Source organism: Nonomuraea angiospora (assembly GCF_014873145.1).
GTDB lineage: Bacteria > Actinomycetota > Actinomycetes > Streptosporangiales > Streptosporangiaceae > Nonomuraea > Nonomuraea angiospora.
Window position 1 is genome coordinate 115344 of record NZ_JADBEK010000001.1, and the last position, 111806, is coordinate 227149.

The window sequence follows — 111806 nt, forward strand, 5'->3', positions numbered from 1 at the left end:
TCCAGGGCGTGGGCGGCGTCCATGCCCTCCCGGGCCCGGCCCTGGGCGTCCTCCAGCAGCATCGGGTCGTCGGCGATCATGGCCAGCGCCTCGAGGATGTCCGCCGCCTCGCCCGAGGCGCCGGCGGCCCGCCGGGAGAGGTCGGCGGCGACCGCCTCCAGGGCGGCGGCGACGGCGGACGACTCTGCGGCGGGGTCGGCGACCGGGCGCGGCGGGGGCAGCGTCGGCGGGGCGGCCATCCGCATCGCCGGCCCCGCCGCCCGCCCCTGGCTCACCCCGAGCCCGGTCAGAAACCCGCCCGAACCGGAGAAGGCGGGCCGGTCAGGATGGCCGCTGCCGGGAGGGGCCGAGTCAGGACGGCCGCTGCCGGGAGCGGGCTGGTCAGGCATCGAGGGCCTCTTCCGCGTCGAGGTCGCGCGAGAGCAGCGCCACCAGCGAGTCCAGCGCCTCCTCCGCCCCCGGCCCGTCCGCCTCCAGCGTCACCTCCGTGCCGCGCACGGCCCCCAGCGACAGCACGCCGAGCATGCTCTTCGCCGGGACCGCCTTCTCCCCGAGCCGCACCGTCACCGGCACCCCCAGCCGCGCCGCCGCCTGCACGAAGAGCTTGGCGGGCCGGGCGTGCAGGCCGCTGGCAGAGGCCACGATCACCGTTCGCTGTGCCATCTCGAACCTCCTACGGCTCAATAGTGACCTTGATGGCCGCGCCCCTGCTGACGAGGTCGATCCCGTCGAGCACCCGGGGCAGCGGCAGACGGTGGGTGATGAGGTCGGACACCACCACGTCCCCCGAGGCTACGAGGCGCAGCGCCTCGGCGTTGTGCGCCGGGCTGGAGCCGTTGGCGCCGACGATGGTCAGCTCGCGGTAGTGGACGAGGTTGGAGTCGATGGTGACGAGCGGGTCGTCCTTGGGCAGGCCGCCGAAGAAGCTGATGCGCCCCTGCCGGGCCGCCATCCGTACCGCCTGCTCCTGCGCCGCCCCCGAGGCCGCCGCCGTGATCACCACGTCGGCGCCGCGCCCGCCGGTCAGCTTGAGCACCTGCTCGACCGGGTCGGAGTCGATCGCCGCGTCCGGGCGTACCAGCTCGGCGGCCATCGCCAGGCGCTGCGGGTTGACGTCCACGAGGAAGACGCGGGCGGCGCCGCGCGCCCGCGCCAGGCGTACGTGCAGGCAGCCGATCGGGCCCGCGCCCATCACCACCACGTCGTCGCCCGCCCCCACGCGCGCCAGCGACTGCCCGTTGAGCACGCAGGCCAGGGGCTCGGCCACCGACGCCTCGGCGTAGCCGACGCCCGGCGGGATGGCGTTGACGCCGTTCACGGCCAGCACCTTGGCCGGGATCACCATGTACTCGGCGAAGCCGCCGTCGTAGTGGTAGCCCATCGACTCCTGGTTCGGGCAGACGGTCAGGCGGCCGCGCAGGCACTCCGGGCAGGCGCCGCACGGGATCGCGGCGATCACCTGCACCCGCTCGCCCGTGTCCACGACCTCGCCGGCGATCTCGTGGCCCATCACGCGCGGCGGCCTGATGTGGTGGTGCCCGAACTTGAGGATCTTGGCGTCGGTGCCGCACGTCGAGCAGTTCCGTACGCGGATCTTCAGCTCGCCGGGCCCGGCGACGGGCTCCGGCGCGTCCTCGATCCGGATGTCGCCGGGAGCGTGGAATCTGGCGACTTTCACGCTGTGAGCTCCTTCATCACTTGTGAGACTTCGGTGGCCTCGCGCAGCGTCCTGGCGCGGTCGGGGTCGAGCAGGATCTCGGCCAGCGCCGCCAGCAGCGGCACGTGCCCGCCGTCCTTGGCCGCGATGCCGACGCAGAGCGTGACCTGCTCGCCGTCCCAGTCGATGCCGCCGGGGAAGCGCACCACGCAGATGGCGTCGCGCCTGACGTCCTCCTTGGAGGCGTTGGTCCCGTGGGGGATGGCCACGCCCTCGCCGACGTACGTGGAGATCGTCCGCTCGCGTTCGAGCATCGCCTCGATGTACGGCTCCGCGACCGCCCCCACCTCGACCAGCGCCCGCCCGCACCGGCGGATGGCCGCGGCGCGGTCGGGGGCGCTCTCGTGCAGCAGCACGGCCCGCGGGTCGAGCAGGCCGTCACGCATCGACGGTGCCGCCGTTCTTGATGGTGTTCACCAGCCGGGTCACCGCCGGGTCGCCGAGGAAGATCTGGAACGAGACCAGGACCTTCCCGGGGGCGGCGGCCCTGGCGCGGGCGGCCAGCCCGGCGTGGCACAGGACCACGTCGGCGTCGTCGGGGATGGAGTTGACGGGCGTGTGCTCGACGCTGACGCCGGTGTCCTTGAGTTGCTTGCGCAGCGTGGAGGCGAGCATCACGCTGCTGCCCATGCCCGCGTCGCAGGCCACGATGATCTTGTGGATGTCCTTGCTGTCGATGCCGGCCATGGCTCAGGCCTCCTTGTTGGCGGGTGCGGCGGCAGGTTCGGTGGCGGTGACGGCTTCCTGCGAGCCCTCCGGCTCGTCCTTCTTCTCGCCCCTGCCGAAGCCGAGCAGGATCGCGGCGACGGCGAACGACACGGCCGTGGCCACGAGGATCCCCAGGCTGGAGCCGAGCCAGCCGCCCTTCGGCGTGACCGCGATGTAGGCGAAGATGCTGCCGGGCGACGGCGTGGCGACCAGGCCCGCCCCGGTGACCATGAACGTGAACACGCCGGCCGCGCCGCCCGCGATGACCGCGAGGATGAGGCGGGGCTTCATGAGCACGTACGGGAAGTAGATCTCGTGGATGCCGCCGAAGAAGTGGATGATCATGGCGGCGGGCGTGCTCGGGCGCAGCTCGCGCGGGCCGAACAGCAGGTACGCCAGCAGCAGCCCGAGGCCGGGCCCCGGGTTCGACTCCAGCATGAACAGGATCGACTTGCCCGTCTCCGCCGCCTGCGCGACGCCGAGCGGGCCGAGCACGCCGTGGTTGATGGCGTTGTTCAGGAACAGGACCTTGGCCGGCTCGATCAGCACGGAGGCGACGGGGAGCAGGTTGTGGCCGATGAGCCAGCTCACCGCGTTGCCCGCGGCCGTGGTGACCGTCTGGACGATCGGGCCGATGCCGAACATCCCGACCACGGCCATCGCGCCGCCCACGATGCCGGCGGAGAAGTTGTCCACGAGCATCTCGAAGCCGGCCTTGGTCCGCTGCTCCGTGAACTTGTCCACATATTTCAGGATCAAGGCGGTGAGCGGGCCGATGATCATGGCGCCGAGGAACATCGGAGAGTCCGTGCCCACCACGACGCCCATCACCGCCACCGCGCCCACGACCGCGCCGCGTTGCCCGTGGACCATCCGGCCGCCGGTGTAGGCGATGAGGATCGGCAGCAGGGTCGAGATGATCGGGCCGACCATCTTCGCGAGCGTCTCGTTGGGCAGCCAGCCGGTCGGGATGAACAGCGCGGTGATCAGGCCCCAGGCGATGAACGCGCCGATGTTCGGCATGATCATGCCGGCCAGGTGGCCGCCGATGCGCTGGATGGTGGCCTTGACACCGGTTCCGGTGACCGGGGGTGTGTAACTGTCGGCCATGGACGTGCTCCTTCGGGGGGATGAGCAGTTGATCAGCCGCTGTGCGGGACAAGGGGGGAGGCGAGGGGGCGGGACGGGTCGGGCGGGTGGACGGCGACGACGACCGGGTCGATGTCGGCGGGGCCGGGCATGCGGCTGCCGGGCAGGCGGACCGCCGCGGCGCCCCAGGCCAGCGCCCGCGCCAGGGCGTCGGGGCCGCGCCCGCCGCCGGCCAGGAAGCCGGCCAGCATGGCGTCGCCGGCGCCGACGGAGCTGCGCGGCTCGGTGACGGCGGCCTCGCCGTACCAGACGCCCTGCTCCTCGACGAGGACGGCGCCGTCGGCGCCCAGGCTGGCCAGCACGGTACGCGCGCCCGCGGCCCGCAGCTTGCCGGCCGCCTCGACCACGTCGCCCAGGCGGCGGATGAGCATGCCGGTCGCGGCGGACAGCTCCTCGAGGTTGGGCTTGACCAGCGCGGGCGCGGCGCCGAGCGCGCAGGCCAGCGCCGGGCCGCTGGTGTCGACGGCCACGTGGATGCCCGCCCCGGCGAACCTGCGGCACAGCCGGGCGTAGACGTCGGCCGGGACCTCGGGCGGCAGGCTGCCCGAGGCGACCACCCAGTCGGCCTCGTGGGCGGCGTCGAGCACGGCGTCGGCGATCGTGTCCAGCTCGTCGGCCGACAGCGCCGTGCCCGGCTCGTTGATCTTGGTGATGGTGCCGTCGGGCTCGGCCAGGGTGACGTTGGACCTGGTCGGGCCGGCCACCGGGACGGTGACCATGTCGAGCCCCTCGGCCGCGAGGAGCCGTACGAGCTGCCTGCCCTCGTCGCCGCCGAACGGCACCACCGCCCGGCTCGCCACGGCGTTGGCCAGCAGGGCGCGTGAGACGTTGACGCCCTTGCCCCCCGGGTCTAGGTGGGCGGCGGCGGCGCGGATGACGGCGCCCCGGTCGAGCGCGGCGATCTCGATGGTGCGGTCGAGGCTGGGGTTCAGGGTCAGGGTGAGGATCATGCCCGGATCACCTCCGGGCCCGCCGCCGCCAGGTCGGCGGCGAGGGCGACGTCCAGCCCGGTGTCGGTGACGAGCACGTCGATCTCGTCCAGTCCGGCGAACCTGGCCAGGTACGTGTTCGTGAACTTCGTGTGGTCGGCCAGCAGCACGCTGCGCTGCGCCGCCTTGACCATGGCCCGCTTGATCGCCGCCTCGGCCGGGTCGGGCGTGGTCAGGCCCCTGGTGAGCGAGCAGCCGTTGGCCGCCATGAAGGCCACGTCCACGTTGAGGTCGGCCAGCGGGCGCAGCGCCCAGTCGTCGACCGTGGCGAGCGTCTTGCCGCGCACCCGGCCGCCCAGCATGATCACGTGCAGGTTGGCGCGGGCGGCCAGGGCGGTGGCCAGCGGCGGCGAGTTCACCACGACGGTGAGCTCGCGGTCGGCGGGCAGCACCTGGACCAGCCGGCCCGTCGTGGTGCCCGCGTCGATGATCACGGAACCGTCCTCGGGCAGCTCCGCCAGCGCGGCCTTGGCGATGCGCTCCTTCTCGGCCGTCATCACCTCGTCGCGGGTGGCCAGCGCGGGCTCGAACCCGAGGCGCTCGACGGGGATCGCGCCCCCGTGCACCCGGCGCAGCACGCCCGCCCGCTCCAGCGCCGTCAGGTCGCGGCGGATCGTCTCGGTGGTCACGTCGAGCTCGGCGGCCAGCGTCACCACGTCGACGCGGCCCGCGGCGCGCGCTCTCCGCAGGATCTCCTGCTGCCGCTCCTCGGCGTACATGATGTTGGTTCACCGCCGTTTCGGGTTGGTTTCATCTTTGTTTATACCCGCTTTGTTGGCCGGGTCAAGGCTTGGTAGGTATAGGCGAATGCGAAGGATGCCCCTGGCCGCCGCGGTGGCCGCCGTCCCCCTTGTCGTCGGGCTCGCCACGCCCGCCCAGGCCGCCCCGCGGGTGCCGCCGGGCACCACGGCGTCGTGGCTGGTGTTCGACCGGCAGGCGGGCAAGTTCGTGGCCACGCGTAACGCGCACCGCAAGTTCCGCTCGGCCTCGGTCGTCAAGATCCTCATCGCGATCGACTACCTGGAGCGGCGCAAGAGCGTGCCGGCCGCCGACGCCCGGCTGCTGAAGATCATGCTGCGCTCCAGCGACGACGACGCGGCCTCGGCGTTCTGGGACCGCGCCGGCAAGGGGCAGATCATCGTGCGGATGGCGCGCAAGCTCGGCCTGTCCGACACCGCGCCGCCGCCCGCCTCCAAGCCGGGCTTCTGGGGCTACACCTCGCTCAGCGCGTACGACATCGTGCGGACCTACCGCTACCTGCTCGACAGGGCCGAGCCCAGGGTCCGCGACACGATCCTGGGGCACCTGCGGCAGTCCACGCCGTGCGGGACCGACGGCTTCGACCAGACGTTCGGCATCCCCGACGCGGTGCCCCGGCCGTGGGCGGTCAAGCAGGGCTGGTCGGGGTTCGGCGACACGCCGCCCACGCGGTGCTCCGGCGCGCGGGCGGTCGGGGCGCCCATCTCGTGGATCGCCCAGCGCGCCACCGGCTCGGGCGTGCCCGACTACGGCCGCCCGGTGCTGCACACGACGGGCCTGGTGGGCAAGAACGAGCGGTACGTTGTCGCGGTGCTGACGGCGCACCCGGCGGGCGGCACGTGGGCCTCCTCGGTCACCCGCGTCACCAAGCTGACGGGCGAGCTCTACCGAAGCCTCTCCTGATGGCGGGCATGCCGCCCGCGACCGGGTCCCAGCGCATCACCTGGGCCGAGGTGCCCGCCGAGGTGCGGGCGGCGATCGAGAAGCTGCTCGGGAGCGAGGTGGCCGCCGCGGCGAGCCAGCCGGGCGGCTTCTCCGAGGGCGTGGCCGCCCGGCTGCGGCTCGCCGACGGCGGGCGAGCGTTCGTCAAGGCGGCGAGTTCGCTCGTGGCACCGGGGGTGGCCCGGTTCCACCGCCGGGAGATCGAGGTCTCCCGGCGGCTCCCCGACGGGGTGCCGGCGCCGCGGCTGCTCCACGCCCATGACGACGGCACGTGGGTGGCCCTGGTGTTCGAGGACGTGGAGGGGCGGCTGCCCGCCCAGCCGTGGGAGCGCGACGAGCTCGACCGGGTGCTCGCCGCCGCGACCGGGCTGGCGCGGGCGCTGACCCCGTCGCCGATCGACCCGGCCCTGCTCGCCCGGCCACGGCTCGGCGGGTGGCGCGCGCTCGCGGACGAGGGCGGCGCCGGCCGGCTCGCCCCGGTGTCGCGGTGGGCGAGCGATCATCTCGACGAGCTGGTCGCGCTGGAGGAGGCGGCCGCCTCCTCCCTCACGGGCGAGACGCTCCTGCACGGAGATCTCTATCCGTTCAACATCATGCTCACCACGGATCGCGTCCTCGTCGTCGACTGGCCCCACGCCTGGGTCGGGGCCCCGCACTGCGACGTGCTCACCCTGCTGTCGAGCGCCTCGCTGAGCGGGGTGGACCCGCAGGCGTTCGCCCGGGAGCATCCGCTGACCCGCGACCTCCCGCCGGAGGCGATCGACGCCTTCCTCGCCGCGCACGCCGGCTTCCTGCTGCGGCTGGCGGCGAACGCCGGGCCGGGCGCCGACCGCCACCTGGTCGCCATGGCCACCGCGCTGGGCAAGGCGTCGCTGCGCTGGCTGCGGCGCCGGCTCCAGGACGTCAGCGGAACGTGAACATGCGTTCGCCCGCCTCCAGCGCCACGGGCGGCCCCGCGTAACGGTGCACGCCGACGCCGTACCCGTCGTCCCCCTCCACCTCCACCCGCTCGAACCCGCCGTCCTCGAACCATCCGCAGATGCGCGGCACCAGGTCCGGCTCGCGCCGGTTCCTCGTCCAGACCACGGTGGCGCCCGGGGCGCAGAGCTGCGGCAGCAGGCCGACCGTGCGCCGGACGTCGGCGTCGCTCACGTTCCCGAACACGCCGCACACCAGCACCAGGTCCGCGGGCACCGCACCGGCGTACGCGCCGAGCAGCGCCGCGTCCCCGCCCACCACCTCGACCCCCGGCGGGGCGGACCGCCGGGCGGCGGCGACATTGCGCTCATCCAGCTCCACGAGCCGGGCCCGCACCCGGTCGCGCCCGGGGTGCGCGGCGAGCACCGGCAGCAGGTCCCGGCCCTGGCCCGCGCACAGGCTCACCACCCGCGTGGCCCCGTCGTCGAGCGCGGCGGCGATCCACTTCCGCACCACCTGAAGCCGCCGTTCCAGGGGCGAGCCCGGTACGTCGTAGGCGTCATGCCATCCCGCCCAGTCCTCGTCCGTCATGATCGTCATGCTGACGGATGGGCGGCACGGCGGGCAAGCCGGGTTTGCCCCCGGGGCGCGGGGGCAGGTCGGCGGAAAGGGGGGAATCCATGCCACTCATCAACGTGAAGGTCATCGAGGGCGTCTTCAGCGACGCGCAGAAGGCCGAGATGGTGGAGAAGCTGACCGACGCGATGGTCGCCATCGAGGGCGAGAACATGCGCCCGCTGACCCTGGTCATCGTGGAGGAGGTCAAGAGCGGCGACTGGGCCGTCGGCGGGAAGCAGGTGACGACCGCGGAGGCGAGGGCGCTGGCCGCTGGCCTGCGACCCCGCTAGCGCCCGTGGAGGGCCTGGGCCTGCTGTTCCAGGCGCACCTTCTTCGGCACGCACATCCGCCACGCCTCCAGGACCAGCTCCCGCATCTCGGCCGGGTCGAGGGCGTCCACGCGCGCCACCACCCAGTTGAAGCGCAGGTCGGACTCCCGCGGCAGGACGAACCTGTCCGGCTCGGCCGCCACCAGCGCGGCGCGCTCCTCCTTGGGGAACCCGAAGCCCATCAGCGTCTCGTCGCGCGAGAACGCCACATAGACGATCTTGCCTACGCGGAACTTGACCCGGTCCCGGATGAGGTGCTCCGACGAGCGGGGGAGCGTGCGGGCGAACTGCCGTACATCGTCGACTGTGAACACCCGGCAAACGTTACTGGTTGCCCTCCGCGGCCGAAATGTCGGCGAGGGCCGAGTGCGGGTCGCGCTCCAGGGCCAGGTCGCCGAGGCTGACGATGCCGACCGCGCGGCCGTCCTCCAGCACCGGCAGGCGGCGGACGGCGTGCGAGCGCATGATCCGCACCGCCTGGTCGATGGTGGTGTCGGGGTCGATGGCCTCGACGTACGGGCTGCACGCCTCGCGTACCGGCGTCTGGGGGGACTTCTCGGCGGCGACGACGCGCACGGCGATGTCGCGGTCGGTGATGATGCCCTGGATCCGGCCGTTCTCGTTGACGATCACGGCACCGGTGTCGCGGTCGCGCATCAGCGCGGCCGCGGCGGACACCGGCTGGTCGGCCTCGACCGCCGCCGGGTGGGACGTCATGACCTCTGCCACGGTGTCGGCCATGGGGATCCTCCTGCCTGATCGGTCCAGCCGACCCCTACCCGAGCGGACGCGCGGCTCACCGGCCTTTGCCGGGTCTCTGCGTTCGGCTGGAGCGTCTTGGCCGCCGGGCGGGCCTCCGTGTCCGGTCAGAGCGTCTTGGCCGCCAGGCGGATCTCCTCCAGCAGGACGGCCAGGTCCCCCTCGGTGGTGTCCGGGTGCAGGAAGCAGGCGCGCAGCGCGTCGCGGCCGCCCAGCCGGGTACCGGTGATGAACGCGTTCCCGCGCGCCTGCACCGCGCCCGGGATCGCCCGGTTGAGGGCGTCCAGCCCGTCGGGGCGGGGCCGGTACCGGAAGGCGGTGATCGAGGTGGTGACGGGCGCCAGCAGCTCGAAGTCGCCGGCCTCCTCGACCATGGCGGCGAGCGTGCGGGCCAGCCCGGTCGTGTGGTTCACCAGGCGCTCGACGCCGGAACGGCCCAGGTGCGACAGCGTGGCCCAGGTCTTCAGCGCGCGGAACGGGCGGGTCTGCTCGGGCCCGTACTCGGCGAACCATCCCAGATCATCCGCGTTGTCGTCGATCAGGTACGACGGCACCAGGCTGAACGCGGCCCGCGCCGCCCCCGGGTCGCGCAGCAGGGCGCAGCCGCAGCCCACCGGGACGCCGAGCCACTTGTGCGGGTCGAGGGCCAGCGAGTCGGCCCGCTCCAGGCCCGCGTAGTGCGGCGCGGCGCCGTCGGCCAGGACGCCGAGCGCGCCGTACGCGCCGTCCACGTGGAACCAGAGCCCGTGCTCGGCGGCCACGTCGGCGATCTCGCCGAGCGGGTCCACCGCGCCGGAGTTGACGGTGCCCGCGCTGCCCGCCACGCAGAACGGCCGCAGGCCCGCCCGCAGGTCCTGCTCGACCATGGCGCGGAGCGCGTCCACGTCCATCCGGTACGCGCCGTCCACCGGGACCACGCGGACCTGCCGCGCTCCGAGACCGAGGAGCTGGGCGGCCTTGTGCAGGCAGCTGTGGCCCTCCTCGGTGACGTACATGACCATGGGCGGCCGCCCGGACAGGCCCTCCTCGCGGGCGTCCCAGCCGTCGGCGAGCGCGGTCCGCTGCCGGGCGGTGGCCAGGCAGATCACGGTGGCCATGGAGGCGCCGCTGGTCAGCAGCCCGCCGCCCGGCGGGTGCGGGAACCCGGCCAGCTCGGCCAGCCATCGCACCACCGCGCGCTCCAGGTGCGGGCCCGCGTGGTCGCCGCCGGCGCAGCTCGGGTTGAGTGCGGCGGCCAGCGGCTCGACGAGCACGCCCGCGGGGTTGGGCGGGGAGTTCACCCAGCCGAAGAAGCGGGGGTGGCCGTTGCCCATGGGGTACGGCAGCACCCGCGTACGGGCGTCCTCCAGCAGCTCGCCGAGGGGCCGCCCGCGCTCGGGCAGCTCCTGGCCGCCCAGCCAGGCCCGCTCGGCCTCCGGCACGGGCCGCCACACGGGCCGCTCGCCGAGGCCCGCCAGGTGCTCGGCGGCGATCCGCGCGGCCGCGGCCAGGTCGGTGGGGTCGAGATCAGCCATCGGAGGGTTCCTTCCAGGGGTCGTGCTGTCCGGCGCCGCCCAGCTCCATCGCCAGGTAATAGACACAGTCGTCGGCGCCGTCGTTGGCGAAGGCGTGGCGGCAGTCGCCCGGGTAGTAGGCCGAGTCGCCGGCCGCCAGCTCGTACGGCCTGCCGTTGATCGTCAGCCGCAGGCTGCCGCGCTCGACCGCGAGGTACTCCCGCGACCCCGGCGCGTGCGGCGCGAACTCGCCCGCGTCCACCCCGGGCCCGAGGGACGTCCGCATGAACTCGAACTCCACGTCCCCCAGCACCGGCGACAGCACGCGGCGCTCCCAGCCGGACGGGTCGCGCAGGACCCGCTGCTCGGCATGGCGCAGCACGCGCATCGCCGAGTGCGCCGGCTCGTCGAGCAGCCGGGCGATCGACGTGCCGAGCGCCGTGGCCAGCCGGTCGAGCACCAGCACCGTCGGGGTCTTGGCGCCGCGCTCGACCTCCGAGACCATGCTCCGGCTGATGCCGCTCAGCGCGGCCAGCCGCTCGACGGTCAGCCCGCGGGCCCGCCGCTCCGTGCGGATCCGCAGCCCGAGCTCGGCCATCGACAGGCCGCTCGACAGGACCCCTTCGCCTTCCATTCCTCCACTATAGCGGTGCTTTGTCCGCGATAGCGGAGCGGCTCTCCTCGTAGGCGGCCAGCACCCGCTTGCGGCGCTTGGCGGGGAGGCGGTCGATGTACAGGTAACCGTCGAGGTGGTCGGTCTCGTGCTGGAGGCAGCGGGCCAGCAGGCCCGTGCCCTCGACCCTGACCGGCTCCCCGGCGGCGTCGAACCCGCGCACGGCGGCCTTGTCGGGGCGGGGGAGCGGCGCGTACTGGCCGGGCACCGACAGGCAGCCCTCGTCGTCCGCGTCGAGATGGCGCTCGCCCACCTCGGGGAGCTCCAGGGTGGGGTTGACGACGACGCCCTTGTGGTGCTCCCCGTCCGCGTCCGGGCAGTCGTAGACGAACACGCGCAGGGCCACGCCGATCTGGTTGGCGGCCAGGCCCACGCCCTCCGCCGCGTACATGCTCGCGAACATGTCCTCCACCAGCGCCGCCAGTGTGTCGTCGAACCGGGTGACCGGCTCGCACGGGTGGTGCAGCACCGGATCTCCGACGTGCACGATCGGCCGGACCTCTCCCACGACCAACGCCTCTCTCCAAATTTGCGAACGTTTCGCAACAAAGTTTACGGTCTGTTCGCCGTCTCGATATACAAGACGATTCCTCTTGGATGGTGAGACGAGCGCTAGAGTGATCGGCGTCGGAGCGGAAACGAAGGAGTTTGCCGATGAACGCCGTTTACACGCATGGCCACCATGAGTCCGTGCTGCGCTCGCACCGCTGGCGCACCGCCGGTAACTCGGCCGCGTACCTGCTGCCCCACCTCAAGCCGCACATGAAGGTGCTGGACGTGGGCAGCGGCCCCGGCACGATCGCCGCCGACCTGGCGGGGCTGGTCGGCCACCTGACGGCGTCGGAGGTGACCGAGGAGGCGCTCGAGCTGTCCAGGGCCGAGATCACCGCCAGGGGGCTGGACAACGTCGACTTCGCCGTCGCGGACGCGCACGCCCTGGACTTCCCCGACGACACCTTCTGCGTGGTCCACGCGCACCAGGTGCTGCAGCACGTCGGCGACCCGGTGCGGGCGCTGCGGGAGATGGGCCGGGTGACCAAGCCGACCGGGTACGTGGCGGCGCGCGACAGCGACTACGCGGCGTTCGCCTGGTATCCGCTGCTGCCGGAGCTGGAGGAGTGGATGGCGCTGTACCAGAAGCTCGCGCGGGCCAACGGCGGCGAGCCGGACGCGGGGCGGCGGCTGCTGTCGTGGGCCAGGGCGGCGGGCTTCACCGACGTCACCGCCACCTCCTCGACGTGGTGCTTCGCCACCCCGGAGGACCGGGCGTGGTGGGGCGGGATGTGGGCGGACCGCATCCTGGGCTCCGCCATGGCCGAGCAGGCCCTGTCGAGCGGCGCGGCCACGGAGGCCGACCTGCGGCGGATCTCGCAGGGGTGGCTGAAGTGGGCGCGGGCCGAGGACGGCTGGATCTCCATCGTCCACGGCGAGATCATCTGCCGCGCCTGACGACACCCGGCGCCCCGGCGCAGGTCAACGGGCGCGCGTCCCTGGCGCGCGGGGGCGGGGGGTCAGAGTCCCAGGGTGTGGGCCCGTTGCCACTGGGGGTCGCGGTAGAGGACCATGTCCGAGCCGATCATCTCGTCCGGCGCCGACAGCATGGTGATCTCGCCCGCGGCCTGCATCTCCAGCAGCAGGTCACGCACCCGCGGGCCGACCGGCAGCCGTCCGGCGGGCAGCCCCATCCCGGCCCGCACCGCGTCGGCGGCCTCCGACAGGTGGAAGGGCCCGTCGAAGTTCGCCACGATCCCGCGTACGACGGCGATCGTGATGAGGTGCTCGGCCTCGGCGTAGGCGAGCTGCCAGATGACCTGCTCCTTGCGGCCCCCGGTGGCCGCGCACGCCGTGCAGCCGTGCGTCAGTCCGGGCGCCATCTCCTCCTGGCCGGATCCGAGGCAGACCGAGCACAGGCCGTTCTCGGCGGCGTGCAGCTCGGCCGTCATCCGCCCGGCGAGCACGGCGCCGCACTCGCAGGCGAACGCGTCACCCAGGATGCCGGTCTGCGGGGAGATCGCATGCGTCGTCACCGGGCCGACTCTACCGCCGCCCGCCGCCGTCCCGGGCACCCGGCGCACCCCGGGACCATCAGCCGCGCAGGTCCGCGAGCCCGTGCAGCCGGCGCAGGGCCTTGCGGGCCGCGGCGGCGACGCGCTCGTCCGGGTGGTGGTCGATGAGCACCCGCAGCACGCGCCCGGTCCACGGATGGTCCCCGAACGCCAGGATCGCGATCGTCCCCGCCTGCTCCTCCGCGTCCATCCCAATGGAGATCGACTCGATCACCTCGCCCGCCTCGCCCCCGAACTCCAGCAGCGCCGCCGCCATGTCCACGAACACCCAGGCGATCTCGTCCGGGGCGGCCGGGCGGTCCTCGCGCTCCGTCCTGGTGGCGATCACCGCTCCGAGGCCGGGCTCCTCCAGCAGCCCGGCCAGCGCCCGCCGCCCCTCCTCGCCGAGGTCCGACGACAGCAGCTCCACGCCGACCGCCCGGCTGAGCGGGCTCACCGTGGCCAGCGCCGAGGCGATCTCGGCCGCCGCCGCGTCCGGGTCCCGGCCCTTGAGCCACCCGGCCAGCTCCTCGCCGCGTTCCGTCTCCGGGTAGGAGCGCAGGCCGTGCAGCAGCGTGGCGGCGTCGGCGTCCGCGAGCGACCCGATGACCGGCACCTCCTGCCCGGTGGTCTCCGAGATGACCAGCCGCGCCGCCCACAGGCCGAGCCAGCTCAGCGTGTACGGCTCCGCCTGGCGTACCAGGCCCAGACCCGTCAGCTCCTCGGGCGCCCTGCCCGGATGCGGCTCGCGCGACAGGAACATCCTGATGAGCTCCAGCAGCAGCCTCTCGTCGGCGGCCAGCCGCTCGCGGACGTGGCCCGCCCAGAAGGCCAGCACCTCCGCGTCGGAGCCCTCCGGCTTCAGCTCCGCGGCCAGGGGAGCGGCACGGACGGCCGCCGCGAGCGTGGCCTCCTCGGGCAGCCGGATCGGGGGCTGCAGGGGCAGGGTGTCGTCGTCGTAGGACCTCACGAGCCCATCCTGTCGCGATATTTCCGCTACAGTGCCCCGTGACGCCGAAAAGTCGGAAGAAAGGAGGCGCTGAGATGTTCGGCACTACTTCGGGCGCTCACCGCGCCCGCTTCTACTTCTCGGAGGAAATGTGCTTTTCCGAACCGCGGTCGAGGACGATCTAGACCGCCTGCTCGGCTGCGTCGTCGACGAGTCCATCAGCTGGGCGCATCCCGACCGCCTGCTCTCGTTCCTGGAGAGCGGCAACTACCGGTACGACCGCATCTGGCTCGCCGTCGCCGACGACGGGGAGATCCTGGCCCGCGCCGTCTGGTGGGGCTTCCCCGACGGCGACAGGCCGCTCGCGCTCGACTGCGTGTACGTCCATCCGTCGGTGGACGATCGCGTGGGGCTGGCCGCCGAGCTGCTGCGCCGCGCCCACGACGCGTACGGGCGGGCGATCGAGTACCACGTGTTCGTCACCCGCGGCTGGCGCGAGGACCCGAAGGCGGCGGCGGCCATCGCCTGGCGCTGGGAGGCGGCCGGCCGCGCCGGGCTGACCGAGGAGCTGGAACGGCTCCGGTACGAATGGACGGACGGGCCCGTCCCGGAGCCGTCGGACCGGCTCGTCTTCCGTGGGGAGGACGACGACGAGGTGTTCGTGGAGGCGTTCCGCCGGGTGGCCGTCGGGACGCTCGACTTCCACACCCGGCAGGCCCTGGTCACGATGGACCCCCTGGAGCAGGCGCGCGAGGACGTCCGCGACAACCGGTCCATGCCGGGCGATCGGTCGTGGTGGCGGCTGGCGTACGACAAGAGCGGGGACCTCGTCGGGGTCGCCCTGCCGTCGGCCAACGCCGGCGGGCCCGTGGTCGGCTACCTCGGCGTGGTGCCCGAGCACCGGGGCCACGGGTACGTGGACGACCTGCTCGGCGAGATCACCCGCGTCCACGCCGAGCGCGGGGTGCGGACGATCATGGCGGACACGGACTCCGGCAACGTGCCGATGGCCAGGGCGTTCGAACGCGCCGGCTATCACAACTTCGCCATCAGGCTCGTCCTGTCGGCGAATCCCGTGAACGCGTGATGCGGGCGGGCCGTCGCGCAGGAGATCGTCGATCCCATGACATGGGACATCGACAAGCTCGATCTCGAGGCGTACCTGGCCAGGATCGGACACGACGGCCCGCTCGCGCCGACCTATGAGACGCTGCGCGCGCTGCACCTGGCGCACGTGCGCTCCATCCCCTTCGAGAACCTCGACGCGGTCCTCGGCCGGGGCATCGCCATCGACCTGGGCAGCATCCAGGACAAACTCGTCACGGGCGGGCGCGGCGGATACTGCCACGAGCAGAACCTGCTGTTCGCCGCCGCGCTCGAACGCCTCGGCTTCGCCCTGACCCGGCACCTGGCCAGGATCCGGCTGGGCCGCGGCCACCTGCCGCGCTCGCACGCCACGCTCACCGTCGAGGCGGACGGCCGCACGTGGCTGGCCGACGTAGGTTTCGGCGGGGAGGGGCTGGTGGTGCCGATCGCCTTCGAGGACGGGGCGACGGCGCGCTCCGGCCCGTGGGAGTGGCGGCTGGGCCGGGACGGCGACTTCCGGGTGCTGCACGCGGGCCCGGCCGAGCTGTACGCGTTCCGCCCGGACGAGCCGCACTATCCCAGCGACTTCGAGGTGGCCAACTTCTACGTCGCCAACAGCCCCCGCTCGCCGTTCGTCCACCACGTGCTGGTCCAGCGCACCACGGCCGACGCCCGCGTCCGCGGCGAGGACCTGGCGGCGGGCCCGGCGGTGGGGACGGCCGCGGAGCTGGCCGAGGAGCTGCGCGAACGCTTCGGGATCGAGATCACCGAGGAGGACGCCCGCGAGCTGCTGCCCAGGCTCCGGGCCGGCCGCGCCGATTGATCTCACGGGCTGATTCACTGGCCGGGCTCGTGCGCCAGCACCTGCCTGGTCAGCTCCACCCGGCTGTTCACCCCCAGCTTGGCGAACGCGTGGCGCAGGTGGCTGTCGACCGTGTGCGGCGACAGGAACAGGGCGGCCGCCGCCTCCCGGTTCGTCATCCCCTGGGCGACGAGCCGGACGACGCGCAGCTCGGAGGCCGTCAGCGCCGTCCATCCGCGCCCTGTCGCCTCCGGCCGCGCCCTGCCCGCCGCGGCCCCGCACGACCGGTAGACCTCGACGGCCTCCTCCCGCTGCCCCGCCTCCGCCAGGGCCGCCGCCAGCCCGAGCGGTCGCGGGGCGCTCCGGTACAGCTCGACGGCCTCCTCCAGCCTGCCCTCCGCGTGCGCGAGCCCGGCCGCCAGGGATGTGACGCCGGGGTTGCGGCGGGCGAGATCCCGCGCGCACGCGACCACGCGCGGATCGCCCCGCCACCGCGCCGCCGTCCACGGCTCCTGCACGATCAAGTACGCCAGCGCCCCGCCGTACGACGGGCTGCCACGGGAGGCGCCCGTCGCCTCGTCGAGGAGCCGGCGCCGCCACCGCAGCTCCTCGGACACCAGCCCGGGCCCATTCCCGGCCGCCCCGCTGCCGGCCTGCCCACGGCGGCCGGCCAGCTCGCGGCCCCGGTCCAGATACGCTCGCGCCGCCTCCGTCTCGTCCCGCAGGAGCGCCACGTGGCCGAGCACGCCGAGCAGCGCCGGGGCCAGCGCCATCGCCGAGAGCTGCCCGGCCACCCGCAGCCCCGCCTCGGCCTCGGCCGCCGCGTCGTCGAGCCGCCCCCAGGCCAGCAGCAGCTCGGCCCTGAAGCGGTGCAGCAGCGGCAGCGCCCACGCGGTGCCCAGCCGCCCGGCCTCCCGTTCGACCACCGCGTACAGGCCCTCGGCCTCCTCGAACCGGTCCAGCGCCACCATCGCCGCGCCCAGCCACAACCGCGGATGCCGGTGGGCCGCCTCGCCGCCCGCCGCGTCGGCCAGCTCCACCGACCGTTCGGCGTGCCGCAGCGCGCCGTCGAGGTCGCCCCTGAACAGCGCCACGGTGGACCGCGCCTGCGACCCCACCACCTCGGCGAACACCTCGCCCTCCGCGACCGCGCCAGCCGCCGCCTCCTCGGCCGCGTCGATCTCGCCGGTCATCATCAGCGCGTGGGCCCGTACGGCCAGCAGCCGCGCCCGCTCCCGACCCGGCACGCCCGGCCGGCCCAGCACCCGGCCGGTCCGCCGGATGACGCCCCGGTCGTCGCCGATGTGCTTGAGCGCCTCGGCCAGCCCGAGCGCGACCCCCGCCTCCTCGGCCGCCGAGAGCGGCACGCCGAGGCGGTCGGCCAGCTCCCGCGCCTCACCCAGCCGCCCCGCCGAAGCCAGCAACCGCACGGCCCCGGCCACCAGCGGCGCGGTGCTCCGCCCGACGTCGCCGGGATGGGCCAGTTCGAGGGCGCGCAGCATCAGGTCGGCGGCGGCCGAGGGAGCGGTGGCCGTCATCTCCTCGGCGGCCGCCCGCAGCTCCCGGATCGCCGCCGCGTCCCCCCGGCGCGCGCCGTGCCTCAGGTGCTCGGCCAGCTCGGCCGGCGGCCGGCCCTCGGCCCGCAGCACGGACGCCGCCTCCCGGTGCAGCGCCGTCCTGATGGGCGCGCCGAGCCCGCCGTAGACGGCCTCCCGGATGAGGTCGTGCCGGAACGCCAGCCGATCACCCTCACCGACGAGCGCGCCCGCCCCCACGGCCTCCTCCACGCGTTCGAACAGCGCTCCCGCCGGCACCCCCAGCACCCCCGCCGCCTCGTGCACCGAGAACGGCCGCCGCAGCACGGAGGCCGCCTCCAGCAGCCGCCGCGCCCCGTCGGACAGGTCGCGCAGCCGCCTCTCCACCGCCGCCACGAACCCGGCGGGCAGCTCCACCCCGCCACCCACCCCGCCACCTGCTGGGCCACCTGCCGGGCCACCTGCCGGGCCCCCGACCGGGTCCGCGCCGCCCGCCGCGCCGCCCGCCGCGCCCGCGACCTGGTTCGCGCCGCCCGCCACGACCTCGGCCACGCCGCCGCGCACCGAGATCCGGCCCTCGGCGCGCAGCCCCGTCAGCACCTCCTCCAGCAGGAACGGGTTGCCGCCGCTGCCGCGCACCAGCTCCAGCACCGACGGGCCGGGCGCGGCGCCGAGCAGGCGCGCGCCCAGCTCGGCCGCCTCCTCCGGACCGAGCGGAGGCAGCGGCACGCGCCGGGCGCCCTCCTCGATCAGCCGGTCGACCGCCTCCTGCCGGGGCAGCGGCCGCCGCCCCAGCAGCCACACCACGGGGGACCCGGCCAGCCCCGGTACGAGCTGCCGCAGCGCCAGGCAGGTCAGCTCGTCCGCCCATTGCACGTCGTCGAGGACGATCGCCAGCGGCCGGGAGCGCGTGAAGCGCTCGACCGCCTCGCCGACCCGCTCGATCGACCGGAACCCGCCACCCCCGAACCCCGTGCCCAGCGGCCCGCCGTCTGCGGCGAGCGGGCGCAGGAGGGTGGACAGGGGAGCCACCCGGTCCAGCTCGGTGGCGCGGCCGAGCGCCACCGCCGTCCCGCGCGCCCGCGCCCGCCCCGCGGCCTCCTCCAGCAGGCGGCTCTTGCCGATGCCCGCCGGCCCCTCCACCACGACGCACCCCGACCCCGCCGCCAGGACCCCGCTCACGACCTCAAGCGCGTCCGTCCTGCCCACCAGCTCGCCGCCGACGACCCCGAGCCCGTTCGTCCTGCCCGCCGGCTCGCCGCCGACGACCTCGAGCGCGTCCGTCCTGCTCACCGGCTCCCCGCCTGCCGACGTCACGTCAGGGAGCTCCACCCGCGCACCCGCGCCCGCACCACCAGGTCGTGCAGCGCCGCCTCGGCCGTGGCCCGCTCAGGCAGCGCGGAGGAGTCACGCGCCTGCTCCAGCACCGCCGTCATCCGCTCCACGTCCGCCTCCAGGCCGAGCGTGGAGGGGGCGCGCACGTGCTCGGCCTCCGCCTTGGCGGCGACCAGATCCGGCAGGTACGCGGGCCCGTACGCGTACAGGCGCGTCAGGTCCGCCTCGAGCTCGCCGGTGCGCATGAGGTGCGTCCCGGTGGCCAGCACGCGGAAGGTGTAGAGCAGCGGCTTCAGCTCCAGGCGCTTGGTGAACAGCCGCCACTGCGTCCGCGCGAACCCCAGATAGTGGTGGGCGTGGTGCCGCGTCAGGCAGCCCGGAGCCAGCGCCACCAGCTCCTCGTGCACCGGCGACGACGTCACGACCAGCGGCGACAGCAGCTGCTCCAGCACGTAACCGTTGCGCCCCAGCAGTAATCGGCAGAACTTGGCCAGGTCGTGCGTCACCAGGTCCACCTCGACGCCGTCGCGCGTCCACATCCGCTCCAGCGTCTGCGGCCCGTGCCGCAGCCCCGCCACCTCCTCCACGGGCAGCACGTGCACGCCGCGCAGGTCCACGTCCGAGTCCACCGAGGGGAACCCGTACAGGTGCGCCCCGCTCACCGTCGCGAACACCAGCGGGTACGGCTGCTCTCCAGCGATCTCGGGCAGCCATCCGGGCAGCTTCACAGGTGCTCCTTCCGCACGCCCACCAGGAACTCCTCACGCGTTTTCCGGTCCGGCCGCTCGGTGCCGGAGGTCTCCGTGCCCGGCCCGTACGCCCGGGACCCCATGACGACGGTAAGGATCATGTCATCGGTCACCCGGATATCTTGCGCCATGGGCCCGTGGACTGGTCTGATCGATAAGTGGGCGGTTATGACGAGGCTTACCGGCGCAGCATCGGGCGACCCGACGAGTTCTGGTCCGAGGCGGCACAGGGGATCTCCTGGGACGTGGCGCCGGCGACCGTGACGGCCGGCGGCCGGTGGTTCCCCGACGGGCGGCTCAACACCTGCTTCAACGCGGTCGACCGGCACGTGGCGGCCGGGCGGGGCGAGCAGGCGGCGCTGATCCACGACAGCCCGGTGACCGGGACGGCCCGCACGTTCACCTACGCCGAGCTGCTCGACCAGGTGGCCAGGACGGCCGGCATGCTGCGCGACCTCGGCGTGACGGCCGGCGACACCGTGGTGATCTACATGCCGATGGTGCCGGAGGCCGTGGTCGCGATGCTGGCCTGCGCGCGGCTCGGGGCGGTGCACTCGGTGGTGTTCGGCGGGTTCGCGGCCAGGGAGCTGGCCGTGCGGATCGACCACGCCAGGCCCAAGGTGGTGCTCTCGGCCTCCTGCGGCGTCGAGCCGTCGCGGGTGGTGGCGTACAAGCCGCTGCTGGACGCCGCGCTGGAGCAGGCCGAGCACCGGCCCGCCAGGTGCGTGATCCTGCAGCGGCCGCAGGCCCTGGCCGAGCTCGACGAGGGCCGCGACCTCGACTGGGCGCGGGCGGTGCGCGAGGCCGAGCCGGCCGGGTGCGTCAGCGTGGCCGCCACCGACCCGCTCTACATCCTCTACACCTCCGGCACCACCGGCCTGCCCAAGGGCGTGGTGCGCGACAACGGCGGGCACGCGGTGGCGCTGCACTGGAGCATGTCCCACGTGTACGGCGCCGCCCCGGGCGAGGTCTACTGGGCGGCCTCCGACGTGGGCTGGGTGGTCGGGCACTCCTACATCGTGTACGGGCCGCTGCTGGCCGGCTGCACGACCGTGCTGTACGAGGGCAAACCGGTCGGCACGCCCGACCCGGGCGCGTTCTGGCGGGTGGTGTCCACGTACGGGGTGCGCACGCTGTTCACGGCGCCGACCGCGATCAGGGCCATCAAGAAAGAGGACCCATCCGGCATTTTCGCGAAAAAGTGGGACCTGTCGGGGCTGCGGTACCTCTTCCTCGCCGGCGAACGCCTCGACCCCGACACCTACCACTGGGCCCGCGACCTGCTCGGCATCCCCGTCATCGACCACTGGTGGCAGACCGAGACCGGCTGGCCCATCGCCGCCAACTGCGTCGGCATCGAGCCGCTGCCCCTCAAGCCCGGCTCGCCCACCAAGCCCGTCCCCGGCTGGGACGTGCGCATCCTCGGCCCCGGCGGTGAGGAGTGCCCGCCGGGCGTGGACGGCGCCGTCACCGTCAAGCTGCCGCTACCGCCCGGCGCGCTGCCCACCCTCTACCGCGACGAGGCCCGCTTCACCCGCTCCTACCTGGAGCGCTACCCCGGCCACTACCTCACCGGCGACGGCGGCCACGTGGACGCCGACGGCTACCTCTACGTCATGGGCCGCATCGACGACGTGATCAACGTCGCCGGGCACCGCCTGTCGACCGGCGCGATGGAGGAGGTCATCGCCTCCCACCCCGACGTGGCCGAGTGCGCGGTGATCGGCGTGGCCGACGAGCTGAAGGGCCAGCTGCCCGTCGGGTTCGTGGTGCTCAAGGCGGGCGCCGAGCGCGATCCGGGGGAGATCGAGCGCGAGCTGGTCGCCCTGATGCGCGAGCGCATCGGCCCCGTCGCCGCCTTCCGCCGCGCCGTCGTGGTGGCCCGGCTGCCGAAGACGCGCTCGGGCAAGATCCTGCGGGCGACGATGCGGGACATCGCCGACGGCAATCCGTACACCGCGCCCTCCACGATCGAGGATCCGGCGGCGCTGCCGGAGATCGAGGAGGCCGTGAAGCGAACATGACGGCCCGGTAACTTCCGCCGAAAGACCCGGTCGTACAGCGCATGATGGGACTCCCAGTCCCCGGGAGAAGGTACATGATCGAGACCCCGAGCTACGCCGACGCCCTGAGGATCCTCGGGTGCAAGGACGCCCGGCTCGTCAAGGTGGTCGGGTTCGCCGCGGCGGCGGCGCGTACCGGCTGGGCGCTGGCCGGGGCGGGGCAGCTCGCGGCGGGCCTGGCCGACATGCGCAACAGCATCGTCGGCTACGGCGAGGACGTCGTGCGGCGCATGCCCGAGCTGAAGGGCGGCGTCGACCGGTTCACCCGCACCCAGCGGCTGGCCTCCGCGCACGCGGTGATCGTCGTCTCGGCCTATTTCGAGGCGCTCGGCGAGGCGAAGCTGCCGTTCACGCTCGACCAGCTCGACCGCGGCGGCAAGATCTCGCACGGCGTGCCGACCGCCGAGCGCTTCGCCCGGCTGGTGGCGAGCCTGCTGCTGGAGCGGCTGCCCACGCCCGAGCCGCACCTGCCCTACTCCGAGACCCGCCTCGCCGTGGAACGTGCCTACCAGCGCATGTCGGAGGCCATGGCCGGATACGTGGGCGGGCTGAGCGTCTGGGACGAGCTGACGGTCGACGACCAGCTCCTGCTGCCCCGCATGCTGGCCGAGGGCCCGCCCGCCCGCGCGCTGCGCATCTACGACGAGGACTACCGGTCGCTGGCGCTCGACAGCCACGAGTTCGGGGTGCGCAGCCTCGTCACCGAGCAGCCGCCGCCCGCCACGGCCCTGTCACGGGTGGCCTGGCTGCTGGCCGAACTGGCCCCGCCCCGGGTGGGCGACCGTCCCATGATCCACCGGGCCAGGATGGCCGCCAACGCGCTCGACCAGCCCCTCCTGCACGCCGGCAAGCTGCCCGAGGACGTCTGGCTCCCGCTGCTCGGCGAGGGCTACCTCAGCCCCCGCTTCCGGGTCGCCGAGCTGACCCGGGACGCCACGCCCGCGCAGCTGGACTGGTGGGCGGACCGGCGGCCGGTGCCCGACACCGAGGCCTTCCTGGTGGGCCACCTGACCTCGCTGCGCGCCACCCAGGCGCCGCTGCTCGTGCTGGGCGAGCCCGGCTCGGGCAAGACCAAGCTCACCGAGGTGCTCGCCGCGCGGCTGGCCAGGTCGGAGTTCCTGCCGATCCGGGTCGAGCTGGCCGGCGTGTCCGCGCGGGCGGGCATCACCGAGCAGGTCGAGCAGGCCCTCGGCACGGTGCTGGGGGAGGAGGTGGACTACGCGCGGCTGGTGACGGCCGCCGACGGGGCCATGCCGGTGATCCTTCTCGACGGGTTCGACGAGCTGGTCCAGGGCGGGGCCGGCCGCCACGACTACCTCGAACGGGTGCAGGAGTTCCAGGCCAGGGAGGCGGAGCTGGGCCGGCCGGTGGCGGTGATCGTGACCAGCCGCACGGTGGTGGCCGACCGGATCAGGTTCCCCAAGGGCCTGCTGGGGCTGCAGCTCCAGCCGTTCGACGACGGCCAGGTGCGGCAGTGGCTGAACATCTGGGACCAGCGCAACCGCGGCCTGCTCGCCCGTCGCGACCTCAAGCCCCTGCCCGCCGAGGCGGCGCTCGTCCACGGCGAGATGGCCAGGCAGCCGCTGCTCCTGCTGTTGCTGGCCCTCTACGACGCGGGCAGCAACGCGCTGCAGCGCGACCACGGCCCGCTCGGCCGCGCCCGCCTGTACGAGGTGCTGCTGCGCGACTACACCGAACGCGAGACCGGCGGCGTGCGGCGGGTGGCCATCGACCAGGAGCTGGTCCTGCTCGGCGCGGTGGCCCTGTCCATGCTGGCGCGCGGCCGCCAGGTCATCACCGACGAGTCGCTCAACCGCGACCTGCCCGCCCTCTGCCAGGGCGGCGAGGACGACCCCGGCGACGAGGAGGACCGCGTCGACTGGGCGCGCAAGGCCACCGAGCGCTTCTTCTTCGTGCGCAGGAACGGGCACGCCTTCCTGCACGCCACGTTCGGCGAGTTCCTGGTGGCCTGGCTGACCATGTACGCGCTGCGCGACCTCGACCGGCGCCGCCGCCTGGCCGGGGACGAGCCGCTCGCGCTGGTGCAGGCCGTGGACGACGACCTGCTGTACGCGGTCACGTCCCACTCGTGCCTGGCCGAGCGCGGGCCGACCGTCGGGTTCGTCCTGGAGCTGCTGGACGAGGTTCCCTCCGCCGTGCGCGAGCGCTGCGTGGACCTGCTGGCCGGGCTGCTGCGCCGGTCGCTGCACGAGCGGCCCCGCCGCCACTTCACCGGATTCCGGCCGGTGCGCCACACGATGACCCGCCGCCTGGCCGCCTACTCGGCCAACCTCGCCCTGCTCATCGTCTGCGCCTCCGAGCAGCCGGTCCGCGTGTCGTCGATCCTGTCCGGGCCCGACCACCTGGAGCAGTGGTCCTCGCTCAGCCACCTGTGGAAGGGGCAGCTCGGGCACGAGGGCTGGACCGGGCTGGTGACCGCCCTGTCGGCGCACCGCGTGATCGAGGACGGCAAGGAGGACGTCGTGCTCGGCGGCACCGGGACCGGCACTGAGACCGGCGGCATGGGCGACGTCGTCGTCGCGGTCGCCACCGGCCACTCGGCCCGGCACCGGCGCCTGCTCGACCTGCTGGTCGCGGCGCTGGGGGAGGGCCGCTTCCTGCCGTACCGGGACCGTCTGGCCATCCTCGACGAGCTGGTGCGGACCGTGGCCGTGCGGTCGCCGGCCATGCACCGGGCCCTGGGCGCGATGTGGGCCGAGGACGGCGCCGACCACGCGGAGCTGCGGCCGCTCCTGCGCGCCATGCTGGCCGACCCGGCCGACCGGGTGGGCACCTGGGAGCAGCTCGTCAAGGCGGGTGTCCCGGAGACGGCGCTCTGGGAGATCCAGGGCCTGGACTGATCAGGACGTCTCGGACCAGACGGGCAGCTCCACGCTGATCGTCAGGCCGCCCTCGTCCCTGGGCGTGGCCGTGACCGTGCCGTCGTGCGCCTCGGTGATCACCCGTACGATCGACAGCCCCAGCCCGCTGCCCCGGTCCGAGCGCAGCCGGTCGCCGTGCAGCCGCCGGAACGGCTCGAAGATCGTCTCGATCTCGTACGACGGCACCTGCAGCCCCGAGTTGGCCACGACCAGCTCGACCCGATCGGCCCGCCGCCGCGTCGTGACCCACACCTCGCCCTTGGCGTGGTTGTGCCGGATGGCGTTCTCCACGAGGTTCTGCACCAGCCGCTCCACCAGCACCGCCTCGCCCGCCGTCGGCGCGGGGTCGAGCAGCCGGTGCATGGTCACCTCGCGCTCGGCCGCCTCGGCCGCCGCCTGGTCGAGCACGTGCTCGGCCACGTCCGCCAGGTCGAACGGCCGCCGGTCCAGCACCGCCTGCTCGCCCTCGGTCAGCGCCAGCAGGCCGTCGATCAGGCGCTCGTGGCGGGCGTTGACCAGCAGCAGCGACTCGCCGAGCCGCTTGACGTCCTCCGTCGCGTCCGGCCGCCGCACGGCCACGTCCACCAGCGTCCTGTTGATCGTGAGCGGGGTGCGCAGCTCGTGCGAGGCGTTCGCGACGAACCTGCGCTGGCCGTCGAACGAGCGCGCCAGCCGGCCGAGCATGGTGTCGTAGACGTCGGTCAACTCCTTGATCTCGTCCTGGGGGCCGTCGTAGCCGATCCGCTCGCTCAGGTTGTGGCTCTGGGCGACCCGGCGGGCGGTGTCGGTGACGTTCCTGAGCGGGCGCAGCACCATGCCCGCCGTCCGCCAGCCGATCCCGAACGCCAGCCCGGTGCCGGCGAGTACCGCCACCCCGCCAGCGGTGCGCAGGTTGGACAGGACGCTGGTCTGGTAGGCGAGGTGCGTCTTGAGCGCGAACCCCCTGGCTATTTCATACCCGTCCTGGTAGCGCGCGGAGTAGAGGCTGTAGCCGTCCCGCTCCACCCGGATCTCGTCGGGAGTGAACACCGAGGCCCGGTACTGGAAGCTCGTCTGGACGACGAAGTAGACGGCGACCAGGGCGAGGGCGGCGACCACGAAGAACACGCCCGCGCTGACCAGCGCGAACCGCAGGCGCATGCTCATGGGATGCGATACCCCGATCCCGGCACGGTCTCGATGACCTGGGGCTCGCCGAGCTTCTTGCGCAGCTTCATCATCGTGGTGCGGACCGTGTTCGTGAACGGGTCGATGTGCTCGTCCCACACCTTCTCCAGCAACGTCTCCGCCGAGACCACCGCTCCCTGGGCCCGCAGCAGCTCGGCCAGCACGCCGAACTCCTTGCGGGCCAGCGGCACGTACCGGCCCTCCCTGAACACCTGCCGGTGCGCCCAGTCCAGCCGCACCCCGGCCCGCTCCAGCATGGGCGGGTCGGCCCGCCTGGCCCGCCGCCCGAGCGCGTGCACCCGGGCCACCAGCTCCTCGAACGCGAACGGCTTGGGCAGGTAGTCGTCGGCCCCCAGCGACAGCCCCGCCACCCGGGAGCGCACGTCGCTCGCGGCGGTCAGCATGAGCACCCGCACCAGCCAGCCGCGCTCGACCACGGCCTTGCACACCTCGTCCCCGTGCACCTGCGGCAGGTCACGGTCGAGGATCAGCACGTCGTAGTCGTGCACGCCGAGCCGTTCGAGCGCCGCGTCCCCGTCGTAGGCGACGTCGACGGCCAGCGCCTCCCCGCGTAACCCCTCGGCGATCGAGTCGGCGAGCATCCGCTCATCCTCAGCGACCAAAACGCGCACCGTGCCCCCAAAAGATGTGAAATGCCCGCCAGTCTGCTCCGGCCGGCATAACGCGCGCATAACCAGAATCGGTGACGTTCAGGTTATCGGTGGCGCGCTGGACTGACCGCCCTGAAGCCGGGATCCGCCCGGCTGTCTCGGGGGGAAGACCATGGCGCCCACGCTCGCGGGGCCCCGTGACCACCGGCTGTTCGGGTGCGTGCTCGCGCTGGCCGCCGCGCTGCGCGTGCTGGTCATGCTGGGGTACGACACGGCGCGGCTCTATTGGTACGACTCGTTCACCTACCTGGACACGGCCGTGCATGTGCGGCCGCAGGGCGCGTTCCACCCGGCGGGCTACTCGTGGTTCCTGTGGGCGCTGCGGCCCTTCGGGAGCGTGGAGCTCGTCGTGGGGGTGCAGCACGCGATGGGGCTGGCCGTCGGGGTGATGACCTACCTATTGCTGCGCCGCCGGTCGCTGCCCGCCTGGGGAGCGGCGCTGACGGCGGCGCCGGTGCTGTTCGACCCGGCGTTCGTGCGCCTGGAGCACGCCGTGCTGTCGGACACGCAGGTGATCTTCCTCGTCGTGGCCGCGCTGCTGGTGCTCATGTGGCGTGGGGAGGTGTCCACGCGGGCGGCGGCGGTGGCGGGAGCGCTGCTCGCGCTGGCCGGTCTGACGCGTACCGCCACCGTGCCGCTGCTCGGCCTGGCCGCCCTCTACCTCCTGCTGAGGAGGACCCCATGGCGGGCACGGTGGCGCGCGGCCGTGGCCCTGGTCGTGGCGGGGGCGCTGCCGCTGGCCGCCTACGCCGGCTGGTACGCCCAGCACCACGGCAGGTTCGCGCTGAGCGGCTCCGACGGCGTCGCCCTGTGGGCCCGCACCATGACCTTCGCCGACTGCTCGATCATCAGGCCGCCCGCGGACCAGGCCGCGCTCTGCCCGAACGGCACCGTCCTGGACGCCGCCTCCGAGTACGTCTGGGACCCGCGGGCCTCGCTGAACCGCCTGCCCGGCGACCGGTTCACCCACAACGACCTGGCCAGGGCGTTCGCGCTCAGGGCCATCGCCGCGCAGCCCCTGGACTACCTGCGCGAGGTCGTCCGGGACACCTCGCTCGCCTTCACCTGGGAGCCGGTCGCCCACCCGAAGCGGATGAGCCCGACCACGGCCTTCCAGCGGGGCTCCTGGCCGCTCCCCTCCGGCCGGCCCCTCGTGGACCAGGTCAGGAAGGAGTACGACCCGGACATCCGGGGCATGCGGTCCGTCGAGCCGTTCGCCTCGGTCCTGGCCGCCTACCCGTACCCGTGGTTCCTGCACGGCACGCTGTTCGGCGTCCTGCTGCTGGCCGGCGGGGCCGGCGCGGTGCTGCGCCCGCGCCGGGCGCTGCTGCCGTGGTCGTTCGCGGTGTTCCTGCTCGTGGCGCCGGTGGCCGCGCTCGACTTCGACCACCGCTACGTCCTGCCCGCCATCCCCGTCGCCTGCGTGGCCGCCGCGCTGGCCGTGCCGCGGCCGGCGGGTGGTTACCCCCGTGGCTACGATCATGTTGCGCGCCCGAAAGCATCGGCGAACGGCTCTCGCGCGTCCTGAAGGGCGGGGCGGCCGCTGCGGTGCTGGTCGAGGCCGCCCTGACGAGCCCGGCCGGCCATGGAAGCGCCCCGAGATCGCCCCGCTGGTCCCCCCGCTGACCTTTTTGAGGCTGACACTCCACCGGAATGTTACGTAATATCCGTACATCGCGAGCGTTGGGGGCGCCAGGGTGCCAGGACAGAGCGTGGGTGTGGTCGTCGATCCCGGAGTGCCTCCGGAAGTAGCCGGACTGCTGCGTGCCAACGCCCCGCTGCTGTCCAGGATCAGGGCCGGATGGGTGCCGCCCGCCGAGACGTCGTCGCGCCGCAAGAGCCCGTCCAGCGCCATGCTCCTGGCCGCGACCCCCTTCGTGGTCGCGCTCATGGCACTCCTGCTCGCCTCGCGGTTCGCGCCGGCCGGGTTCGTGCTGCTCGGCACGTACGTCTTCATCGTCCTCGTCAAGATCGCCTCCATGAGCGAGGTGCCCGAGGACGACCGGCCGCAGGAGCGCGGCGTCTACGAGCAGGCCCGCTGGTACGACGGCCGCTACCTGCTGCCCGAGGACTTCGACCAGGAGGCCAGGGCCGTCCTGACCAGGGCGCAGCGGGCCATCGGGTCCGTGCTGCGCTCCCACGTCAACGCCGAGGGGCTGCTCGACGACGCCCGCAACGCCGTGATGCTGCCCGCCCAGGAGTGGGAGATCGCCCGCCTGCTCGCCAAGCTGTCGGCGCTGCGCCTGGAACACCGGGAGCTGCTGGCCAGGGGCATCGCGCCCGAGGTGGCCGCGGTGATCGAGCCGCTCGAACGCGCCCTGGTCAACAGCGAGGCCGCCGTCGTCGCCCGCGTGGAGGCGCTGGAACGTTACGCCGGCCACGTGGCCGAGGCCGAGCGCGCCTACCACGCCCGCGGCCAGATCGAGGAGCTGCGCGCCCGGCTGCCGCGCTACGAGGAACTGCTGGCGGAGTCGGGCGCGGACAAGCTCGCCGTGCCCGAGATCGAGCGCCTGGCCGAGGACGCCGACGTGCTCGAACGCACCTTACGACGCAGCGTCCGGTCCGCCCACGAGGCGTTCCGCTATCTCGAAGGCTGACACTCGGACATAGGATCAAAAACGTGCCCGGACGTCATGCGAAGGTGATAGTCGATCCGGCGGTGGCCGACGACGTCGCGGCCCTCTTACGTGACAACCGCAAACTCCTCGTACGCATCCACGCCGGCTGGGTGCCCGCGCACAAGCGCCACCGCCCGATGGTCGGCATCGTGACCAGGCTGGCGGCCACCGGGACCGCCGCCGTCGCGGCCGTCTACGGCCTGGCCCTCTTCGTCGCCGGACGCTACACCCCCTTCGCCGTGATCATGACCGGCGCCGCCCTGCTCGTCGTCAGCGTCCTGCTCAGGCCCAGGCCCGACGCCGAGGTGGAGCGAGCGCACGCGCTGGAGCTGGCCGTCTACGACGGCGCCCGCAGGCACGAGGGCCGTTACGTCGTGCGCGAACAGCTCGACGAGCCCGCCAGGGCCCTCATGATCCGCGCCCAGACCGCCATCGACCAGGTCATGGGCTCCAGCGTCAACGCCGAGGGGCTGCTGGACGACGTGCGCAACTCCGTCATGCTGCCCGCCCAGGAGTGGGAGATCGCCCGGCTGCTGGCCAAGCTGTCGGAGCTGCGGGCCGAGCACGAGGAGGTCGTCTCCGAAGGGCTCACCCCCGAGGTGGCCGCCGTCGCCGAACCCCTCGCCCAGGCGCTCGACAGCAGCCAGCAGGCCGTGATCGCCCGCGTCGAGGCACTGGAACGTTACGCCGGCCACGTCGCCGACGCCGAGCGCGCCTACCGCGCCCGGCACCAGATCGAACGCCTCAGCGCCAAGCTGCCCCGCTACGAGGAGCTCCTCGCCGAGTCGGGCGCTGACGGGTCGTCCGTACCGGAGCTGAGCCGGTTGTCCGACGACGCCGACCGCCTCGAACAGGCGCTCCGCGACAGCGTCAGCTCCGCGCACGAAGCTTTTCGCCACCTGAGGGGGTGATTTCCCTTAGGATCCGGTTTCGTGGCGGATGTGGTGGTAGACCCCGAGGTGCCGCCGGATGACGCGCAGTTGCTCAGGGAGAGCCGGCGGGTGCTGCTCAAGATGCGCCAGGGCTGGGCCCCCGAGCCGAGGCGGGCCATATCGAGCGCGCAGTACCGGATCATCGCGGCGTTCGGATCGGTGGCGCTCTTCGGCGTGATGGCCGCCGGTGGCATGGTCGGCCGGGGCCTCGGCCTGCTGGTGCTCGTCCTCCTGGGCATCCCCATGATGATCGTGCTGTTCCTCCGCAACGACCTGCCCGACGACGACGAGGAGGAGTACGAGCGCGAGGTCTACGAGCAGCTGCGCTGGCACGAGGGCCGCTACGTGCTCACCGAGGACCTCGACGAGGCCTCCGCCCGCCTGCTCGCCCGCGCCCAGCGCGCCATCGCCGTCGTCACCGGGTCCCGGGTCAACGCCGAGGGCCTGCTCGACGACGTGCGCAACGCGGTGATGCTGCCCGCCCAGGAGTGGGAGATCGCCCGCCTGCTGGCCAAGCTGTCCGCGCTGCGCACCAAGCACAGGGAGACCGTGTCCAAGGGGCTCACGCCCGAGGTGGAGGCCGTGGCCGAACCCCTCGCGCGGGCCCTCGACAGCAGCGAGGCGGCCGTGCTGGCCCGCGTCGAGGCGCTGGAACGTTACGCGTCCAACGTCGCGGAGGCCGAGCGCGCGTACCAGGCCCACCAGCAGATCGAGGAGCTGCGGGGGCGGTTGCACCAGTACGAGGAACTGGTGGCCGAGACGGGGGCCGGCGGGTTCGCGGTGCCGGAGCTGGAAAGTCTGGCGCAGGACGCGGACCGGCTGGAGCAGGCGCTGCGGCGAAGCGTCACCTCCGCCCACGAGGCCTTCCGCTACCTCGACCCCTGACCCCTCTCGCCCCTCACCCCAAAGGGACCTCAGCCGGAGTACGGCTCGGGTCCTTCGGGGTGGGTGGCGATGACCGGTCGGCGTCCCTCCCCTCAATGGGACCTCAGCCGGAGTGCGCCTGGTCAGGCCGGGCGGGCGGTTTCCAGGAGGAGGTCGCACAGGGCGTCGGCGGCGTCCACGCGCCCCAGCTTGGCCGACGCCTGCCCCATCGTCTGGCGCAGCCCCGGGTCGGCCAGCAACGGCATCAGCTCGGCCAGCAGCTGCTCGGCCGTGGGATGCGGCTCCAGCAGGGCCCGGGCCGCCCCCGCCGACACCAGGTACGCGGCGTTCTTGCGCTGCTCGTCCCCCCCGGTGGGGATCAGGGGCACCAGCACCGAGGGCTTGCCGATGGCGGTCAGCTCCGACACCGTCCCCGCCCCGCTGCGGGAGATCACCACGTCGGCGGCGGCGAACAGGTCGGCCAGCTCCCCGCCCACGTACGGCACCGGATGGTAGCGGTCGGCCAGGTCCGCGGGCAGCGCCACGGCCCGCATCTGGTCGATCCACGCCGGCCCGCACTGGTGCACGACCTGGGCGTGCGGCAGCAGCCGCGGCAGGATCTCCGCGATCAGGGTGTTGACCTGCTTGCTGCCCTGCGCGCCGCCCGTCACGTAGATCAGCGGCACCTCGAACGTCAGCCCGAACAGGTCGTACGCCGCCGCCCGGTTGCCCTGCAGCAGCTCGGGCCTGATCGGGTTTCCGGTCACCACGGCCTTCGAGCGAGCAGAGGCGGGCAGATAGTCCAGCGACGACTCGTGCGACAGCGCGATCCTGGTCGCCAGCCTGGACAGGATGCGGTTGGCCAGCCCCACGACGGTCGTCTGCTCGTGCATCACCAGCGGCCGGCGGATCAGCTTGGCCGCGACCCCGATGGGCACCGCCACGTAGCCCCCGGTCGACAGCACCACGTCCGGCAGGTAGCGGGCCGCGTGCCCCACCGCCTGCAGCACCCCGATCGGGATGCGGAAGACGTCGGCGATGTTGGTGCCCAGCTCCTTGAGGTTCGGACGGCGGCGCAGCTTGCCCGTGGTGATCGCCTTGAACGGGATGCCGTGCTCGGCCGTGATCCGCGCCTCCAGGCCGTTGGCCGTGCCCACCCAGAGCACGTCGTGGGGCACCTGACGCCGCTGGACGGCCGTCAGGGTGGTCAGAGCCGGATAGGTGTGACCACCGGTGCCGCCGCCGGTGATCAACAGTCGCAGGGTTCGTGACATGCGATCAGACTAGGGCCGCACAGCGGAAACCCGTGTGCCCGGTGGAGGAGTCAGGCGTGTTGGAGGTGCGGGCGGCCACGCGGTAGCGGTTGCAGTAGGAGTCGTGGCACAGGTACGAGCCGCCGCGGATCACCTTCGCCGAGCCCTGCGCGGGTCCGGCCGGGTTGTCGGCGAACGCCTCCCAGCTCGTGCCCCACCAGTCGGCCGTCCACTCCCAGACGTTGCCGGAGACGTTGTAGAGGCCGTACCCGTTGGGCTGGAACGACTTGACCGGCACCGTCCCCTTGCTCGGCGCCACCGGGAAGCGGCCCTGCCAGATGTTGCACCGCTGCCGCCCCTTGGGCGCCAGCTCGTCGCCCCACGGGTAGCGCTTGCGCTCCAGGCCGCCGCGGGCGGCCATCTCCCACTCCGCCTCCGTGGGCAGCCGCTTGCCCGCCCACGTGGCGTACGCGGTCGCGTCGTTCCAGGACACGTGCACGACGGGGTGGTTCTGCCGGTCGCCGGCCGACGACCCCGGGCCCTCCGGCGAGCGCCACGAGGCGCCCTCGACGCCCGCCCACCAGGGTGCGCCGGGCACGCCGGCGTCCATCACCCCGCCCGTGGCGAACTGGGCGAACACGAACGACCAGCCGATCCGCTCGGCCTCGGTGACGTATCCGGTCTCCTTCACGAACGTGGCGAACTGCGCGTTCGTCACGCACGTCGGATCGATCAGGAACGGGTCCAGCCGCACCTCGCGCACCGGCCCCTCGCCGTCCTCGGGCCGCCCGTCGGGGTCGTCGCCGCCCATGAGGAACGTTCCGCCGGGCACGCGCACCATCCCGCGCGGCGCCTCCCGCCGCACGACGGTCACCGGCCCCGCGAGCGGCCCCGCGTCCGGCTGCGCGGCGGCGCCGTCTCTGCTCGGCCCACAGCAAGCGCTCAAAAGTCCCCCAAACGTGTCCACGACACCAAGGAAGGGTAGTCCCTGGAGCATGTCCACGATCACGCGGCTGCCCAGGGCCACCGCCGCGGAGACCCTGGCCCTGGCCGCCGCGGTGGCGCTGCCGTCCATCGCGCAGGGCCCCGTCGCGCGCCGCCCCTACGCGGTGCGGCTGGCGGAGCTCGCCGACGCCGACGGCCGGGCGATCCGGCTGCTCGCCCGGCTGCGCGCAGAGCACGGCGAGGGCCCGCTGCTGGTACGGGTGCCCGGCCGCGGCTGGGTGATGCTGCCGCTGGCCTCGCGCGACGTGCGCGCGGTGCTCGACGACCGGGACTTCACCCCGGCGACGAGGGCGAAACGCGGCGCGCTCGGCCACTTCCAGCCCGACGGCGTGCTGATCACCCGCGACCCCGGCCTGCGCGAGCGCCGGCGCGCCCTGAACGACCAGGTGCTCGGCTCCGGATTCGCCCCCTTCGCCCAGGTGGTGGAGGAGGAGGCCGCCACGCTGCCCCGCCACGGGCCGCTGAGCTGGCCGCGCTTCCACGCCACGCACTGGCGGATCGTGCGGCGCATCGTGCTCGGCGACGGCGCGCGGGACGACGTGGTCCTCACCCGGCAGCTCGACCGGCTGCGCGCCGACGCCAACTGGTCGGACCTGCGCGGGCTGCGCACCGACGTCTTCAACGCCTTCCGGCGCCGGCTGGCCGGGCACCTGGCGCGGGCCGAGCCGGGCAGCCTGGCGGCCGGGCAGGCCCGCGCGCACGCCGCGGCCGACGTGAACCCCGAGGGGCAGGTGCCGCACTGGCTGTTCGCCTTCGACGGGGCCGCCGCCGCGGCCTACCGGGCGCTCGCGCTGGCCGCCGCCCATGAGGGGACCGCGGATGCGAGGGCCACCGTGCTGGAGTCCGTGCGGCTCTGGCCCACGACGATCGCCATCGTGCGCGAGGCCGTCGGCCCGACAGAGTGGGACGTTCCCGACGGCACGACCGCGGTGATCTACAGCCCGTACGTCAACAGGGCCGAGCCCGGCGACTCCTACCGCCCCGAGCTGTGGCGCGAGGGCGGCGGCGATTGGGCGGGCGTGCCGTTCAGCGCCGGGTTCGCGCGCTGCGCGGGGGAGGACCTGGTGCTGTTCACCGCCGCCACCCTCCTGGACGCAGTCCTGCGTGAGCGCTCAGTCAGAGCGTCCGTACGCTTGGAGGGGAGCCTGCCGGCCATGCTCAACCACTTCCGCCTCAACTTCGCTGTAAAAGCCGCATAACGGTAGCGTTTTCCCATGCGACTCGGCGTGCTGGACATCGGCTCGAACACTGTCCATTTACTGGTCGTCGACGCCCACAGGGGCGCCCGGCCCATGCCCGCCTACTCCCACAAGGAGGCGCTCCGCCTGACGGAATACCTCGACGAGGACAACCGGCTCGCTGCGGAGGGCGTCGAGCGGCTCGGCGCCTTCGTGGAGGAGGCCGTGCACCTGGCGGAGGACAAGGGGGTGGAGGACCTGCTGGCCTTCGCCACCTCGGCCGTGCGCGAGGCGGCCAACGGCGAGGAGGTCCTGGCGCAGGTCGAGGAGCGCAGCGGTGTGCACATCGAGGTGCTGTCCGGGCGTGACGAGGCCAGGCTGACGTTCCTGGCGGTGCGACGGTGGTACGGCTGGTCGTCGGGGCGGCTGCTGGTCTTCGACATAGGCGGGGGCTCGCTGGAGATCGCCGCCGGTGTGGACGAGGAGCCCGACGTGGCCGTCTCGCTGCCGCTGGGCGCCGGGCGGCTGACGCGCGACTGGTTCACCGCCGACCCGCCGTCCGCCGAGGAGGTGCGCAAGCTGCGCAAGCACGTACGGACCGAGATCGCCCGCACGGTCGGCGACGTCGTCAGGAACGGCGAGGCCGACCGCGCGGTGGCCACGTCCAAGACGTTCAAGCAGCTCGCCAGGATCGCCGGGGCGGCGCCCTCCAGCGACGGCCCCTACGTCTCCCGCCCGCTGTCCAGGCACGCCATGGCCGACTGGGCGGTCAAGCTGACCACCATGGGCGGCGCCGAGCGGGCTCAGCTGCCCGGCGTGTCAGAGGGGCGGGCGGCGCAGCTCGCGGCCGGGGCGCTGGTCGCAGACGCGGTCATGGACCTGTTCGAGGTGGACCGGCTGGAGGTGTGCCCGTGGGCGCTGCGCGAGGGGGTGATACTGCGCCGGCTCGACATCCTGCCGGGGCGGTTCGACCTGCGCACCGACAGCGCGCTGGAGTAACGACGATCTATCCCGAAAAATTGGCATAAAGCGCTGGGTGCCGGGCATTGTCCGCCGAATGATGGAGGTGCTCGGCACGATCGGCTCCCTCGCCGTCGTGCTCCTGTTCATCGTCCTTGCCGTGCTGGCCATCTCGGTGGTCGCGCTGGTCGTCCTCGGATGCCTGGCCGGTTCGATGCTGGTCGACTGGCGCGGCCTGCGGCGGCGGCTGGCCAGGCTGGCCCGGGGCGGGCCGAGGCTGACGCTCAAGCGCAGCGGCGAGGCCGTTCCGGCCCGGCTGCGGGCGGAGCTGAGCGGGAGCACATCAGGGACCCGCCGCCGCTTCCTGCTCGGCGCCGCCCGATCGAGGGAACACGGGCCCGGCAGGGGCTTGAACGGTTCGCGGATCCACGGGCATCGCCCAGTGGATCGGCACGTGGATCGGCACACGCGCCTTTGAGCGCGATCATGGGGCGGGCCGGGTCACATGGCCATGAGGTAGAGCCCGGCCGCCCCGGGCGCGTACCGCAGCCGCTTCTCCAGGCAGACCACCGCGCCGTGCTCGTGCCTGTTGACGAACCGGATGTCGTCGGCGAGCGCGCGCATGATCAGGAGCCCGCGCCCGTGCTCGGCGCCCGGCTCGGGGTTGATGATCTGGTCAGGGTCGAAGCCGCCTCCGTTGTCGATGACCTTGATGATGCAGCGGTCATCGAGGACGGAGGTGCTGACCGTGTAGTCGTCGCTCGGCTCGGCGTGCCTGATCACGTTGGAACACGCCTCGGTGAGCATGAGTTCGATGTCGTCACGGATTTGCGAATCGACGCCGAGGGAACGCAGCGTGCCGTCCAGCATCTGCCTTATCAGGGGGACGCTCGCCGCATCCCTGGGCAGTCGGAGCGCTATCGTGGCCTCCACTTGGGGCTCCTTCCGTATGGATGCGTGTTCGTCCCCTTCCCTCGTTACAGTGCGTCAATCGTCCCGTTAGAGGTTCGGAGTCCGAAAGCTATGGCTCCAGCAGGCGCATGGCGACCTCTAGGGAGGCTTTGTCCACTTCGTCCTCGGACAGCTGGCCCTGGTCGATCATCCATTTCCCCGCGTGGATCGCGAACAGCGCCGTCGCGCGGCTGACGCGCTCGACGGGCGTGGCACCGGGCTCGTTCAGCTCGGCCACGAGCTCCATCATCAGCTCGCGGGTCTTGGCGAGCGTCGGATGGTCACGCAGCGCGGTCTGGTTGCGCTCCAGGAACCTGGCCACCCCGATGTGCTGGGTGCGTCTGATCCCCGCGGCGTAGCGCTCGACCAGCTCGCGCCGCGTCTGCGGCGTCTTCGGCCGGCTCCGGGCCCACTCGAGGAGCTCCTCCAGCTCCACCAGCCGGTTGCCGACCAGGCTCGTGACGATGTCGTCCTTGGTCTTGAAGTGGTAGTAAAGGGCGGCCTTCGTCACCCCGAGCTCCTCGGCGATCTCCCGCAGTGACGTCGCCTCGTATCCCTGCTCTGTGAACAGCCGGAGCGCGATCTCCTGAATCCGGGTCCGAGTGTCTTCCCGCACTTCACACCTTTTCGACTTGACGGCCGGCAAGTAAGTATCTACCTTATTCTATGCTTGCCGGGCGGCAAGTAAGCAAGATCCAAAAGCACAAAGGGGGGGTGTCCGGTGGCGGAGGCAGTCGGACGGCGGCGTGAGGTCATGGTCGTTCTGCCGGGACTGATGTTAGCCATGGTCCTGGCGATGCTGGACAACATGATCGTGGGCACGGCCATGCCGCGCATCGTCGGGGAGCTCGGCGGTCTGACGCATCTGTCCTGGGTCGTCACGGCGTACGTGCTGGGCACGACCGTCTCGACGCCGATCTGGGGCAAGATCGGCGACCTGTACGGCCGCAAGACCATCTTCATCATCTCGATCGTCATCTTCATGGTCGGCTCCGCGCTCTGCGGCATGGCGGGTTCGTCGCTGCTCGGCGGGCCGGACGGCGGCATGGCCGAGCTGATCGCCTTCCGCGCGATCCAGGGGCTCGGCGCGGGCGGCCTCATCGTGAACGTCATGGCGATCATCGGCGACCTGGTGCCGCCCCGCGAGCGCGGCCAGTACCAGGGCATCATGGCCGGCGTCATGTCGCTGGCGATGATCGCGGGCCCGCTGGTCGGCGGCTTCATCACCGACCACCTCGACTGGCGCTGGGCCTTCTACGTGAACCTGCCGATCGGCGCGATCGCGCTGGGCATGATCGTGACGCAGCTGCACCTGCCGAAGCTGCGCAACACGGTGCGCATCGACTGGGCGGGCGCGGGCCTGCTGTCCGTCGGCATCACCGCCCTGGTGCTCATCACGACCTGGGGAGGCAACGAGTACGCCTGGGGCTCCTGGCAGATCCTCACCCTCGTCGCGATCGCCGTGGTCACGCTGGCGCTGTTCGTCGTGGTCGAGCGGAAGGTCGAGGAGCCGATCATGCCGCTGCAGCTCTTCGCCAACCGCAACTTCACGCTGATCTCGATCATCGGCTTCCTGCTGGGCTTCGCCATGTTCGGCGCGATCAACTTCCTGCCGCTGTTCCAGCAGATGGTGCAGGGCTCCACGGCCACCAACTCCGGCCTGCTGATGCTGCCGATGATGGGCGCCGCCATGGTGGTGTCGCTGTTCGTGGGCAAGGCGATCACCGTCACGGGCAAGTACAAGATCTACCCGGTGCTCGGCGGGATCGGCATGGCCGTGGGCATGTGGCTGCTGTCCACGATGGACGTCCACACGGCCTCCTGGGTCACCGGCATCTACATCGCCGTGCTCGGCCTCGGCATGGGCTTCCTCATGCAGACCACGATGCTCATCGCCCAGAACAGCGTCGAGCAGAAGGACCTGGGCGTCTCCAGCAGCGCCACCACGTTCTTCCGGTCGATCGGCGGCTCGTTCGGCGTCTCGCTGTTCGGGGCGATCTTCAACAACCACCTGCTGTCGGAGCTGACCTCCCGCTTCGGCGAGCAGGCGGCCGAGCGCGTGGCCAAGAGCGGCGGCCGGATGGACCCGAGCGCGGTCGCCCAGATGCCCGCGCAGATGCGCACCGGGGTGCTGGAGTCGCTGGCGACCTCGATCTCCGGCGTCTTCTGGTGGGCCATCCTGTTCGCGGTCGTCGTGCCCGTGCTGGCCGCGTTCGTCAAGGAGATCCCGCTGCGCGGCGGCGCTCCGGCGCCCGCCAAGGACGAGCAGGCCGTCAGCCCCGCGGCGGGCTGAGCACCCGGCCGAGCGCGCCTCCCGTTCGACCTTGCGGAAAATGGGAGGCGCGCGGCCGGTGTTTTGTGGACAATCCCCGCTATGCACCACACCCTCGGCCGCCCGCGCGTCGAAGACGCCGCGGCCATCCATGAGCTGATCGCGGCCTACGACACCGCGGTGATCGGCTCACCCGACATGACGCTCGACGACGTCGCCGACGAGCTGGCCGAGCCCGGCTTCGACCGCGACAGGGACGGCTGGCTGGCCCGCGACGGCGACGGCCGCCTCGACGGCTGGGCCTGGGCGTGCCGCGTCGGCGACAGCGACACGGTGGACGTCGAGGTGATCGTACGGCCCGGCGTGACGGGCCTGGACGACCGGCTCTGGCCCCTGGTGATTGGCCGCGCCCGCGAGCTGGCCGCCGAGGCCGGCCACGACGGCGCCACCCTGCACATCGGCGTCTACCGCGCCGACACCGCCAAGCGGGACACGGCCGAGGCGCGCGGTTTCTCGCCCGGCACCAGCTTCCACCGCATGCGCATCGACCATGACGGGCCCGTGGAGCCGCCCGCCCCGCCCGCCGGGCTGACCCTGCACACGGGGGAGAGCGAGGACGCGCGGCGCGAGGCGCACCGGGCGCACCAGGAGGGCTTCGCCGAGCACTTCGGGTTCGTGCCGGTCGACTACGACGTGTGGTATTCGCGCCGGCAGGCCCAGTCCACGACGGACTGGGCCCAGCTCACCCTGGCCCGCCTCGACGGCCGCCCCGCCGGGGTGCTGATCGCCAACAACCAGTTCGTCCCCGACGAGGGCTGCGGCTACGTGGCCACGCTCGCGGTCGTCCCGGAGTTCCGCGGCCGGGGCCTGGGGCGCTTCCTGCTCCGCCACGCCTTCGCCGCCGACGCCGCGCGCGGCCGCAAGGGCACGATCCTGCACGTCGACTCCAACAACACCACCCCGGCGCTCGGGCTCTACGAGTCGGCCGGCATGCGCCCCGTCCTGGTCATCGACGTCTGGCAGCAGCGCCTCTGACGGCCGGGGCGTCAGACGCGGTGGCGGGACAGGTGGTCGAGGACCGACTGGTTGGCCTCCCAGCCGTCGGGGAACTTGACCGGCACCCCCAGCTGCACCGGCTCCGCCGACGGGTGGGCGTCCAGGAGCTCGGCGATGCCCGCCCGCGCCACGACGACGCAGGCGTGCCGGTGCCGTGACGCCAGCACGCACAGCCGCCCCGACTCCAGGTGGAAGGCCGTGGCGTCGCGGCGGCCCGACAGCGGGTGCAGGACGATCGTCACGTCGTACTCGCGCCCCTGCAGGCGGTTGGCCGTGTCCACGGTGATCTCCGCCGGCACCCCGGCGGCCCGGATGGCGGCCACCTGGTCGCGGTGGGCGGCCCCGACCGCGATGCGCTCCGCCGTCACCGGCCGCTCGCCCTGCTCGGAGGAGGCCACGGCGCCGCGCTGCAGCAGGCGTTCGGCCAGCAGCGCCACCGCCCGCACGGCCTCCCCGTCGGTCCGCACGGTGTGCCGGTTGGGCAGCTCCAGCAGCGCCCACCCCGACCGGGCGGCCTCCTCCAGCGCCCGGTCGTGCACGGTCCCCATGCCGCCGGTCACCAGCTCCAGCCGCCGATCACCGTGCGACGTCCCCGACCGGAACCCGGTGAACGGGTAGAACGCCTGCGACACCACCGGCGCGGCAGAGGCCGGCAGGCGCCACGACACCGGCAGCCGGTGGACGGGGAGGTCCGGATTGTGGCGCAGCAGCACCGACACCGCGCTCTGCAGCGGATCCCACGACAGCCCCGACCACCGGTCCCCGTCCACGATCGAGAACGGATCGAGCTGCCCCGGATCGCCCACGAACAGCGCCCGCTCGAACAGCCCCGCGATCCGCAGCAGCTTGTCCGAGCGCATCTGGTACGCCTCGTCCACGATCGCCCACGGCCACACCCGGCCGCCGATCCAGGCCCACTTGTCGGCGGTCGCGATGACGATGTCCGGGTCGCCGAGATCCTGGATCCGGGTGCCGACCCGGACGCCGGCCAGCTCCAGCAGCCGCAGCGGTGGCACGTAGCCGCCGGCCGACAGCCGGCCCACGGTCAGGTGCGGGTGCTTGTCGGAGATGCGGGTCACCAGGTCGTCGACCTGCTCGTTCGTCTGGGCGACGATCATCAGGGGCTCGCCGGTCGCCGCGATGTGCGCCGCCGCCCGCACCACCAGCGTGGACTTGCCCGCGCCGGGCGGCGAGTCGACCACGACGCCGCGGTGCCGGGGCAGGTCGGCGAGGACGTTCCTGATGACCTGCTCCGGGCTGTCGGTCACGACCACTCCTCCTGGGCGTCCTCGTCGTCGGGCACGTGCTCCTGCGGCGGCCCGCCGTGCGTCCACGGCGTGGCCTCGGAGTCGGGCAGGTGGGGCGAGCCCTGGAAGTCGTCGGTCAGCGACGTGTAGCAGACCCGCTCGCCGATCTCGGGCACCGCTCCCGGCGCCGGCGTCTTCCCCCGGCCCATGCCCTTGGTGATCTTCAGGGTGACCAGGCCCTGGCCGGCCTCCACGAGCTCGGCGCCCTGGCCGCGGCGCTGCGGGGTGCCGAGCGAGGTGCCGGGCGCCAGGCGCACCGGGTCGTCGGTCTTGATCACCACCAGCGGGCGGAGCTTGCGGGAGCGGCCCTCGCCCTCGGTGTTGTCGGGGACGGTCTCGATCACCTCGCCCGCGAACGCCTCCCCGGTCAGCCGGTACTCGGCCATGACCAGGGGGTCGTCGTAGGCGCGCTGCACGTCGTACGCCGCCTGGGCCCGCTCCATGCGGGCCAGCTTGGCCGCGGCGGCCACCGCCCCGTCGCGCCTGGCCTGCGGCGGCGCGCCCTCGGCGATGTGCACCGCCATGCCGCTGAAGGAGCCGCGGTCCTGCTCCCACCGCTGCGCGACGCTCGAGCCCTCCTCCAGCCCGGCCAGCAGGTCGACGGCCTGCCACATGAGCCGCCACGTGGGCTCGAGCTGGGTGCGCAGCGCCTCGGTGATGCGCTCGGGCGACTCGCTGTCCATTGCCGGCGCCAGCACCTCCGCGTCGAACCCCGGATCGGTCGCGGGCCCGGCGGGCGGCCAGATCAGCGGGTCCTCGGCCTCGTCGTCGGGCCCCCTGGTGATCCAGGCCAGCAGCGCGGCCAGGTTGGCGTCCTCCAGCGAGCTCTGCCCGCTGGCCCAGTGCCGGCCCAGCTCCTCGGTCGCGGCCAGCATCATCGACGAGCCCGGGTACGCGGCCCGCTCCGCGAAGTACGTCAGCCACCGCCCCAGCAGCGGCACCGCCTCGGGCACCGGATAGGGCCCGTCGGCCCGGCGGAAGCGCGTGGAGCGGCCGAGCAGCCTGGTGAAGGCCACCCCGGTCTGGTTGGGCACGACGAGCTGCGGCGCGTCCAGCACGCGCTCGTAGGGGTCGGCGTTCTTGCGCTCCACCGTCTCGGTGTCGGCCATGAAGCCCTCGACGTACGGCAGCAGCACCCCGGCCAGCTCGGCGGCCCAGGCGAAGCGCAGGTCGCGGTTGCGTGGCTGGGTCACCACGAGCAGGCGCGGCCGCTCCCGCTCGGTGCCGAGCATGGCGGCCAGCGGCGCGGCGGCCTCGCCCGAGAGCCTGAGCGGGATGAAGACCATCGGCCGCTCCGACAGGTGGCAGTGCCTGACGGTCGCGACGGGCTGCGCGATGCCCTCCTCCAGGGCCCGCAGCCGCGCGAGCGAGGTCAGCATGCTCACGTGAGGCACTCCCTGCGCAGGCGTTCGGCGTTGCGGAGCAGCCGGGCGATCTCCTCCTGGCCCTCGGCGGGGTCGCGGGTGCCGTCGGCCAGCCCGAGCGCCTCCGCCACCGAGGCCACCCCGCCCAGCTCGTCGCGCACCTGCCGGCCGAGCAGGTCGGAGGCGCCCTCCTGGCGGGCCTCGTCGCGGCAGAAGAAGCACAGGTCGCACGCGGACATGCAGTCGGGCGCGTAGCGGGCGGTCGCCCTGCGCAGCGCGTCGGCCAGCTCGGCGACGGGCCGGGTGGGCCGCCCGTCCTCGCCGGGCCGCAGGTCGAACGTGAGGTCCTCGGGCAGCCCTTCGAGCAGCCGGTCGAGCGTGGTCATCCGGGTGAGCTGGCGGCGCAGCACCGCCATCTGCTTGCGCACGTCGACGAGGGTCGCGACGGGCCGGTTGGCGAAGTTCTCGGGGCAGACCAGGACCACCTCGTGCGAGACCTTCGCCGGGTCGTGGCCCAGCTCCTCCAGCAGCGTGCGCAGCGCCAGCACGTACACCGCCGCCTGCCGCGCCGCTCCGGCCACCGCCGCCGGGTCGGCCTGGCCGTCGATCACCGCGAACGACTTGATCTCCACGATGTGGAAGCGGCCGCCGAGCTGGAAGGCCACCACGTCGGGCTCCAGGTAGGCGGTGTGGCCGGCGATCTCCAGAGTGAGCAGCGGGTGGTCGTACAGCGTGCCCGCGTCCTGGCCCTCGCGGGCCGCGCGGTCGATCAGCGCGCGCGTGTGGGCGTGGCGCAGGTGGGCGCCGACGTTCTCGACGTCGTGGTAGGCGACCTCGGCGACCGGCAGGCGCAGCAGCTCGCGCAGCATCCGCAGCAGCTCCGCGCACCCGTCGGCCTTGACCAGCGCCTCGAACATGTTGCCGCGCGTGATCGCGAACGGCGACTGGCCGAACGGCGCGGGGAAGCCAAGGTGGCGGGCGGCGGCGTCCTTGTCGATGCCGGCGCCGTCGAGCAGGGCCCGGCGGGTGCAGCCGGGGTTGGCGGCCAGGGCCGCGATGGCGCGGGCGTCGTGCGGGCGGGGCGGCGTCGCGCCGCGCAACGCGTCAAGCCGCTGGATGTGTTCGCCCTCGCGCTTCAAGCCGCTCACTTCGCGTTCTCCTTCTTGATCGTGCTCAGCGTAGCGGCGCCGAACAGGCGGGCGGCGTCACCGAGCTGCGCCGCGGCGCGTTCTGCCAGCTCGGCGCGATCCCGCGTGTCGCGGTCGCCGTGCACGCGCAGCTCGGCGCGGGCCGCCTCGATCACCCGGTCCGGGTCGGGCGGGCCCAGCGTGCCGTCCGTGGCGCCGGGGATGTTCCTGGCCATGCGCAGGAGTAACCGGTCGGCCCGCCCGTCGGGCGACTCGTGCGAGGCCACCGCGACGGCGCAGGTCAGGAAGTCGACGCGGGGGCTGAGCGGGCCGACCACGCGCCGCTCCAGCGGCCAGGTGCTGAGCGTGAGCAGCCCGCGGGCGGGGGAGAGGCGGTCGGTCAGCGCGGCGCACAGGTAGTACGGCCGCCCGTGCGGCGACGACCGGAACGAGCGCTCCTCGTCCCTGCGCAGGCTGGTGAGCTGGGCGCTGCGGATCGTCCCGCCGAAGAACACGTCGCTGACGGCCACGACGAGCCGCGGCTGGGCGGGCGCGCCGAGCAGCCGCAGCCCCTGGTGCACCTGCTCGCGCACCGTCACCAGGCGCGGCGGCTCCGGCTTGGCCTGGGAGGGCTCGCCGCTCACGAGGGCGTCCCACTCGCGCTCCGCGGTACGCAGCTCGGCACGCAGGGCGCGGGCCGTCGCGCCGTCCCTGACCCGCATCGCCTTGCGCACGCCCGCCCGGAGCCCGTCGATCCGCCGCTCGAGATCGTCCAGCCGGTCACTCATGGCGCGAGCGTACCAACAGTCCCAGTATTTTCCAGTAATTTCGCGATTTCGAGGCGAACGTGTGATCTACGACGTAAAGGCGGCCGCCGGACCGGCCATTGACGGTCTGACGTGCGTAATCGGCGTGCGAGGCGGGGACGAAGGCGGTGTGACCCGTGAGAATCGACATCTGGTGGGAGCCGCCGCAGGCGTGGCCGCCCTCGTGCCCGTCTACTACCTGACCGAGGCGGCCGCCAGAGCCCTGCGTACGAGCAACGCCGCGTTCGGCCCGGCGCCCGCGGCGCTCGCCTACCTGGCCGCGGTGGCCGTCATCGTCACCCTCCTGACCGCCTGGCCCGCGGCGGCCCTCGGCTGTGGCATCCCGCTGGCGGCGGCGGGGGCCGTGTTCGCCCTCGACCTGAACGCCGCGCTCGGCGTGGCGGGCAGCCTGCCCTGGGCGCGGGAGGGCGGCCTGCCGTGGTCGCAGCCGAACGGCGTCCCCTGGGCCGAGCTGAGCGAGCCGCCCGGCACGATGGCCGGGATGACCGGCCTCTACACGATCATCGGCGCGCTGCTCGTGCTCTCGGCGCTGCTGCCCGGCCGGTTGCGGTCCGTCCTGGGCAGGTGAAGGGCGGATTCCGGGGCGGCCTATCCTGGGCGGGTGAGTGGACGGGACCCCGACCGGCGCAGGGCGCTGCTCGACGCGGCCGACCGGGTCATCCTGGCCCAGGGCCCCGAGGTCTCGATGGCGGCCATCGCCGCCGAGGCCGGCATCACCAAGCCCATCCTCTACCGCCACTTCGGCGACAAGAGCGGCCTCTACCAGGCGCTGGCCGACCGCCACGTGCGCACGGTCATCGCCCGGCTCCGCCCCGAGCTCGTCGCCCCGGGGGCCGACCTGCGGGGCCGGGCGCGGGCGACCATCGGCGTCTACCTCGACCTGATCTCGGCCAACCGCAACCTCTACCGGTTCCTGTTCCACCGGGCCAGCGCCGAGGACTCCCGGATCCGCTCCCACATGACCGCACTCGTGCGGGGGCTGGGCGAGGAGCTCGGCGGCCTGATCGCCGGCGAGCGGGCGGCGCCCGACCCGGTGCGGGCGCAGGTGCTGGGACACGCGTTCGTCGGCATGGTGCAGACGACCGGCGACTGGTGGCTGGAGCACCCCGAGGTGGACCGCGTACAGGTGGTCGAGGGCCTGGTGGACGTGATCGCCGCCGCGCTCGCCCCGCAGGCCGCCGTCAGTCCCCGAAACGGGAGAGTTTCCCGTGCCGCCGGGCGTATCTGAGCGCCCAGGCGAACAACCCCACCGTGCCCGCCAGGTAGACCACGTTGAGCCCGCCCGCCCAGGCCAGCCGGTCCCACGGCACCGCGCCGCCGCCCATGACCGTACGCATGCCCTCGAACACGTGCGAGGCCGGCAGCAGCCACGAGATCGTCCGCAGCGGCTCGGGGAGCACCGAGATCGGGTAGAAGATGCCCGCCAGCGGCTGCACCACGAACACCAGCGACCAGGCGATCACCTGCGCGTTCTCGCCGAAGCGGAGCACCGCCGCGATGCCGACCAGGCCCAGCGACCAGCCGAGGACGAGCAGCACCCCCATGAACGGCACCAGCCCCACGCCCAGGCTCGCCAGCCCGAACCCGTACAGGCCGAGGGCCAGCCCGGCCATCACCGCGACCGCGAGCGCCACCTTGCCCAGCGAGAACAGCACGAGCCCGGTCAGGTATTCGGCGCTCGACAGCGGGCTGACCTGCACGTTGAGCAGGTTGCGCGACCAGATGTCCTCCAGGAACGCGATCGAGATCTCGTTGCTGGCCTTCTGCAGCACCTGCCAGAGCAGCACCGCCCCGAGCAGGAACGCCACCACGAACGGCACCCGCTGCGCCTGCAGGAACAGCGTCACGAAGCCCCACAGCACCAGCTCGATCGTCGGCCAGAACAGGATCTCGAACATCCGGATCGGGCTGCGCCGCAGCGCCGCGAAGTCGCGCCGGACCACGCCCATGACGCGCGTGCGCCGGGCGGCCAGGCTCAACGGGGGCAGGGTCACCGAGGTCATCCGCGTGCCACCTTCAGGAACACCTCTTCCAGGTCCTCGGCCCCGTAGTGGCCGGCCAGCTCCTTGGCGCTGCCGGCGGCCACGACGACGCCGTCCGACATGAAGTGGATCCGGTCGCACATGCGCTCGACCTCGCGCATGTTGTGCGAGGTGATCAGCATGGCGCTGCCGCTCTCCCCGGCCAGGCGGGACAGCAGGCTGCGGATGCGGTCGCCGGCGTCGGGGTCGAGGTTGGCCGTGGGCTCGTCGAGCACCAGCAGCCTGGGCGCGTTGAGCAGCGCCTTGGCGAGGTGCACCCGGGTGCGCTGGCCCGACGACAGGTCCATCACCTTCCGCCTGCGCAGCGGGCCCAGCTCGAACAGCTCGATCATCTCCTCAACCCGGCGGCGCGGGTGGCGCAGCGCGTAGAGCCGGGCGAACGCGTCGAGCACCTCGTGCACGTGCAGCACGCCGGGCAGGTCCACGTAGCTGGCGGCGAAGTTGACCTGGGTGAGCGCCTCGGTGCGGTGCCGGGCCAGCTCGAGGCCGAAGAGCCGGATCGTGCCCGCGTCGGGGGTGATCAGGCCGAGCAGCATGTGGAGGGTGGTCGACTTGCCCGCGCCGTTGGGGCCCAGCAGACCGACGACCTCGCCCTCGCCCACGGTGAGGCTGAGATCGCGCACGGCGGTGACCCCGCCGAACCGCTTGACCAGATGGGACGCTTCCAGGATGGCCACCGGTCAAGCGTGCGGCCCGGGGTCACGCCGGGGCAACGGGTTTTCCCCGGAGCATGCGCAGCAGGTCCCACTCGTTCTCGCACACGCGCCGGCCGATCGCGGCCAGCTCCACCGACCGGGCGCCGCCGCGCAGGTGCCGCATGGTCTGCATGACGCAGATGATCCCCCACTTCAGCACGCCGAACGTCTCCCACCAGCGCAGCGCGTCCCGGTCCACCGGATGCCCGTCGGCGGCCTCGTACGCGTCGATCAGCTCCTCGTAGGCGCCGAAGCCGCCCACCGGCAGCGGCGAGCCGAACCGCCACGCCTTCACGCAGAGCCAGCCGAGGTCTTCGAGGGGGTCGCCGAGGTGGGCGAGCTCCCAGTCGAGCACCGCCCTGATGCCGTCGGGCCCGACGATGAGGTTGCCGTTGCGGAAGTCGCCGTGCACGACCGTGCGCCGCATGGAAGCGGGCCGGTCGGCGGCCAGGCGGCGCAGCGCCAGCTCGAACACCGGGTGCGGCTCGCCGAGCAGGTCCAGCACGTCCCGCCAGCGCCGCAGCGGGTCCTGCGCCTCCTCTTCCTGAGGCAGGCAGGAGGGCGGCATGCGGTGGATCGCGGCCAGGGCCCGCCCGCACTGCGCGGCCAGCAGGGGCCGGGCCGCGGCGTAGGCGTCGTCGCGCAGGATCTTGCGCGGGATGGTCTCGCCGGCCACGCGGGTCATGAGGATGTATGACTCCCCGGCGGCGACGACCGCGGGCACCGGCACCCCGGCGGCGGACGCGGCCCGCATGAGCGTGGCCTCCGACGCGAGCGGGGCGCCCGCCTCCAGCGCGGCCCCGGGGGAGTCGAGCCGCAGGATCAGCTCGTGCCGCGCGTGCCGCTCGGGGCCCGTGACGACGTCGAGGGCCCAGGTCTCCCGGGACGCCCCGCCGGGCAGCCGGGCGCTGAAGGGCACCGACGCGCCCGCCCCGAACACCTCGCCGACGATCTCGTGGAGCCGGGTCATCGCAGGCCGAACTCCCAGTTGCCGCCCGCCGCGTACTCGCCCAGGATGCGCCGCCCCACCGCGTCGATGTGCACCTCGTCGGGGCCGTCGTAGATCCGGCCGGCCCGCGCGTGCCGGTACATCCGATCCAGCGGCGTGTCGGGGGTGAGCCCGGCGGCGCCGTACACCTGGATGGCCCGGTCGATCACGTTGTGCAGGGTGCGCGCCCCTACCACCTTGATCGCGCCGATCTCCACCCTGGCCTGCGAGCCCGCGTCGACGGCCTCGGCGGCGTGCAGGGTGAGCAGCCGGGCGGCCTGGATCTCGGCGTAGGAGTCGAACACGTGCTGTCGCATGAGCTGCTTCGCGGCCAGCGGCTCGCCGAACGCGGTCCGCTCCTGCAGCCTGCGGCACATCAGGTCGAACGCCCGCTGCGCCTGCCCGAGCCAGCGCATGCAGTGGAAGATCCGGCCGGGCCCGAGCCGCCGCTGCGCGATGACGAACCCGTGGCCGCGCGGGCCGAGCAGGTTGGCGGCGGGCACGCGGACGTCCTCGTACCGGACCTCGCAGTGCGCGCCGTCGAGCCCCAGCGCGGGCGTCTCGCGGACGATGCGGTAGCCGGGCGTGTCCGTCGGCACGAGGATCATGGAGAAGGCCAGGTGCCGGAGCTCGGGCGGGGCGTCCTGCTCGGTCCGGCACATCACGGTCGTGTACGCGGCCCGCGACGCCCCGGTCGTGAACCACTTGTGCCCGTTGATCACCCATTCGTCCCCGTCGAGCACCGCGGCGGTCCTGATCTGGGTGGGGTCGCTGCTGGAGATCTCCGGCTCGGTCATGGCGAAGCTGGGCCAGATGTCACCCCGCACCAGCGGCTCGAGGTAGCGCTCGCGCTGCTCGGGGGAGGCGTGCTCGTGCAGCATCAGCGAGTCCTGCAGCGTGAAGGTGCCCAGCGCGAGCTGCCCGTACTCGCTGCGGCCCTGCACCTCGTTGACGTAGACGTAGTCGAGGAACGGCAGGCCGCCGCCGCCCAGCTCGCGCGGGTGGCCGAGCGCCCACAGCCCCTCCTTCCTGGCCTCGGCCCGCAGCTCGTCCAGAGCCGCCGCTGCCTCGGGGCCGCCCGCGTGCAGCACCGGCTCGGCCGGCTCCACCCGCTCGGTCATGAACGCGTGGACGGCGTCGCGGATCGGCCGGACGCCGTCGGGCATGGCGAAGCTCATGCAAGGATCTCACCCGAAACCAGTTGCCCGGTCAATCACTTCACGGCAGCCAGCTCACGCGGCCGTGCAGGAAGGCGTACCCGACGAAGGCGACGGCGTCGATCAGCGTGTGCGCCACCACCAGCGGCATCGCGCGCCCCCAGCGCTGGTAGAGCCGCCCGAACACCACGCCCATCACGACGTTCCCGACGAACCCCCCGAACCCCTGATACAGGTGGTACGACCCCCGCAGCAGCGCCGACACCGCCACGGCCTTCCACGGCGTCCACCCGGCCTGCCCGAGCCGGTGCAGCAGGTATCCGGCGACGAGCACCTCCTCCAGCACCCCGTTCTGCGCCGCCGCGAGCAGCAGCACCGGGACCTGCCACCACACCTGGGGGAGCTGGCCGGCGACGACGGTCAGGTTCACGCCGGCGGCCCACACGGCGAGGTAGAACGCCAGCCCGGTGCCGCCGATCGCGGCCGCCAGCGCCGCGCCGCGCACCGTGTCGCGGCCCTTCTCCCGGAAGTCCACGCCGATCGTGCGCAGCGACTCCCCAGAGCGCACCATCAGGTACGCCACCAGCGCGACCGGCGCCACGCTGATGGCGATGTCGGCCAGCTGCAGCGCCAGGTCCAGCCACGGTCGCCCGGGCGCCATCGACCGGACCAGCACGGCCTGCTGGCCCTTGAGCTGCTCGGGCGCCGTGAGGGAGCCGATCAGCCGCAGCAGCGCCAGCAGGCCGCTGGCGCCGAGCGAGACCGAGAACACGACGAACAGCTCGGCCCGGATGAGCCGGGGCCCGAGCGCCGGGGGCGGCCCCAGGGGAGAGGCGGTGGGAGACTCTGTGCGCATGGCCGCAGGCTAGCCGTTCATCGATCGGACGCGAATAAATAGCGCCTTGAGGAGAAATCAGATGACATCTGCTCCGCACGACGTGCCCACGGCGGCCCAGCTCGTGGCCGCCGTCCGCGACTTCCTCCAGAGCGACGTGCTCCCGGCCGTGGACGGGCGGGTGCGCTTCCACGCGCGGGTGGCGATCAACGTGCTCGGCATGGTGGAACGGGAGATCACGCTCGGCCCGGAGCAGGCGCGCGAGCACGCGGCGCGGCTGGCCGCGCTGGGCATGGCCGGCGACGCCGAGCTGGCCGCCGCCATCCGCGAGGGCCGGATCGAGGACGACCACGCCCTCGTCACCGCCCTGGAGCAGGCCGTACGGGCGAAGCTGGCGGTCGCCAACCCCGCCTACCCGCAAGACTGACGGCCCGCCCCGCTCGTGGCGAGGACGGGCCGTCAGCGGGGGATCAGTGCGAACCGGTCAGATCCAGGTCCTTGACCTTCGGGTCGCCCTCGTCGGCGAAGTACTCGCCGCGGGCCGTCGCGTCCTCGCCGTCGGCCACCTTGGTCGCCCGGAACAGCAGCGTGAGCAGCGCCGCCACCGCCAGGTTCACGGCCACCGCCACGAACCCGGGGTAGATCGTCATCTTGGTGTCGAAGCCCAGGTTCGACAGCGCGAACGCCGAGCCGCCGAAGTGCAGCTTGCCGCTGGCGGGGTTCGGGATGAGGTACAGCATCCACATGCCCGCCACCAGGCCGGCCGCCCAGCCCGCGATCAGGCCGCCCTTGTGGAACCAGCGCGTGTACAGGCCCAGCGCCACCGCCGGCAGCGTCTGCAGGATGATCACGCCGCCGATGAGCTGCAGGTCGATCGAGAACTGCGGGTCGAGCAGCAGGATGCACAGCACCGCGCCCACCTTGACCACCAGCGACACGATCTTGGAGACGTTGGCCTCCTCGCGGTCGCTGGCGTTCTTGTTGAAGTACTCGCGGTAGATGTTGCGGGTGAACAGGTTCGCCGCCGCGATCGACATGATCGCCGCGGGGACGAGCGCGCCGATGCCGATGGCCGCGTACGCGACGCCCGTGAACCAGTCGGGGAAGACCTTGTCGAACAGCAGGGGCACGATCGTGTTGTTGTCGGCCTTGCCGTTGCTCATCACCGGCTTGACGCCGGCCGCGATGGCCATGAAGCCGAGCAGCGCGATCAGGCCGAGCACGAAGCTGTAGGCGGGCAGCGCGGACATGTTCCGCTTGATGACGTTGCGGTTCTTCGAGGCCAGCACGCCGGTGAGGCTGTGCGGGTAGAGGAACAGCGCCAGCGCCGAGCCGAAGGCCAGCGTCACGTACTGGAGCTGGTTGTTGGCGTTCAGGATGATGCCGTCGCCCGGTGCCGGGGTGGCGTCGAACTTGGCCTTGGCCGCGTCGAAGATCGAGTCCCATCCGCCCAGCTTGGCCGGGATGTAGATGACGGCCGCCAGGATCACGATGTAGATCAGCGCGTCCTTCACGAACGCGATGAGCGCGGGCGCCCGCAGGCCCGACTGGTAGGTGTACGCGGCCAGGATCGCGAACGCGATCACGATCGGCAGGTGCCCGGTGATCCCCATCGCCTTCAGCACCGACTCGATGCCGATGAGCTGGAGCGCGATGTACGGCATCGTCGCCACCAGCCCGGTGATCGCGATCACCAGCGCCAGCGTCGGCGACCCGAACCGGGCCCGGACGAAGTCGGCAGGGGTGACGAAACCGTGCACGTGCGACACCGACCACATCCGCGCCAGCACCAGGAACACCAGCGGGTACACCACGACCGTGTACGGCAGCGCGTAGAACCCGAGCGCGCCGGAGCTGAACACCAGCGCCGGCACCGCGACGAACGTGTAGGCGGTGTAGAGGTCGCCGCCCACCAGGAACCATGTGATCCAGGACCCGAAGCTGCGCCCGCCGAGCCCCCACTCGTTGAGGCTGGCCAGGTCGGTCGGCCGCCGCCACCGTGCGGCCACGAACCCCATGACGGTGACCAGCAGGAACAGCAGCACGAAGACGACCAGCTCGGTCGTGTGCCCGCTCACTTGGTCATCCTGTAGACGATGGTCGTGGACCCGACGCCGACCACGATGAAGGCCAGCTGGAGCCAGTAGAAGAGCGGGAAGCCCAGCAGGCGGGGCTCGTCGGCGTTGAACAGGAACGTCAGCAGCGGCAGCACGATGGGCAGGATCAGCAGCCAGTTCCAGGGGCTGCGGTCGGTGCGTGGCTGCCCGGGTTCCCCGGTAGTCATCAACCCTCCGATGAGTGGATCTGGAGCCGGCTGTGACCGGTTCCTGACGGGTAGTCAATGGAGGGAGAGTAGCTTTGCGGTGGTATTAATCCAAATGTCGGCAATATTACGGTTTGGCTTAAAATCTCCGACCATTCCCGGCAGGCCACTCGCGCCACCCCAGAAACCATAAACACTGGCCCGCCGCACGCCTCCCCCTGATCGCCGAATGGTCCCTTCCCCGCGCCGAACGGTCCCGCACCCTCACCCCACGGCCCCTGGGCCGCGGTGCGCGACGGCAGGGGAGGTCGCGGCGCGTCGGGGTGCGGCGGAGCCCGGCGCTGTCGACGGTGCCCGGCCCTCTGGGGGTGCGCTTTGCCAGGCCGTGCAGTGCCGCACCACCAGGGCGCCGCGCCGGCGGGTGTCGCGTGATTAGCGGGCGTTGCGGGTGGTGGGGCTGGGCGGCTACGCAGGACGGCGCTTCGGGGCGCCGCGTCGGCGGGTCGGGGTGTGGCGGAGCCCTGCGCCGTTGACGGTGCCCGGCCCTTTGAGACGCCCCTTGGCGAGCCGTGCCGTACCGCGCCACCAGGGCGCCGCGCTGGCGGGTGTCGCGTGGTTAGCGGGCGTTGCGGGTGGCGGGACTGGGCGGCTACGCAGGATGGCGCTTCGGGGCGCCGCGTCGGCGGGCCGGGTGCGGCGGAGCCCGGCGCTGTTGACGGTGCCCGGCCCTCTGGGGCGCGTTATGCCCGAAGTCGGGCGTCGCGTTGGTCAGGTGGTGCGGTCGGCGGTGGTTTTGGGGGTGTGGCGGACGTCCCCCGGCCGGCCCACTCGGCGCGTCCAGGCCGCGAACTCCACCAGCACCCCATCGGGATCCTTGAAGTAGATCACAGTTATCCGGAAAAACATGACACGGGTTGTCGGGTATTCGGGGAACGATCGGCCGCATGATTGCTTTGGTGGCGGGCGCGACCCGCGGAACGGGACGGGGCATCGCGCTGGCGCTGGGCGCGGCGGGCGCGACGGTCTACTGCACGGGCAGGAGCACGCGGGAGCGGCGCTCGGAGATGAACCGGCCGGAGACCATCGAGGAGACGGCGGAGCTGGTGACCGCGGCCGGCGGGACGGGCATCGCGGTCCAGGTCGACCACCTGGACCCCGCCCAGGTGGAGGCGCTGGCCGGGCGGGTGGAGCGCGAGCAGGGCAGGCTCGACGTGCTGGTCAACGACGTGTGGGGCAGCGACCACCTCTGGGAGTGGGACACCCCGGTCTGGAAACACGACATGGACAAGGGTTTCCGGCTGCTCAGGCTGGCGGTGGACACGCACATCATCAGCAGCCGCCACCTGCTCCCGCTGCTGATCAGGAACGAGGGCGGCCTGGTCGTCGAGGTCACCGACGGCACCTGGGCCTTCAACGAGACCCGCTACCGCGAGAACGTCTACTACGACCTGGCCAAGGTCTCGGTGAACCGGCTGGCCTTCGCCTGGTCGCGCGAGCTGCGCCCGTACGGGGGGACCGCGGTGGCGGTGACTCCGGGGTTCCTGCGCTCGGAGGCCATGCTCGACGGCTTCGGCGTCACGGAGGACAACTGGCGCGAGGCGAAGGTGGACGTCACCTGGATGGTCTCCGAGACCCCCGCGTACGTCGGCAGGGGCGTCGCCGCCCTCGCCGCCGACCCCGACCGGCAGCGCTGGTCGGGGAGGTCGGTCTCCAGCGAGGACCTGGCCGGCGCGTACGGCTTCACGGACGTGGACGGCAGCCGCCCGCGGGTGTGGAGCTACATCACGGAGGTACGGGAGCCGGGCAAGGACACCGACCCGGCCGAATACCGCTGACCCGGCAGAGGGTCAGGGCTGATCAAGGCGGGTCAGGGCTGATCAAGGGCCGGTAGAGGGCTGATCAAGCGCCGGTAGGAGGCCGGTAGAGGGCGGACATGCGGGCGGCGGCGTCGGCGATCAGCTCCCGCAGCTCGGGCGGGTCCAGCACCTCGGCCTCCGGCCCGAACCGCAGCACCTGCGAGAACGCCACCGGCACCGACTCCACCGCCAGCCGCACCGTCCCGTCCGGCCGGAGCGAGGCGAGCGCGTCGTCGAGCGCGGCCGGGTCGGCGATGTGCCGCAGCATCCGCACCCCCCGCTCGCTGAGCCGCAGCGTGACCACGTCCCGCAGCAGCGACCGGGAGAACTCCGCCGACCGCTCCGCCCAGAAGGCGGCCAGGTCGAAGGAGGGCTCCCGGTCGAACGGCTCGGCCAGCACGGACACCGCGCCGAACCGGTGCACGCGGAAGATCAGGAACCGGGTCCCGAGCCGCGCGGCCAGGTACCAGGCGCCCGCCTTGAGCACCAGCCCGTATGGCTCCAGCGTGCGCACGTTCCCCTTGTAGACGGCCGAGACGCGGCGGTCGTTCCACACGGCCCTGGCCAGCGGCGCGAGCGCCTCCGGCGGCGGGTCGCCGCCGGAGAACCAGCCGGGCGCGTCCAGGTGGAAGCGCTGCGCCGCGACGGCCGGCGCGTCCCGCAGCGCGGGGGAGAGCGCGGCGGCGGCCTTCAGCCGGGCCGTGGCCGCCACCTCCTCCAGCCCCATCTCCCGCAGCGCCGCCGGCACCCCCGACAGGAACAGGGCCTCCGCCTCGGCCCGGTCCAGCCCGGTCAGCCGCGTCCGGTACCCGTCGAGCAGCCGGTAGCCGCCGCCGCGTCCCCGGTCGGCGTAGACGGGCACGCCCGCCTCCGACAGCGCGAGCACGTCGCGGTGTACGGTCCGCTCGGAGACCTCCAGCTCCTTGGCCAGCTCCGCCGCCGTCATCCCGCCCCGGCCCTGCAGCAGCAGGACCAGCGACATCAGCCGCGAGGCGCGCACAGCGGCAGCACCACGGCGGAGGGACGGTCGGGGGAGTGGAACACCTCGACGTCGGCGGGCACCATCGCGCCGTCGCCCCCGCCGAGGGGGTCGCCGTTGCCGGGGTTGCGGGCGATCGTCGGGTACGCCCCGGCCGCCACGTGCACCCTGATCCGGTGGTCGCGCCCGAACCGGTGCGCGATCGGCCACAGGTCCACGGAGACCCGCCGTACCCCGTCCAGGGAGTCCGACGCCGAAAGGCGGCGCACGCCCTCGCACACGTTGTACGAGCGCCCGTCCGGGTACACGTCGCACACCCGCACCACCACGTCCACGTACGGCGTGCTCGACCGCACGAACAGCTCGCCCCGCACCGGCCCGATCATCTCCACGTCCGACTCCAGTGCCGCCGAACTGTACACCAGCACGTCGCGTCGCTGTTCCAGCCGCCGCTGATCACGCGGCCGGGAGTCGCCCAGCAGGACCGGCCCGCCGATCACCGGCGTCGGGTGGGAGGGGTGGTACCGGAACCGGTCGGGCGGGGCGTCGAGGGGCCCGTCGGTCCCCAGCCCGAACCCGTGCTGCAGGTGCCAGCGCTGCTCCCGCGTCCCCGGCGCCGGCCAGTCGGGGAAGTCGCGCCACTCCTCGGCCCCCGTCACGTACAGGCGCACGGGGTCGGGCCGCAGCCCGGAGAAGTCGCCCAGCAGGTGCGCGCGGAACCAGGCCAGCGACTCGGCCATGGCGGGCCGCCCGTGCCGGGTGTCGATGTGGTACCAGGGGCCGATCGTCAGGTACGGCCGCCGCCCCGCGGCCCGCATCGCCGTGTAGTCCTTGAGCTGCCACGGCAGGAAGACGTCGTACCAGCCGCCCAGCATGGTGACGGCCGCGTCCACCTCGCCCACCTTCGGTGAGAAGTCACGTTTGTCCCAGTAGGGGACGTCCGGGTGGGCGTGATGCATGAGCAGGTCCTGGTAGAACCGGAGCGGCCGCCCGGCCGAGGCCAAGTCCAGCTCGGCCACGGGGCGGCCCGACAGGACCGCCCTGCGGGTCAGCCGGGGCGCGGTCAGCAGGGCGGCGCCGCCGAACCGGCGCGACATGCCGTCGGTGAGCGTGGTCCAGCTCAGCGTCGACTCCAGCGCGAACGCGCCGCCCACGTACGCCGCGTCCCTGAACTGGGAGGCGGTGATCTGCGTGGCCATGGCCCTCAGCTCGGGCCCGGCGTAGGGCGCGACGGCCCACTGCGTGTAACCGAGGTAGGAGGGGCCGAACATCGCGAACGAGCCGCCGTACCAGGGCTGCTTGCGCAGCCAGGCGATGGTGGCCAGGCCGTCGTCGTGCTCGTCCCCGAGCGGGTCGAGCAGCCCGCCGGAGCCGAAGCCGCCGCGGCAGCTCTGGATGACGACGTGGAAGCCCTGCCGGGCGAAGCCGCGGCCGTAGTACCAGCCGAACAGGCCGCGCCGGCCGTACGGCGAGCGCATCAGGATGACGGGAGCCCGCTCGTCTCCGGCCGGGGCGTAGTGGTCGGCCAGGAGTGTCACGCCGTCGGGCATCGGAACGGGAAGATCCCGCTGGAGCCGCACGCGTCTCATGTACTAACCAGTAACAGATGCCCCCGGGCCGTGACAGCCCGGGGGCACCCGTGGGCCGCTACGGGGTCGCCCGGTCGGGGCGCTCCGAGATGCGGACGGCGTTCACGATCGTGGCGCCCTGCCGGGTGGCGAAGCGCACGTTGAGCTGGCCGTCGGTGACCTTCACCGTGTACTGCCTGCTCACCGCCGTGTACGTGCCCGCCTCCAGGGCCAGGTCGAGCGCCGGGATCGCCAGCTGCCCCTCGACGAGGACGTCGAAGACCCGCTTGCCCGGCTGCGTGCTCTTCAGGTCGGCGAAGTCCAGCTCGACGGTGTACGTGCCGGCGGGCACGTTGTCGAAGCGGTACTCCAGCATCTTCTCCCTGGCGGTCCTGAACAGCGCCTGGTCGGAGGTGCCCGCGATGGTCCTGGACGTGCTCGACGTGCTGGTCGAGGTGGCCACGTAGCCGTAGCTGCCCGCGGCGTACTTCTTGTCCGGCGTCCAGGTGTCACCGGCGCCGTCGACCACGTTCTTCGTGGCGCCCGTGTCGATGGCGACCTGCAGCTTCGGCACCACGACCGACACCTTGATCTCGATGTTCGGCTGCCGGCCGCTGGCCGACCGGACGAGGAGCGTGCCGGTCTTGACCGTGCCGGGCGCGACGCCCGCGCTGGAGAGCGTGGCCTTCAGCGTCACCTTCTGCCCCTTGGCCAGCTCGCCCGAGGCCGGCGTCGTGGCGAACCACGGCTCCGAGACCACCGTGTACGGCGTCGGCGAGCCCAGGTTCGTCAGCTCCAGCGTCCTGGTGCGGGTGGACCCGGCCGGCATCACCACGGTCAGCTCGCCCGCCGACGCGCTCACCTGGCCGGTGACCAGCGCCGTGTCGATCCGCGTCACCGTGGTGGGCGCGACCGTGACGGGCTTGGTGAAGGTGCCGTAGTGCTCCTTGGACACCACGACGTCGTAGTCACCGGCCAGCACCTGCCCGTAGAACGAGCCGTCCTCGCCGGTCGTGAACGTGGCCACGTCGCCCACCTTGACCGTCGCCCCGGCCAGCGGCTTGCCGTCGTTGGCGTCGGTGACCGCGCCGGTGACCAGGCCGTGCCGGCTGGCCGTGAACGTCAGGCCCTGCCCGGTGGACAGCACCGGCTCCTCGTAGGAGTAGAGCATGGCGTCGGTGCCGCCCGCGTTCTCGACGCCGATGGTGGCGCTGGAGCCCTGCTCGCGCTCGCTGTCGATGTCCTTGTACCGGAAGGCGATCGAGCCGTCCTCGCCCAGCAGCGCCGAGAACGACACCCGCAGGCCGGAGGCGTTGTAGAAGGCGGCGTTGCGCCACTCCACCACGAACGTCCGGTGCGGCGCCGTGCCCGTCACCCCGGTGTAGACCCCGGCCTGGGCGTCCATGATGAGGTCGTCCCAGTACGGGTAGACCGCGTTGTTGGGCGTGGTCGTGGTCGGCAGCCGGCCGTTGCTGCCGGTGGTGACCCGGTCGGTGGCGAACGAGACGTACCCGTTCGTGCCGATCCATGCCTTGCCGTAGCCCGTGCCGTAGAAGGGGACCGGGAACGGCAGCGTCACCTGCACGGCCTCGTCGTCGCCGCTGAGCGCCAGCTTCTCGGTACCGGCCACGTACGCCTGGGCGCCGCTCTTGCAGGTGTAGCCGAAGTTGTCGCCGCGCAGCGGCAGCTCGATGTCCTTGGTCACGTCGCCGGCCACCGAGACGGACGCCGTCGTGCCGCTGGAGCAGCGGGACACCGGCGTGACCTTCAGCTCGTAGTCGCCCTGCGGCAGCGTCAGGCTGTAGCGGCCCGAGGCGTCGGTCACGGTGCTCACCGGCGTGCCGGCGGCCTCCACCGTCGCGCCCGCCTCAGGCGTGCCCGCGGTGCTGACCGTGCCGGACACCACGCCGGACTGCAGCCGGGTCATGGACACGTCCGCGGTCGCGGCCTGCCCGGCCGTGACCGTGGCCGTCGCGCCCGCCTTCTCGTAGCCGAACTTCTCCGCGCTGACCTGGTAGTCGCCCGGCAGCAGGCGCGGCACCGCGTACGTGCCGTCCTGGCCCGTCGTCACCGTGCGGCTCAGCGGCCCCGAGAGCGTGATCGTCACGCCCGCCAGCGGCGAGCCGGCCGAGGTGACGGTGCCGCGCAGGTCGCCGAGGTCCTCGTGCGGCGCGGCCTGGACGGCGGCGTAGGTGTCGAGCCGGCCCTCGCCCCAGACGTTGTTGTCGGCCGCGGTGCCGCCGCAGCTGGTGTCGCTGACGTCGACGGCGGTGCTGTCGAGCAGCGGCCTGGTGGCCGCCACCTTGCCCTGCAGGCCGGGCGAGCCCGACCAGATCAGCGCGACCGTGGCGGCCACGTGCGGCGAGGCCATCGAGGTGCCGGTGAAGCTCTCGTGGGAGTTGCCCGGGGTCGAGGAGCGCACGTTGACGGCCGGGGCCGCGATGTTCGGCTTGATCTCGCCGTTCTCGCCCTCACCCTTGCTGGAGCGGTTGTAGAGCGTGTTGTTGACGTCGAAGCCGCCCGCGCTGTAGCTCTCCACGTACTGGCCGGGCGAGCCGCTGGTGCGGCAGGCGGGGCCCTCGTTGCCGTTGGCGAACGCGGGGAAGATGCCGGCCGCGACCCACGCCTCGACCGTCTCCTTGTACCAGGGGTCGTAGCCGTCGCCGCCCCAGGAGTTGTTGACGATGTCGGGGGCCAGGTCGGGGCGCGGGTTCTGGCCGTTCAGGTCGGTCGGCGCCAGGACCCACTGCCCGGCCGCCAGCAGGGAGGCGTCGGTGCAGGTGTTGACCTCGCAGCCCTTGGCGGCGATCCACTTGGCGCCGGGCGCGACGCCGATGCCGTTCGCGCCTACCATCGTGCCCATGGTGTGCGTGCCGTGGCCGTTGTTGTCGCACGGCGCGGGGGACGGGCAGACGCGCGCCGGGTCGAACCAGTTGTAGTCGTGCGTGAACGTGCCGTCCTGGTTCCTGCCCCGGTAGCTCTGGACCAGGTCGGGATGGTCGAACTGGGCGCCGGAGTCGATGTGGGCGATCACGATGCCCTCGCCGCGGTTGCCCAGCTCGCTCCAGACGCGCGGGGCGTTGACCCGGTCGATGTTCCACTCGACCGCGTTGACCTTCGCCTCGGCCTTGCCGGGCGTGGGGTCCGGCAGCTTGACGGTGCGGACCGGCTGGATGCTGTCGACGTCGGCCAGCTTGGCGATCTCGCCCGCGAGCTTCGCGTCGGCGGTCACCCGTACGGCGTTGACGATCCAGTACGGCGTGTAGTCGGTGCGGCGGGAGTCGAGCAGCTTGCGCAGGCCCGCCTGGGAGGCGGCGGCCCGCTCGGTCTTGGCCTCGAAGACCAGCTCGGCCTTCGTGTCCTTGGTGACGGCCCGGCGGGCGCCGCTCAGGTCGGCCGCCCCTTTCATCCGGACCCAGAAAGTGGCCTTGTCGTCCTTGTCGAGCTGCGCCTGGACGGCGGCGTCGATCTTCGCGGGCTCCGGCGCGGCCAGCGCCGGGGCCTGCGGGACGCATAAGCCTGCGATGACGGCGATCCCGGCCAGGACCGCACGCCAGCGGGGGGTGTTGGGCACGCGACTCTCCTTCGAGTCCCTCGAGACAAGAGGTGATCTTTACGCCTCTGTCGAGAAGCGTGAAGAGATCTTGTCGGGAAAGCAAGAGGTGTCGCGAAATGTAACGTGACTGCCTGAAATGTAATCTGGTCAGCTGATATGTCGCCTAAAGCCGACCTGTCGCATGATCGCGAGGAAGTACGCCTTGATCTCCCCGGCGCCCTCGTCGTCGGGACGGCCGATCAGATGGCCCGTCACCGCGCTGGTCAGCAGCTCCTGCACCACGTCCAGGTCGAGACCGGAGGGGAGCTCCCCACGCTCGCGGGCCGCGGCCAGCGCCTCGCGCACCACCGCCGCCCGCCGCCCGCCGTTGGTCTCCCGGTAGGTCCGCACCAGCTCGGGATAGTCGTCGACCGTGCCGAAGACCCGCCGGAGCAGGACCCGGTTGCGCGGATCGGCGAGGTGCAGCGCCCATTCCTCGAACATGTGGTCCAGGTCGCGCCAGCCGGCGACCGCGGGGTCGTTGTCGTGCAGGGCCCACTGCAGGGTGCGCACCAGCAGTGCCGTCTTGTCGGCGTACCTGCGGTAGACCGTCGCCCTCGTCACGCCGGCCCGCTTGGCGACCTGCTCGATGCTGGTCTGCTGGGCGCCGTGCTCGATGAGCAGGTCGAGCGCGGCCGCCAGGATGGCCGTGTCGGCCTCCTGGTTGCGCGGCCGTCCGGCCGGTCGCGCGGCTCGCGTGCCGGTCGTGCCGAGGTCGTCGGTGGTCATCATGCGCGGCGGGTCACCATCTTGTCGTAGAGGCGGTCCGGCAGGAGTCTATTGACCCACAGCAGCAGCCCGGCCAGGTAGCCGACGGCGTAGCGGGGCTTCGGGTCGCGCGCGGCCACGATCTTCACGACGGCCCGGCCGACCACGCGCGGGTCCGAGGCCCTGCTGCCCGGCTTGAACCCCGCCTCGGCCCGGCGCGCCATCCACTCCGCGTCGTCCGCGTACGCCCCGTGCCCCGAGATCTCCCGCAGCTCGCGCGGCGTGTCGTCGCCGAACTCCGTCCTGATGATCCCGGGCTGCACCACCACGACCCGCACTCCGAACCGCCCCACCTCCTCCCGGAGCGAGTCGGAATATCCCTCCAGCGCGTGTTTGGAGGCGTGGTACCAGGCGCCCAGCGGCAGGGCGATCTCGCCGCCGATCGAGGAGACGTTGACGATCGTGCCGGAGCGGCGCTCGCGCATGTGCGGCAGGACGAGCTGGGTCAGCCGGGCCAGGCCGAACAGGTTGACCTCGAACACCTGCCGCGCCCGCTCCAGCGGCACGTCCTCGGCGGCGCCGTACACGGAGGTGCCGGCGTTGTTCACCAGCACGTCGACGCGCCCCTGCTCGTCGACGACGGTCCGCACGGCCCGCTCCAGGTCGGCGTCGCTGGTCACGTCCGCGCCGATCGCGTGGCCGCCGGCCTCGCGCAGCACGTCCATCCGCTCCACGCGGCGCGCCAGGCCGTACACGGTGTGGCCGGCGCGCAGCAGCTCCAGCGCGGTGGCGCGGCCGATGCCGGACGACGCGCCCGTGACGAGGCAGACCCGGCCGCTCATCCCCGCACGTCCCACGTCACCGGGAGGCTGTGGACCCCGTAGATGAGCATGTCGGTGCGGAGCGGCACCTGCTCCGGCTCGACCGCCAGCCGCAGCGACGGGAACCGCCTGAACAGCGCCGGATAGCCGGCCCGCATCTCCACCCTGGCCAGCTGCTGGCCCAGGCATTGGTGCACGCCGTGGCCGAAGCCCACGTGCCCGCCGGTGTCCCGGCGCAGGTCGAGGACGTCGGGGTCGGGGAAGCGGTCCGGGTCGCGGTTGGCGGCCGGCATCGAGACGGTGACCGTCTCACCGGCCCTGACCAGCTCGCCGCCCAGCTCGACGTCCTCCAGCGCCGTACGGACGAGGAAGGGGATGATCGTGAGGTAGCGCAGCAGCTCCTCCACCACCTGGTCCACCCGGCCGGGCTCGTCGCGCAGGACGGCGAGCTGGCCGGGGTGGCGCAGCAGCGCGAACGTGCCCAGGGCGAGCATGTTGGCGGTGGTGTCGAGGCCGGCGCCCAGGAGCATGAAGCCGATGTTGGCCAGCTCCTCGTCGGTGAGGTCGCTCCTGGTCAGGCCGCTGAGCAGGTCGTCGGTGGGCTCGGCCCGCCTGGCGACGACCAGATCGCGCATGCGCGCCTGCATCGCCAGGAACGTGGAGATCTTCTGCTCCTGCGTGGCGTCCGGGCGCACCAGCTCGGTGGCCTCGGCCATGAAGCCCGCCCGCTCCTCGCCGGGCACGCCCAGCAGCTCGCAGATCACCACCGCCGGCACCGGCGCCGCGAACGCCTCCACCAGATCGGCCGGCGGGCCCTGCCGCTCCATGAGGTCGAGCTGCTGCTCGGTGATCTCCTCGATGCGCTCGGCGAGCAGGCGCATCCTGCGCACCGTGAACTCGCCGGTGAGCAACTGGCGGTAGCGGGTCTGCTCGGGCGGGTCCATCCCGACGAACATCCCGGGCGGGCTCGGCCGGCCCGCGCTCGTGCTCTCGATGGGGACGTGCCGCAGCTCGGAACGGGCGCTGAAGCGCCGGTCGGCCAGCACCTCGCGCACGAGCGCGTGGCTGGTGACCAGCCAGCCCAGGTGGCCGTCGGGGTAGGCGAGGCGCGTGATGGGGGTGCTCGCGCGCAGCTCGGCGAGGCCGCCGGGAGGGTCGAACGGGTTCGGCCGCAGGGTGGGGAGGGTGATCGCCTCGGTCTCGGGCATCTCGGGTCTCCTCTCGATCACATGAATACAGTACAGCTCTGTATTGAAACTCGCGCACCGGGGGCGGGCAGGCGGGTCGGCGTTGCGCGATCATGGTCCGCCGGTTAACCTGTTCGCATGCGAAGTCACGCTCAGCTCCAGTGGTGGCGCCGCTCCTAGGCGGCGCGTGTTTCGCATTCCTCAACGGACGGCCGCCCCGGATGGCGGCCTTTCGCGTGTCCGCCCCCGGGGCTCGATCATTTGACGTGGTAAAGGGGCAGGAAGTGGAGACGAGCGGATATACCACCGCCGGGGGCATCGGGGTCGAGCGCGAGGCGCGCGAGGTGGACGAGGCCGCACTCGAAGAGATCGTGACCTCGCTCGGGCACAGGCGCGGCGGCGCGTTCTCCTCGGGCATGGACTACCCGGGCCGTTACAGCCGATGGGCCTTCGGTTACGTCGACCCGTGCCTGGAGCTGGTCGCCAAGGGCCGCGTCATCTCGGCGACCGCGCTCAACGAGCGCGGCAGGGTCGTGCTGCCCGCCGTCGCCTCCTGCCTGCTGGCCGCCGGGAAGCCGGTCGCCGAGCCGACGCCGGACCGCGTCGAGGTGTACGTCCCCGAGTCGGAGGAGATGCTGCCGGAGGAGATGCGCAGCCGCCGGCCCACGGTGTTCACCGCGATCCGCGAGGTCATCGCCGCCTTCAAGGGCGACGACCCGCACCTCGGCCTGTACGGCGCGTTCGGCTACGACCTGGCCTTCCAGTTCGAGCCCATCAGGCAGGAGCTCGTCCGCCCCGACGACCAGCGAGACCTCGTCCTCCACCTGCCCGACCGCATCATCGTGATCGACCGGCAGCGCGAGTCCAGCGTCGAGTTCCGCTACGAGTTCACCGTCGACGGCGCCACCACCCGCGGCCTGGAGCGCACCGGCGCCAGCGCCGAGCCCGTCACCCCCGGCGAGCTGCCCGGCAACCCGGAGAAGGGCACCTACGCCAAGGTCGTGGCGGCCGCGAAGGAGCGGTTCAAGCGCGGCGACCTGTTCGAGGTCGTGCCCGGGCAGGTCTTCCACTCCGCCTGCGCCGACCCGCCGGCCTTCTACCGGAGCCTGCGGCAGAGCAACCCGGCGCCGTACGAGTTCATCATCAGCCTCGGCGAGGGCGAGCACCTGGTCGGCGCCTCGCCCGAGATGTACGTCCGGGTCAGCGGCGACCGCGTGGAGACCTGCCCCATCTCCGGCACCATCGCCCGCGGCAGCAACCCGGTCGAGGACGCCGAGGCCATCCGCACCCTCCTGTCCAGCGTCAAGGAGGAGTCGGAGCTGACCATGTGCACCGACGTCGACCGCAACGACAAGTCGCGCATCTGCGTGCCCGGCACGGTCAAGGTCATCGGGCGCCGCCAGATCGAGCTCTACTCCCGCCTGATCCACACGGTCGACCACATCGAGGGGCGGCTGCGGCCGGAGTTCGACGCGCTCGACGCGTTCCTCACCCACATGTGGGCCGTGACGGTCACCGGCGCGCCCAAGACGTGGGCCATGCAGTTCATCGAGGACCACGAGGCCACGACCCGCAGGTGGTACGGCGGCGCCATCGGCTTCATCGGCTTCGACGGCTCCATGAACACCGGCCTGACCCTGCGTACCGCCCAGATCAAGAACGGTGTGGCGACGGTCAGGGCCGGGGCGACGCTGCTGTTCGACTCCGACCCCGAGGCGGAGGAGCGCGAGACCGAGCTCAAGGCCAGCGCCCTGCTCGGCGCCCTGGCCGCGGTCAACCGGCCGGGCACCGTCCCGGTCCCCGAGCCCAGGCCGCAGCCGGGCCAGGGCATGAAGGTGCTGCTCGTCGACCACGAGGACTCCTTCGTCAACACGCTGGCCGACTACTTCCGCCAGGAAGGCGCCGACGTGGTGACGCTGCGCCACGGCTTCCCGGCTCACATGATCGACGACATCGCGCCCGACCTGGTGGTGCTCTCGCCGGGGCCTGGCTGGCCGTCCGACTTCGGCATGTCGGCGCTGATCGACCAGATCTACGCCCGCGACCTGCCGGTCTTCGGCGTCTGCCTGGGCCTGCAGGCCATGGTCGAGCAGGCCGGGGGCACGCTGGAGCTGCTCGGCTACCCCGAGCACGGCAAGCGCGGCCAGGTCTCGCGGATCGCCGACAGCGCGCTGCTGGAGGGCCTGCCCGACGAGTTCACCGCGGCCCGCTACCACTCGCTGCACGCCAAGCAGCCTGGCGTCGTCGGCTTCGCCGCGACCGCGCTCACGCCCGACGGCAACGTCATGGCGATCGAGGACGTCGAGCGGCGGCGGTTCGCCGTGCAGTTCCACCCCGAGTCGATCCTGACGCAGGAGGGCGGCGCGGGCGCGAAGATCATCGCGAACGTGCTGCGCCTGTCCCGCAGATAACTACGGTAAAACCGCCGCGGGGGCGTGCGGAGCTCCCCTAGAGTCTCCGCATGCTCCCCGTAGACCTGCCCGGCACGGTGCGTGACGCGCTGCTGGCCCCGCTCGTCGACCATCACTGTCACGGGGTGCGGCGGGACGACCTGAGCAGAGCCGAGTTCGAGCTGCTCATCAACGAGGGCGGCAGCCCCGCGCCGCCCGGCACCACCCACTTCGACGCGCCGCTCGGGATGGCCGTGCGCCGCTGGTGCGCGCCGCTGCTCGACCTGGAGCCGCACGCACCGCCGGCCGTCTACGTCTCGCGCCGGGAGGAGCTGGGCGCGGCCGAGGTCAACCGGCGGCTGCTGACCGGGGCCGGGGTGGTGGCGTTCCTGGTGGACACCGCACCGGCGAACACGAGCGCGACGGACATCGACCTGCTGACCGCCACCGAGATGGGCCGCCACGGCGGGGCCGCCGCCGACGAGCTCGTACGCATCGAGCAGATCGAGCGGGACGTGGCCGAGGACGCGCCGCTGGCCGTGGACTACCTCGACGGCGTCGGCGAGGAGCTGACCGCCAGGGCCGCCCGGGCGGTCGGGCTGAAGACCGTCATCGCGTCGCTGTACGGCCTCGACTTCGACCCGGCCAGGCCCACCAGGGGAGCGGTGATCGCGGCGGCCAACCGGCGGCTGTCGGACCCGAAGCCGCCGCTGACGGACGAGATCCTGCTGCGCCACCTGCTCTGGAGCGCGATCGACGTGGCCAGGGAACGGGGGCTGCCCGTGCAGCTCCACACCGGCTTCGGCGGCTCGGGGCCCGACCTGCACCGCACCGACCCGGGCCGGCTGGGCGCCTTCGCCAGGATGCTGCAGCCGGTCGGCGTGCCGCTCATCCTGCTGCACTGCTACCCCTACCACCGCCAGGCCGCCTACCTCGCGGGCGTCCACCCGCACGTCTACGTGGACGTCGGCCTCGCTCTCCCGCACACCGCCGCCGCCTCGGCCAGGGTCGTGGACGAGCTGCTGGAGCTGGCCCCGTTCCACAAGCTGCTGTTCAGCTCCGGCTGCCACGGCGTGGCCGAGACCTGCTACCTGGGCGCGCTCTACTACCGGCAGGCGCTCGGCGCGGCGCTCGGGTCGCGGCTGGCGGCGGGGGAGTGGAGCGCCGCGGACGCCGCCCGGATCGCCCACATGATCGGCTCGGGGAACGCCCGGCGCGTCTACCGGCTGTGAGTCCCGGGGGGCCGGATCGCGCCGCGCGGCCCCGACCTGGTTTGCTGGGGGCCGTCACAACACCCGACCTGAGCAGGGGGACTCTTCGTGGGCACTGTCGAACCCGAGGCCGAGATCACGTTCCGCAGCGACGTGGACGTGGAGCTGGTGAAGGCCGCCGCGTCGGACGCCGACGTGCTGTGGGCCGCCCGCGTCTCCACGAAGGGTGAGAGCTCTCTGGAGGAGATCGAAGCCGATCCCCAGCGTTCCAAGGGCCTCATCAACTTCCTGATGCGCGACCGGCACGGCACGCCGTTCGAGCACTCTTCCATGACCTTCTACGTCAGCGCGCCGATCTTTGTTTTCCGGGAATTCATGAGGCACCGGACCTTTTCCTATAACGAGGAATCCGGCAGGTACCGGCAGTTGACGCCGGTTTTCTACGTGCCCGGGCCAGACCGGAAGCTGGTGCAGGAAGGAAAGCCCGGCAAGTACGTGTTCCTCGACGGCACCGCCGAGCAGCACAAGCTGGTGACCGAGGCGACCCGGGAAAGCTACCGGCAGTCCTATCGGGCCTATCTGGAAATGCTCGAGGCCGGGGTGGCGCGCGAGGTGGCCCGTACGGTGCTGCCGGTGGGCCTCTACTCCTCGATGTACGCCACCTGCAACGCCCGCGCCCTGATGAACTTCCTGTCGCTGCGGGTCAAGCGCGAGGACTCCACGTTCCCGTCGTTCCCGCAGCGTGAGATCGAGATGGTCGCCGAGAAGATGGAGGCCCTGTGGGCGGAGCTCATGCCTCTGACCCACGCGGCGTTCGAGGCCAACGGGCGGGTCTGCCCCTGACCTCACCTCAGGGCAGGCGGGACGCGGTCTCGCTGATCAGCCGGGTGAGCACCGACGCGGTCGCGGGGCAGGCGTCGAGGAGTTCGTCCAGGCGGGCACGCCACGCGCCCGCCTCGGCGTGGATCGCGTCCGCCTCGGCCGTCGCCCGCAGCCGCATCCGCGTCTCGTACAGCCGCGACTGGTACGTCAGCCCCAGGTGGTGGCCGACCCTGTCGCTGAGCCACCAGTAGGCGTCCGTGTTCGCGGCGGTGACGAAGGTCCGGGCGCCTTCCCAGGCCACGCGCCTGGGGTGGAGGACTGCCATGGCGGGATGGTACGCCCCTCAGGCACCTGAGCCAACTAGCCCGGCAAATACGATTTTTCCTCGCATTTTCCGTCCGAAATTCGCCTGCGAAGCAGGGCGAGGTAACTCCAGTTGGTTCGCTTCGCACCGTATTGAGGAGAAACGGTTGTGACGCGTCATCAGTGGTGTAAGACTCAATTTTGAGCGCATCGGTTGTACCGGGGAGGGGCCGGGCGCTCAAGACCCGGAGCCGTCAGGGAGGTGAACGACACGACCGGAACCCAATTCCGGTCCATAGGTGGGGTTGGTAAATGTCGTTGAATCCGCGCCTGGTAAAAGAGAGTTTCTCCGTCATCGAGCCGGTGGCCGACAAGGCGACGGCCTACTTCTACGGCCGGCTGTTCACCGAGAGCCCGCAGTTGCGGGGCATGTTCCCGCCCGCGATGGACGTTCAGCGGGACCGCCTGTTCAGTGCTCTGACCCGCATCGTGTGGAGCCTGGACAGTCCGGACAGCCTCGCGTCGTACCTGGGCCAACTGGGGAGGGATCATCGCAAGTACGGCGTGATCGCCGAGCACTACACGGCCGTCGGCAACGCCCTGCTCGCCACCGTCCGCCGCTTCGCCGCCGAGATCTGGAACCGCGAGATCGAGGCCGCCTGGGTCGCCGCCTACACGGCGGCCGCCACTCTCATGATCGAGTCGGCCGAGTCCGACTCCGGGGTCTCGCCCGCCTGGTGGCCGGCCGAGGTGATCGACCACGAGCTGCGCCACCGCGACATCGCCGTGCTCACGCTGCGGCCGGCCGAGCGGCTGCCGTACACGCCGGGCCAGTACGTCACCGTGCAGACCCCGCGCTGGCCGCGGGTCTGGCGCACGTTCTCCATCGCGAACGCGCCGCGCGCCGACAACACGCTCAGGCTGCACGTCCGCTCGGTCCCCGGCGGCTGGGTGTCCACCACGCTCGTCAGGCACACCCGCATCGGCGACGCGCTCCTGCTGGGGCCGCCGATGGGCACGATGGCGCCGTGCGAGAGCAGCCAGCGCGACGTGCTGTGCGTGGCGGGCGGCACCGGCCTGGGCCCGCTGAAGGCGATCATCGAGCACATCATCGCCTCGGGCCGCCGGCCCAATATCCACCTGCTGTACGGCGCGCGCACGTTCGAGGAGCTCTACGACCTGCCCGACCTGATCAGGATGGAGTCGTCGTTCCCCTGGCTGCGGGTGCTGCCCGTGGTCTCCGGCCAGCCCGGCTACGACGGGATGCGCGGCCACCTGCCCGAGGTCGTGCAGCGCTTCCACTCCTGGGCCGAGCACGACGTGTACGTGTGCGGCCCGCCCGGCATGGTCAACGAGACCGTGCTCCGCCTCCAGAACGACGGCGTGCCCCTGTCGCGTATTCACCGGGACGTCGTCCAGGCCGAACGCTGACAGATCTTGACACTTCGGGTCGAAAGGTGCGAGGTGGAGGATGACACGCCTACGTGGAGGTGGACTGTGCCATCCCCCGCCGGCCGCCGAGGAATCGGCGGGCTGCTGACCCTGGTGCTCCTCCTGACCCCGCTGCCCGCCGTGGCGTCGTCGGAGGCCATCCCGCTGACGGAGCTGGGGCCCGGCACGTCGGAGGCGGGGTCTGACACGTCCCAGGCGGGCACTCAGGTCGGGCCCGACACCTTCCAGGCGGGCACGACGGTCGTGGCCGCCCAGCAGATCGGCAGGTTCTTCGACGGCGGGGCGTCCGGCATCGCGTACGCGACCTCGGCCGACAACGGCGCCACCTGGACCAGGGGCGTGCTGCCGGGGCTCACCACGTCCGGCGGCGGTGCGTACGGGCGGGTCAGCGACCCGTCCGTGGCCTACGACGCCCGGCATGGCGTCTGGCTGATCTCCTCGCTGGCGCTCACCGACCGGGACGGGGTCACCGGGGCGGCGGTGCTCACCAGCCAGGACGGGGTCACCGGGGCGGCGGTGCTCACCAGCCGCTCCGCCGACGGCGGCCTGACCTGGGGCGCCCCCGTCACGACCGCCGTCGCGGGCGGGGGCGACCTGGACAAGAGCTGGGTCGTCTGCGACAACGGCGCCCGCAGCCCGTACTACGGCCGCTGCTACGCGGTCTACGACGATGTCGCCGCGGGCAACGCGATCAAGGTGGCCCGTTCCTCCGACGGCGGCCTGACCTGGGCCGAGACCGGCACGTCCGCGACCGGGCTGGGCGGGCAGCCGGTCGTGCGGCCGAACGGCGCCCTCGTCGTGCCGTACCTGAGCGGCGAGGGCCAGATCCGCTCCCTGCGCTCCGGCGACGGCGGCGAGAGCTGGGGCCGCAGCGTGCTCGTCGCCACCGTGCAGCGGCACAGGGTCGCGGGCGGGCTGCGGGCCGCGCCGCTGCCCTCGGCGGAGGTGGACGCCGCCGGCACCGTGTACGTCGCCTGGTCCGACTGCCGCTTCCAGCTCAGCTGCGGCGGCAACGACATCGTCATGAGCACCTCGGCCACCGGCGCGGAGTGGAGCCACATCCTGCGCGTCACGGACGACGGCGGCGACCACTTCATCCCCGGCCTCGGCGTCGACCCCGCCGCCGCGGGCGAGACGGCCAGGCTTGCGCTCGCCTACTACCGCTACCCCTCCGCCGCCTGCACGGCCGCCACCTGCCGCCTCACGGTCGGCTACACCTCCTCCGCCAACGGCGGCGCGAGCTGGTCGCCTCCCGTCGAGCTGCACGGGCCGATGGAGCTCGGCTGGCTCGCCGACTCCGCGCAGGGCCGCATGGCGGGCGACTACCTGTCCACCTCGGTCGTCCCCGGCGGCAACGCCCACGTGGCCTTCACCGCCGCGGGGGCGCCGGCGGGCGGGGCGTTCGACATGCGGACCTACACCGTCACGGGCGGGCTGCCGATCACCGGCGGCGGCCGCCCCACCCTCGCCATCGAGGCGCCCATCGCCGCCGGCGAGGACCTCCCCGGCCCACCCGCCCCCGCCCGCTGAGGCACTCGGCCCGCTAACTCCGCGCCCGTTGAGACGCCCGGCCCGCTAACTCCGCGCCCGTTGAGGCACCCGGCCCGCTAACCCCCGCCCGCTGAGCCACCCGGCCCGCCCGCTGACCCCGCCGGTGAGGAGGCGCTCGGCCCGCTAACTCCCCAGACCCTGGTGGAACGCGGCGGCGGTCTCCTCGTCATTCGGCCAGAACGTCTCGATGGCCAGCTCGGAGACCGTCACGTCCACCGGCGTCCCGAACGTCGCGATCGTCGTGAACATCGACAGCACCCGGTCACCGGCCGCGATCCGCAACGGCACCAGGATGTCGGCCGGGCCCGGCACGTGCGCCACGTTCAGGTCCACCCCCGGATACTCGTACGCGGCCAGCTCGTCGTACAGCGCGGCCAGCCGCCCGTCGCCCGACCCCTCCGCCTGCCTGCGCAGCTGGTAGAGCAGATGCGCGCGGACCTCGGCCAGGTTCAGCAGCCGGCCGCCCATGGCGTCGGGGTGCAGCGAGAGCCGCATGACGTTGATCGGCTCCTTCAGCAGCTCGGCGGGCACCCCGTCCATGAACATCGCGGCCGCCGAGTTGGCCGCCACCAGGTTCCAGGCCGCGTCCACCACGACCGCCGGGTACGGCTCGTGCCCGGCCAGGATCTTGTCCAGCGCCTGCCGTACGACCTCCATCTCCGGGGCGCGGACCTCGCGTTCCGGATAGACCGGAGCGAACCCGGCGGACATCAGCAGCCTGTTGCGCTGCCGCAGCGGCACATCCAGTTCCTCGGCCAGCTTCATCACCATCTCGCGGCTCGGCCGGGCGCGCCCGGTCTCCAGGAAACTGATGTGGCGGGCCGAAACGTCGGCCTCGATGGCCAGGTCGAGCTGGCTCACCCGCCGCCGCTGCCGCCACGAACGCAACAACTCACCAAATGTCTCTTCATTTACGGCTACTGCTCCCATGCCCGGCACAGTAGCCGCTGGAGGGAAGCGTCACGATTACCCGCCAGGTAATGCGGCTTCGCAGGAGGAAAACTCCCAGTCCTCTGAGACTGTCGGTCCTGCGTGGCACGATGGCCGCAGACCAACAAGGGAGCACGCCATGAGTGACACACTGCTCGCGATCGGCACCCGCAAGGGCCTCTTCCTCGCCCGCTCCACCGGCGGCGGCCCGTTCGACGTCGAGCCGATCCAGTTCTCGACGGTCGGGGTGCACTCGGTGGCGATCGACACGCGAGGCGCCTCGCCCCGGCTCCTGGCCGGGATCGAATACGGCCATTTCGGTCCGTCCGTCATGTATTCGGATGACCTCGGGAAGACGTGGAAGGAGGCGGAGCGGCCGCCCATCGCCTTCCCGGAGAAGACCGAGGCGACCCTGACCAGGGTGTGGCAGCTCGCGCCCTCGCCGTCCGAGCCCGGCGTGGTGTGGGCCGGGGTCGAGCCGGGCGCGCTGTTCCGCTCGGAGGACGGCGGCGTCACCTACGACCTGGTCGAGGGCCTGTGGGAGCACCCGCACCGGCCGCAGTGGCAGCCGGGCGGCGGCGGCCTGTGCCTGCACACCATCGTCCCGCACCCGACCGACCCGCGGACCATCGGCGTCGCGATCTCCACCGGCGGCTTCTACCGCTCCTTCGACGGCGGGCTGTCGTGGGAGGCCGCCAACCACAACATCCGGGCCCCGTTCCTGCCCGAAGGGGCGCAATATCCGGAGTTCGGGCAGTGCGTGCACAAGGTGGCCATGCACCCCTCCCGGCCCGAGCGGCTCTACCTCCAGCACCACTTCGGCGTCTACCGCAGCGACGACTTCGGCGGGGCCTGGCACGACATCGGCGCCGGCCTGCCGTCCGACTTCGGCTTCCCCGTCGCGGTCCACCCGTCGCGGCCCGACACGGTCTTCGTGCTGCCCCTGACGGCCGACGTCGACCGCACCCCGGTCGGCCACCGCTACCGCGTCTTCCGCAGCGACGACGCGGGCGCGACGTGGCAGCCGTTCGCCTCGGGCCTGCCCGAGGGGCCCGTACACGCGGCCGTGCTGCGTGACGCGATGACGGCCTCGGAGGCGGGAGTGTTCTTCGGCACGCGCGACGGCGAGGTCCACGGCTCGCGCGACGGCGGCGAGACCTGGTCACCGGTCGTCCGCCACCTGCCCGACGTGCTCACCGTGCGTGCGGCGGTGCTCTAGCCGATGGTCACGATGGTGGTCTTCGTGCTGCCGGGCATGCTGCGGCGATGGGTGAGCGGGCGCTCGGAGGTCAAGGTCTTCGCCGTGGCCGCCGACCGCGACTCCCCGCCCACCCTGGGGGCGGCCCTCGACATGCTCCGGCGTACGCATCCGCTGCTGGAGGAGCGGCTGCGCGACGAGTACGGGCGGATCCGCCGGCACATCAACATGATCGTGTGCGGCGAGAACGCCCACGGGCTCGGCTACCTCGACTGCGCCCTCCCCCCGGGCGCCGAGATCTACGTCACCCCCACCCTCACCTAACCCACCCCACCCACCGCACCGGCACCCGCACGGGACCGGGTCCGGCACCGGGATCGGGTCCGGCACCGGGATCGGGTCCGGCACCGGGATCGGGTCCGGCACCGGGATCGGGTCCGGCACCGGGATCGGCTCTCGCATCCGAACCGGCATCGGCACCCGAATCCGCACCGGCACCCGCACCCACGTTCGGCCCTCACCCGTCCTGCTCCGGCACCTGAGCGCCCCGCACCGGCCACGGTCCGGCCCCACCCCGGCCTGGCCCGCAGGCGCCGCTCCGGGCCCCTCAGCGCTCAGGTGCGCCGCTCCAGCCCCTGGGCGTTCCGCCTCCCCGCGCCGTGGCCTGCCCCCCACCCGCGGCCCCGTGCACCGCACCCAGCGCCCCGCTCACCGCCTCGGAAACCGGCGCCCCGCTCGCCCCACCGCCCTGCGGCCGCACCGCCCCGCGACCGCACCGTCCCGCGACCGCACCGCCCCACAGGAACGCCGCCAGAGGCGCCGGTGGGGGTGGCTGGAGGCAAGGCGGGTGCTCGAGCGCGGCCGCTGGCAGCGCCTCCCGCGCCACCTCGCGCCGTGCCCGGTCGCGCCTCAGCCCCGCCGCGCCCTGCTGTGGCCTACTCCCCGCGCCGTGGCCTGCCCCCACCCCGGGCCCAGCGCACCGCCCGCAACCCAGCGCCCCCCTCGCCTCCCCACGCCGCAACCCGCCCTACCCGTGCCGTGGCCTGCCTCCGCCGGGCCCAGCGCCCCGCCCAGCGCCGCCGGCCCCACCTCACTCCCGCCGCGCCTCTGCCCGCCCCCCGGAGCGCCGTGCCCTGTCCCGCAGTGGCGCGCCGGGGGAGGGGTGGGGCGGCGGGGTGGGGACAGAAGTGGTAGATCTTTGGGAGACCTGACATATCGGAAAGACCTTGCGCCATGATGGGGCGTGCGGCCGTCATCTTGACAGGCTGATGGCGGCACGGACTCCACCTTGCCCCCTGGAGATCGCATGTCCCGACCGCTGATCGGCATCACCGCCTACTTCGAAGCCGCCCGCTGGAGCGACTACGTACGCGAGGCCGTACTGTCGCCCCCCTCCTACGCCAGGGCGGTCGGGCGGGCCGGGGGCGCGCCCGTGGTGCTCCCGCCGATCGGCACCCCCGCCATCGAGGACTACATCAGCGGCCTGCAGGGCATCGTCCTGGCCGGCGGCGTGGAGCTCGGCGCGGGCAACTACGGGGGCGAGCCCGACGAGCGGGTGGCCGAGCCGCAGCAGCACCGCGACCGGTTCGAGCTGGCGCTGGCCAGGGCCGCCGTCCGCGCAGACCTGCCGATCCTGGCCATCGCGAGGGGCATGCACGTGCTCAACGTCGCCCAGGGCGGCACGCTGATCCCCTGGCTGCCCGAGGTGCTCGACAGCGACCGCCACGGCGAGCCGGGCGCGACCCACACGATCCAGGTCAGCGTCTCCAGCAAGCTCGGCAAGGCCGTGGGCGACCGGGTCGAGGTCAGCGCCCCCCACCACCAGTCCGTACGCCGCCTCGGCACCGGCCTGCTGGCCGTGGCCTGGGCCGAGGACCAGATCGTGGAGGGGGTCGAGTTGCAGGGGCACAGGTTCGGCGTGGGTGTCCAATGGCATCCGGAGCGTGACGGAGATGCACGGATCTTCGATGCGTTCATCGAGGCGGCCCGATAGGCTGCGATCATGCCGCTGCATCCTCAGGCGCGGGATTATCTCGCCCGTTACGTGCCGGACGCGGGCACCGACTTCGACGCGTTCGGCCCGGCAGAGATCCAGGAGACGCGCGCGCGGCCCGACCGGCTGGCGATCCACCGCGGCCCGCTCACCAAGCTCCCCTTCGTCCGTGACGAGCAGGCCGAGGGCGTGCCCATCAGGATCTACCGCGCCGACCCCGGCGACGGCGCGCTCCCCGTCGCGGTCTTCTTCCACGGCGGCGGCTGGGTCTACGGCGGCGTCAAGCGGAGCGACCGGCTCTGCCGCGACCTGGCGATCCGCACGGGCGCGGTGGTGGTGTCCGTGGACTACCGGCTCGCCCCCGAGCACCCGTTCCCGGCCGCCGCCGACGACGCGTGGACCGTCGTGCGCGACCTGTTCGCCCGGCCGGCCTTCTACCAGGGCAACGGCGGCGTCGCCGTCGTCGGGGAGGGCGCGGGCGGCAACCTCGCCGCCGTCGCCGCCTGGCAGGCCCGCGACGCCGGGCTGGGCCTCACGCACCAGGCGCTCGTCTGCCCCGTGCTCGACCTGGCCATGGACACGCCCAGCCACGGCGAATACGCCAAGGGCTACGCGCTCGGGGCCGCCGAGCTGGCCTGGCACGCCCGGCAGTACGCCGGTGACGCCGATCCCGCCGACCCGCGGCTGTCGCCGCTGCGGCTGCCCGACGTGGCCGGCCTGGCGCCCGCGACCGTGGTGACGGCCGAGTACGACGTGCTGAGGGACGAGGGCGAGCACTACGCCCGGCGCCTGGCGGAGTCCGGCGTGGCCGCGCAGAGCCGCAGGTGGGACGGCGCCGTGCACGGCTTCTTCGGCCTGCCGGGCCTGTTCGACCAGGCCGTCGAGGCCCGCGAGTACGTCGCGGAGCGGCTGCGGGGGTCATGGTGACGTACGACAAGCTCAAGCTCGACACCCCGGCCGACGGCGTCCTGCGGGTCACGATCAGCGAGCCGGGCCGGCTCAACGCCGTGGACGCGACCGCCCACCGCGAGCTGGGCGAGATCTGGCGCGACGCCGACCGCGACGACAGCGTCAGGGCCGTCGTCGTCAGGGGAGAGGGCGAAGCGTTCTCCGCGGGCGGCGACCTGTCCATGATCGAGGACATGACCCGCGACCACGCGACCAGGCTGCGCGTGTTCGCCGAGGCCCGCGACATCGTCTACAACGTGCTCAACTGCTCCAAGCCGATCGTCTCGGCGATCCAGGGGCCGGCGGTCGGCGCGGGGCTCGCCGTGGCCCTGCTGGCCGACATCTCCGTCGCGGGCCGCACGGCGCGGATCATCGACGGGCACACCAGGCTCGGCGTCGCGGCCGGCGATCACGCGGCCATCGTGTGGCCGCTGCTGTGCGGCCTGGCCAAAGCCAAATACCACCTGCTGCTGTGCGAGCCCGTCACGGGCGAGCAGGCCGAGCGGATGGGGCTGGTCAGCCTGTGCGTGGACGACGACCAGGTGCACGACAAGGCCATGGAGATCGCGGTCAGGCTCGCCTCCGGCTCTCAGGAGGCGATCAGGCTGACCAAATACTCGCTCAACAACTGGCTGCGCCTGGCCGGACCCACGTTCGACGCGTCGCTGGCCATGGAGTTCCTCGGGTTCACGGGGCCCGACGTGGTCGAGGGTGTGCGGGCGGTGCGGGAGAAGCGGCCGCCGTCGTTCGGCTGACCCGCGGGTGTGCTTCCCCCGCGCCCGGGTAGCGGGTGCTGGACGGGGGCGGCCGGGTAGCCGCGCTGATGCCGAGGGCTTGTTCACCGAGGCCGAGAACGTTGCTCCGGGGACGAGGCAGAGACTCACCCCGGCTTGCGCGCACCACGGCCGCCTCCGCCGAACTTTTACCGCGGCTTTACGGGCCCTTTCACGGACGGGGCCGGCGCGCGTGGAAGACGAAGGCGGGCGGGGTGTTGCGCCACACCGTACGCCCCGGCACGACCTCCTCGAACCGCTCGGCCAGCAGCGCGCGGAACCGGCGCGCCGGGCTCAGCGGGATGGCGTGAATGTAGGAGAACGTCGTGAACGCCGCACCAGGGCCCATCACCGACGTCACCGCACTTAGCAGCGCATGCTGCAGCCCCTCCGGGAACGCCGCCCACGGCAACCCGCTCACCACCACGTCCGCCTGCTGCAACCCGCGCTCGGCCAGCAACTCGCCCAGCCGCGCCGCATCGGCGTTCACCACGTCCACGGCCGGGAACCGGGCCTTCAGGAGCCGCGCCATGGGCTCGTTGACCTCCACGGCCAGGTGGTGGCCACGCCCGCCCAGCCGCTGCTGGATCTCCGCCGTGAACGGGCCCGTGCCCGGGCCGAGCTCGACCACGGTCGGTTCGCCGCGCTCGGGGATCGGGGCGCAGACAGCCGAGGCCAGCCACCGCGAACTGGGCGCGACCGCCCCGATCGTGGTCGGCGCCCGGAAGAACTGGCCGAGAAAAAGTGCGGAGTCGTTGGGCATGCCCCGAACCTAAGGCAAGATCGCGGGTGGACGCTCCGTCCTCCGGGCGGATCTCCGGCCACTTGGAGGAGGCGGGGTCCTCCGCGAGGATGACCCCCGCCGACAACCTCCACGGCTACCGTTGGTCCATGCGTTGGCGTGGTTTGCCGCTGGATGTCCTGCTCGCGGTCTCAGGTGTGGGCCTGGACCTGTTGACGACGGCGCACGCGGGCGACACCAGATACCTGCCGGCCGAGATGAACATCCCGATGGCGCTGCTGGTGGGCCTGCCCATGGGGCTCGTCCGGCGCCGGCCGGTGCCCGTCGCGCTCTACCTGGCGGGGCTCCTGGCGGTGACCGACCAGCTCGAGTCGTTCACGTCCAACACGGCCCAGATCCTGGTCTGCGTGGCGCTCGGAGTCGTGGGGTACCGCTCCGGCTGGCGGGCCACCGTGCTCGCCGTGGCCGCCGCGATGGCCGCGACCGCGTTGAACATCGTCGACCCCGGCATCCCGGTCGTCATGAACACCTGGGTGTACTCGATCTTCCTGGCGGTCTTCCCGGCCGTGCTCGGGGCGTACCTGCGCGGCTCGGCGGGACCGCTGGAGGAGCGGGACGTCACGCCCGACGCGCTGCTGGCGGCCGGCGGCGTGGCGATCACCGTGCTCAGCACCTGGACCTCCTGGCACGCGGGCACCCAGCCCGTCTGGGTGGTCGGCCTGCTCGCCGTGGTCGGCGGCCTGTCGCTGGGCATCGCCCGGCGGCTGCCCGGGGTGGTGTTCCTGCTGCAGGGCGCGCTGCTCGTCTCCGCCGACACCTACCTGAACCAGGTCGTCAACACCTGCGTGATCCTCACGCTCATCGCGATCGGCGTGTTCGCGATGCGGGTGACCTCCTGGGCGTGGACGATCGTCGCCTACGCCGCCGGCTGCATGCTGACCGCGATCGCCGTCGTCGGCGAGGAGACCCAGACCACGCCGTTCCGCGTCGGGATCCTCATGACGCTGGTGGCCACGCCGATCGCCATCGGCCGCTACCTCGGCATGCGGCAGGCCGCGGCGGCGGCCGAACGGCTGCGCGCCGAGGAGGCGGCCCGCGCCGCCGTCGCCCAGGTGCGCGCCGACCAGCTCGCCGAGCGCGAGCGCATCGCCCGCGACGTCCACGACATCGTGGCCCACCACGTGGGCGCCATGGTCCTGCGGGCCAGCGCCGCCCGCTACACCGCCCCCGACGGCCCCGTCGCCGACGCCCTCACCGACATCCGCGAGACGGGACACCAGGTGCTGCAGGACCTGCGCGACCTGCTCGACCTGCTGCGCGACCCCGAACGCCAGCCCGACCTGCTGGCCAACCCCGCCGACGTGGTCCGCGAGTCCGCCGAACGCATGGCCGCCGCCGGGCTCGTCGTCGACCTCGAACTCGACCCCGCCACCGACCGGGCGCCCCTCATCGCCAGGGCCTCCGCCGCCCGCATCGTCCAGGAAGGACTCACGAACGTGCTCAAACACGCCGGCCCCGGCACCCAGGTCCGGGTCAGCGTCACCCCCTCGGCGGAGGGGCTGTCCGTACGGATCCGCAACGGCCGCCCGCCCACCGTCGTCGAGCGCCTGCCCTCGTCCGGGCGCGGCCTGGCCGGCATGCGCGAACGCGTCCGCACCCTCGGCGGCACCCTCACCGCCGGGCCCGACGGCGAGGGCGGCTGGCTCCTGGCCGCCAGCCTCCCCGCCAGGAGCGTCGCATGATCCGCGTGCTGGTGGCCGACGACCAGGCGCTCGTACGGGCGGGCGTGCGGATGCTGCTGCAGGCCACGGGCGACATGGAGGTCGTGGGGGAGGCCGTGGACGGGGCCGAGGCGGTCCGCCTGGCCGAGCGCCACCTGCCCGACGTGATCCTCATGGACCTGCGCATGCCCAGGGTCGACGGGCTGGAGGCGATCAAACGCGTGCTCGCGGCCCGGCCGGGCGCCCGGATCGTGGTGCTGACGACGTTCGCGGAGGACGCCAACGTGTACGCGGCGCTGCGGGCCGGCGCCGTCGGATTCCTGGTCAAGGACGACGAACCCGAGCGCATGGTGGACGCCGTACGCCGGGCGGCGGCGGGGGAGCAGCTCCTGGCGCCGTCGGTGCTGCGGCGGGTCGTGGAGCGGTTCCTGGACGCCGAGGAGCAGGCCGCCGCGCCCCCGCCCGCCGGGCTGACCGAACGCGAGCTGGAGGTGCTCGCCCTGGTCGGCACCGGGCTGTCCAACGCGGAGATCGCGGAGGAGCTGCACGTGGGCGTGACGACGGTCAAGACCCACATCGCGGCGGCCATGGAGAAGCTGGGGCTGCGCAACCGCATCCAGGCCGCCGTCGTGGCCCACCGCACCGGCCTCGTGGACGCCTCCTTCCGCCCCGTACGCCTGCCGCGCCCCTGACCCCGCCCGGCCGTCCTCTGTCCCCGGACGGGGAGGGCCGCTCGTCCGCCGGACGGGGGAGGGCCGCTCATCCTCCGGGCGGACCGGCCCGGCATGGTCACCGGTGGCCCCCGCCGCCGCTAGGGTCGGGGGTGTGGTGTATGTGAAGATCTGCGGGTTGAGCGAGCCCGAGCATGTGACCACCGCCGTGGAGGCGGGCGCGGACGCGATCGGGTTCGTCATGACCCGGAGCCCGCGCAGGATCGCGCCCGAGCGGGCCGCGGAGCTGGCCGCGCTGGTGCCCGCCCACGTGCTGACCGTGGGGGTGTTCCGCGGTGAGGACCCTGACACGGTGCGCGCGGCGGCGCTGGCCTCCGGCGTACGGGCCATCCAGCTGCACGGCAAGCACCCGCACGGCGACTTCACCGCGCTCAAGGACCTCGGCCTGCGGCTGATCAGGGCCGTCGACGCGGAGGCCGACCTGCGCTGCGGGGCCTACGACGAGGACCTGCTCCTCGTGGACGCGCCGCACGCCGGCTCCGGGCAGGCGTGGGACTGGGCGGCCGTCCGCGGCCGCGCGTCGGGCCAGTGGCTGCTGGCCGGCGGCCTGTCCCCGTCGAACGTCACGGAGGCGATCGCGGCGGCCGCCCCGTGGGGCGTCGACGTGTCCAGCGGCGTGGAGACCTCGCCCGGCGTGAAGGACCCGGCGCTCATCCGGGCGTTCCTCGAGACGGCGCGGCGTGCCGGCTGAGCTCGCTCTGGACCTGGCGCGCGCGGTGGGCTTCCAGCACGCCTTCGCGCGCCGCAGGGCGCCGCGCGAGGTGACCGTGCCGGGCGGGTTCGCGGTGCTCGACGACCGCTATCCCGGCTCCCACGACGACAACAAGCTCATCGCCGGCCACGGGCCGGTCCCGGCGACGCGGCAGGAGGCCCGGGAGGCGGCCGAGCGGCTGCTGCGGGCCGCCGACGAGGTGCTCGCGCAGCGGGAGCACCGGCTGGTGTGCGTGGACGACGACCGGCTCGGCACGGCGCTCGCGCCCGCCTTCCTCGCCGCCGGCTATGAGCACGAGACAAACCTGATCATGGCCTTCCGCGGCCCCACCCCGCCCGGCTCCGTGGCCGCCGAGAAGCTCTCCGTGACCGAGCTGCTGCCGGTGCTGCGGCGCGACTGGCGCCACACGCTGCCGCAGGCGCCGGACGAGGTGATCGACGGGCTCGCCCGGCGCGTGGAGGGCCGGCTGCGCGGCGCCGACGCGGTGAGCTTCTGGGGGGTACGCGCCCCCGGCGGGGAGATCGCCGCCAGGGCCGACCTGTACGAGCACGAGGGCGTCGCCCAGATAGAGAGCGTCTTCACCGGTGCGGACCATCGGGGCGAGGGGCACGCGCGCGCCCTCATGACCGCGCTGCTCGCGCAGGCGGCGCAGGCCGAGCTGATCTTCCTGGTGGCCGACGCGGCAGACTGGCCGAAGGACTTCTACGCCAGGCTCGGCTTCGAGGAGCTGGGCCGCACCCACGCCTTCCTCCGCACCTGACCACCCCGGCCCGGGCGCTCGCCCGCCTCCTTCGCGGCTCGGCGGCGGCCTTCGCGCGCGCCCTGGCGCCTGGGGGACCTCCCGCGATGCCGGGGTGTCCGACCCCGTGCTCCCTGGCGCCTGGGGGACCTCCCGCGACGCCGGCGTGTCCAACCCCGTGGCCCCGCGGGGACCAGGGCGTCTGAGCGGGTGCCAGGAGTCGCCTGGCGTGGGCGGGAAGGGGGGAAATGTGAGCGCCCCATGCGGGGCCGCTGTGTCAGAGTTCCACGCAGTAGGGTCTGCTCGTGAGCGAAACTTCCGCCGAGGACCGGATCTGGACGGTTCCCAACCTGCTGAGCTTCCTGCGACTCCTCGGCGTCCCCGTCTTCCTCTGGCTGGTTCTCGGGCCCAAGGCGGACGGATGGGCCATCGCGATCCTCGCGGTGGCCGGTTTCACGGACTGGCTCGACGGGAAGATCGCTCGCGCCTTCAACCAGACCAGCAGGCTCGGCCGGATCATCGACCCCGCGGCCGACAAGCTCTACGTCTTCGCCACCATCATCGGCCTGCTGCTACGCGACGTCATCCCGTGGTGGCTGGTCGTGGTCATCCTGGGGCGTGAACTCTTCGTCGCCTGTTTCATCCCCGTACTTCGCAAACATGGCTACAAGGCACTTCAGGTGCATTACCTGGGCAAGGCTGCCATGTTCAACCTCATGTACGCCTTCCCTCTCCTCTTCCTTGCCTCCCACGCGGGGTGGTATGCCGATATAGCACGAATTGTCGGGTGGGCATTCGCGCTTTGGGGAACAGGCCTGTACTGGTGGGCAGGCGTGCTGTATGGGGTGCAGGTGCTCCAACTCGCAACCTCGGCCAAAAAGGAGTGATCGGGTGAAGGCGGTCGTCATGGCAGGCGGAGAGGGAACTCGGCTGCGTCCCATGACCGCCAACCAGCCCAAACCCCTGCTACCGGTGGTCAACCGCCCGATCATGGAGCACGTGCTGCGCCTGCTGAAGCGCCACGGCATCACCGAGACGGTGGTCACGCTCCAGTTCCTGGCGGCGCTCGTGCGCAACTACTTCGGCGACGGCGACGAGCTGGGCATGAGCCTCCAGTACGCCACCGAGGACGTGCCCCTCGGCACGGCGGGCAGCGTCAAGAACGCCGAGGACCGGCTCCGCGACGACCGTTTTCTGGTGATCTCCGGCGACGCCCTGACAGATATCGATTTAACCGACATGATCCGGTTTCATCGTGAAAATTCGGCACTTGTGACAATCGGTCTCAAGCGCGTGCCGAACCCCCTCGAATTCGGGATCATCATCGTGGACGACGGGGGGCGCGTTCAGCGCTTTCTCGAGAAGCCCACCTGGGGCCAGGTCTTCTCCGACACCGTCAACACCGGCATCTACATCATGGAGCCCGAGGTCCTCGACGCCGTCGCCGCGGGCGAGCCCGTCGACTGGTCCTCCGACGTCTTCCCCGCCCTCCTCGACCGCGGCGCCGCCATCTACGGCTACGTGGCCGACGGCTACTGGGAGGACGTCGGCACCCACGACAGCTATCTCAAGGCCCAGGCCGACGCCCTGTCCGGCCGGGTCAACCTGGAGATCGGGGGTTTCGAGCTCTCGCCGGGCGTCTGGGTCGCCGACTCGGCCTCGGTCGACCCCGACGCCGTGCTCAAGGGCCCGCTGCTCATCGGCGACTACGCCAAGGTCGAGGCGGGCGCGGAGCTGCGCGAGTACACCGTGCTCGGCAACAACGCCGTCGTCCGCGAGGGCGCCTTCCTGCACCGCGCGGTCGTCCACGACAACGTCTACCTCGGCCCCGGCGCCCACCTGCGCGGCTGCGTGGTCGGCAAGAGCACCGACATCATGGCCGGCGCCCGCATCGAGGAGAACGCCGTCATCGGCGACGAGTGCGTCATCGAGCCCGAGGCGTACGTCACCAGCGGCGTCAAGGTCTACCCGTTCAAGACCATCGAGGCCGGCGCGGTCGTCAACACCAGCGTCATCTGGGAGTCGCGCGGCCAGCGCAACCTGTTCGGCCCCAGGGGCGTCAGCGGCCTGGTCAACGTCGAGATCACCGCCGAGCTGTGCGTCCGGCTGGCCAGCGCGTACGCCACCACCCTCAAGAAGGGCGAGTACGTCGTCACCTCCCGCGACTGCTCCCTGGCCGCCAGGGCGCTCAAGCGGGCCGTCATCGGCGCGCTCACCGCGGGCGCGATCAACGTCCTGGACCTGGAGGCGGCCCCGCTGCCGGTCACGCGCTTCCACACGGCCCGCGAGTCGGCCGCGGGCGGCATCACCCTGCGCACCACCCCGGGCGACCCGCAGAGCGTGGACATCGTGATCATGGACGGCCGCGGCGCCGACCTGCCGCCGGCCGCCCAGCGCAAGCTGGAGCGGGTCTTCTCCCGGCAGGAGTTCCGGCGCGCGTTCCCGGGGGAGATCGCCGAGCTGACGTATCCGGCCAGGGCCGTCGAGGACTACACCCACGAGCTGCTGCGCCACGTGGACGTGGGCGACGTCAGGGACATGAAGGTCGTCGTGGACTGCGCGGGGGGCACCTCCTCGCTGGTGCTGCCCACGCTGCTCGGCCGGGTCGGGGTCGAGGTGCTCACCGTCAACGCCCGCCTCGACGACGTCTCGCCCACCGAGACGCTCGCCGAGCGCCGCCGCGACCTGCAGCGCCTGTCGGAGCTGGTCAGCTCGTCGCGGGCGGCGTTCGGGGTCCGGTTCGACCCGGTCGGCGAGCGCATCGCCCTGGTGGACGAGATGGGCCAGCTCATCAACGACGAACGCTCCCTGCTCGTCGTGCTCGACCTCGTCGCCGCCGAGCGCAGGGGCGGCCAGGTGGCCCTGCCGGTCACCACGACCAGGGTCGCCGAGCAGGTCTGCCGCTTCCACGGCGTACAGGTGCAGTGGACCTCCACCGCGCTCGACGCCCTCACCTCGGCCGCCGCCGGCCCCGACATGATCTTCGCGGCGGACGGGCGCGGCGGCTTCGTGGTGCCGGAGTTCAGCCCGGCCATCGACGGGCTGGCCTCGTTCATGCGCCTGCTCGGGCTGGTGGCCCGCACCCGCCTGTCGCTCAGCCAGATCGACGCCAGGATTCCCGAGGTCAAGATGCTCAAGCGCGCGATCCCCACGCCGTGGGCGGCCAAGGGGGCCGTCATGCGCTCGGTCATCGAGGCGGCGGAGGCCGAGCACGAGGGCCGGCGCATCGACACCACCGACGGCGTGCGGGTGGCCCACGACGACGGGAGCTGGGTGCTCGTGCTGCCCGCCGCCAGCGAGCCCGTGACCGACCTGTGGGCCGAGGCGGGCGACATGGACGGCGCCCAGGCCCTGCTCGAACGGTGGGCCCGCATCGTGGAGCAGGCCGCCATGTGAACAATGGTCGCGGAGAGTGAGGAAAAAGCCATTGCGCTTGACGCACCCAGACAGTGCCGCAAGATCGTAATGTAGAAACGCGCGGCGGCATGGACCACGGGGCGGAAGCGGCGGTAACTTTGTCTGCGTCCAAACCACAGTCCAGTGCCCCGCCTTGACCTTTGCCGCTGATCAGCGTATGTTGCGGCATTCGCAAACTTGAAAAAGCGAAGCGAGGCGCGTCTTTGAGCACCGTCGCCGCGTCTTCGCGGTAGGAGGCCGAGCCGATCGATGCCGAGCGTCTACTGCACGCAGTGCGGGCACGCCAACCCCGAGGATGCCCGTTTCTGTTCCCGCTGTGGGTCACCGCTGGCCAGACCCGAGGTCTCCGGGGACACCACGTCGACGATCTCCATCGCGGGAATCGAGGCATACGAGGCTGAGGCAGGCGACATGCTCCTGGCGGAGCGGGCTCTGGTCGAGCAGTTGCCGCCCGGCACGGCGCTGCTCACGGTGACCAGGGGCCCCAACCAGGGCAGCCGTTTCCGGCTGGACAAAAACCTCACCACGACCGGCCGCCATCCGGAGAGTGACATCTTCCTCGACGACATCACGGTCTCCCGCCGCCACGTCGAGTTCTACCGCCACCCCGGCGGTCAGTTCTCCGTGCGCGACGTGGGCAGCCTCAACGGCACCTACGTCAACAGGGAACGCATCGAGGAGGTTCCCCTGCACTCCGGAGACGAGGTGCAGATCGGCAAGTTCCGCCTCGTCTTCCTGATGCGGACCCACGCCGGCGCATGAGCGAGCCGAACGAGCGAATCGTGGTGGTGCCGTCCCGGGAGGTCATATGACCTCCCAGGCGGCACGCTCTCACATGAGCATCGGGGAGGTGCTCGCGCTCCTGCAGGGCGAGTTCCCCGATGTGACGATCTCCAAGATCCGCTTCCTGGAGGGTGAGGGGCTGATCGAGCCCGAGCGCAGCCCGTCCGGCTACCGCAAGTTCACTCACCTGCACGTGGAGCAGCTGCGCTTCATCCTGCGCGAGCAGCGCGACCATTACCTGCCGCTGCGGGTGATCAAGGACAGGATGGCCGAGAGCTTCGGCCGCCCGCGCGCCGTACAGGAGAAGACGGAGGTCCGGCTCAGCCGGGCCGAGCTGCTCGAGGCGGCGGAGATCGACGAGGAGACGCTCACCGAGCTGGAGGACTACGGCCTGCTCGCCCCCGTGGCCAGGCGCTACGACGAGGAGGCCCTCAACGTGGCCCGCAGCGTCGGCGCGCTGGCCCGCTTCGGCCTGCACGCCCGCCACCTGCGGGCGGTCAAGGCCGCGGCCGAGCGCGAGTGCGGGCTCGTCGAGCAGGCCGTGGCCCCCATACTCAAACGGCGGGCCCCCGGCGCCATCGGGGAGGCCGACGAGGTCGCCAGGGAGCTTTCCACTCTCCTGCTCGACCTGCACGCATCCCTTGTGCGGTCGGGGATCCGGTCCGTGCTCGGGCGTTGAGACCCTGGCGAGCTGGGAGGCGGAGGCGCATTCCATGCCCGCCGGGTGTTACGTTGAATTGCAGTAGCCAGTCAGCAGTAGCGACCCGCAAATAGCTGTGCCGGGTGACCGGTCAGGAATACGGAGCAGCCCGTGTTGCAGATGGAGGTCGTGGGCGTTCGAGTTGAAATGCCCACAAATCAGCCGATCGTCTTGCTCAAGGAGGCACACGGGGAGCGGTTCCTTCCTATATGGATTGGCATGACCGAGGCGACGGCCATCGCCCTGGCCCAGGCGGAGGAGCCACCGCCGCGGCCGCTCACCCACGACCTCTTCCGAGACGTGCTGAGCGCTCTGGGCGTCGGCCTGCGAGCGGTCAACATCGTCGCCCTGCGCGACGGCATCTTCTTCGCCGACCTGGTGTTCTCCAACGGCGTGGAGGTGAGCGCGCGGCCGTCCGACTCGATCGCGCTCGCCCTGCGCACCGGAGCGCGCATCTTCGCCAGCGAGGAGGTCGTCCAGGAGGCCGGGGTGATCATCCCGGACGACCAGGAAGACGAGGTGGAGAAGTTCAGGGAGTTCCTTGACACGATCACTCCCGAAGACTTCGGCAGGGCGGGGTAGGTATTTCGGTGCATTTACGCTTCACGACGCGCCGAGCCGGATCGTTGACTGAGCATGGTCACGGTCCTACGGTGCAAGTGAAACCCGTGGTCGCCCTTTACGAACCCCCAGATCAGGCCGCGGGATGAGAGAAAGCCGGAGGTCCGCGTGGCGGTCAGCAGCGGCGAGGGAAAGACGGCCGGCCAGGAAGATCCGGTTCGGCGCGAGAGCGCGCGGCAGCGTGCCGGAGAGCAGGGCCTGCTCTTCGACGAACAGCCGGCGTCGCTGCCGGCGGACATCGGATACCGCGGGCCCACGGCCTGCGCGGCGGCCGGCATCACCTACCGGCAGCTCGACTACTGGGCGCGCACGGGCCTGGTGGAGCCCACGATAAGAGCCGCGCAGGGCTCGGGCTCCCAGCGGCTCTACAGCTTCCGCGACATCCTGGTGCTCAAGGTCGTCAAGCGGCTCCTCGACACCGGGGTGTCGCTGCAGCAGATCCGTACGGCCGTGCAGCACCTGCGTGACCGCGGGGTCGCCGACCTCGCGCAGATCACGCTCATGAGCGACGGCGTCAGTGTCTACGAGTGCACCTCGGCCGACGAGGTGATAGACCTGCTCCAGGGCGGTCAGGGCGTGTTCGGCATCGCGCTCGGCCGGGTCTGGCGAGAGGTCGAGGGCTCCCTCGCGGAGCTGCCGGGGGAACGGGCGGCGGTCGAGGACACCGTCCCGGCCGATCACCCCGCTGACGAGCTCGCCCGCCGTCGCCGCGCGCGACGCCTCGGCTAGCACACCCCTTCCTGCCATGGGCCGCCGGGCGCGGCCCATCGGGCAATCCGGGCAATCCGGGCAATCCACGGGGCAATCCGCGCATAACGCATCACCGGGGAAATTCATGCGTAACGCGGAGGGTTGTAATCTATGACAGCAAGGCTGACGACCCCGTGCGGGAGAGTCCCTGGGGCCCGCGGGTCTCAGGGCGCCGAAGGAGCAACCCTCCCCGGAATCTCTCAGGCACCCTGTACCGCTCGGGTGAGGCAACTCTGGAAAGCAGGCGCACCTGCCAGGCGCGCCTCACCGACGGTGCAAGCCCCAGTCCCGGGGTGAAGCTCTCAGGTCGCGGCGTCGCCGCGCTGACAGAGGGGGAGATCCGGCATTCGCCCGCGCCACGGCGCCGGTCTCCATAGCCTCGGGAGGCACCGTCCATGACCGACCTATCAGCTCCGCCGTTCTCGTCCAGGCACATCGGCCCGTCCGCGGCCGAGCAGCAGCGCATGCTCGAGGCCGTGGGCTTCGAATCCGTGGCGGATCTGGTGGCCGTGGCCGTCCCCGAGGCCATCAGGGCCAAGGACCGGCTGCAACTGCCCGCCGCGGTCGGTGAGGCCGAGGCCATCGCCGAGCTGCGCGCCCTGGCCGGGCGCAACCGCGTGCTCACCTCCATGATCGGCCTGGGCTACCACGACACGATCACGCCCGCCGTCATCCGGCGCAACCTGCTGGAGAACCCGGGCTGGTACACGGCCTACACCCCGTACCAGCCGGAGATCTCACAGGGCCGCCTCGAGGCGCTGCTGAACTTCCAGACCGTCGTCTCCGACCTGACGGGCCTGCCCGTCGCGGGCGCCTCCCTCCTCGACGAGGCCACGGCCGCCGCCGAGGCGATGACCCTGGCCCGCCGCTCGGGCAAGTCCAAGAGCAACGTGTTCGTGGTGGACGCCGACGCGCTGCCGCAGACCAAGGCCGTGCTCGCCACCAGGGCCGAGCCCCTGGGCATCACGCTGGTGGAGCACTCCCTCGAGGGCGAGCTGCCCGAGTGCTTCGGCGTGCTCGTCCAGTACCCGGGCGCTTCCGGGCGGCTGCGCGACTTCCGCGCCGTGGCCGCCGCCGCGCACGAGGCGGGCGCGCTCGTCGTGGCCGCCGCCGACCTGCTGGCCCTCACCCTGGTCGCCGCGCCCGGCGAGCTGGGCGCCGACATCGCGATCGGGTCCTCGCAGCGCTTCGGGGTGCCGTTCGGGTTCGGCGGGCCGCACGCGGCCTACATGTCCGTACGCGAGGGCCTGCAGCGCCAGCTCCCCGGCCGCCTGGTGGGCGTGTCGGTGGACGCCGACGGCGACCCCGCCTACCGGCTGGCCCTGCAGACCCGCGAGCAGCACATCCGCCGCGAGAAGGCCACCAGCAACATCTGCACCGCGCAGGTGCTGCTCGCCGTCATCGCGAGCATGTACGCCGTCTACCACGGCCCCGAGGGGCTGCGCCGGATCGCCCACCGGGTCCACCGGCACGCCGTGGCCCTGGCCGGCGGGCTGCGCCAGGCGGGCCTGGAGGTCGTGCACCGCGAGTTCTTCGACACCGTGCTCGTCCGCGTGCCCGGCCGGGCCGCCGAGGTGGTCGCCGCCGCCGTCGAGCACGGCGTGAACCTCTGGCGGGTGGACGACGACCACGTGTCGATCTCCTGCGACGAGAAGACCGGCGCCGCCGAGGTCGCCAAGGTGTGGGCCGCCTTTGGCGTCGAGGGCGGCGTCGAGGGCGGCGACGTGGCTCTCGACGAGGACGCGCTGCCCGCCGCGCTGGTGCGCGAGTCCGGCTACCTCGCCCACCCGGTCTTCCACAGCCACCGCTCCGAGACCGCCATGCTGCGCTACCTGCGCAAGCTGCAGGACAAGGACATCGCGCTCGACCGCTCCATGATCCCGCTCGGCTCCTGCACCATGAAGCTGAACGCGACCACCGAGATGGAGCCGATCACCTGGCCCGAGTTCGCCGCGATCCACCCGTACGCGCCGGACGACCAGGCCGAGGGCTACCGCGAGCTGATCGGCACGCTGGAGGGCTGGCTGGCCGAGGTGACCGGCTACGACCGCGTCTCCATCCAGCCGAACGCCGGCTCCCAGGGCGAGTTCGCCGGGCTGCTGGCCATCCGCGCCTACCACCGTGCCAACGGCCACGGCGAGCGCGACGTCTGCCTCATCCCGTCCTCCGCCCACGGCACCAACGCCGCCAGCGCGGTCATGGCCGGCATGCGGGTCGTGGTCGTGGCCTGCGACGCCGACGGCAACGTGGACCTGGCCGACCTCGACGCCAAGATCGCCAAGCACCGTGACGCGCTGGCCGCGATCATGGTGACGTACCCCTCGACGCACGGTGTGTACGAGGAGACGATCACCGAGGTGTGCGCCAAGGTGCACGAGGCCGGCGGCCAGGTCTACGTGGACGGGGCCAACCTCAACGCGCTGGTCGGGCTGGCCAAGCCCGGCGAGTTCGGGGCCGACGTGTCCCACCTCAACCTGCACAAGACGTTCTGCATCCCGCACGGCGGCGGCGGTCCGGGCGTCGGCCCCGTCGCGGTCCGCGGCCACCTGGCGGCCTTCCTGCCCGGGCACCCGCTGCACAACGGCACGCCGGTGGGCCCCGTCTCGGCGGCCCCGTACGGCTCGGCCGGCATCCTGCCGATCTCCTGGGCGTATATCAGGATGATGGGCTCCGAGGGGCTCACGGCGGCCACCGAGCAGGCCATCCTGTCGGCCAACTACCTGGCCAGGCGCCTCGCCCCGCACTACCCCGTGCTCTACACGGGGCGCGGCGGGCTGGTGGCCCACGAGTGCATCGTCGACCTGCGGCAGATCACCAAGGAGACCGGGGTCACCGTGGACGACGTGGCCAAGCGGCTGATCGACTACGGCTTCCACGCGCCGACCATGTCCTTCCCCGTGGCGGGGACGCTGATGATCGAGCCGACCGAGAGCGAGGACCTCGGGGAGCTCGACCGGTTCGTGGAGGCGCTGGTCGCCATCCGCGGCGAGATCGACAAGGTGGCGTCGGGGGCCTACGACGCGGCGGACAACCCGCTGCGCAACGCGCCCCACACGGCCGAGTCGGTCAGCGCCGACGAGTGGACCCACCCGTACCCGCGCAGCGAGGCCGCCTATCCGCTGCCGTCGTTGCGGGACGGGAAGTACTGGGTGCCGGTGCGCCGGATCGACCAGGCCTACGGCGACCGGAACCTGGTGTGCTCCTGCCCGCCGCTGGAGGCGTACGAGGACTAGGAGCCTGGCGGCGTGGGTCCTCGTCGCTTCGCGTACGAGGACTAGGAGCGACTAGGAGCCTGGCGGGGTGGCCTTCGGCGCCTGCCGCTGAGCAGGCGTCCGAAGCCGGTCAGTCCTTCCGCGTCAACTGAGCAGACATGATCGCCAGAAATGGTTAGGCTCGGTGCGACTGTCGCCAGAAGGAGCTCTCTTGACGTCCTCAGAGCTGGAGACCCCGCCCCTCGACGCCGCCCGCCGCCTGGCCGAACGCGGTGATCTCGACGGCGCCGCCGCCATACTCGCCGAGCTGGTCGCCGACCCCCACGGCCCGGACCGGGCCCAGGCCGCGGTGGGGCTCGCCGTGGTGCTGGAGGAGCGCGGCGACGTCGAGGCCGCCAGGGCCGCCGCCCGGACCGCGCTGGCCACCGGGCACCCCGAGTACGCCGCCCAGGCCGCCTGCCACCTGGCCCAGGGGTTCGAGCGGGAGGGCCGCGCCGAGCAGGCCAGGGCCGCCTGGCAGGCCGTCCTGGGGGTCGGCACGGCCGCGTACGTGCCGCTGGCCCACCTCGCGCTGGCCCGCCTGGCGACGGCGGCCGGCGACCTGGACGAGGCCGAGAAGGAGCTGCGGGCCGCCATGGAGAGCGGCGACCCGGGCGTCGGCGCGCGGGCGGCCCAGGAGCTGGCCGGCCTGCTGCTGGAGCACGGGGAGCCGGGGGCGGCGGCCGACGTGCTCCTGGACGCGCTGGAGGAGGCTCCGGCCGAGGAGGTGCCGGGGCTGCGGGTCCAGCTCGGGATCGCGCACCTGGAGCTGGCCTGCGCGGAGTTCGCGGAGAGCGTCGAGTACGGGGCTGATCCGCAGACCAGCGCCCTGGCCATCGAGCTCCTGGCCCGGACCCTGCCGCTGCGGGGGCGCGCCGAGGACGCGGGGCGGGTGTGGTCGTACGGGCTGGAGCACGAGGACGAGACCCTCGCCGCCGAGGTCCGCCTCCGCTACCACCGCGACGCCTGACGCCCGGCCGGCTTCATGCCGGGACTCCTGGCGGGCGTCCGCTCGATGCGCGTCGGCGGGCCTGAGACTCCTGGTGCACGCCCCGCATGACGTCCCGATATGACGTCCGGGCATGACGCCTGCACCCTGCCTGCGACGCCCGTCTGATGCGCGCCTGCCTGCTGCGTTTGCTCGACGCTCGCGCGCTATACGCGTCCTCGGCAGCCTCCGTGGAGCGAGACGCGGCAGCGGAAGGGGGCGGGGGCGCTCCCGTGGGCCTCCGCCAGGTGTCCGCCGTGTACGCGCCGAGGTCAGTTGCGGCGCATGATGGCCGCGGCCGAGGCCACGTTGATGACCACGATCGCGAGCCACGTGATCGTCAGCCCCACCAGCCCCGCGTTGCCGGCCGCGATGGCCGTCAGGGGGATGCCGATGCCCATCGAGCCCAGCGCGATCGGGATCATCGCCGCGCCCGGAGGGCTCTTCTGCCGGTGCGGCGCGGCGCCGTGGTGGTCCAGCTCGGCCCGTACGCGGGCGGAGATCGTGGCGTCGAGCCGCTCCACGAACGACTCGACGAGCGCGGTTTCGTACTCGGGACCGAGGTCCCGGCGGGCGTCCAGGGTGGCCTGGAGATCGTCCCGGATGGGGCGCTTATCTGGCATGACAGCAATCATCCATCGCCGGCGCCACGCCGTCATCCAACCTGAGGGCTAGGGCGCGATCCTCCCCAGGTACGGTGCTGGCATGGAGGTCATGACCCCGCGAGGGAGCGCGCTCGTCCAGGTGGACGAGGTGGCGGACCCGCGGCTGCTGCTGGTGCTCACCCACGGTTCGGCCGGGGGAGTGGACGCTCCCGACCTGCTCGCCGTACGGGACGCCGCGCTCAAGGCCGGGGCCGTCGTGGCCAGGGTGACGCAGGCGTTCAGGGTGGCGGGGGCGCGGGCGCCGGGGTCGGCGGTCAAACAGGACGAGGCGTGGGAGATCGTCCTGAAGGAGGTGCGCACGCTCTGGCCGGGGCTGCCGCTGGTGCAGGGAGGGCGGAGCAACGGGGCGCGGGTCGCCTGCCGTACGGCCGGGGCGGTCGGCGCGGCGGCCGTGGTGGCGCTGGCCTTTCCGCTGCACCCGCCGGGGAAGCCGGAACGCTCCAGGGCCGACGAGCTACGCGGCGCCGGAGTGGACGTGCTGGTGGTCAACGGGGACCGGGATCCGTTCGGCGTGCCGGACGCCGCTGACGCGGCACGCCTGGTGGTGCTGCCGGGGGAGGGACACGACCTCAAGAAGGACCCCGCCCGAGTGGGCGAGGTCGTGGCGGAGTGGATAGTCCACTACGCCTAGTTCACGCCGCGCCGACCACGGGTCGGTGTGGTGCGATGGCGGCGCCGCTGGGCAGCAGCTCCCCGGTGTCCTCGAACAGGACGACACCGTTGCAGAGCAGGCTCCACCCCTGTTCGGGGTGGCAGGCGAGAGTGCGTGCCTTCTCGCGGTCGGGCGCCTCGGCATCCGGACAGGCCGGGTCGTGCGGGCACATCGGCGTGCCTCCGATATCTCGTGGGATGCTCCCGTTGGGAGGGGCGGGAGCCGGCTCGGGTAATTGTTCTGGCAAGTGTGCGACGGATGTCACACTCCCGGACATAGTCCATCAGGACTGTTACAGAAGGGATCCCCGTTCGTGTGACCTTCGACACAGCGTGCCGTATGCAGGATAACGGTCCAAGCGCGACACGCGCACTACGTTTGCAATCCCTTGAGCAGAGCGTCGAGTCCGCGCTCGAAATCGATATCGGCTCTTTCGTCCCGCCTGACCCATTCGTCAACTTCGGGATCGGCCCAGCCCGACTGCTGCACCTCGACGGCCACGCTGCCGAAGACGAAGGCCCTCAGTGCCCGCACGGCCTCCGCCGCGTCGGCCAGCCCCCCGTCGGCGAGCTGCTCGGTCTGCTCCCTGATGGCCAGGGCCGTGGCGCCCTTGGGCGGCTTGGTCAGGGCCAGCGCCAGCACGCCCGGATGCTCGCGCAGCAGCTCCCGCCCCGCCCGGCACCAGGCCTTGGCCGTCTCCTGCCAGGTGGCGGCCTGCTCGACGCGGACCGCGGTGACGTGCTCGGCCAGGGCGTCCATCAGCGCCTCCTTGCCCCTGGGCAGGTGGTGGTAGATGGCCATGGCCTCCACCTCCAGGGCGTCGCCCAGCCGGCGCATGGTGAGCCGGCGCAGGCCCTGGCTGTCGGCGATGTGGAGTGCGGCCTCGATGATGCGCTCGCGGGAGAGCGGGACGGGCGGTCTCTTGGCGGGCATGGAGATCATCTTACTTCGTAAAGGCGGTCGCGCCGGGTCGATTTCCCGCTGTGTCGCACGACGGCGTACCCTTGGCGGTTGAACGAGTACCGGCTGTGTGAAAGGGCAGGGTCGATGGCGTTTTTCCGTCCGCGGGTGAGCCGTGAGGCCGAGGTTCGCTACCACGCGGACCAGGAGATCTCCAAGAGCTACCCCGAATTGCTCGACAAGGCCCGGCAGGCCGAGGAGACGCTGCGTGAGCTGCGGGCCGCGGCGGCGGACGAGATCGAGCTGCTGGCAGCCGGGCGGGCCTTCGACCGCGCGCTGACCGACGCCCTGCGCGCCGCCGAGGCGGGGCAGCGGGCCACGTTCGGGGTGAAGTCCTACGACGACCGGATCGCGCGCCGCAAGGCCAAGGCGACGCCCGCCGGGTCGATGTGGACGGCCGAGGTCGACCGGCTGCGCACGCTGCGCGAGGACAACCGGATGTGGGGGATCCCGCGCGTGCCGCGCCCGGTGCCCGCGACCCTCTGACGTCCCGCCCGCCCACGGGCATGAAGAAGCCCCGGCACAGCCTCCCTCGTTGTGCCGGGGCTTCGGGTTTCTCAGCTCGCCCAGTCCAGCAGCGGGCGGGTGTTGCTGGGGTGGCGGAGCTTGGAGAGCGACTCCTTCTCCAGCTGGCGGATCCGCTCCCGGGTCAGCCCCAGGTGCTTGCCGATCTCGTCCAGCGTGTGGGGCTTGCCGTCCACCAGGCCGAAGCGGAGCGCCATGATCTTCGACTCCCGGGGCGAGAGGTTGTCGAGCACGCCGCGCAGCTGGTCGCCCAGCAGCTGGCGGTCGACGATCTCCGAAGCCTCGGGCGAGTCCACGTCCTCGATGAGGTCGCCGATCGTGGTCTCCCCGTCCTCGCCGATCGTGGCGTTGAGCGAGATCGGCTGGCGGCTGGTGCGCAGCAGCTCCTCGATCTGGTCGGGCGTCTTGTCCAGCTCGACGGCCAGCTCCTCGGGCGTGGGCTCGCGCCCCAGGCGCTGGTGCATGTCACGCTCGACGCGCGACAGCTTGGACAGCATCTCCAGCACGTGCACGGGCAGCCGGATCGTACGGGCCGAGTCGGCGAAGCCGCGCTGGATGGCCTGCCTGATCCACCACATGGCGTACGTGGAGAACTTGAAGCCCTTGGTGTAGTCGAACTTCTCCACGGCCCTGATCAGCCCCAGGTTGCCCTCCTGGACCACGTCCAGGAGCGACATGCCGCGGTCGGTGTACTTCTTGGCGACCGACACCACGAGCCGGAGGTTGGCCTCCAGCATGTGGTCCTTGGCCCGCTTGCCGTCCTCGACCACCAGCAGGAGGTCGTCCTGGGCGGAGACGGGCAGGTCGGGCTCGGTCTCCAGCTTGTACTCGGCGTACAGGCCCGCCTCGATCCGCCGGGCCAGCTCGACCTCCTGCGCCGCGGTGAGCAGCGTGCGGCGGCCGATGGACTTGAGGTAGGTGTGCACGGAGTCGCCCATGGCCGACTGGGTGTCGTCCAGGTCGATCTGCTCGTTCTCGATCTCGGCGTCCTCGGCGCTCAGCGCGAGGTCGTCGGGCAGGTCCTCCTCGTGCTCCGGCTTGGGCTCGGAGCGGGTCACGGCCCTGGCGGCCGCGTCGGTGGCGCTCTTCACCGTGCCGTTCTTGGCCGTGCCGTTCTTGGGCGGGCCGGTTTTTGCCTCCGCCGCCTTGCGGCCGGTAGTCTTTGCACGCGCGGGCTTCCTGGAGGTCTTCGGGGCGGTCTTGCTGAGAGACGGCTCGTTCTCGGCGGCCAGGCTCACACCGCTCTCCGAGAGCTCGCGCAGGATCGTGCGGCCTTCAGAGGGGCTGATACCGGCGTCGGCGAACGCGTCACGCAGCTCCGCGAGAGAAAGGTGACCCTGGGCTCGCCCTCGTTCAATGAGTTGGTCGAGAGTCGCAGATGGGGTCGCTACGGCGGTTCTGGGCATGAGGACACCTCCTCCGTACGGAGTGGAAGCGATCAGGCAGGTTGTGGTGGGGCGGCTTCGGTCCGCACGGCGCACCAGTATCAATAACGCCAATCGCTGTCATTTGTTCCCGGTGAGACGAAAAAGGGGCGGAGCGCCCAATGGACGAACCACCCCTCCCGTCAGTCCTATTCCCCGATCTTGATCTCCCCGGCCGAAACCTCGGGCATGGGCATCGGCTGGGCGTCCTGCAGGCGCTGGTCCGTCCAGTAGTCGACGACCGCGTCGGGGTCCGGGTTGACGTCGTGGGACACCACGGTCCCGTCGTCGCTGGTCGTGGGCGTCGGGGCCGACGCCGGCGGTACCTTCTCCACCACGGCTCGGGTCTCCTTGGCGACCTGGTCGAGCTTGCCCGCCGAGGCGGCCGCCGCGACTGAGGCTCCTCCGGCGACGATGACGCCGACGATGGCCGCGGATGCCCACATCTTGCGGGTCTGATCCATGAAGGCTCCCTCCCTCTCCCCAACTAAGACGCAGCCGCAACTCATCAGGTTCCTGCCCGGAGCCGGACGAAGTCGGTCTTCCCGTTCGGCAGCAGCGGCAGCTGGGGCACCAGGCGCAGGCTGCGTGGGGCGGCGTGAGGGGGAAGCTTATCGCGGCAGAACGCCCTCAATTGGGGAAGCGTGAGTGGCGTGTCGGGATTGGCGGCCACCACGATGGCGGTGACCAGTTCGCCCCACTCCGCGTCGGGCGTGCCGATCACGGCCACGTCGGCCACCTCCGGGTGGGTGCCGAGCACCTCGGCCACGGCGGCGGCCACCACCTTCTCGCCGCCGGTGTTGATCACGTCGTCGGCCCGTCCCAGCACGCGCAGCCGGCCCCCGGCCATCTCGCCCAGGTCGGAGGTGCGGAACCAGTCGCCGTCGAACGGGTCGGCGGCGCCGAAGCGGTAGCCGGAGAACAGCACGGCGCCGGCGATCCTGACCAGCCCGTCCTCGCCGATCTTGACCTCCACGTTGTCGAGGGGCCGGCCGTCGTAGACGCAGCCGCCGCACGTCTCGCTCATCCCGTACGTCGTCACGATCCGGGCGCCGAGGTCCCGGGCCCGCTCCAGCAGCCCCGGCCGGGGCGCGGCGCCGCCGAGCAGGATCGTGCGGAACACCGACAGGTCCGCCCCCAGCTCGACCAGCCGGTGCAGCTGGGTGGGGACGAGGGAGACGTGGTCGGCCCCCGAACCGAGCACCTCGTGCGGGTCGAACCGGGCGTGGATGATCGGCTCGCTCTCCGACAGCAGGGCGCGTACCAGGACCTGGAGGCCGGCGATGTGGGAGACGGGCAGGCAGCACAGCCAGCGCTCGCCCTTGGCGGCCCCCACGCGGCGCAGGGAGGCGGCGGCCGAGGCGCGCAGGGCGGCGGCCGAGAGCAGCACGCCCTTGGGGGCGCCGGTGCTGCCGCTGGTGGCGATCACGACCGCCACGCCGGAGGGGACGCCCTCGCCGTCGCTCAGGAGCGCGCCGCCGGCGTGCGTGGGGCGCAGCGCGGCCACGGCCGCCTCGGACTGGCCCGGGGCCAGGGGGAGGACGGCGGGGCCCTCGCCGCTCAGCGCGTCGCGGATCGCCGTGTACAGGGCGGGTCCGGGAGGCTGCACAATGGCATGCAGCGGACGGTCCGGATGCGACGGGTTCCTCCACATGCTCGTAAGGTTAGTGGCGACAGGTCGGACAGAAGGCGCAGGGAGGGTCGTGACGCGTTCTCCCGTGGTCTTCCGCATCCCCATGCGCACCCGGTTCCGTGGACAGACCGTCAGGGAAGGCGTGCTGCTGCACGGTCCCGCCGGGTGGGGGGAGTTCTCCCCGTTCCCCGAATACGGCCCGCGCGAGTGCGCCCGCTGGCTGGCGTGCGCCCGCGAGGCGGCCTTCGAGGGCTGGCCGGAGCCGGTGCGCGACAGCGTCCCCGTCAACGCGACCGTGCCCGCCGTGGGGCCCGAGCAGGCCCATGACATCGTCCGGCGCTCGGGCTGCGGCACGGCCAAGGTCAAGGTCGCCGAGCGCGGCCAGAGCTTCGACGACGACGTGGCCAGGGTGGAGGCCGTGCGCGACGCGCTCGGGCCGGGCGGCCGGCTGCGGATCGACGCCAACGGCGCGTGGGACGTGGACGAGGCGGTGCGCCGGCTCAAGCGGCTCGACCGGTTCGACCTGGAATACGCCGAGCAGCCGTGCGCCACGCTGGAGGAGCTGGCCGCGGTGCGGCGGGCCTGCGACGTGCCGATCGCGGCCGACGAGTCCATCCGCAGGGCGGAGGACCCGCTGCGGGTGCGCGCGGCCGAGGCGGCCGACATCGCGGTGGTCAAGGTGCAGCCGCTCGGCGGGGTGCGCGCGGCGCTCAAGGTGGTGGAGGCGTGCGGGCTGCCCGCCGTGGTCTCCAGCGCTGTGGAGACGTCCGTCGGGCTGGCCGCGGGGCTGGCGCTGGCGGCGGCGCTGCCGGCGTTGCCGTACGCGTGCGGGCTGGGCACGATGGCGTTGCTGGCGGGCGACGTGGTGGACGACTCCCTGGTGCCGGTGGAGGGCTCCCTGACGGTACGGCGTCCTACGGTGGATTTTCAGCATTTGTCAGCTTTTGAGATTGAATCTCCCCAGTGGCTTCGCCGGATGCAGGAGGCGTCACGTTGAACCCCGCTACCGCACTGGCCACGGTCCTGGTCGACGAGCTGGTGCGCTGCGGCCTCACCGACGTGGTGCTGGCCCCCGGCTCGCGCTCCGCCCCGCTGGCGCTGGCGCTGCACGCCGAGTCGCGGGTGCGCCTGCACGTGCGCATCGACGAGCGGTCGGCGTCCTACCTGGCGCTGGGGCTGGCCAAGCGCGGCGAGCGGCCGGTGGCGCTGATCTGCTCCTCCGGCACGGCCGTGGCGAACTTCCACCCCGCGGTGATCGAGGCGAGCGAGTCCGGCGTGCCGCTGCTGCTGCTGACCGCCGACCGGCCGCCCGAGCTGCGCGGCACGGGCGCCAACCAGACGATCGACCAGATCAAGCTGTTCGGCTCGTCGACCCGCTGGTTCGCCGAGGTGGGGGTGCCTGAGGACCGTCCCGGCCAGGTCGCCTACTGGCGCTCGCTGGCCTGCCGCGCCTACCAGCGCGCCTCGGGCCCGTCCGACCCGGGGCCCGTGCACCTCAACCTGGCCTTCAGGGAGCCGCTGATCCCCGACGGCGACACCTCCTGGTCCGAGCCGCTCGACGGCGGCGGCAACGGCCCGTGGGTGCGGGCCCGGGTCGCGCCCCCGCCCGTCGCGCTGCACATCGCGCCGACCAGGCGCGGCGTGCTGGTGGTCGGCGACGGTGCCGCCAACGTGCGCCGCTACGTCGCGGCGGCGGGCATGGCGGGCTGGCCGGTGCTGTCGGAGCCCAACGGCGGCGGCCGCTACGGCGACCACTCGATCTCCACCTACCACTACCTGCTGGGCACGCCGGAGTTCGCGGACGCCCACCGGCCCGACGTGATCGTGACACTGGGGCGGCCGGGGCTGTCCAGGCCGCTGCTGTCGTGGCTGAAGCGGGCCGGGGAGCACATCGTGGTGGCGCCCGACCTGGGCCGCTGGCCCGACCCCACCCGCTCGGCCACGCAGGTGGCGCAGGCCGTGGAGATCCCGGTGGCGGCCGGTGACGACTCGTGGCTGCACGCCTGGCGGCAGGCCGACGCGGTGGTCAGGTCGGCCACGGACGCGGTGCTGGACGCCTCGGGCACGAGCGAGCCGCGCCTGGCCAGGGACCTGGTCGACTCGCTGCCCAACGGCGCGCTGCTGTTCTGCGGCTCCTCGATGCCGATCCGCGACCTGGACCAGTCGATGCGGCCGCGGCGCGGCATCAGGCTGATGGCCAGCAGGGGCGCCTCCGGCATCGACGGCGTGGTGTCCGCGGCGATGGGCGCGGCCCTGGCGCACAACGGCCCCTCCTACGCGCTGATCGGCGACCTGTCGTTCCTGCACGACCAGAACGGGCTGATCCTCGGCCCCCGCGAGCCCCGGCCCGACCTGTGCTTCGTGGTCGTCAACAACGACGGGGGCGGGATCTTCTCGCTGCTGCCCCAGGCGGCGGTGCGCGACCCGTTCGAGCGGGTGTTCGGCACGCCGCACGGGGTGGACCTCGCGTACGTGGCGGCGGCCACGCGCACGCCGTACACGCTGGTGGAGGACCTCTCCGACCTGTCCAAGGCGCTGCGCGGCGAGGGGCCGCGCGTGGTCGAGGTGCGCACCGACCGCGAGGAGAACGTCGTCGTGCACGCCCGCCTGCGCGAGGCCGCGCAGGAGGCCGTCCGTTCCTACCTGGACAGCTAGCGGCCCAGCACGTCGAGCAGGCGGTTGAGCGGGCCGTCGAGGCCGTGGCGGTCGGCGAGGGCCACCAGGGCCTCCGGGTCGCGCGGCTTGGCCGGCAGGGTGAGGTCGGCGTCGGGCAGCGGCGCGTCGGGGGCCACCTTGACGACGGCGGGGGCGGCGCTCAGGTAGTCGCGGGCGGCGCCCAGCTTGGTGCGGGCGCCCGCGGGGAAGCCGTCGGTGACGCCCGCGTCGAGGGCCTGGAGCAGGGCGTCGAGCGAGCCGAAGCGGGTGATGAGGGCGGCGGCGGTCTTCTCGCCGACGCCGGACACGCCGGGCAGGCCGTCGCTGGGGTCGCCGCGCAGGGTGGCGAAGTCGGCGTAGGCGCGCCCGGGGATGCCGTATTTGGCGGTGACGAACGCCTCGTCCACGATCTGCAGGTTGCGGATGCCGCGGGCGGTGTAGAGCACGCGTACGGGGCGGGCGTCGTCGACGAGCTGGAACAGGTCGCGGTCGCCGGTCACGATGTCCACGGTGCCCGGGGCCCGGTGGGTGAGGGTGCCGATGACGTCGTCGGCCTCGTAGCCGGGCGACTCCAGGCGGGCGATGCCGAGCGCGTCGAGCACGTCCTGGATGACGGCGATCTGCGGGACGAGCGCCTCGGGCACCTCCTCGGTGTCGCCGTGGGCGACGCGGTGCGCCTTGTACGTCGGGATCGCCTGGACGCGGAAGGCGGGCCGCCAGTCGGCGTCCATCGTGGCCACGAGCTCGGTGGGGGAGTGCTGGCGGACGAGAGTGGCGATCATGTCGATGAGTCCGCGCACGGCGTTGACCGGGGAGCCGTCCGGGCCCTTGATCGACTCCGGCACGCCGAAGAAGGCGCGGAAGTAGAGCGACGGGGTGTCGAGAAGCATCAGCACGGGTCTATGGTCGCACCCTTGACGAGCGGTTCCGCGCCTTGTGCCGGTATGGAGACCGCCAGCAGGCAGGCGTCGTCCTCGGGGTTCGGGCCGCCGATGTCGGCCAGGAGGTGGTCGAGCCCGGCGTCCAGGTCGCGGGCGGGCACGTCGCGGGCGGCGGCCAGGACCAGGTCGAGGCCGACGTCGATGTCGCGGGTGCGCCGCTCGACCAGCCCGTCGGTGAACATCAGCAGCAGGTCCCCGGGCAGCAGCCGGGTGGTGGCCAGCTCGTACGGGCGGCCCGCGGCGGCGCCGAGCAGCACGCCGCGGGGCTGGTCGAGCTGGCTGGCGACGCCGTCGCGCACGAGGATGGGCGCCAGGTTGCCCGCCTGGCCCCAGGCGAACACCCGGGTCTCCGGGTCCAGATGGCCGATGATCGCGGTGGCGGTGGTCTCCTTGAGCTGGTGCAGGACGAGGTCGTTCAGCCAGGTGAGCAGCCGGTGGGCGGGCTGGCCGGTCATGGCCAGGCCGACGAGGGCGTGGCGGAGCTGGGCCATGTGGGCGATGGCGGGCAGGCCGTGGCCGGAGACGTCGCCGATGGCCAGCAGCAGCCGGCCGTCGGGGGCGGGCGCGGCCTCGAACCAGTCGCCGCCCAGGCTCGCGGTCTTCTCGGCGGGCACGTACCGGACCGCGATCGTGGAGTGCGGCAGGTCGAGGCAGCCGGGGTGCTCGGGGAGGATGGCCTCGCGCAGGGCGAGCATGACGTGGAGCTCTTCGGCGGCCTGCTCGCGGGCCTCGAGGAGCTGGCGGCGCGACTCCGACATCATGCGCTCGGCGCGGCGGCGGCCGGTGATGTCCTGGATGACGCCGTGCAGGCCGATGGGGCCGCCGGGGGCCATGAGGGGTTCGAGGACGACGCGCAGGTCGCGCAGCTCGCCGCGGCGGCGGATGCGGAACTCCGCCTGGACCGGCTCGACGCTCTCGACGGCTGCCCACAGCAGCCGGTCGAGCGTGCCCATGTCCGCCTGCTCGACGTGTTTCGCCAGGTCGGGCAGGGCGATCGGGCCGTCGGCCGGGTTACGGCCGAAGATCAGGTAGACCTGGTCGGACCAGATCGTCTCGCCGCTGTGCATGTGCCATTCGGCCCAGCCCATGTTGCCGAGCCGCTGGGCGTGCGCCAGCCGTACGGCGAGCATCTCGGCGTCGTTCTCGGAGCCCGGGTGATCGGTGTGGCCCTTGTTGCTCTTGTGACCGAGCGGCTCGGCCGCGCCTGCGACGTCGACCATGGTCCCACTTTCAAAGATGGACAATTGACCCCACACTACGTGATCAATCTTGAACGGAGTGTAGCGGGGGCTTGCCGTGTTGTGAGAGCTTTTCGCGGATTTTAGGCGGCGCGGTCCGAGTAGATTATGGGCTGTGACGTCCTCAGATCTGTATCCCGTGTCCCGTCTCACCGCCGTCCAGGAGGCCACCGCCAAGGCCGGTCTCGACGCCCTTTTGCTGACGCCCGGCCCCGACTTGCGCTACGTGAGCGGCTACGAGGCCAAGCCGCTGGAGCGGCTGACGTGTCTCGTGGTGCCCGCCTCCGGCGAGCCGTACATGATGGTGCCGCGTCTGGAGCTGCCCGCGGCGCAGGCGTCGCCCGCCTCGCGGCTGGGGCTGGAGTTCGTGGCGTGGGACGAGACCGACGACCCGTACGCCATCGCGGCGGCGCGGCTCGGGCAGGTCGCGAAGGTGGGCCTGGCCGACCGGATGTGGGCCATGTCGTCGCTGCGCTTTCGCGAGGTGCTGCCGGCCGCGGAGCAGGTGCTGGCCGGGACCGTGCTGCGGGAGCTGCGCATGCGCAAGTCGGCCGCGGAGGTGGCGGCGCTGCGCGAGGCGGGCGAGGCGATCGACGCGGTGCACCGGCGGGTGCCGGAGTTCCTGCGTGCCGGGCGCACCGAGCGCGAGGTTGGCCGGGACATCGCGGAGGCGATCCTGGCGACCGGCCACGCGACCGTCGACTTCGTCATCGTCGCCTCCGGGCCCAACGGGGCCAGCCCCCACCACGACGTCTCCGACCGGGTGATCCAGGCCGGGGAGCCGGTCGTGGTGGACATCGGCGGGCAGCTGCACAACGGCTACTGCTCCGACTCGACGCGCACGTACAGCGTCGGGGAGCCGCCCGCGGACTTCGCCGCCTACTACGAGGTGCTGCGGCGGGCCCAGGACGCGGCCTGCGCGGCGGTGCGGCCGGGCGTCTCCTGCGAGTCGATCGACGCGGCCGCCCGCGACGTCATCGCCGAGGCGGGATACGGCGACTACTTCATCCACCGCACCGGCCACGGCATCGGGATCGAGACGCACGAGGAGCCGTACATCGTCTCCGGCAACGGCGAGCCGATGGAGCCCGGCTTCGCGTTCTCCGTGGAGCCCGGGATCTACCTGCCCGGCAGCCACGGGGCGCGGATCGAGGACATCGTGGTCTGCACCGACACGGGCGCCGAGCGGCTCAACAACACCCCGCGCGAGCTCGTGATCGTGTAGGGGATCGTGTTCGCGCAGGTCGCCTGGGCCAGCAGGCCCGGGTCCGGGCGGCCCAACGAGGACCTGGTGCTCGCGGGGCCGTCGTGGATCGTCGTGCTCGACGGGGCGACAGCCGCTCCCGGGGCCGCGGGCGGCTGCGCGCACGACGTGCCGTGGCTGGTGCGGCGGCTCGGGGACGCGCTGGCGGCGGGGCTGGGCGCCGATCATGACGCGCCGCTGGCGGGGATCCTGGAGGCGGCCATCGCGACGACGGTGGCCGCCCACTCCGGCACCTGCGACCTGGACGACCCCGACTCGCCGTCCTCGACGGTGGCCATGGTGCGCGCCGGCCGGAACGGGGTCGAATATCTCGTGCTGGGCGATTCGCCCGTCGTCTTCTCGCTGGCCGGCGGCGGCGTCCGGGCGGTGAGCGACGGCCGGGTGGAGGCCCTGCCGGGCGGGCGGCCGTACACGGTGGAGCTGGTGCGGCGGATGCGCAACGCACCCGGCGGGTTCTGGGTGGCGGGCAGCCGCCCCGAGGCGGCCCGGCAGGCGCTGTGCGGCGTCGTGGCGGACGCGCGCGGCGTCGGCCTGCTCACCGACGGGGTGTCGCGGCTCGTCGAGTGGTACGGGTGGAGCTGGCGCGACCTCGTGACGGCGCTGGACGGGCAGGGGCCCGAGGCGGTGATCGCGGCGGTCAGGGAGCTGGAGCGGCACCGGGGCCCCGTGCACGGGAAACGGCACGACGACGCCAGCGCCGCCTGGACCCGGGTCGCCGCCCGGCCCTGAGGTGTACCAGGACCACGGTCAGATGAGGATCCAGGTGGTCACGACGGGGCCGCCGTGACCGGGGCTGACCCGCAGCCGCAGCGGGCCGGGCGCGAGCTCGCCCGTGGTGAACCGGCCCAGCTCGTCCGCGCACACCGGCGTGCTCCCGTCGCGCCGCTGCACCACGATCTCGGCGGGCGTGCCGCCCGACACCCGCCCGACCAGCCGCCGGCCGGTCACCTCGAGCTCCACGACGACCTCCCCGGCGGCGAACGACAGCAGCCGCGCCCGCCCCCCGCCGCGCACCCGGGTGGCCGACAGCTCCTCCCACGAGTCGAACGTCAGCTCGGCCAGCTCCGCGTCCAGGGTCCTGAGCGCGTAGGCCAGCATCGCCTCCTCGAACAGCCCCGCCGGGACCGGGTCGAGCCGCCCGGCCGCCGCCCGCAGCCGTTCCTCCAGCTCCAGGTCCGCATCGTCCATGGCGTCGTCCATGGCGTCGTCCACGCCGGTCACCCCCGGATGCCGTTCACGCCGCGCCGGTTCATCAGGGCGGCCAGCCGTTTGAGGCAGCGTCCCCTGCTGGGGCCGATGCTGCCGACCGGCATGCCCAGCCCGTCCGCGATCTCCTGGTAGCTCGGCCGCGGCTCGGCGATGAGGACGCGCAGCAGCTGCCTGCAGCGCTCCGGCAGCTCCTCGAACGCGCTCCACAGCTCCTGCTCGCGCGCGGCCCGCTCGCCCGCCTCCTCGGCCTCCAGCAGCAGGAACTCGGGCGAGCGCTCGTCGGCGTCGAGGCCCATCAGCTCCAGGTCGCCGACCGGCATGGCCCTGCCGCCGGTGCGCAGGACCCGCAGCGCCTCGTGCCGGGCGGTGCTGGCCAGCCAGGAGCCGGCCCGCTCGGGGTCCCGGAGCCTGGTCAGGTGCTCGGCGAAGCGGTACCACGTCGTCTGGCACACGTCCTGGGCGTCGGAGTCGTTCACGAGATAGCCCCGCGCCACGGCCCACACCAGCCCGCTGTAGCGCTGGTAGAGCTCCTTCCACGCCCCAGCGTCGCCGTCCGCGGCAGCCGCGACCAGGGTTGCGGTGTCGTCCACTGCGGCGGCTCCCTATATCTGGGCGGGAAGCCTAATATATTTCGCATACCGCCGCCGGGCGGGTAACTCGCCATCATCGGAGAAAACCACTCAGATCCGGTACGGCCAGCCGCCCCGCGAGAAGCTGCGCCGCGGCCGTCCGCGAGGACACCTGCTCCTGCGACATCCGGGCCGCGATCATCCCGGCCACGATCGGCGTGGCGAACGACGTGCCGCTCCAGGCCGCCAGGCCGGTGAAGGTCGCCTTGTCGCCCTCCTGCAGCGTGGCCATGCAGGTGCAGCCCGGATAGTGGGCCGGGTCGGCGAAGCGGCAGGTGGTGCGGTGCGGGTAACCGTACAGGTAGGGGCCGGAGGTGAAGGCGTTGACCAGGCGCTCGCCCGGCGCGTACACCGTGACCCAGTCGCCGTGGTTGCTGAAGCAGGCCCGGCCGAGCCCGTCCTCGCGCAGCGCGCCCACCGACAGCACCACGTCGCCGGAGGCGTTGACCGGCTCCGTGGCGAACGCGGCCGGCCAGAACGGCAGCGTCTCGCCGTCGTTGCCCGCCGCCGCCACCAGGAGCGTGCCGGGGTGGGCGGCCAGCTCGTCCACGAAGTCGGCCAGGCCGAGCAGCGCGCTCGCGTCGGCGGTCCTGGTGCCGGCCGACAGGGAGACGATGTCCGGCCAGCCGTGCTCGTCCAGGATCCGCAGCAGGGTGTGGCCCAGCTCGTCCTCCAGGGCGGCGCCCGCGTACGGGAAGGCGTTGTAGACGCGCACGTCGGCGGCGGGCGCCACGCAGCGCAGCACGCCGGCGATGAACGTGCCGTGGCCCACGTACGGCTTGATGAGGCCGTCGGGGTCGAGCTCGTCGCCCGGGGCGGTGACGTCGCCGTCCACCTTGGGGATGTTCGGCAGGCCCGTGCTCGCGGCCAGCCACTGGTGGTCGAGGTAGTCGTGGACCAGGCCGGTGTCCAGGACGGCGACGCTCACCCCCGCGCCCCGGTCGCGGCCGGACAGGGGCGGGTTGAGCGGCCCGGCGCTCGGGACCGGCTCGTCGCCGGGGCACAGGTTGACGCCCGCGACGGTGACGAAGTGGACCAGGCTCGACGCGATGTCCTCGCGCGCGAGGTGCTCGACGGTCCGGTGCAGGTCCCTGGACCCGACGGCGAGCCTGCGCAACGTTCCCCGGCCGGCGCTCCTCGCCCCGGCCACGCGGACCGCCTCGGGACCCGGCTGCAGGCGCTGGACCGTGGCGGCGGCCCGGCCCGCGTCGGCCTCGCGCACCAGGACGTGCCCGTCGAGGTGGGCGAACCGCGGCTGCACCGCGGATCCCGGCGCGGCCCCTTCGGGACCCGCGACCGCGCGCATGCCGTCCGGCAGCGCCGCGTTGAGTATCTCCAGCTGCTCCCAGAACCGGGTGTCCGATGGGGTCATGGTCTCCGTCCTTCCTGGCGTACGTGTGTATGAGCCGGCGCGGGGCCCGCTGATACAGCAGGGGTCTACGATCGTTGCGTGTCCCGGGAAGATCCGCATGACCTGCTGGCCATGGTCTTCGCGAGACCCCGGGAGGCGCTGGCGGCCGCCAGGGCGCTGCTGGCCGACGGGAGGGGGCCGTACGAGTCCTCGATCGCCAGGCAGGCGCTCGGGATCCTGCACCGTGAGTTCGGCGACCTCGAGGCGGCCATCGGGGAGCTGCGGCAGGCCGTGCGCCTGGCGCGGCGCTCCGGCTCGGCCGACCGCGAGACCGACGTGCTGGCCACCCTGGGCATCGCGCTGCTGCAGTCAGGACGTACGCGGGCGGGCCTGTCGGCGCTCGACCAGGCCGCGGCGCGGGCGGAAAGCACGCGGGCGGACGGAACGCGGGCTGACGGAACGACGAGGGCGCGGGTGCTGTTCCGCCGCGCGGGCGCCCGGTGGATCCTGGGCCGGCACGGGCCGGCCCTCGACGACCTGCGGGACGCGGTGCCCGCGCTGCTGGCGGCGCGCGACACGGTGTGGGCGGCGCGGGCGCTGACGCTGCGCGGGCACGTGCAGCTCGCCCTGGGCGCCGTCCGGCCCGCCGACGCGGACTTCCGCACGGCGCAGGACATGCTGGGCCCCACCCGGCAGGAGCACGACTCGGCGGTGGCCGTGCAGAACCGGGGGGTGGCCGCGTTCCGCACCGGCGATCTGCCCGCGGCGCTCGCCCTGCTGGACGAGGCGGAGCGGCGCTTCAGCTCGCTCGGCACGCCGATGTTCGACCTGGTCGCCGACCGGTGCGCGGTCCTGCTCGCCGCCGGGCTGGCCCGGGACGCGCTGGAGCACGCGGACGGAGGGCTGCGGCTGCTGGCCCGGCTGCGCGGCCAGGCAACCCGGCGCGCCGAGCTGCTGCTCATCGCCGCCCGCGCCGCCCTGCAGAGCGGCGACCCGGCCACCGCCGGGGAGCGGGCGGGGGAGGCCCGGCGGCTGTTCGCCCGCCAGCACCGCGCGTGGTGGTCCGAGCACGCCCGCCTGATCGTCCTGCAGGCCGAACACGCCACCCCGGACGCCCCGGCGCGGCGGACCGCGCTGGGCGAGGCCCAGCGGCTCGCCGCGCGGCTGGCCGGGCTGGGGTCACCGGAGGTGTGGCAGGCGCACCTGCTGGCCGGACGGATCGCGCTGGCCCTGGGCAGAGCGGGCGTGGCCGAGCGGCACCTCGCCAGGGCCGCCGACGTCCGGCACAGGGGGCCCGCCACGTCCCGGGCGGGCGGCTGGCTGGCCGAGGCGCTCAGGGCGGAGGCGGCCGGGGAGCCGCGCCGCCTGCTGCACGCCTGCCGGGCCGGGCTGGCGCTCATCGAGGAGCACCGGCTCACGTTCGGCTCGTCCGAGCTGCACGCGCTGGCCACCGCCCAAGGCGCGGAGCTGGTCACGCTCGCCCAGCGGCACCTGCTGCGCGAGGGGCGGCCCCGCCGGCTCCTGGCCTGGACGGAGCGCTGGCGGGCCACCTCGCTCGCCGTGCCCGCCGTGAGCCCCCCCGAGGACGGCGAGCTCCTGGCCCGGCTCGCGGCCCTCCGGCAGGCCGAGCACCTGCTGGCCCAGGCCCGCCAGGACGGCGCCGCCTCGGCCGCGGCCCTGGAGCGAGACCGCAGCCGCCTGGAGTCCCGCGTACGCTCCACCACGCTCCAGACCAAGGGAGGTTCGCGCGGCGGGCGCGAGCGCCGCGACGACGACCGGACCGGGCGGCTCCTCGACGCCCTCGGCGCGGGCCGGCTGGCCGAGCTGGTCGCGGTGGACGGCACGCTGCACGTCCTGCTCTGCGGCGACGGCACCGTGCGCCGCCACACCGCCGGGCCCATGGACCGGGCCGTCGCGGAGGTCGAGTTCGCCCGCTCCAGGCTGCGCCGCCTCGCCTACGAACGCGACCCCGACCAGGGCGAGCTCCACGACCTGGGCGCCCGGCTGGAGCGGGCGGTGCTCGGCCCGGCCGCGGACCTGCTCGGCGAGCGGGCGCCGCTGGTCGTGGTTCCCCCGAGCACCCTGCACACCACCCCCTGGGGCCTGCTGCCGTCCCTGCGCCGCCGGCCCTTCACCGTCGCCCCCTCCGCCCGGGCGTGGCTGCGCGCCAGGTCCGCGCCGCGCCCCGACGGCGGCCGCGTCGTCCTCGTACGCGGCCCGGGCGTCACCCACGCCGACCGCGAGGTGCGCGAGATCGCCGGCCTTTACGCCGAGGCCGGCCGTGAGGTGTCCCTCCTGGAGGCCGGGCGCTCCACCGCGCCCGCGGTGCTGGCGGCCATCGACGGCAGCCTGCTCGCCCACCTGGCCGCGCACGGGACGTTCAGGGCCGACAGCCCGCTGTTCTCCTCGCTCCACCTCGACGACGGCCCCCTGACCGGCTACGACCTCGAACGCCTGCGCCGCGCCCCCCACCACCTCGTCCTGTCCAGCTGCGACTCCGGCCAGATGGCGGCCGTCGGCGCCGACGAGCTGCTGGGCCTGGCCACCGCCCTGCTCCGCCTCGGCACCGCCGGGATCGTCGCCAGCGTCGTCCCCGTGAACGACGAGACCGCCGTGCCCGTCATGCTCGGCCTGCACGACGGCCTGCGCCGCGGGCTGGGCCTGGCCGAGGCGCTCTGCCGGGCCAGGGGCGACGACGTGTCGTTCATCGCCATCGGGGCAGGCTGATCGGGCCATTGATGGGAAGCTCGCGATCATGAAACAATTCCCTGACAGATGGATATCGGGGTTTGGGGGACGGTCGCCCATGATCCGCGAGCTGATCGAGCGGCCCTAGGATGCCGGACGACGGGCTGGACGAGGCGTTCGAGCTCGGCAGGACGTGCGCGCTGGCCGCCGAGTGCGGCAGGGACCTGCGGCGCTGCGCCCAGATGTACGGCGGGCTGTTCCCCGTGGCGGCCTTCGGCGCCGAGTCCTACGCCGCCCTGACCCTCTCCACGGCCTTCAGCGCCCCCTGGGCCAGCGCCGAGCGGCTGAAGGTGGCCAACCGGGCCGCCCTGTGGGTCCTGGCCGTGGACCGGCTCGTGGACCACACCGCCACCACCCGCGAGCAGGTCGACCGGCTGATCCGCGAATGCCTGTCGGTCGCCGACGGCGCCGTGCCGCGCTCGGCGGCGACCCGGTTCCTGGCCGACCTGCGCGACGAGCTGGGCACCGTCAAGGAGTTCGGGGACCTGCGGTGGATCTGGCGCGACCAGCTCGCCGAGACGCTGACCGGAATGGGCCGGGCGTGGGTGTGGCGGGACACGGGGGCCGTCCTGACGCTGGAGAGCTTCCTCGACAACGCCGACAGCCGCGGCTCGTGCTTCGTGGACGTCTCGCACTGGATCTACACCGCCGACGACTGGGCCAGGACCCATCTGGAGGACCTGCGGGCGGTCAGCAGGCAGGTCCAGCGCTACCTGCACCTGCTCGGCGACATGGCCTCCTACCGCAAGGACATGAGCTGGGGCGACCTGAACGTCCTGGCGTTCGGCGTCAGCCGCGCGGAAGTCACCGAGGCGATGGCCGGCCTGGCCCGCCAGGCCGCCGGGCTCATCGAGCCCGTACGGGCCGCCAGCCCCCGCACCGCCGCCTACCTGCGCAGACAGATCGGGTTCAACGCGGGTTTCGTCGGTATTTCGGGCTGAGGACCGGCGCGGTAATGGTGCTGTCGGATTCCCTGACAAACTGGCTTGACACCTTGACCCTCATATCCGCGAATAAGGGCGCGTCAGACGACAAACCGTGACATTTTGATTCTTGTAAAAGATTGCGGCTTGAGTGGAAAATGTGGCGTTGCTAGGGTGTCTGGATGCCAGGCATGTGGAGCGACCTTCTCAACGCACCTTGACAGGTACCACTGACCACGGCACCTCAGGGGCGGGGTTGTGCATGCGCGGGAGAGGTACAGGCGGTGCTGGATGGAATTCGGTCGCTCTGACCGTTGGCGGCTGCCGACAGCGATCAAGATCTTGATCGCCGGGGGTTTCGGTGCGGGCAAGACCACCATGGTCGGCGCCGTGTCCGAAACCCGGCCACTGCGCACGGAAGAGGCGCTCACCCAGGTGGGGACCCACGTCGACGACCTGTCGGGCGTCGAGCGGAAGCTCACCACCACGGTGGCCATGGACTTCGGCCGCATCACCATCGCCAACGACTACATGCTCTACCTGTTCGGCACGCCCGGCCAGGAGCGGTTCTGGTTCGTGTGGGACGAGCTGGCCATGGGCGCGCTCGGCGCCGTCGTGCTGGCCGACACCCGCCGCCTCGACGACTGCTTCCCGGCCGTCGACTACTTCGAGAAGCGCGAGCAGCCGTTCATCGTGGCGCTCAACTGCTTCGACGGCTCGAGGCCCTTCACGGTCGGCGAGGTGCGCTCGGCGATCGGCCTGGAGCCGGAGATCCCCATCGTGCGCTGCGACGCCCGCAAGAAGGACTCGGGCCGGGAAGTGCTCATCACGCTCGTCGAGCACGCGATGCGCATGGGGGCCTCGCCCGTCGGGACCATGTCGTGACCATGACCGGCTAACCTTTTGGCGATGGAGGAGATCGACCGCCGGATCGTCACGCTGCTCGCCCGCGACGGCCGCATGAGCTTCACCGACCTGGCCAGGGAGACCGGGCTCTCGGTCTCTGCGGTGCACCAGCGCGTACGCCGCCTGGAAAAGCGCGGGGTCGTGCGCGGATACGCCGCGATCATCGACCATGAGGCGGTGGGGCTGCCGCTGACCGCGTTCGTGTCGATCAAGCCGATCGACCCGGCCGCGCCCGACGACGCCCCCGAGCGGCTGGCCCACCTGACGGCCATCGAGGCGTGCCACAGCGTGGCGGGCGACGAGAGCTACATCCTCAAGGTCCGGGTGGCCTCGCCGACGGCGCTGGAGGACCTGCTGCAGCAGATCCGCGCCTCGGCCAACGTCTCGACGCGCACCACGGTCGTGCTGAGCACCCCGTACGAGCACCGGGCGCCCGAGGTGGCCGGCGAGCTCCCCGCCGGCCCGGACACCTGACCCACCCGCCCCAGAGGGGGCCTCAGCCCCGGCCAGGCGGCTCGTAGCGGGCGCGCAGGCGGGCCCTGGCGCCCTCCGCGGCCCCGAGGTGCTCCAGGCCGAGCAGGCCCGCCCCCACGATCGGGGGCAGGTCGGCC

111 protein-coding genes and 1 riboswitch (2 of these 112 cut by a window edge) are annotated in these 111806 nt (G+C 72.7%); of the genes, 53 read left to right on the forward strand and 58 right to left on the reverse strand.

From position 1 onward, the window contains the following. The 8 genes in view from ptsP to H4W80_RS00505 are tightly spaced (at most 32 nt apart) and all read right to left on the reverse strand, a layout consistent with a single transcriptional unit that may run on beyond the window. Positions 1–389: the beginning of a phosphoenolpyruvate--protein phosphotransferase gene (gene ptsP, locus H4W80_RS00475; protein WP_192783220.1), read on the reverse strand. Its footprint begins 1282 nt before the window's first position; the window shows 389 of its 1671 coding nt (coding positions 1–389); its start codon is at positions 387–389; its stop codon lies off the left edge, out of view. Then, the gene (locus H4W80_RS00480; RefSeq protein WP_192783221.1) at positions 382–663 is read right to left on the reverse strand and encodes an HPr family phosphocarrier protein; all 282 of its coding nucleotides are present in this window, start codon (positions 661–663) and stop codon (positions 382–384) included. The genes ptsP and H4W80_RS00480 overlap by 8 nt, the downstream gene beginning before the upstream one ends. Positions 664–673: 10 nt before the next feature. After that, positions 674–1678: a zinc-dependent dehydrogenase gene (locus H4W80_RS00485; protein WP_192783222.1), complete on the reverse strand. Its 1005-nt coding sequence runs from the start codon at positions 1676–1678 to the stop codon at positions 674–676. Next, a complete protein-coding gene (locus tag H4W80_RS00490; protein ID WP_192783223.1) occupies positions 1675–2103 on the reverse strand; it encodes a PTS mannitol transporter subunit IIA in 429 nt (142 codons plus the stop codon). The genes H4W80_RS00485 and H4W80_RS00490 overlap by 4 nt, the downstream gene beginning before the upstream one ends. Further along, on the reverse strand, positions 2096–2404 hold the full coding sequence (locus tag H4W80_RS59960; RefSeq protein WP_225963163.1) for a PTS sugar transporter subunit IIBC family protein: 309 nt from the start codon (positions 2402–2404) through the stop codon (positions 2096–2098). Before H4W80_RS59960 ends, H4W80_RS00490 begins: the two co-directional genes overlap by 8 nt. Before the next feature lie 3 nt (positions 2405–2407). Beyond that, positions 2408–3535 (reverse strand): mannitol-specific PTS transporter subunit IIC, encoded by a 1128-nt coding sequence (gene mtlA, locus H4W80_RS00495; RefSeq protein WP_225963164.1) that lies wholly within the window; start codon positions 3533–3535, stop codon positions 2408–2410. Positions 3536–3567: 32 nt separating this feature from the next. Beyond that, positions 3568–4524, reverse strand: a complete 957-nt coding sequence (gene pfkB / locus H4W80_RS00500) for a 1-phosphofructokinase (protein ID WP_192783224.1) — start codon at positions 4522–4524, stop codon at positions 3568–3570. Further along, a complete protein-coding gene (locus H4W80_RS00505) occupies positions 4521–5282 on the reverse strand; it encodes a DeoR/GlpR family DNA-binding transcription regulator (protein ID WP_192783225.1) in 762 nt (253 codons plus the stop codon). The genes pfkB and H4W80_RS00505 overlap by 4 nt, the downstream gene beginning before the upstream one ends. Positions 5283–5370: 88 nt before the next feature. Here H4W80_RS00505 and H4W80_RS00510 point away from each other — a divergent pair, with 88 nt between their 5' ends. Both H4W80_RS00510 and H4W80_RS00515 read left to right on the forward strand, forming a co-directional pair. Further along, complete coding sequence (locus H4W80_RS00510) at positions 5371–6225, forward strand: D-alanyl-D-alanine carboxypeptidase family protein (protein ID WP_192783226.1); 855 nt, start codon at positions 5371–5373, stop codon at positions 6223–6225. Next, positions 6225–7181 (forward strand): phosphotransferase family protein, encoded by a 957-nt coding sequence (locus tag H4W80_RS00515; protein ID WP_192783227.1) that lies wholly within the window; start codon positions 6225–6227, stop codon positions 7179–7181. Before H4W80_RS00510 ends, H4W80_RS00515 begins: the two co-directional genes overlap by 1 nt. Here H4W80_RS00515 and H4W80_RS00520 read toward each other — a convergent pair. Next, complete coding sequence (locus H4W80_RS00520) at positions 7168–7773, reverse strand: SAM-dependent methyltransferase (RefSeq protein WP_192783228.1); 606 nt, start codon at positions 7771–7773, stop codon at positions 7168–7170. The genes H4W80_RS00515 and H4W80_RS00520 overlap by 14 nt on opposite strands. An 89-nt stretch (positions 7774–7862) precedes the next feature. On the opposite strand from H4W80_RS00520, the gene H4W80_RS00525 reads away from it, so the two are divergent. Next, positions 7863–8090 carry a tautomerase family protein gene (locus tag H4W80_RS00525; RefSeq protein WP_192783229.1) on the forward strand — a complete coding sequence of 76 codons (228 nt, stop codon included), beginning with the start codon at positions 7863–7865 and terminating at the stop codon, positions 8088–8090. On the opposite strand, the gene H4W80_RS00530 is transcribed toward H4W80_RS00525, so the two are convergent. The 5 genes from H4W80_RS00530 to def all read right to left on the reverse strand — a co-directional run bounded on the left by H4W80_RS00530 (position 8087) and on the right by def (position 11562). Next, positions 8087–8443 (reverse strand): MmcQ/YjbR family DNA-binding protein, encoded by a 357-nt coding sequence (locus H4W80_RS00530; protein WP_192783230.1) that lies wholly within the window; start codon positions 8441–8443, stop codon positions 8087–8089. The two genes, H4W80_RS00525 and H4W80_RS00530, sit on opposite strands and share 4 nt — an antisense overlap. Before the next feature lie 10 nt (positions 8444–8453). Further along, a complete protein-coding gene (locus H4W80_RS00535; RefSeq protein ID WP_192783231.1) occupies positions 8454–8870 on the reverse strand; it encodes a CBS domain-containing protein in 417 nt (138 codons plus the stop codon). A gap of 125 nt (positions 8871–8995) precedes the next feature. After that, positions 8996–10402, reverse strand: a complete 1407-nt coding sequence (locus tag H4W80_RS00540; RefSeq protein ID WP_192783232.1) for a pyridoxal phosphate-dependent decarboxylase family protein — start codon at positions 10400–10402, stop codon at positions 8996–8998. Next, positions 10395–11015 carry a helix-turn-helix domain-containing protein gene (locus H4W80_RS00545; protein WP_192783233.1) on the reverse strand — a complete coding sequence of 207 codons (621 nt, stop codon included), beginning with the start codon at positions 11013–11015 and terminating at the stop codon, positions 10395–10397. Before H4W80_RS00545 ends, H4W80_RS00540 begins: the two co-directional genes overlap by 8 nt. Before the next feature lie 7 nt (positions 11016–11022). Further along, positions 11023–11562 (reverse strand): peptide deformylase, encoded by a 540-nt coding sequence (gene def / locus H4W80_RS00550; RefSeq protein ID WP_192783234.1) that lies wholly within the window; start codon positions 11560–11562, stop codon positions 11023–11025. Positions 11563–11708: 146 nt separating this feature from the next. On the opposite strand from def, the gene H4W80_RS00555 reads away from it, so the two are divergent. Further along, the gene (locus H4W80_RS00555) at positions 11709–12503 is read left to right on the forward strand and encodes a class I SAM-dependent methyltransferase (protein ID WP_192783235.1); all 795 of its coding nucleotides are present in this window, start codon (positions 11709–11711) and stop codon (positions 12501–12503) included. A 62-nt stretch (positions 12504–12565) separates the two neighbouring features. Here H4W80_RS00555 and H4W80_RS00560 read toward each other — a convergent pair whose 3' ends face one another. Then, the gene (locus H4W80_RS00560) at positions 12566–13081 is read right to left on the reverse strand and encodes a hypothetical protein (protein ID WP_192783236.1); all 516 of its coding nucleotides are present in this window, start codon (positions 13079–13081) and stop codon (positions 12566–12568) included. 58 nt (positions 13082–13139) lie between these two features. Next, positions 13140–14069: a hypothetical protein gene (locus H4W80_RS00565; protein WP_192783237.1), complete on the reverse strand. Its 930-nt coding sequence runs from the start codon at positions 14067–14069 to the stop codon at positions 13140–13142. A gap of 130 nt (positions 14070–14199) precedes the next feature. Here H4W80_RS00565 and H4W80_RS63290 point away from each other — a divergent pair, with 130 nt between their 5' ends. Both H4W80_RS63290 and H4W80_RS00575 read left to right on the forward strand, forming a co-directional pair. Continuing rightward, entirely contained in the window at positions 14200–15135 is a 936-nt protein-coding gene (locus H4W80_RS63290) for a GNAT family N-acetyltransferase (protein WP_192783238.1), read from the forward strand. A gap of 36 nt (positions 15136–15171) precedes the next feature. Continuing rightward, on the forward strand, positions 15172–15957 hold the full coding sequence (locus H4W80_RS00575) for an arylamine N-acetyltransferase family protein (protein WP_192783239.1): 786 nt from the start codon (positions 15172–15174) through the stop codon (positions 15955–15957). Positions 15958–15971: 14 nt separating this feature from the next. On the opposite strand, the gene H4W80_RS00580 is transcribed toward H4W80_RS00575, so the two are convergent. From H4W80_RS00580 to H4W80_RS00590, 3 genes are read right to left on the reverse strand one after another with little or no spacing between them, the layout of a single operon-like run. Beyond that, positions 15972–18788 (reverse strand): ATP-binding protein, encoded by a 2817-nt coding sequence (locus H4W80_RS00580; protein ID WP_192783240.1) that lies wholly within the window; start codon positions 18786–18788, stop codon positions 15972–15974. Beyond that, entirely contained in the window at positions 18785–19534 is a 750-nt protein-coding gene (locus tag H4W80_RS00585; protein ID WP_192783241.1) for a nucleotidyltransferase domain-containing protein, read from the reverse strand. Before H4W80_RS00585 ends, H4W80_RS00580 begins: the two co-directional genes overlap by 4 nt. Continuing rightward, positions 19531–19668 carry a hypothetical protein gene (locus H4W80_RS00590; RefSeq protein ID WP_192783242.1) on the reverse strand — a complete coding sequence of 46 codons (138 nt, stop codon included), beginning with the start codon at positions 19666–19668 and terminating at the stop codon, positions 19531–19533. Before H4W80_RS00590 ends, H4W80_RS00585 begins: the two co-directional genes overlap by 4 nt. Before the next feature lie 45 nt (positions 19669–19713). Here H4W80_RS00590 and H4W80_RS00595 point away from each other — a divergent pair, with 45 nt between their 5' ends. Further along, complete coding sequence (locus H4W80_RS00595) at positions 19714–21579, forward strand: propionyl-CoA synthetase (RefSeq protein ID WP_192783243.1); 1866 nt, start codon at positions 19714–19716, stop codon at positions 21577–21579. 74 nt (positions 21580–21653) lie between these two features. Beyond that, a complete protein-coding gene (locus tag H4W80_RS00600; protein WP_192783244.1) occupies positions 21654–24479 on the forward strand; it encodes an NACHT domain-containing protein in 2826 nt (941 codons plus the stop codon). On the opposite strand, the gene H4W80_RS00605 is transcribed toward H4W80_RS00600, so the two are convergent. Together H4W80_RS00605 and H4W80_RS00610 are read right to left on the reverse strand one after the other, a co-directional pair. Beyond that, positions 24480–25646, reverse strand: a complete 1167-nt coding sequence (locus H4W80_RS00605) for a sensor histidine kinase (RefSeq protein ID WP_192783245.1) — start codon at positions 25644–25646, stop codon at positions 24480–24482. Beyond that, positions 25643–26299 carry a response regulator transcription factor gene (locus H4W80_RS00610; protein ID WP_192783246.1) on the reverse strand — a complete coding sequence of 219 codons (657 nt, stop codon included), beginning with the start codon at positions 26297–26299 and terminating at the stop codon, positions 25643–25645. The genes H4W80_RS00605 and H4W80_RS00610 overlap by 4 nt, the downstream gene beginning before the upstream one ends. Positions 26300–26450: 151 nt before the next feature. On the opposite strand from H4W80_RS00610, the gene H4W80_RS00615 reads away from it, so the two are divergent. The 4 genes from H4W80_RS00615 (at position 26451) to H4W80_RS00630 (ending at position 30773) form a co-directional block, all read left to right on the forward strand. Further along, positions 26451–27866 carry a hypothetical protein gene (locus H4W80_RS00615; RefSeq protein ID WP_225963167.1) on the forward strand — a complete coding sequence of 472 codons (1416 nt, stop codon included), beginning with the start codon at positions 26451–26453 and terminating at the stop codon, positions 27864–27866. A gap of 184 nt (positions 27867–28050) precedes the next feature. Then, complete coding sequence (locus H4W80_RS00620) at positions 28051–28935, forward strand: hypothetical protein (protein ID WP_318786639.1); 885 nt, start codon at positions 28051–28053, stop codon at positions 28933–28935. 23 nt (positions 28936–28958) lie between these two features. Further along, on the forward strand, positions 28959–29867 hold the full coding sequence (locus H4W80_RS00625) for a hypothetical protein (RefSeq protein WP_192783247.1): 909 nt from the start codon (positions 28959–28961) through the stop codon (positions 29865–29867). A 21-nt stretch (positions 29868–29888) separates the two neighbouring features. Then, on the forward strand, positions 29889–30773 hold the full coding sequence (locus tag H4W80_RS00630; protein ID WP_318786640.1) for a hypothetical protein: 885 nt from the start codon (positions 29889–29891) through the stop codon (positions 30771–30773). Positions 30774–30895: 122 nt separating this feature from the next. Here H4W80_RS00630 and H4W80_RS00635 read toward each other — a convergent pair whose 3' ends face one another. Further along, positions 30896–32026, reverse strand: a complete 1131-nt coding sequence (locus H4W80_RS00635; RefSeq protein ID WP_192783248.1) for a UDP-N-acetylglucosamine--N-acetylmuramyl-(pentapeptide) pyrophosphoryl-undecaprenol N-acetylglucosamine transferase — start codon at positions 32024–32026, stop codon at positions 30896–30898. A gap of 4 nt (positions 32027–32030) precedes the next feature. Then, a complete protein-coding gene (locus H4W80_RS00640; RefSeq protein ID WP_192793193.1) occupies positions 32031–32846 on the reverse strand; it encodes a formylglycine-generating enzyme family protein in 816 nt (271 codons plus the stop codon). 154 nt (positions 32847–33000) lie between these two features. Between H4W80_RS00640 and H4W80_RS00645 the strand changes: the two genes are divergently transcribed. The 3 genes from H4W80_RS00645 to H4W80_RS00655 are packed head-to-tail and all read left to right on the forward strand — an operon-like array spanning position 33001 to position 35626. Continuing rightward, a complete protein-coding gene (locus tag H4W80_RS00645) occupies positions 33001–34209 on the forward strand; it encodes a cytochrome P450 family protein (protein WP_192783249.1) in 1209 nt (402 codons plus the stop codon). Between the two features lie 15 nt (positions 34210–34224). Beyond that, complete coding sequence (locus H4W80_RS00650; protein WP_192783250.1) at positions 34225–35187, forward strand: Ppx/GppA phosphatase family protein; 963 nt, start codon at positions 34225–34227, stop codon at positions 35185–35187. Between the two features lie 58 nt (positions 35188–35245). Then, the gene (locus H4W80_RS00655; protein WP_192783251.1) at positions 35246–35626 is read left to right on the forward strand and encodes a hypothetical protein; all 381 of its coding nucleotides are present in this window, start codon (positions 35246–35248) and stop codon (positions 35624–35626) included. A gap of 23 nt (positions 35627–35649) precedes the next feature. Here H4W80_RS00655 and H4W80_RS00660 read toward each other — a convergent pair whose 3' ends face one another. Both H4W80_RS00660 and H4W80_RS00665 read right to left on the reverse strand, forming a co-directional pair. Beyond that, on the reverse strand, positions 35650–36081 hold the full coding sequence (locus H4W80_RS00660) for an ATP-binding protein (protein WP_192783252.1): 432 nt from the start codon (positions 36079–36081) through the stop codon (positions 35650–35652). An 88-nt stretch (positions 36082–36169) separates the two neighbouring features. Beyond that, entirely contained in the window at positions 36170–36715 is a 546-nt protein-coding gene (locus tag H4W80_RS00665; RefSeq protein ID WP_192783253.1) for a TetR/AcrR family transcriptional regulator, read from the reverse strand. Positions 36716–36820: 105 nt separating this feature from the next. Between H4W80_RS00665 and H4W80_RS00670 the strand changes: the two genes are divergently transcribed. Beyond that, positions 36821–38392, forward strand: coding sequence for an MDR family MFS transporter (locus H4W80_RS00670; RefSeq protein ID WP_337959994.1), 1572 nt, complete (start codon positions 36821–36823; stop codon positions 38390–38392). An 81-nt stretch (positions 38393–38473) separates the two neighbouring features. Beyond that, positions 38474–39406, forward strand: coding sequence for a GNAT family N-acetyltransferase (locus tag H4W80_RS00675; protein WP_192783254.1), 933 nt, complete (start codon positions 38474–38476; stop codon positions 39404–39406). Between the two features lie 11 nt (positions 39407–39417). Here the strand turns inward: H4W80_RS00675 and H4W80_RS00680 are convergent, their stop codons facing one another. Genes H4W80_RS00680 through H4W80_RS00695 form a run of 4 tightly spaced genes read right to left on the reverse strand, consistent with a single transcriptional unit; the run spans position 39418 to position 44013 of the window. After that, positions 39418–40695 (reverse strand): AAA family ATPase, encoded by a 1278-nt coding sequence (locus tag H4W80_RS00680; RefSeq protein WP_318786642.1) that lies wholly within the window; start codon positions 40693–40695, stop codon positions 39418–39420. Continuing rightward, on the reverse strand, positions 40692–42113 hold the full coding sequence (locus H4W80_RS00685; protein WP_225964341.1) for a hypothetical protein: 1422 nt from the start codon (positions 42111–42113) through the stop codon (positions 40692–40694). Before H4W80_RS00685 ends, H4W80_RS00680 begins: the two co-directional genes overlap by 4 nt. Before the next feature lie 2 nt (positions 42114–42115). Then, a complete protein-coding gene (locus H4W80_RS00690) occupies positions 42116–43246 on the reverse strand; it encodes a hypothetical protein (RefSeq protein ID WP_192783257.1) in 1131 nt (376 codons plus the stop codon). Continuing rightward, positions 43243–44013: a hypothetical protein gene (locus H4W80_RS00695; protein WP_192783258.1), complete on the reverse strand. Its 771-nt coding sequence runs from the start codon at positions 44011–44013 to the stop codon at positions 43243–43245. The genes H4W80_RS00690 and H4W80_RS00695 overlap by 4 nt, the downstream gene beginning before the upstream one ends. 148 nt (positions 44014–44161) lie before the next feature. Between H4W80_RS00695 and H4W80_RS00700 the strand changes: the two genes are divergently transcribed. Both H4W80_RS00700 and H4W80_RS00705 read left to right on the forward strand, forming a co-directional pair. Continuing rightward, positions 44162–44620, forward strand: a complete 459-nt coding sequence (locus H4W80_RS00700) for a hypothetical protein (protein WP_192783259.1) — start codon at positions 44162–44164, stop codon at positions 44618–44620. Between the two features lie 33 nt (positions 44621–44653). After that, entirely contained in the window at positions 44654–45280 is a 627-nt protein-coding gene (locus H4W80_RS00705) for a TetR/AcrR family transcriptional regulator (protein WP_192783260.1), read from the forward strand. Here the strand turns inward: H4W80_RS00705 and H4W80_RS00710 are convergent. Genes H4W80_RS00710 through H4W80_RS00730 form a run of 5 tightly spaced genes read right to left on the reverse strand, consistent with a single transcriptional unit; the run spans position 45234 to position 49790 of the window. Next, positions 45234–46055 carry an ABC transporter permease gene (locus H4W80_RS00710; protein ID WP_192783261.1) on the reverse strand — a complete coding sequence of 274 codons (822 nt, stop codon included), beginning with the start codon at positions 46053–46055 and terminating at the stop codon, positions 45234–45236. The two genes, H4W80_RS00705 and H4W80_RS00710, sit on opposite strands and share 47 nt — an antisense overlap. Continuing rightward, positions 46052–46771, reverse strand: coding sequence for an ABC transporter ATP-binding protein (locus H4W80_RS00715; RefSeq protein ID WP_192783262.1), 720 nt, complete (start codon positions 46769–46771; stop codon positions 46052–46054). The genes H4W80_RS00710 and H4W80_RS00715 overlap by 4 nt, the downstream gene beginning before the upstream one ends. A 22-nt stretch (positions 46772–46793) precedes the next feature. Then, positions 46794–47759 carry a phosphotransferase family protein gene (locus H4W80_RS00720; RefSeq protein ID WP_192783263.1) on the reverse strand — a complete coding sequence of 322 codons (966 nt, stop codon included), beginning with the start codon at positions 47757–47759 and terminating at the stop codon, positions 46794–46796. After that, positions 47756–48955, reverse strand: a complete 1200-nt coding sequence (locus H4W80_RS00725; protein ID WP_192783264.1) for an acyl-CoA dehydrogenase family protein — start codon at positions 48953–48955, stop codon at positions 47756–47758. Before H4W80_RS00725 ends, H4W80_RS00720 begins: the two co-directional genes overlap by 4 nt. 40 nt (positions 48956–48995) lie before the next feature. Continuing rightward, on the reverse strand, positions 48996–49790 hold the full coding sequence (locus H4W80_RS00730) for a CPBP family intramembrane glutamic endopeptidase (RefSeq protein ID WP_192783265.1): 795 nt from the start codon (positions 49788–49790) through the stop codon (positions 48996–48998). 61 nt (positions 49791–49851) lie between these two features. Between H4W80_RS00730 and H4W80_RS00735 the strand changes: the two genes are divergently transcribed. After that, positions 49852–50196, forward strand: a complete 345-nt coding sequence (locus H4W80_RS00735; protein ID WP_192783266.1) for a DUF6285 domain-containing protein — start codon at positions 49852–49854, stop codon at positions 50194–50196. A 43-nt stretch (positions 50197–50239) separates the two neighbouring features. Here H4W80_RS00735 and mctP read toward each other — a convergent pair whose 3' ends face one another. The 3 genes from mctP to H4W80_RS00750 all read right to left on the reverse strand — a co-directional run bounded on the left by mctP (position 50240) and on the right by H4W80_RS00750 (position 52938). After that, a complete protein-coding gene (gene mctP, locus H4W80_RS00740) occupies positions 50240–51847 on the reverse strand; it encodes a monocarboxylate uptake permease MctP (protein ID WP_318786643.1) in 1608 nt (535 codons plus the stop codon). Continuing rightward, the gene (locus tag H4W80_RS00745) at positions 51844–52053 is read right to left on the reverse strand and encodes a DUF3311 domain-containing protein (RefSeq protein ID WP_192783267.1); all 210 of its coding nucleotides are present in this window, start codon (positions 52051–52053) and stop codon (positions 51844–51846) included. Before H4W80_RS00745 ends, mctP begins: the two co-directional genes overlap by 4 nt. Positions 52054–52800: 747 nt before the next feature. Further along, complete coding sequence (locus H4W80_RS00750) at positions 52801–52938, reverse strand: hypothetical protein (protein ID WP_225963168.1); 138 nt, start codon at positions 52936–52938, stop codon at positions 52801–52803. Between the two features lie 38 nt (positions 52939–52976). Here H4W80_RS00750 and H4W80_RS00755 point away from each other — a divergent pair, with 38 nt between their 5' ends. Further along, positions 52977–53867 (forward strand): SDR family oxidoreductase, encoded by an 891-nt coding sequence (locus H4W80_RS00755; RefSeq protein WP_192783268.1) that lies wholly within the window; start codon positions 52977–52979, stop codon positions 53865–53867. A gap of 64 nt (positions 53868–53931) precedes the next feature. Here the strand turns inward: H4W80_RS00755 and H4W80_RS00760 are convergent, their stop codons facing one another. The 6 genes from H4W80_RS00760 to H4W80_RS00785 all read right to left on the reverse strand — a co-directional run bounded on the left by H4W80_RS00760 (position 53932) and on the right by H4W80_RS00785 (position 62767). After that, complete coding sequence (locus H4W80_RS00760; protein ID WP_192783269.1) at positions 53932–54888, reverse strand: helix-turn-helix transcriptional regulator; 957 nt, start codon at positions 54886–54888, stop codon at positions 53932–53934. Further along, positions 54870–56456: a CocE/NonD family hydrolase gene (locus H4W80_RS00765; protein ID WP_192783270.1), complete on the reverse strand. Its 1587-nt coding sequence runs from the start codon at positions 56454–56456 to the stop codon at positions 54870–54872. Before H4W80_RS00765 ends, H4W80_RS00760 begins: the two co-directional genes overlap by 19 nt. Before the next feature lie 58 nt (positions 56457–56514). Continuing rightward, positions 56515–60009, reverse strand: a complete 3495-nt coding sequence (locus tag H4W80_RS00770; RefSeq protein WP_192783271.1) for a S8 family serine peptidase — start codon at positions 60007–60009, stop codon at positions 56515–56517. Between the two features lie 129 nt (positions 60010–60138). After that, positions 60139–60762 (reverse strand): TetR/AcrR family transcriptional regulator, encoded by a 624-nt coding sequence (locus H4W80_RS00775; protein ID WP_225963169.1) that lies wholly within the window; start codon positions 60760–60762, stop codon positions 60139–60141. Next, positions 60759–61580, reverse strand: coding sequence for an oxidoreductase (locus H4W80_RS00780; RefSeq protein ID WP_192783272.1), 822 nt, complete (start codon positions 61578–61580; stop codon positions 60759–60761). Before H4W80_RS00780 ends, H4W80_RS00775 begins: the two co-directional genes overlap by 4 nt. After that, positions 61577–62767, reverse strand: a complete 1191-nt coding sequence (locus H4W80_RS00785; protein ID WP_192783273.1) for a cytochrome P450 — start codon at positions 62765–62767, stop codon at positions 61577–61579. The genes H4W80_RS00780 and H4W80_RS00785 overlap by 4 nt, the downstream gene beginning before the upstream one ends. Before the next feature lie 263 nt (positions 62768–63030). On the opposite strand from H4W80_RS00785, the gene H4W80_RS00790 reads away from it, so the two are divergent. The 3 genes from H4W80_RS00790 (at position 63031) to thyX (ending at position 67190) form a co-directional block, all read left to right on the forward strand. Beyond that, a complete protein-coding gene (locus H4W80_RS00790) occupies positions 63031–65157 on the forward strand; it encodes an anthranilate synthase component I (protein ID WP_192783274.1) in 2127 nt (708 codons plus the stop codon). Positions 65158–65207: 50 nt separating this feature from the next. Further along, complete coding sequence (locus H4W80_RS00795) at positions 65208–66368, forward strand: amidohydrolase family protein (RefSeq protein ID WP_192783275.1); 1161 nt, start codon at positions 65208–65210, stop codon at positions 66366–66368. Positions 66369–66500: 132 nt separating this feature from the next. After that, positions 66501–67190 (forward strand): FAD-dependent thymidylate synthase, encoded by a 690-nt coding sequence (thyX, locus tag H4W80_RS00800; protein WP_318786644.1) that lies wholly within the window; start codon positions 66501–66503, stop codon positions 67188–67190. Positions 67191–67197: 7 nt separating this feature from the next. Here the strand turns inward: thyX and H4W80_RS00805 are convergent, their stop codons facing one another. Next, positions 67198–67494 carry a hypothetical protein gene (locus tag H4W80_RS00805; protein WP_192783277.1) on the reverse strand — a complete coding sequence of 99 codons (297 nt, stop codon included), beginning with the start codon at positions 67492–67494 and terminating at the stop codon, positions 67198–67200. A 290-nt stretch (positions 67495–67784) separates the two neighbouring features. Between H4W80_RS00805 and H4W80_RS00810 the strand changes: the two genes are divergently transcribed. Both H4W80_RS00810 and H4W80_RS00815 read left to right on the forward strand, forming a co-directional pair. Beyond that, a complete protein-coding gene (locus tag H4W80_RS00810) occupies positions 67785–68903 on the forward strand; it encodes a globin domain-containing protein (protein WP_192783278.1) in 1119 nt (372 codons plus the stop codon). A gap of 66 nt (positions 68904–68969) precedes the next feature. Then, entirely contained in the window at positions 68970–70454 is a 1485-nt protein-coding gene (locus H4W80_RS00815) for a sialidase family protein (RefSeq protein WP_192783279.1), read from the forward strand. 144 nt (positions 70455–70598) lie between these two features. Here H4W80_RS00815 and H4W80_RS00820 read toward each other — a convergent pair whose 3' ends face one another. Beyond that, the gene (locus tag H4W80_RS00820) at positions 70599–71366 is read right to left on the reverse strand and encodes a helix-turn-helix domain-containing protein (RefSeq protein WP_318786645.1); all 768 of its coding nucleotides are present in this window, start codon (positions 71364–71366) and stop codon (positions 70599–70601) included. Between the two features lie 178 nt (positions 71367–71544). On the opposite strand from H4W80_RS00820, the gene H4W80_RS00825 reads away from it, so the two are divergent. From H4W80_RS00825 to H4W80_RS00845, 5 genes are all read left to right on the forward strand, one after another. Beyond that, positions 71545–72624 (forward strand): WD40/YVTN/BNR-like repeat-containing protein, encoded by a 1080-nt coding sequence (locus H4W80_RS00825; RefSeq protein WP_192783281.1) that lies wholly within the window; start codon positions 71545–71547, stop codon positions 72622–72624. A gap of 3 nt (positions 72625–72627) precedes the next feature. Then, positions 72628–72927 (forward strand): ubiquitin family protein, encoded by a 300-nt coding sequence (locus H4W80_RS00830; protein ID WP_192783282.1) that lies wholly within the window; start codon positions 72628–72630, stop codon positions 72925–72927. A gap of 982 nt (positions 72928–73909) precedes the next feature. Then, complete coding sequence (locus tag H4W80_RS00835) at positions 73910–74596, forward strand: gamma-glutamyl-gamma-aminobutyrate hydrolase family protein (protein WP_192783283.1); 687 nt, start codon at positions 73910–73912, stop codon at positions 74594–74596. A gap of 9 nt (positions 74597–74605) precedes the next feature. Next, positions 74606–75523 carry an alpha/beta hydrolase gene (locus tag H4W80_RS00840; RefSeq protein ID WP_192783284.1) on the forward strand — a complete coding sequence of 306 codons (918 nt, stop codon included), beginning with the start codon at positions 74606–74608 and terminating at the stop codon, positions 75521–75523. Then, positions 75517–76299: an enoyl-CoA hydratase/isomerase family protein gene (locus H4W80_RS00845; protein ID WP_192783285.1), complete on the forward strand. Its 783-nt coding sequence runs from the start codon at positions 75517–75519 to the stop codon at positions 76297–76299. Before H4W80_RS00840 ends, H4W80_RS00845 begins: the two co-directional genes overlap by 7 nt. Before the next feature lie 190 nt (positions 76300–76489). Here the strand turns inward: H4W80_RS00845 and H4W80_RS00850 are convergent, their stop codons facing one another. Then, entirely contained in the window at positions 76490–77080 is a 591-nt protein-coding gene (locus H4W80_RS00850; protein ID WP_192783286.1) for a class I SAM-dependent methyltransferase, read from the reverse strand. A gap of 128 nt (positions 77081–77208) precedes the next feature. On the opposite strand from H4W80_RS00850, the gene H4W80_RS00855 reads away from it, so the two are divergent. The 12 genes from H4W80_RS00855 (at position 77209) to H4W80_RS00910 (ending at position 91454) form a co-directional block, all read left to right on the forward strand. Further along, positions 77209–78801, forward strand: a complete 1593-nt coding sequence (locus tag H4W80_RS00855) for a sensor histidine kinase (protein WP_225963171.1) — start codon at positions 77209–77211, stop codon at positions 78799–78801. Next, entirely contained in the window at positions 78798–79472 is a 675-nt protein-coding gene (locus H4W80_RS00860) for a response regulator (protein ID WP_192783287.1), read from the forward strand. The genes H4W80_RS00855 and H4W80_RS00860 overlap by 4 nt, the downstream gene beginning before the upstream one ends. A gap of 133 nt (positions 79473–79605) precedes the next feature. Continuing rightward, complete coding sequence (locus H4W80_RS00865) at positions 79606–80202, forward strand: phosphoribosylanthranilate isomerase (RefSeq protein ID WP_318786646.1); 597 nt, start codon at positions 79606–79608, stop codon at positions 80200–80202. Beyond that, entirely contained in the window at positions 80192–80983 is a 792-nt protein-coding gene (locus tag H4W80_RS63295; RefSeq protein ID WP_192783288.1) for a GNAT family N-acetyltransferase, read from the forward strand. Before H4W80_RS00865 ends, H4W80_RS63295 begins: the two co-directional genes overlap by 11 nt. A gap of 284 nt (positions 80984–81267) precedes the next feature. Further along, the gene (gene clsA / locus H4W80_RS00875; protein ID WP_192783289.1) at positions 81268–81849 is read left to right on the forward strand and encodes a cardiolipin synthase ClsA; all 582 of its coding nucleotides are present in this window, start codon (positions 81268–81270) and stop codon (positions 81847–81849) included. A gap of 4 nt (positions 81850–81853) precedes the next feature. Continuing rightward, on the forward strand, positions 81854–84358 hold the full coding sequence (locus H4W80_RS00880; RefSeq protein ID WP_192783290.1) for a sugar phosphate nucleotidyltransferase: 2505 nt from the start codon (positions 81854–81856) through the stop codon (positions 84356–84358). Between the two features lie 270 nt (positions 84359–84628). Next, positions 84629–85141, forward strand: coding sequence for an FHA domain-containing protein (locus H4W80_RS00885; protein WP_192783291.1), 513 nt, complete (start codon positions 84629–84631; stop codon positions 85139–85141). 73 nt (positions 85142–85214) lie between these two features. After that, entirely contained in the window at positions 85215–85841 is a 627-nt protein-coding gene (ftsR, locus tag H4W80_RS00890) for a transcriptional regulator FtsR (protein ID WP_225963172.1), read from the forward strand. 132 nt (positions 85842–85973) lie between these two features. Beyond that, positions 85974–86444 (forward strand): bifunctional nuclease family protein, encoded by a 471-nt coding sequence (locus H4W80_RS00895; protein WP_090771501.1) that lies wholly within the window; start codon positions 85974–85976, stop codon positions 86442–86444. Positions 86445–86591: 147 nt separating this feature from the next. Beyond that, positions 86592–87212, forward strand: a complete 621-nt coding sequence (locus H4W80_RS00900) for a MerR family transcriptional regulator (RefSeq protein WP_192783293.1) — start codon at positions 86592–86594, stop codon at positions 87210–87212. Positions 87213–87360: 148 nt separating this feature from the next. Continuing rightward, positions 87361–87460: riboswitch (glycine riboswitch) on the forward strand. Between the two features lie 168 nt (positions 87461–87628). Further along, positions 87629–90466, forward strand: coding sequence for an aminomethyl-transferring glycine dehydrogenase (gcvP, locus tag H4W80_RS00905; protein WP_192783294.1), 2838 nt, complete (start codon positions 87629–87631; stop codon positions 90464–90466). A 190-nt stretch (positions 90467–90656) separates the two neighbouring features. Beyond that, positions 90657–91454, forward strand: coding sequence for a tetratricopeptide repeat protein (locus tag H4W80_RS00910; protein WP_192783295.1), 798 nt, complete (start codon positions 90657–90659; stop codon positions 91452–91454). Between the two features lie 290 nt (positions 91455–91744). Here the strand turns inward: H4W80_RS00910 and H4W80_RS00915 are convergent, their stop codons facing one another. Beyond that, the gene (locus tag H4W80_RS00915) at positions 91745–92095 is read right to left on the reverse strand and encodes a hypothetical protein (protein ID WP_192783296.1); all 351 of its coding nucleotides are present in this window, start codon (positions 92093–92095) and stop codon (positions 91745–91747) included. A gap of 82 nt (positions 92096–92177) precedes the next feature. Between H4W80_RS00915 and H4W80_RS00920 the strand changes: the two genes are divergently transcribed. Beyond that, a complete protein-coding gene (locus tag H4W80_RS00920; protein WP_192783297.1) occupies positions 92178–92768 on the forward strand; it encodes an alpha/beta hydrolase family protein in 591 nt (196 codons plus the stop codon). 1 nt (position 92769) lies between these two features. Here H4W80_RS00920 and H4W80_RS00925 read toward each other — a convergent pair whose 3' ends face one another. Further along, the gene (locus H4W80_RS00925) at positions 92770–92961 is read right to left on the reverse strand and encodes a DUF5999 family protein (protein ID WP_185074362.1); all 192 of its coding nucleotides are present in this window, start codon (positions 92959–92961) and stop codon (positions 92770–92772) included. A 200-nt stretch (positions 92962–93161) separates the two neighbouring features. Further along, positions 93162–93722: a TetR/AcrR family transcriptional regulator C-terminal domain-containing protein gene (locus H4W80_RS00930; RefSeq protein ID WP_192783298.1), complete on the reverse strand. Its 561-nt coding sequence runs from the start codon at positions 93720–93722 to the stop codon at positions 93162–93164. Positions 93723–93857: 135 nt separating this feature from the next. Here H4W80_RS00930 and H4W80_RS00935 point away from each other — a divergent pair, with 135 nt between their 5' ends. Next, complete coding sequence (locus H4W80_RS00935) at positions 93858–94235, forward strand: hypothetical protein (protein WP_318786647.1); 378 nt, start codon at positions 93858–93860, stop codon at positions 94233–94235. 71 nt (positions 94236–94306) lie between these two features. Here H4W80_RS00935 and H4W80_RS00940 read toward each other — a convergent pair whose 3' ends face one another. The 3 genes from H4W80_RS00940 to H4W80_RS00950 all read right to left on the reverse strand — a co-directional run bounded on the left by H4W80_RS00940 (position 94307) and on the right by H4W80_RS00950 (position 97352). Next, on the reverse strand, positions 94307–95680 hold the full coding sequence (locus H4W80_RS00940; protein ID WP_192783300.1) for an RNA polymerase sigma factor: 1374 nt from the start codon (positions 95678–95680) through the stop codon (positions 94307–94309). Between the two features lie 167 nt (positions 95681–95847). Next, complete coding sequence (locus tag H4W80_RS00945) at positions 95848–96162, reverse strand: hypothetical protein (RefSeq protein WP_192783301.1); 315 nt, start codon at positions 96160–96162, stop codon at positions 95848–95850. 44 nt (positions 96163–96206) lie between these two features. Further along, positions 96207–97352 carry an AMP-binding protein gene (locus H4W80_RS00950; RefSeq protein ID WP_192783302.1) on the reverse strand — a complete coding sequence of 382 codons (1146 nt, stop codon included), beginning with the start codon at positions 97350–97352 and terminating at the stop codon, positions 96207–96209. Positions 97353–97434: 82 nt separating this feature from the next. Here H4W80_RS00950 and H4W80_RS00955 point away from each other — a divergent pair, with 82 nt between their 5' ends. Then, a complete protein-coding gene (locus H4W80_RS00955) occupies positions 97435–98328 on the forward strand; it encodes an o-succinylbenzoate synthase (RefSeq protein WP_225964353.1) in 894 nt (297 codons plus the stop codon). Continuing rightward, positions 98325–99986, forward strand: coding sequence for a 2-succinyl-5-enolpyruvyl-6-hydroxy-3-cyclohexene-1-carboxylic-acid synthase (gene menD / locus H4W80_RS00960; RefSeq protein ID WP_192783303.1), 1662 nt, complete (start codon positions 98325–98327; stop codon positions 99984–99986). The genes H4W80_RS00955 and menD overlap by 4 nt, the downstream gene beginning before the upstream one ends. On the opposite strand, the gene H4W80_RS00965 is transcribed toward menD, so the two are convergent. Together H4W80_RS00965 and H4W80_RS00970 are read right to left on the reverse strand one after the other, a co-directional pair. Beyond that, entirely contained in the window at positions 99983–100876 is an 894-nt protein-coding gene (locus tag H4W80_RS00965) for a 5'-3' exonuclease (RefSeq protein WP_192793200.1), read from the reverse strand. The two genes, menD and H4W80_RS00965, sit on opposite strands and share 4 nt — an antisense overlap. Further along, positions 100876–102147 (reverse strand): PP2C family protein-serine/threonine phosphatase, encoded by a 1272-nt coding sequence (locus H4W80_RS00970; protein ID WP_192783304.1) that lies wholly within the window; start codon positions 102145–102147, stop codon positions 100876–100878. Before H4W80_RS00970 ends, H4W80_RS00965 begins: the two co-directional genes overlap by 1 nt. 133 nt (positions 102148–102280) lie before the next feature. Between H4W80_RS00970 and H4W80_RS00975 the strand changes: the two genes are divergently transcribed. Continuing rightward, positions 102281–103390 carry a M24 family metallopeptidase gene (locus H4W80_RS00975; RefSeq protein ID WP_318786650.1) on the forward strand — a complete coding sequence of 370 codons (1110 nt, stop codon included), beginning with the start codon at positions 102281–102283 and terminating at the stop codon, positions 103388–103390. A gap of 6 nt (positions 103391–103396) precedes the next feature. Further along, the gene (locus tag H4W80_RS00980) at positions 103397–104158 is read left to right on the forward strand and encodes a protein phosphatase 2C domain-containing protein (RefSeq protein WP_192783305.1); all 762 of its coding nucleotides are present in this window, start codon (positions 103397–103399) and stop codon (positions 104156–104158) included. Positions 104159–104176: 18 nt separating this feature from the next. On the opposite strand, the gene H4W80_RS00985 is transcribed toward H4W80_RS00980, so the two are convergent. The 3 genes from H4W80_RS00985 to H4W80_RS00995 all read right to left on the reverse strand — a co-directional run bounded on the left by H4W80_RS00985 (position 104177) and on the right by H4W80_RS00995 (position 106639). Further along, positions 104177–104641: a hypothetical protein gene (locus H4W80_RS00985; RefSeq protein WP_225963173.1), complete on the reverse strand. Its 465-nt coding sequence runs from the start codon at positions 104639–104641 to the stop codon at positions 104177–104179. Positions 104642–104646: 5 nt separating this feature from the next. After that, the gene (locus H4W80_RS00990) at positions 104647–105228 is read right to left on the reverse strand and encodes an RNA polymerase sigma factor (RefSeq protein WP_192783307.1); all 582 of its coding nucleotides are present in this window, start codon (positions 105226–105228) and stop codon (positions 104647–104649) included. A gap of 73 nt (positions 105229–105301) precedes the next feature. Further along, entirely contained in the window at positions 105302–106639 is a 1338-nt protein-coding gene (locus H4W80_RS00995; protein ID WP_192783308.1) for a S8/S53 family peptidase, read from the reverse strand. Positions 106640–106717: 78 nt separating this feature from the next. Here H4W80_RS00995 and H4W80_RS63300 point away from each other — a divergent pair, with 78 nt between their 5' ends. From H4W80_RS63300 to H4W80_RS01015, 4 genes are all read left to right on the forward strand, one after another. Beyond that, positions 106718–109345, forward strand: coding sequence for a CHAT domain-containing protein (locus H4W80_RS63300; protein ID WP_192783309.1), 2628 nt, complete (start codon positions 106718–106720; stop codon positions 109343–109345). 110 nt (positions 109346–109455) lie between these two features. Then, positions 109456–110307, forward strand: a complete 852-nt coding sequence (locus H4W80_RS01005; RefSeq protein WP_192783310.1) for a terpene synthase family protein — start codon at positions 109456–109458, stop codon at positions 110305–110307. A gap of 273 nt (positions 110308–110580) precedes the next feature. Then, positions 110581–111174: a GTP-binding protein gene (locus H4W80_RS01010; RefSeq protein WP_192783311.1), complete on the forward strand. Its 594-nt coding sequence runs from the start codon at positions 110581–110583 to the stop codon at positions 111172–111174. A 24-nt stretch (positions 111175–111198) separates the two neighbouring features. Continuing rightward, complete coding sequence (locus tag H4W80_RS01015) at positions 111199–111669, forward strand: Lrp/AsnC family transcriptional regulator (RefSeq protein ID WP_192783312.1); 471 nt, start codon at positions 111199–111201, stop codon at positions 111667–111669. Between the two features lie 22 nt (positions 111670–111691). On the opposite strand, the gene H4W80_RS01020 is transcribed toward H4W80_RS01015, so the two are convergent. Further along, positions 111692–111806: the final stretch of an N-acetylglucosamine kinase gene (locus H4W80_RS01020; protein WP_318786651.1), read on the reverse strand. Its footprint extends 872 nt past the window's final position; only the last 115 of its 987 coding nucleotides appear in the window; the start codon falls outside the window, past its right edge — the gene reads right to left on this strand; its stop codon occupies positions 111692–111694.

What these genes read in the sequence shown, in the direction of transcription:
- H4W80_RS00915 (WP_192783296.1), bottom strand. Translation starts at nt 92,095, where the DNA reads ATGCCAGATAAGCGCCCCATCCGGGACGATCTCCAGGCCACCCTGGAC.
- H4W80_RS00850 (WP_192783286.1), bottom strand. Translation starts at nt 77,080, where the DNA reads ATGCCCAACGACTCCGCACTTTTTCTCGGCCAGTTCTTCCGGGCGCCG.
- H4W80_RS00860 (WP_192783287.1), top strand. Translation starts at nt 78,798, where the DNA reads ATGATCCGCGTGCTGGTGGCCGACGACCAGGCGCTCGTACGGGCGGGC.
- H4W80_RS00510 (WP_192783226.1), top strand. Translation starts at nt 5,371, where the DNA reads ATGCGAAGGATGCCCCTGGCCGCCGCGGTGGCCGCCGTCCCCCTTGTC.
- H4W80_RS00645 (WP_192783249.1), top strand. Translation starts at nt 33,001, where the DNA reads ATGTCCACGATCACGCGGCTGCCCAGGGCCACCGCCGCGGAGACCCTG.
- H4W80_RS00950 (WP_192783302.1), bottom strand. Translation starts at nt 97,352, where the DNA reads ATGTGGAGGAACCCGTCGCATCCGGACCGTCCGCTGCATGCCATTGTG.
- H4W80_RS00810 (WP_192783278.1), top strand. Translation starts at nt 67,785, where the DNA reads ATGTCGTTGAATCCGCGCCTGGTAAAAGAGAGTTTCTCCGTCATCGAG.
- H4W80_RS00600 (WP_192783244.1), top strand. Translation starts at nt 21,654, where the DNA reads ATGATCGAGACCCCGAGCTACGCCGACGCCCTGAGGATCCTCGGGTGC.
- H4W80_RS00655 (WP_192783251.1), top strand. Translation starts at nt 35,246, where the DNA reads ATGATGGAGGTGCTCGGCACGATCGGCTCCCTCGCCGTCGTGCTCCTG.
- H4W80_RS00735 (WP_192783266.1), top strand. Translation starts at nt 49,852, where the DNA reads ATGACATCTGCTCCGCACGACGTGCCCACGGCGGCCCAGCTCGTGGCC.
- mtlA (WP_225963164.1), bottom strand. Translation starts at nt 3,535, where the DNA reads ATGGCCGACAGTTACACACCCCCGGTCACCGGAACCGGTGTCAAGGCC.
- H4W80_RS00695 (WP_192783258.1), bottom strand. Translation starts at nt 44,013, where the DNA reads ATGAGTGACCGGCTGGACGATCTCGAGCGGCGGATCGACGGGCTCCGG.
- H4W80_RS00970 (WP_192783304.1), bottom strand. Translation starts at nt 102,147, where the DNA reads ATGGTCGACGTCGCAGGCGCGGCCGAGCCGCTCGGTCACAAGAGCAAC.
- H4W80_RS01010 (WP_192783311.1), top strand. Translation starts at nt 110,581, where the DNA reads ATGGAATTCGGTCGCTCTGACCGTTGGCGGCTGCCGACAGCGATCAAG.
- H4W80_RS00725 (WP_192783264.1), bottom strand. Translation starts at nt 48,955, where the DNA reads ATGAGCTTCGCCATGCCCGACGGCGTCCGGCCGATCCGCGACGCCGTC.
- H4W80_RS00830 (WP_192783282.1), top strand. Translation starts at nt 72,628, where the DNA reads ATGGTCACGATGGTGGTCTTCGTGCTGCCGGGCATGCTGCGGCGATGG.
- H4W80_RS00605 (WP_192783245.1), bottom strand. Translation starts at nt 25,646, where the DNA reads ATGAGCATGCGCCTGCGGTTCGCGCTGGTCAGCGCGGGCGTGTTCTTC.
- pfkB (WP_192783224.1), bottom strand. Translation starts at nt 4,524, where the DNA reads ATGATCCTCACCCTGACCCTGAACCCCAGCCTCGACCGCACCATCGAG.
- H4W80_RS00780 (WP_192783272.1), bottom strand. Translation starts at nt 61,580, where the DNA reads ATGAGCGGCCGGGTCTGCCTCGTCACGGGCGCGTCGTCCGGCATCGGC.
- H4W80_RS00920 (WP_192783297.1), top strand. Translation starts at nt 92,178, where the DNA reads ATGGAGGTCATGACCCCGCGAGGGAGCGCGCTCGTCCAGGTGGACGAG.
- H4W80_RS59960 (WP_225963163.1), bottom strand. Translation starts at nt 2,404, where the DNA reads ATGGCCGGCATCGACAGCAAGGACATCCACAAGATCATCGTGGCCTGC.
- H4W80_RS00545 (WP_192783233.1), bottom strand. Translation starts at nt 11,015, where the DNA reads ATGGAAGGCGAAGGGGTCCTGTCGAGCGGCCTGTCGATGGCCGAGCTC.
- H4W80_RS00795 (WP_192783275.1), top strand. Translation starts at nt 65,208, where the DNA reads ATGCTCCCCGTAGACCTGCCCGGCACGGTGCGTGACGCGCTGCTGGCC.
- H4W80_RS00885 (WP_192783291.1), top strand. Translation starts at nt 84,629, where the DNA reads ATGCCGAGCGTCTACTGCACGCAGTGCGGGCACGCCAACCCCGAGGAT.
- H4W80_RS00685 (WP_225964341.1), bottom strand. Translation starts at nt 42,113, where the DNA reads ATGCTGACCTCGCTCGCGCGGCTGCGGGCCCTGGAGGAGGGCATCGCG.
- H4W80_RS00555 (WP_192783235.1), top strand. Translation starts at nt 11,709, where the DNA reads ATGAACGCCGTTTACACGCATGGCCACCATGAGTCCGTGCTGCGCTCG.
- H4W80_RS00635 (WP_192783248.1), bottom strand. Translation starts at nt 32,026, where the DNA reads ATGTCACGAACCCTGCGACTGTTGATCACCGGCGGCGGCACCGGTGGT.
- H4W80_RS00535 (WP_192783231.1), bottom strand. Translation starts at nt 8,870, where the DNA reads ATGGCCGACACCGTGGCAGAGGTCATGACGTCCCACCCGGCGGCGGTC.
- H4W80_RS00805 (WP_192783277.1), bottom strand. Translation starts at nt 67,494, where the DNA reads ATGGCAGTCCTCCACCCCAGGCGCGTGGCCTGGGAAGGCGCCCGGACC.
- H4W80_RS00720 (WP_192783263.1), bottom strand. Translation starts at nt 47,759, where the DNA reads ATGACCCGGCTCCACGAGATCGTCGGCGAGGTGTTCGGGGCGGGCGCG.
- H4W80_RS00825 (WP_192783281.1), top strand. Translation starts at nt 71,545, where the DNA reads ATGAGTGACACACTGCTCGCGATCGGCACCCGCAAGGGCCTCTTCCTC.
- H4W80_RS00930 (WP_192783298.1), bottom strand. Translation starts at nt 93,722, where the DNA reads ATGCCCGCCAAGAGACCGCCCGTCCCGCTCTCCCGCGAGCGCATCATC.
- H4W80_RS00575 (WP_192783239.1), top strand. Translation starts at nt 15,172, where the DNA reads ATGACATGGGACATCGACAAGCTCGATCTCGAGGCGTACCTGGCCAGG.
- H4W80_RS00765 (WP_192783270.1), bottom strand. Translation starts at nt 56,456, where the DNA reads ATGAGACGCGTGCGGCTCCAGCGGGATCTTCCCGTTCCGATGCCCGAC.
- ftsR (WP_225963172.1), top strand. Translation starts at nt 85,215, where the DNA reads ATGAGCATCGGGGAGGTGCTCGCGCTCCTGCAGGGCGAGTTCCCCGAT.
- H4W80_RS00940 (WP_192783300.1), bottom strand. Translation starts at nt 95,680, where the DNA reads ATGCCCAGAACCGCCGTAGCGACCCCATCTGCGACTCTCGACCAACTC.
- H4W80_RS00835 (WP_192783283.1), top strand. Translation starts at nt 73,910, where the DNA reads ATGTCCCGACCGCTGATCGGCATCACCGCCTACTTCGAAGCCGCCCGC.
- H4W80_RS00995 (WP_192783308.1), bottom strand. Translation starts at nt 106,639, where the DNA reads ATGACCCCATCGGACACCCGGTTCTGGGAGCAGCTGGAGATACTCAAC.
- H4W80_RS00955 (WP_225964353.1), top strand. Translation starts at nt 97,435, where the DNA reads ATGCGCACCCGGTTCCGTGGACAGACCGTCAGGGAAGGCGTGCTGCTG.
- H4W80_RS00505 (WP_192783225.1), bottom strand. Translation starts at nt 5,282, where the DNA reads ATGTACGCCGAGGAGCGGCAGCAGGAGATCCTGCGGAGAGCGCGCGCC.
- H4W80_RS00845 (WP_192783285.1), top strand. Translation starts at nt 75,517, where the DNA reads ATGGTGACGTACGACAAGCTCAAGCTCGACACCCCGGCCGACGGCGTC.
- H4W80_RS00730 (WP_192783265.1), bottom strand. Translation starts at nt 49,790, where the DNA reads ATGCGCACAGAGTCTCCCACCGCCTCTCCCCTGGGGCCGCCCCCGGCG.
- H4W80_RS00925 (WP_185074362.1), bottom strand. Translation starts at nt 92,961, where the DNA reads ATGTGCCCGCACGACCCGGCCTGTCCGGATGCCGAGGCGCCCGACCGC.
- H4W80_RS00840 (WP_192783284.1), top strand. Translation starts at nt 74,606, where the DNA reads ATGCCGCTGCATCCTCAGGCGCGGGATTATCTCGCCCGTTACGTGCCG.
- H4W80_RS00745 (WP_192783267.1), bottom strand. Translation starts at nt 52,053, where the DNA reads ATGACTACCGGGGAACCCGGGCAGCCACGCACCGACCGCAGCCCCTGG.
- H4W80_RS00480 (WP_192783221.1), bottom strand. Translation starts at nt 663, where the DNA reads ATGGCACAGCGAACGGTGATCGTGGCCTCTGCCAGCGGCCTGCACGCC.
- H4W80_RS00855 (WP_225963171.1), top strand. Translation starts at nt 77,209, where the DNA reads ATGCGTTGGCGTGGTTTGCCGCTGGATGTCCTGCTCGCGGTCTCAGGT.
- H4W80_RS00490 (WP_192783223.1), bottom strand. Translation starts at nt 2,103, where the DNA reads ATGCGTGACGGCCTGCTCGACCCGCGGGCCGTGCTGCTGCACGAGAGC.
- H4W80_RS00525 (WP_192783229.1), top strand. Translation starts at nt 7,863, where the DNA reads ATGCCACTCATCAACGTGAAGGTCATCGAGGGCGTCTTCAGCGACGCG.
- H4W80_RS00515 (WP_192783227.1), top strand. Translation starts at nt 6,225, where the DNA reads ATGGCGGGCATGCCGCCCGCGACCGGGTCCCAGCGCATCACCTGGGCC.
- H4W80_RS00750 (WP_225963168.1), bottom strand. Translation starts at nt 52,938, where the DNA reads ATGTTTTTCCGGATAACTGTGATCTACTTCAAGGATCCCGATGGGGTG.
- gcvP (WP_192783294.1), top strand. Translation starts at nt 87,629, where the DNA reads ATGACCGACCTATCAGCTCCGCCGTTCTCGTCCAGGCACATCGGCCCG.
- H4W80_RS01015 (WP_192783312.1), top strand. Translation starts at nt 111,199, where the DNA reads ATGGAGGAGATCGACCGCCGGATCGTCACGCTGCTCGCCCGCGACGGC.
- H4W80_RS00710 (WP_192783261.1), bottom strand. Translation starts at nt 46,055, where the DNA reads ATGACCTCGGTGACCCTGCCCCCGTTGAGCCTGGCCGCCCGGCGCACG.
- H4W80_RS00785 (WP_192783273.1), bottom strand. Translation starts at nt 62,767, where the DNA reads ATGCCCGAGACCGAGGCGATCACCCTCCCCACCCTGCGGCCGAACCCG.
- H4W80_RS00965 (WP_192793200.1), bottom strand. Translation starts at nt 100,876, where the DNA reads ATGCTTCTCGACACCCCGTCGCTCTACTTCCGCGCCTTCTTCGGCGTG.
- H4W80_RS00650 (WP_192783250.1), top strand. Translation starts at nt 34,225, where the DNA reads ATGCGACTCGGCGTGCTGGACATCGGCTCGAACACTGTCCATTTACTG.
- H4W80_RS00640 (WP_192793193.1), bottom strand. Translation starts at nt 32,846, where the DNA reads ATGGTGCGCGTGCCCGGCGGAACGTTCCTCATGGGCGGCGACGACCCC.
- H4W80_RS00540 (WP_192783232.1), bottom strand. Translation starts at nt 10,402, where the DNA reads ATGGCTGATCTCGACCCCACCGACCTGGCCGCGGCCGCGCGGATCGCC.
- H4W80_RS00520 (WP_192783228.1), bottom strand. Translation starts at nt 7,773, where the DNA reads ATGACGGACGAGGACTGGGCGGGATGGCATGACGCCTACGACGTACCG.
- H4W80_RS00755 (WP_192783268.1), top strand. Translation starts at nt 52,977, where the DNA reads ATGATTGCTTTGGTGGCGGGCGCGACCCGCGGAACGGGACGGGGCATC.
- H4W80_RS00615 (WP_225963167.1), top strand. Translation starts at nt 26,451, where the DNA reads ATGGCGCCCACGCTCGCGGGGCCCCGTGACCACCGGCTGTTCGGGTGC.
- H4W80_RS00945 (WP_192783301.1), bottom strand. Translation starts at nt 96,162, where the DNA reads ATGGATCAGACCCGCAAGATGTGGGCATCCGCGGCCATCGTCGGCGTC.
- H4W80_RS01005 (WP_192783310.1), top strand. Translation starts at nt 109,456, where the DNA reads ATGCCGGACGACGGGCTGGACGAGGCGTTCGAGCTCGGCAGGACGTGC.
- H4W80_RS00775 (WP_225963169.1), bottom strand. Translation starts at nt 60,762, where the DNA reads ATGATGACCACCGACGACCTCGGCACGACCGGCACGCGAGCCGCGCGA.
- H4W80_RS00675 (WP_192783254.1), top strand. Translation starts at nt 38,474, where the DNA reads ATGCACCACACCCTCGGCCGCCCGCGCGTCGAAGACGCCGCGGCCATC.